At 70.4% G+C, this 113452-nt stretch carries 104 protein-coding genes and 4 pseudogenes (2 of these 108 only partly in view); 51 read left to right on the top strand and 57 right to left on the bottom strand.

Annotation, left to right across the window (positions count from 1 at the left end; genetic code table 11):
* Window positions 1-74, bottom strand: the start of a protein-coding gene (locus AB0B66_RS21370; RefSeq protein ID WP_360532351.1) for a hypothetical protein. The gene continues 1015 nt to the left of window position 1, outside the view; 74 of the gene's 1089 nt are visible here — the first part of the coding sequence; it begins with the start codon at window positions 72-74; the stop codon falls past the left edge of the window.
* A 567-nt stretch (window positions 75-641) separates the two neighbouring features.
* Between AB0B66_RS21370 and AB0B66_RS21365 the strand changes: the two genes are divergently transcribed.
* Window positions 642-920, top strand: a complete 279-nt coding sequence (locus AB0B66_RS21365; RefSeq protein WP_360532348.1) for an Hsp70 family protein — start codon at window positions 642-644, stop codon at window positions 918-920.
* 5 nt (window positions 921-925) lie between these two features.
* On the top strand, window positions 926-2599 hold the full coding sequence (locus tag AB0B66_RS21360; RefSeq protein WP_360532345.1) for an FAD-dependent oxidoreductase: 1674 nt from the start codon (window positions 926-928) through the stop codon (window positions 2597-2599).
* A gap of 493 nt (window positions 2600-3092) precedes the next feature.
* Here AB0B66_RS21360 and AB0B66_RS21355 read toward each other — a convergent pair whose 3' ends face one another.
* From AB0B66_RS21355 to AB0B66_RS21345, 3 genes are all read right to left on the bottom strand, one after another.
* Window positions 3093-3524: a MarR family transcriptional regulator gene (locus AB0B66_RS21355; RefSeq protein ID WP_360532342.1), complete on the bottom strand. Its 432-nt coding sequence runs from the start codon at window positions 3522-3524 to the stop codon at window positions 3093-3095.
* A gap of 398 nt (window positions 3525-3922) precedes the next feature.
* Complete coding sequence (locus AB0B66_RS21350) at window positions 3923-5287, bottom strand: GGDEF domain-containing protein (RefSeq protein WP_360532339.1); 1365 nt, start codon at window positions 5285-5287, stop codon at window positions 3923-3925.
* A gap of 154 nt (window positions 5288-5441) precedes the next feature.
* Window positions 5442-6446 (bottom strand): HD domain-containing phosphohydrolase, encoded by a 1005-nt coding sequence (locus tag AB0B66_RS21345; RefSeq protein WP_360532336.1) that lies wholly within the window; start codon window positions 6444-6446, stop codon window positions 5442-5444.
* 1122 nt (window positions 6447-7568) lie between these two features.
* Between AB0B66_RS21345 and AB0B66_RS21340 the strand changes: the two genes are divergently transcribed.
* Together AB0B66_RS21340 and AB0B66_RS21335 are read left to right on the top strand one after the other, a co-directional pair.
* Window positions 7569-9068 carry a GMC family oxidoreductase N-terminal domain-containing protein gene (locus tag AB0B66_RS21340; protein WP_360532333.1) on the top strand — a complete coding sequence of 500 codons (1500 nt, stop codon included), beginning with the start codon at window positions 7569-7571 and terminating at the stop codon, window positions 9066-9068.
* A gap of 249 nt (window positions 9069-9317) precedes the next feature.
* Window positions 9318-10166 (top strand): alpha/beta hydrolase, encoded by an 849-nt coding sequence (locus tag AB0B66_RS21335; protein WP_360532330.1) that lies wholly within the window; start codon window positions 9318-9320, stop codon window positions 10164-10166.
* A 348-nt stretch (window positions 10167-10514) separates the two neighbouring features.
* Here AB0B66_RS21335 and AB0B66_RS21330 read toward each other — a convergent pair whose 3' ends face one another.
* Window positions 10515-10742 carry a GyrI-like domain-containing protein gene (locus tag AB0B66_RS21330; RefSeq protein ID WP_360532327.1) on the bottom strand — a complete coding sequence of 76 codons (228 nt, stop codon included), beginning with the start codon at window positions 10740-10742 and terminating at the stop codon, window positions 10515-10517.
* On the opposite strand from AB0B66_RS21330, the gene AB0B66_RS21325 reads away from it, so the two are divergent.
* Together AB0B66_RS21325 and AB0B66_RS21320 are read left to right on the top strand one after the other, a co-directional pair.
* Window positions 10743-11108 carry a nuclear transport factor 2 family protein gene (locus AB0B66_RS21325; RefSeq protein WP_360532324.1) on the top strand — a complete coding sequence of 122 codons (366 nt, stop codon included), beginning with the start codon at window positions 10743-10745 and terminating at the stop codon, window positions 11106-11108.
* 96 nt (window positions 11109-11204) lie between these two features.
* Window positions 11205-12047 (top strand): oxidoreductase, encoded by an 843-nt coding sequence (locus AB0B66_RS21320; protein ID WP_360532321.1) that lies wholly within the window; start codon window positions 11205-11207, stop codon window positions 12045-12047.
* A 758-nt stretch (window positions 12048-12805) separates the two neighbouring features.
* Here AB0B66_RS21320 and AB0B66_RS21315 read toward each other — a convergent pair.
* Window positions 12806-13789: an NADP-dependent oxidoreductase gene (locus AB0B66_RS21315; RefSeq protein ID WP_360532319.1), complete on the bottom strand. Its 984-nt coding sequence runs from the start codon at window positions 13787-13789 to the stop codon at window positions 12806-12808.
* Window positions 13790-13981: 192 nt separating this feature from the next.
* On the opposite strand from AB0B66_RS21315, the gene AB0B66_RS21310 reads away from it, so the two are divergent.
* Entirely contained in the window at window positions 13982-14368 is a 387-nt protein-coding gene (locus AB0B66_RS21310) for a helix-turn-helix domain-containing protein (RefSeq protein WP_360532316.1), read from the top strand.
* A gap of 859 nt (window positions 14369-15227) precedes the next feature.
* On the opposite strand, the gene nhaA (AB0B66_RS21305) is transcribed toward AB0B66_RS21310, so the two are convergent.
* From nhaA (AB0B66_RS21305) to AB0B66_RS21285, 5 genes are all read right to left on the bottom strand, one after another.
* Complete coding sequence (nhaA, locus tag AB0B66_RS21305) at window positions 15228-16553, bottom strand: Na+/H+ antiporter NhaA (protein WP_360532313.1); 1326 nt, start codon at window positions 16551-16553, stop codon at window positions 15228-15230.
* 162 nt (window positions 16554-16715) lie between these two features.
* Window positions 16716-17765, bottom strand: a complete 1050-nt coding sequence (locus tag AB0B66_RS21300) for a helix-turn-helix domain-containing protein (RefSeq protein WP_360532310.1) — start codon at window positions 17763-17765, stop codon at window positions 16716-16718.
* 79 nt (window positions 17766-17844) lie between these two features.
* Entirely contained in the window at window positions 17845-18630 is a 786-nt protein-coding gene (locus AB0B66_RS21295; protein ID WP_360532307.1) for an ABC transporter permease subunit, read from the bottom strand.
* Complete coding sequence (locus AB0B66_RS21290) at window positions 18611-19534, bottom strand: ABC transporter ATP-binding protein (protein ID WP_360532304.1); 924 nt, start codon at window positions 19532-19534, stop codon at window positions 18611-18613. Before AB0B66_RS21290 ends, AB0B66_RS21295 begins: the two co-directional genes overlap by 20 nt.
* A gap of 107 nt (window positions 19535-19641) precedes the next feature.
* The gene (locus tag AB0B66_RS21285; protein ID WP_360532301.1) at window positions 19642-20616 is read right to left on the bottom strand and encodes a calcium/sodium antiporter; all 975 of its coding nucleotides are present in this window, start codon (window positions 20614-20616) and stop codon (window positions 19642-19644) included.
* Between the two features lie 414 nt (window positions 20617-21030).
* On the opposite strand from AB0B66_RS21285, the gene AB0B66_RS21280 reads away from it, so the two are divergent.
* Entirely contained in the window at window positions 21031-21891 is an 861-nt protein-coding gene (locus tag AB0B66_RS21280; protein WP_360532298.1) for an alpha/beta hydrolase, read from the top strand.
* A gap of 80 nt (window positions 21892-21971) precedes the next feature.
* On the opposite strand, the gene AB0B66_RS21275 is transcribed toward AB0B66_RS21280, so the two are convergent.
* From AB0B66_RS21275 to AB0B66_RS21260, 4 genes are all read right to left on the bottom strand, one after another.
* The gene (locus tag AB0B66_RS21275) at window positions 21972-22742 is read right to left on the bottom strand and encodes an ABC transporter permease (protein ID WP_360532295.1); all 771 of its coding nucleotides are present in this window, start codon (window positions 22740-22742) and stop codon (window positions 21972-21974) included.
* On the bottom strand, window positions 22739-23467 hold the full coding sequence (locus AB0B66_RS21270; RefSeq protein WP_360532292.1) for an ABC transporter ATP-binding protein: 729 nt from the start codon (window positions 23465-23467) through the stop codon (window positions 22739-22741). Before AB0B66_RS21270 ends, AB0B66_RS21275 begins: the two co-directional genes overlap by 4 nt.
* Window positions 23464-24027 carry a helix-turn-helix domain-containing protein gene (locus tag AB0B66_RS21265; protein WP_360532289.1) on the bottom strand — a complete coding sequence of 188 codons (564 nt, stop codon included), beginning with the start codon at window positions 24025-24027 and terminating at the stop codon, window positions 23464-23466. Before AB0B66_RS21265 ends, AB0B66_RS21270 begins: the two co-directional genes overlap by 4 nt.
* 232 nt (window positions 24028-24259) lie before the next feature.
* The gene (locus tag AB0B66_RS21260; RefSeq protein WP_360532286.1) at window positions 24260-24721 is read right to left on the bottom strand and encodes a Rieske (2Fe-2S) protein; all 462 of its coding nucleotides are present in this window, start codon (window positions 24719-24721) and stop codon (window positions 24260-24262) included.
* Between the two features lie 423 nt (window positions 24722-25144).
* Here AB0B66_RS21260 and AB0B66_RS21255 point away from each other — a divergent pair, with 423 nt between their 5' ends.
* Both AB0B66_RS21255 and AB0B66_RS21250 read left to right on the top strand, forming a co-directional pair.
* Window positions 25145-25342 (top strand): DUF1918 domain-containing protein, encoded by a 198-nt coding sequence (locus AB0B66_RS21255; RefSeq protein WP_360532283.1) that lies wholly within the window; start codon window positions 25145-25147, stop codon window positions 25340-25342.
* A 51-nt stretch (window positions 25343-25393) separates the two neighbouring features.
* Window positions 25394-25597, top strand: a pseudogene (locus tag AB0B66_RS21250) (cation-transporting P-type ATPase); the annotation flags it as partial.
* A 48-nt stretch (window positions 25598-25645) separates the two neighbouring features.
* Here the strand turns inward: AB0B66_RS21250 and fdhF are convergent.
* Together fdhF and AB0B66_RS21240 are read right to left on the bottom strand one after the other, a co-directional pair.
* Complete coding sequence (gene fdhF, locus AB0B66_RS21245) at window positions 25646-28306, bottom strand: formate dehydrogenase subunit alpha (RefSeq protein WP_360532280.1); 2661 nt, start codon at window positions 28304-28306, stop codon at window positions 25646-25648.
* Entirely contained in the window at window positions 28303-29973 is a 1671-nt protein-coding gene (locus AB0B66_RS21240; protein WP_360532277.1) for an NAD(P)H-dependent oxidoreductase subunit E, read from the bottom strand. The genes fdhF and AB0B66_RS21240 overlap by 4 nt, the downstream gene beginning before the upstream one ends.
* A 376-nt stretch (window positions 29974-30349) precedes the next feature.
* On the opposite strand from AB0B66_RS21240, the gene AB0B66_RS21235 reads away from it, so the two are divergent.
* The 5 genes from AB0B66_RS21235 to AB0B66_RS21215 all read left to right on the top strand — a co-directional run bounded on the left by AB0B66_RS21235 (window position 30350) and on the right by AB0B66_RS21215 (window position 33621).
* Window positions 30350-30682, top strand: a complete 333-nt coding sequence (locus AB0B66_RS21235; RefSeq protein ID WP_360532274.1) for a CBS domain-containing protein — start codon at window positions 30350-30352, stop codon at window positions 30680-30682.
* Window positions 30683-30973: 291 nt separating this feature from the next.
* Window positions 30974-31156, top strand: a complete 183-nt coding sequence (locus AB0B66_RS21230) for a hypothetical protein (RefSeq protein ID WP_360532271.1) — start codon at window positions 30974-30976, stop codon at window positions 31154-31156.
* A 144-nt stretch (window positions 31157-31300) separates the two neighbouring features.
* Entirely contained in the window at window positions 31301-32284 is a 984-nt protein-coding gene (locus tag AB0B66_RS21225) for a nitroreductase (protein WP_360532268.1), read from the top strand.
* A gap of 11 nt (window positions 32285-32295) precedes the next feature.
* The gene (locus tag AB0B66_RS21220) at window positions 32296-33237 is read left to right on the top strand and encodes a universal stress protein (RefSeq protein WP_360532265.1); all 942 of its coding nucleotides are present in this window, start codon (window positions 32296-32298) and stop codon (window positions 33235-33237) included.
* A 213-nt stretch (window positions 33238-33450) separates the two neighbouring features.
* Window positions 33451-33621 carry an ANTAR domain-containing protein gene (locus AB0B66_RS21215; protein ID WP_360532380.1) on the top strand — a complete coding sequence of 57 codons (171 nt, stop codon included), beginning with the start codon at window positions 33451-33453 and terminating at the stop codon, window positions 33619-33621.
* Between the two features lie 45 nt (window positions 33622-33666).
* Here AB0B66_RS21215 and AB0B66_RS21210 read toward each other — a convergent pair.
* A pseudogene (locus tag AB0B66_RS21210) lies at window positions 33667-33887 on the bottom strand (hemolysin III family protein); the annotation flags it as partial.
* Window positions 33888-34037: 150 nt separating this feature from the next.
* Here AB0B66_RS21210 and AB0B66_RS21205 point away from each other — a divergent pair.
* From AB0B66_RS21205 to AB0B66_RS21175, 7 genes are all read left to right on the top strand, one after another.
* Window positions 34038-34409, top strand: coding sequence for a TraR/DksA family transcriptional regulator (locus tag AB0B66_RS21205; protein ID WP_360532262.1), 372 nt, complete (start codon window positions 34038-34040; stop codon window positions 34407-34409).
* A gap of 801 nt (window positions 34410-35210) precedes the next feature.
* Window positions 35211-36251, top strand: a complete 1041-nt coding sequence (locus AB0B66_RS21200) for an iron-containing redox enzyme family protein (RefSeq protein WP_360532259.1) — start codon at window positions 35211-35213, stop codon at window positions 36249-36251.
* Window positions 36248-36514, top strand: coding sequence for a CDGSH iron-sulfur domain-containing protein (locus AB0B66_RS21195; protein ID WP_360532256.1), 267 nt, complete (start codon window positions 36248-36250; stop codon window positions 36512-36514). Before AB0B66_RS21200 ends, AB0B66_RS21195 begins: the two co-directional genes overlap by 4 nt.
* A 138-nt stretch (window positions 36515-36652) precedes the next feature.
* Window positions 36653-37804: a glutamate--cysteine ligase gene (locus AB0B66_RS21190; RefSeq protein WP_360532253.1), complete on the top strand. Its 1152-nt coding sequence runs from the start codon at window positions 36653-36655 to the stop codon at window positions 37802-37804.
* Between the two features lie 44 nt (window positions 37805-37848).
* A complete protein-coding gene (locus AB0B66_RS21185) occupies window positions 37849-39096 on the top strand; it encodes an arginine deiminase (protein ID WP_360532377.1) in 1248 nt (415 codons plus the stop codon).
* Between the two features lie 88 nt (window positions 39097-39184).
* A complete protein-coding gene (locus tag AB0B66_RS21180) occupies window positions 39185-40714 on the top strand; it encodes an SDR family NAD(P)-dependent oxidoreductase (RefSeq protein WP_360532250.1) in 1530 nt (509 codons plus the stop codon).
* A gap of 163 nt (window positions 40715-40877) precedes the next feature.
* The gene (locus AB0B66_RS21175) at window positions 40878-41285 is read left to right on the top strand and encodes a hypothetical protein (RefSeq protein WP_360532247.1); all 408 of its coding nucleotides are present in this window, start codon (window positions 40878-40880) and stop codon (window positions 41283-41285) included.
* Between the two features lie 33 nt (window positions 41286-41318).
* Here the strand turns inward: AB0B66_RS21175 and AB0B66_RS21170 are convergent, their stop codons facing one another.
* From AB0B66_RS21170 to AB0B66_RS21130, 9 genes are all read right to left on the bottom strand, one after another.
* Window positions 41319-41744 carry an ATP-binding protein gene (locus AB0B66_RS21170; protein WP_360532244.1) on the bottom strand — a complete coding sequence of 142 codons (426 nt, stop codon included), beginning with the start codon at window positions 41742-41744 and terminating at the stop codon, window positions 41319-41321.
* A gap of 485 nt (window positions 41745-42229) precedes the next feature.
* Window positions 42230-43264 (bottom strand): ice-binding family protein, encoded by a 1035-nt coding sequence (locus AB0B66_RS21165; protein WP_360532241.1) that lies wholly within the window; start codon window positions 43262-43264, stop codon window positions 42230-42232.
* Window positions 43265-43684: 420 nt separating this feature from the next.
* Window positions 43685-44017, bottom strand: coding sequence for a hypothetical protein (locus AB0B66_RS21160; protein WP_360532238.1), 333 nt, complete (start codon window positions 44015-44017; stop codon window positions 43685-43687).
* 1033 nt (window positions 44018-45050) lie between these two features.
* Window positions 45051-46154, bottom strand: coding sequence for a PKD domain containing protein (locus AB0B66_RS21155; RefSeq protein WP_360532235.1), 1104 nt, complete (start codon window positions 46152-46154; stop codon window positions 45051-45053).
* A gap of 520 nt (window positions 46155-46674) precedes the next feature.
* Window positions 46675-47070, bottom strand: a complete 396-nt coding sequence (locus AB0B66_RS21150) for a hypothetical protein (protein ID WP_360532232.1) — start codon at window positions 47068-47070, stop codon at window positions 46675-46677.
* Window positions 47067-47612 (bottom strand): hypothetical protein, encoded by a 546-nt coding sequence (locus AB0B66_RS21145; RefSeq protein WP_360532229.1) that lies wholly within the window; start codon window positions 47610-47612, stop codon window positions 47067-47069. The genes AB0B66_RS21150 and AB0B66_RS21145 overlap by 4 nt, the downstream gene beginning before the upstream one ends.
* 8 nt (window positions 47613-47620) lie before the next feature.
* On the bottom strand, window positions 47621-49156 hold the full coding sequence (locus AB0B66_RS21140) for a hypothetical protein (RefSeq protein WP_360532226.1): 1536 nt from the start codon (window positions 49154-49156) through the stop codon (window positions 47621-47623).
* Window positions 49153-50880 carry a hypothetical protein gene (locus tag AB0B66_RS21135; protein WP_360532223.1) on the bottom strand — a complete coding sequence of 576 codons (1728 nt, stop codon included), beginning with the start codon at window positions 50878-50880 and terminating at the stop codon, window positions 49153-49155. Before AB0B66_RS21135 ends, AB0B66_RS21140 begins: the two co-directional genes overlap by 4 nt.
* A gap of 74 nt (window positions 50881-50954) precedes the next feature.
* Window positions 50955-51509: a hypothetical protein gene (locus AB0B66_RS21130; RefSeq protein ID WP_360532220.1), complete on the bottom strand. Its 555-nt coding sequence runs from the start codon at window positions 51507-51509 to the stop codon at window positions 50955-50957.
* A 217-nt stretch (window positions 51510-51726) separates the two neighbouring features.
* On the opposite strand from AB0B66_RS21130, the gene AB0B66_RS21125 reads away from it, so the two are divergent.
* Entirely contained in the window at window positions 51727-52470 is a 744-nt protein-coding gene (locus AB0B66_RS21125) for a GAF and ANTAR domain-containing protein (protein ID WP_360532217.1), read from the top strand.
* A gap of 37 nt (window positions 52471-52507) precedes the next feature.
* The gene (locus AB0B66_RS21120) at window positions 52508-53245 is read left to right on the top strand and encodes a GAF and ANTAR domain-containing protein (protein WP_360532214.1); all 738 of its coding nucleotides are present in this window, start codon (window positions 52508-52510) and stop codon (window positions 53243-53245) included.
* A 75-nt stretch (window positions 53246-53320) separates the two neighbouring features.
* Here AB0B66_RS21120 and AB0B66_RS21115 read toward each other — a convergent pair whose 3' ends face one another.
* Together AB0B66_RS21115 and AB0B66_RS21110 are read right to left on the bottom strand one after the other, a co-directional pair.
* Complete coding sequence (locus AB0B66_RS21115) at window positions 53321-53995, bottom strand: hemolysin III family protein (protein ID WP_360532211.1); 675 nt, start codon at window positions 53993-53995, stop codon at window positions 53321-53323.
* Window positions 53992-54831: a SigB/SigF/SigG family RNA polymerase sigma factor gene (locus AB0B66_RS21110; RefSeq protein WP_360532208.1), complete on the bottom strand. Its 840-nt coding sequence runs from the start codon at window positions 54829-54831 to the stop codon at window positions 53992-53994. The genes AB0B66_RS21115 and AB0B66_RS21110 overlap by 4 nt, the downstream gene beginning before the upstream one ends.
* A 403-nt stretch (window positions 54832-55234) precedes the next feature.
* Here AB0B66_RS21110 and AB0B66_RS21105 point away from each other — a divergent pair, with 403 nt between their 5' ends.
* From AB0B66_RS21105 to AB0B66_RS21040, 14 genes and pseudogenes are all read left to right on the top strand, one after another.
* A complete protein-coding gene (locus AB0B66_RS21105; RefSeq protein ID WP_360532205.1) occupies window positions 55235-55675 on the top strand; it encodes an Asp23/Gls24 family envelope stress response protein in 441 nt (146 codons plus the stop codon).
* The gene (locus tag AB0B66_RS21100) at window positions 55675-56139 is read left to right on the top strand and encodes a hypothetical protein (protein ID WP_360532202.1); all 465 of its coding nucleotides are present in this window, start codon (window positions 55675-55677) and stop codon (window positions 56137-56139) included. The genes AB0B66_RS21105 and AB0B66_RS21100 overlap by 1 nt, the downstream gene beginning before the upstream one ends.
* 31 nt (window positions 56140-56170) lie before the next feature.
* Complete coding sequence (locus tag AB0B66_RS21095) at window positions 56171-56362, top strand: hypothetical protein (protein ID WP_212823137.1); 192 nt, start codon at window positions 56171-56173, stop codon at window positions 56360-56362.
* The gene (locus AB0B66_RS21090; protein ID WP_360532198.1) at window positions 56359-56790 is read left to right on the top strand and encodes an Asp23/Gls24 family envelope stress response protein; all 432 of its coding nucleotides are present in this window, start codon (window positions 56359-56361) and stop codon (window positions 56788-56790) included. The genes AB0B66_RS21095 and AB0B66_RS21090 overlap by 4 nt, the downstream gene beginning before the upstream one ends.
* Window positions 56791-56809: 19 nt before the next feature.
* Entirely contained in the window at window positions 56810-57343 is a 534-nt protein-coding gene (locus AB0B66_RS21085) for a DUF6286 domain-containing protein (RefSeq protein ID WP_360532195.1), read from the top strand.
* Window positions 57340-57915, top strand: coding sequence for an alkaline shock response membrane anchor protein AmaP (amaP, locus tag AB0B66_RS21080; protein WP_360532192.1), 576 nt, complete (start codon window positions 57340-57342; stop codon window positions 57913-57915). The genes AB0B66_RS21085 and amaP overlap by 4 nt, the downstream gene beginning before the upstream one ends.
* Before the next feature lie 107 nt (window positions 57916-58022).
* Complete coding sequence (locus AB0B66_RS21075; RefSeq protein WP_360532189.1) at window positions 58023-58541, top strand: inorganic diphosphatase; 519 nt, start codon at window positions 58023-58025, stop codon at window positions 58539-58541.
* A gap of 89 nt (window positions 58542-58630) precedes the next feature.
* Window positions 58631-59272, top strand: a complete 642-nt coding sequence (locus AB0B66_RS21070) for a DUF5994 family protein (protein ID WP_360532186.1) — start codon at window positions 58631-58633, stop codon at window positions 59270-59272.
* A gap of 309 nt (window positions 59273-59581) precedes the next feature.
* On the top strand, window positions 59582-60553 hold the full coding sequence (locus AB0B66_RS21065; RefSeq protein ID WP_360532183.1) for a nitroreductase: 972 nt from the start codon (window positions 59582-59584) through the stop codon (window positions 60551-60553).
* Window positions 60550-61290: pseudogene (locus tag AB0B66_RS21060) on the top strand (beta-phosphoglucomutase family hydrolase); the annotation flags it as partial. The gene AB0B66_RS21065 and the pseudogene AB0B66_RS21060, both read left to right, overlap by 4 nt.
* On the top strand, window positions 61267-63768 hold the full coding sequence (locus AB0B66_RS21055; protein WP_360532374.1) for a glycosyl hydrolase family 65 protein: 2502 nt from the start codon (window positions 61267-61269) through the stop codon (window positions 63766-63768). The pseudogene AB0B66_RS21060 and the gene AB0B66_RS21055, both read left to right, overlap by 24 nt.
* 702 nt (window positions 63769-64470) lie before the next feature.
* Window positions 64471-64812 carry a metalloregulator ArsR/SmtB family transcription factor gene (locus tag AB0B66_RS21050; RefSeq protein ID WP_360532180.1) on the top strand — a complete coding sequence of 114 codons (342 nt, stop codon included), beginning with the start codon at window positions 64471-64473 and terminating at the stop codon, window positions 64810-64812.
* A 257-nt stretch (window positions 64813-65069) separates the two neighbouring features.
* On the top strand, window positions 65070-65372 hold the full coding sequence (locus tag AB0B66_RS21045; RefSeq protein ID WP_360532177.1) for an SHOCT domain-containing protein: 303 nt from the start codon (window positions 65070-65072) through the stop codon (window positions 65370-65372).
* Window positions 65369-66850: a multicopper oxidase family protein gene (locus AB0B66_RS21040; protein WP_360532174.1), complete on the top strand. Its 1482-nt coding sequence runs from the start codon at window positions 65369-65371 to the stop codon at window positions 66848-66850. The genes AB0B66_RS21045 and AB0B66_RS21040 overlap by 4 nt, the downstream gene beginning before the upstream one ends.
* Here the strand turns inward: AB0B66_RS21040 and AB0B66_RS21035 are convergent.
* From AB0B66_RS21035 to AB0B66_RS20990, 10 genes are all read right to left on the bottom strand, one after another.
* Window positions 66847-67047: a hypothetical protein gene (locus AB0B66_RS21035; protein ID WP_360532171.1), complete on the bottom strand. Its 201-nt coding sequence runs from the start codon at window positions 67045-67047 to the stop codon at window positions 66847-66849. The genes AB0B66_RS21040 and AB0B66_RS21035 overlap by 4 nt on opposite strands.
* Window positions 67048-67415: 368 nt before the next feature.
* Window positions 67416-68060, bottom strand: coding sequence for a hypothetical protein (locus tag AB0B66_RS21030; RefSeq protein WP_360532168.1), 645 nt, complete (start codon window positions 68058-68060; stop codon window positions 67416-67418).
* Between the two features lie 343 nt (window positions 68061-68403).
* Window positions 68404-69375 (bottom strand): nitroreductase, encoded by a 972-nt coding sequence (locus AB0B66_RS21025; RefSeq protein WP_360532165.1) that lies wholly within the window; start codon window positions 69373-69375, stop codon window positions 68404-68406.
* A gap of 146 nt (window positions 69376-69521) precedes the next feature.
* A complete protein-coding gene (locus tag AB0B66_RS21020; RefSeq protein ID WP_360532162.1) occupies window positions 69522-70532 on the bottom strand; it encodes a zinc-dependent alcohol dehydrogenase in 1011 nt (336 codons plus the stop codon).
* Window positions 70533-70718: 186 nt separating this feature from the next.
* Window positions 70719-71906 (bottom strand): ABC transporter ATP-binding protein, encoded by a 1188-nt coding sequence (locus tag AB0B66_RS21015; RefSeq protein ID WP_360532159.1) that lies wholly within the window; start codon window positions 71904-71906, stop codon window positions 70719-70721.
* 203 nt (window positions 71907-72109) lie between these two features.
* Window positions 72110-72751: a response regulator transcription factor gene (locus AB0B66_RS21010; RefSeq protein ID WP_360532156.1), complete on the bottom strand. Its 642-nt coding sequence runs from the start codon at window positions 72749-72751 to the stop codon at window positions 72110-72112.
* Between the two features lie 37 nt (window positions 72752-72788).
* The gene (locus tag AB0B66_RS21005) at window positions 72789-73793 is read right to left on the bottom strand and encodes a nitroreductase (protein WP_360532153.1); all 1005 of its coding nucleotides are present in this window, start codon (window positions 73791-73793) and stop codon (window positions 72789-72791) included.
* 395 nt (window positions 73794-74188) lie between these two features.
* Window positions 74189-75175, bottom strand: a complete 987-nt coding sequence (locus AB0B66_RS21000) for a nitroreductase (protein ID WP_360532150.1) — start codon at window positions 75173-75175, stop codon at window positions 74189-74191.
* Between the two features lie 141 nt (window positions 75176-75316).
* Entirely contained in the window at window positions 75317-76189 is an 873-nt protein-coding gene (locus AB0B66_RS20995; protein WP_360532147.1) for a universal stress protein, read from the bottom strand.
* Between the two features lie 31 nt (window positions 76190-76220).
* Complete coding sequence (locus tag AB0B66_RS20990) at window positions 76221-78587, bottom strand: phosphoketolase family protein (protein WP_360532144.1); 2367 nt, start codon at window positions 78585-78587, stop codon at window positions 76221-76223.
* A gap of 222 nt (window positions 78588-78809) precedes the next feature.
* Here AB0B66_RS20990 and AB0B66_RS20985 point away from each other — a divergent pair, with 222 nt between their 5' ends.
* The 4 genes from AB0B66_RS20985 to AB0B66_RS20970 all read left to right on the top strand — a co-directional run bounded on the left by AB0B66_RS20985 (window position 78810) and on the right by AB0B66_RS20970 (window position 84513).
* Complete coding sequence (locus AB0B66_RS20985) at window positions 78810-81356, top strand: cation-translocating P-type ATPase (protein ID WP_360532141.1); 2547 nt, start codon at window positions 78810-78812, stop codon at window positions 81354-81356.
* A 22-nt stretch (window positions 81357-81378) separates the two neighbouring features.
* Window positions 81379-82278 carry a universal stress protein gene (locus tag AB0B66_RS20980; RefSeq protein WP_360532138.1) on the top strand — a complete coding sequence of 300 codons (900 nt, stop codon included), beginning with the start codon at window positions 81379-81381 and terminating at the stop codon, window positions 82276-82278.
* A gap of 33 nt (window positions 82279-82311) precedes the next feature.
* The gene (locus tag AB0B66_RS20975; RefSeq protein WP_360532135.1) at window positions 82312-82746 is read left to right on the top strand and encodes a CBS domain-containing protein; all 435 of its coding nucleotides are present in this window, start codon (window positions 82312-82314) and stop codon (window positions 82744-82746) included.
* A gap of 87 nt (window positions 82747-82833) precedes the next feature.
* On the top strand, window positions 82834-84513 hold the full coding sequence (locus AB0B66_RS20970; protein WP_360532132.1) for a GAF domain-containing protein: 1680 nt from the start codon (window positions 82834-82836) through the stop codon (window positions 84511-84513).
* On the opposite strand, the gene AB0B66_RS20965 is transcribed toward AB0B66_RS20970, so the two are convergent.
* Window positions 84510-85151: a response regulator transcription factor gene (locus AB0B66_RS20965; protein ID WP_203696388.1), complete on the bottom strand. Its 642-nt coding sequence runs from the start codon at window positions 85149-85151 to the stop codon at window positions 84510-84512. The two genes, AB0B66_RS20970 and AB0B66_RS20965, sit on opposite strands and share 4 nt — an antisense overlap.
* Window positions 85152-85284: 133 nt before the next feature.
* On the opposite strand from AB0B66_RS20965, the gene AB0B66_RS20960 reads away from it, so the two are divergent.
* Both AB0B66_RS20960 and AB0B66_RS20955 read left to right on the top strand, forming a co-directional pair.
* On the top strand, window positions 85285-86265 hold the full coding sequence (locus tag AB0B66_RS20960; RefSeq protein ID WP_360532129.1) for a nitroreductase family protein: 981 nt from the start codon (window positions 85285-85287) through the stop codon (window positions 86263-86265).
* 13 nt (window positions 86266-86278) lie between these two features.
* Window positions 86279-87217 (top strand): universal stress protein, encoded by a 939-nt coding sequence (locus AB0B66_RS20955; RefSeq protein ID WP_360532125.1) that lies wholly within the window; start codon window positions 86279-86281, stop codon window positions 87215-87217.
* 342 nt (window positions 87218-87559) lie between these two features.
* On the opposite strand, the gene AB0B66_RS20950 is transcribed toward AB0B66_RS20955, so the two are convergent.
* On the bottom strand, window positions 87560-90265 hold the full coding sequence (locus tag AB0B66_RS20950) for a GNAT family N-acetyltransferase (protein ID WP_360532122.1): 2706 nt from the start codon (window positions 90263-90265) through the stop codon (window positions 87560-87562).
* A gap of 256 nt (window positions 90266-90521) precedes the next feature.
* Here AB0B66_RS20950 and pflB point away from each other — a divergent pair, with 256 nt between their 5' ends.
* From pflB to AB0B66_RS20925, 5 genes are all read left to right on the top strand, one after another.
* Window positions 90522-92759, top strand: a complete 2238-nt coding sequence (gene pflB, locus AB0B66_RS20945) for a formate C-acetyltransferase (protein ID WP_360532119.1) — start codon at window positions 90522-90524, stop codon at window positions 92757-92759.
* Window positions 92756-93505 carry a pyruvate formate-lyase-activating protein gene (gene pflA / locus AB0B66_RS20940; RefSeq protein WP_360532116.1) on the top strand — a complete coding sequence of 250 codons (750 nt, stop codon included), beginning with the start codon at window positions 92756-92758 and terminating at the stop codon, window positions 93503-93505. Before pflB ends, pflA begins: the two co-directional genes overlap by 4 nt.
* Before the next feature lie 35 nt (window positions 93506-93540).
* Window positions 93541-94050 (top strand): flavodoxin domain-containing protein, encoded by a 510-nt coding sequence (locus AB0B66_RS20935; RefSeq protein WP_360532113.1) that lies wholly within the window; start codon window positions 93541-93543, stop codon window positions 94048-94050.
* Between the two features lie 164 nt (window positions 94051-94214).
* Window positions 94215-94658, top strand: a complete 444-nt coding sequence (locus AB0B66_RS20930) for a universal stress protein (RefSeq protein WP_360532110.1) — start codon at window positions 94215-94217, stop codon at window positions 94656-94658.
* On the top strand, window positions 94655-95092 hold the full coding sequence (locus AB0B66_RS20925) for a CBS domain-containing protein (protein WP_360532107.1): 438 nt from the start codon (window positions 94655-94657) through the stop codon (window positions 95090-95092). Before AB0B66_RS20930 ends, AB0B66_RS20925 begins: the two co-directional genes overlap by 4 nt.
* Window positions 95093-95232: 140 nt before the next feature.
* On the opposite strand, the gene AB0B66_RS20920 is transcribed toward AB0B66_RS20925, so the two are convergent.
* The 8 genes and pseudogenes from AB0B66_RS20920 to AB0B66_RS20885 all read right to left on the bottom strand — a co-directional run bounded on the left by AB0B66_RS20920 (window position 95233) and on the right by AB0B66_RS20885 (window position 103352).
* Window positions 95233-95859, bottom strand: coding sequence for a cysteine hydrolase (locus AB0B66_RS20920; protein ID WP_360532104.1), 627 nt, complete (start codon window positions 95857-95859; stop codon window positions 95233-95235).
* A gap of 119 nt (window positions 95860-95978) precedes the next feature.
* Window positions 95979-96971, bottom strand: a complete 993-nt coding sequence (locus tag AB0B66_RS20915; protein ID WP_360532102.1) for a zinc-dependent alcohol dehydrogenase family protein — start codon at window positions 96969-96971, stop codon at window positions 95979-95981.
* Window positions 96972-97024: 53 nt separating this feature from the next.
* Complete coding sequence (locus AB0B66_RS20910; RefSeq protein ID WP_360532099.1) at window positions 97025-97753, bottom strand: alpha/beta hydrolase; 729 nt, start codon at window positions 97751-97753, stop codon at window positions 97025-97027.
* A pseudogene (locus AB0B66_RS20905) lies at window positions 97750-98273 on the bottom strand (nuclear transport factor 2 family protein). The gene AB0B66_RS20910 and the pseudogene AB0B66_RS20905 overlap by 4 nt, the downstream one beginning before the upstream one ends.
* A gap of 33 nt (window positions 98274-98306) precedes the next feature.
* Window positions 98307-99287, bottom strand: a complete 981-nt coding sequence (locus AB0B66_RS20900; RefSeq protein WP_360532096.1) for an NADP-dependent oxidoreductase — start codon at window positions 99285-99287, stop codon at window positions 98307-98309.
* Entirely contained in the window at window positions 99284-99607 is a 324-nt protein-coding gene (locus AB0B66_RS20895) for a 4-oxalocrotonate tautomerase family protein (protein ID WP_360532093.1), read from the bottom strand. The genes AB0B66_RS20900 and AB0B66_RS20895 overlap by 4 nt, the downstream gene beginning before the upstream one ends.
* Window positions 99608-99767: 160 nt before the next feature.
* On the bottom strand, window positions 99768-102524 hold the full coding sequence (locus AB0B66_RS20890; RefSeq protein WP_360532090.1) for an AAA family ATPase: 2757 nt from the start codon (window positions 102522-102524) through the stop codon (window positions 99768-99770).
* A gap of 228 nt (window positions 102525-102752) precedes the next feature.
* Window positions 102753-103352, bottom strand: coding sequence for a TetR family transcriptional regulator (locus AB0B66_RS20885; protein WP_360532087.1), 600 nt, complete (start codon window positions 103350-103352; stop codon window positions 102753-102755).
* Window positions 103353-103606: 254 nt separating this feature from the next.
* Here AB0B66_RS20885 and AB0B66_RS20880 point away from each other — a divergent pair, with 254 nt between their 5' ends.
* Together AB0B66_RS20880 and AB0B66_RS20875 are read left to right on the top strand one after the other, a co-directional pair.
* The gene (locus AB0B66_RS20880) at window positions 103607-104701 is read left to right on the top strand and encodes a Gfo/Idh/MocA family oxidoreductase (RefSeq protein WP_360532084.1); all 1095 of its coding nucleotides are present in this window, start codon (window positions 103607-103609) and stop codon (window positions 104699-104701) included.
* A gap of 41 nt (window positions 104702-104742) precedes the next feature.
* The gene (locus tag AB0B66_RS20875) at window positions 104743-105705 is read left to right on the top strand and encodes an NADP-dependent oxidoreductase (RefSeq protein ID WP_360532081.1); all 963 of its coding nucleotides are present in this window, start codon (window positions 104743-104745) and stop codon (window positions 105703-105705) included.
* Window positions 105706-106163: 458 nt separating this feature from the next.
* Here the strand turns inward: AB0B66_RS20875 and nhaA (AB0B66_RS20870) are convergent, their stop codons facing one another.
* From nhaA (AB0B66_RS20870) to AB0B66_RS20835, 8 genes are all read right to left on the bottom strand, one after another.
* Window positions 106164-107486: a Na+/H+ antiporter NhaA gene (gene nhaA, locus AB0B66_RS20870; protein ID WP_360532078.1), complete on the bottom strand. Its 1323-nt coding sequence runs from the start codon at window positions 107484-107486 to the stop codon at window positions 106164-106166.
* A 156-nt stretch (window positions 107487-107642) separates the two neighbouring features.
* Window positions 107643-108713: a helix-turn-helix domain-containing protein gene (locus AB0B66_RS20865; RefSeq protein ID WP_360532075.1), complete on the bottom strand. Its 1071-nt coding sequence runs from the start codon at window positions 108711-108713 to the stop codon at window positions 107643-107645.
* A gap of 68 nt (window positions 108714-108781) precedes the next feature.
* The gene (locus AB0B66_RS20860; RefSeq protein WP_360532072.1) at window positions 108782-109567 is read right to left on the bottom strand and encodes an ABC transporter permease subunit; all 786 of its coding nucleotides are present in this window, start codon (window positions 109565-109567) and stop codon (window positions 108782-108784) included.
* Complete coding sequence (locus AB0B66_RS20855; protein WP_360532069.1) at window positions 109548-109901, bottom strand: hypothetical protein; 354 nt, start codon at window positions 109899-109901, stop codon at window positions 109548-109550. Before AB0B66_RS20855 ends, AB0B66_RS20860 begins: the two co-directional genes overlap by 20 nt.
* A gap of 161 nt (window positions 109902-110062) precedes the next feature.
* Window positions 110063-110833, bottom strand: coding sequence for an ABC transporter permease (locus AB0B66_RS20850; protein ID WP_360532066.1), 771 nt, complete (start codon window positions 110831-110833; stop codon window positions 110063-110065).
* Entirely contained in the window at window positions 110830-111546 is a 717-nt protein-coding gene (locus tag AB0B66_RS20845) for an ABC transporter ATP-binding protein (protein ID WP_360532063.1), read from the bottom strand. The genes AB0B66_RS20850 and AB0B66_RS20845 overlap by 4 nt, the downstream gene beginning before the upstream one ends.
* Window positions 111543-112112: a TetR/AcrR family transcriptional regulator gene (locus AB0B66_RS20840; protein ID WP_360532060.1), complete on the bottom strand. Its 570-nt coding sequence runs from the start codon at window positions 112110-112112 to the stop codon at window positions 111543-111545. Before AB0B66_RS20840 ends, AB0B66_RS20845 begins: the two co-directional genes overlap by 4 nt.
* 455 nt (window positions 112113-112567) lie before the next feature.
* On the bottom strand, window positions 112568-113452 hold the 3' portion of the coding sequence (locus tag AB0B66_RS20835; protein ID WP_360532057.1) for a right-handed parallel beta-helix repeat-containing protein. Its footprint extends 1146 nt past the window's final position; the window shows 885 of its 2031 coding nt (coding positions 1147-2031); its start codon lies off the right edge, out of view; it ends in the stop codon at window positions 112568-112570.

The raw sequence follows: 113452 nt of genomic DNA, 5'->3' as shown, positions 1-113452 counted from the left end.
GTGAGGTCCGCCAGAAGACTCTGTGTCAGATCGGCAGCCGGCCCCGGTGACGCGACCAGTCCGATCACGGTCATCTCAAGTCACCGGCCGAAGCGCTCGTCGTCCCAACCGAGTCGTTAACGTTGCCGTCGTCATCGTGCATCTCCCGACAGGGGCGGTGCCACCGGCACGGTGCGCGGTCACGCACCTGCCCCGATCAGGTGAGCGACCGTCACTCGGCGTTGGTCAATCATGTTACGGCAACCCCGTCCGGCGAGGGACGCGCTGGGCCAGGACGACCTGGGCATGGGCGTCGGCCAGATCACCCTGCCGGGCAGCCGTATGCCCATGTCCAGCGCCACTGGCTCCGGCGACCATGTGGCGGTTCTGGCAGGCTGGCCTGGGTGCGGTTTTCCGGCAACGTCCGGATCATGTTTTGTCCCGTCCGTGGTGGGTAGTATGAGAATTTAGTGCGTATTTGGTGTGGTCGCGTCGGCATGACGGTGAGGGCTTAACAGGCAGTTGGTGCTGCCGGCCCTTTATGCGTTGAGGCCTCCCCGACCTCGACTCCGGAACTTGAGGAGCTTGCCCCGTACTGCCGGGTGACGACAGTTGGCACCCGGCATCGTCCGGCACGCGTCCACGGCTGGCTGGTGATCAGCATGGCAAAAGCAGTCGGTATAGATCTCGGTACGACCAACTCGGTGATCGCGGTGTTCGAAGGCGGTCAGGCCAAGGCGGTCGCTTTCGACGTCGTGCCCGGCCCGGACGGCCAGTCCATCCCGCTACTGCTCCTGCTCGACCACGGGCAGGTACGGGCCCGCCAGGTCGGCGCCGCCCCACCCTGCGCACTGCTGCGCTGGGTCGAACAGGTGCTGGCCCAGCCTCCCGCCGACCAACCCAGGTATGCCACCCGACTTCATTACCGTCAGAGAAGGTGACCAGAATGTCCGAGCCCGTACAGGAGACACCGGACCGCTACGGAGCTTATCCGCGGCTGAGCGCCGAACAGATCGACGCGCTGGCCTCACGCGGGCAGTGCCACACCACCGACATCGGCGAACCCTTGTTCCACGAGGGTGACCCGAGCTACGACTTCCACGTCATCCTGTCCGGCGCCGTCGCACTGATCGAGGGATACGGCACCCCGGCCGAGCGGGAGATCAGTGTGCACGGGCCGGGCCGCTTCCTCGGCGAACTCAGCCTCCTGGCGGGCCAGCCGGCGTTGCTGAGCGCCGTGGTCCGCGCACCCGGCGAGGTGCTCAGCATCCCGGTCGACGACGTACGCGCCCTGGTCGCCCACGACCCGACGCTCGGCGACCTCATCCTGCGGGCGTACATGATCCGCCGCTCGCTGCTGATCGAGATGGGCGCCGGGATCCGGATCATCGGCTCGCGCTACTCCGCCGACGCGCGGCGGCTGCGCGACTTCGCCGCCCGCAACCGGCTGCCCTACCGCTGGATCGACGTGGAGCAGGACCCCACCGCCGAGACGCTGCTGCGCCAGCTCGGCGTCACGCCGCAGGAGACGCCGGTGGTCATCTGGCGCGGCCAGGAGGTGCTGCGCAATCCGGGCAACGACGAGCTCGCGCGGGTCGTCGGGCTCGCCGAGCCGAGCATCGCCGGCTCCGACTACGACGTGGTCGTGGTGGGCGCGGGCCCCGCCGGGCTGGCCGCAGGCGTGTACGCGGCGTCGGAGGGCCTGTCGGTCGTGGTCCTTGACGCGGTCGCCGCCGGCGGGCAGGCCTCCACCTCGTCGAGGATCGAGAACTACCTCGGCTTCCCGGGCGGGATCTCCGGCGCGGAGCTGGCCGAGAGGGCCACGCTGCAGGCCCGCAAGTTCGGCGCTCGGATAACCGTGCCCGCATCGGTCACGGCGATGGAAGAACACGACGGGCTCCACCTGATACGGCTGGCCGACGGCACCGAGATCGCCACCCGGACCGTGCTGATCACGACCGGGGCCCGCTACCGCAAACTGCGGGTGCCCCGGCTGGCCGAGTTCGAGGGCACCAGCGTCTACTACGCGGCCACCGCCGCCGAGGCCCAGCTGTGCCGCGGCGACCAGGTGGCCGTGGTCGGCGGCGGCAACTCCGCCGGACAGGCGACCGTGTTCCTGGCCGGCCACGTGGCCCACGCCCACCTGATGATCATGCACGACGACCTGAGCCGGGACATGTCGCGCTATCTCGCCGACCGCATCACCGCACTGCCCAACGTGACCGTCCACACCAACACCGAGGTATGCGAACTGGCCGGACGCGACCGGCTGGAGGAGGTGGTCGTGGTCGACATGAAGACCGAACACAGCCGACGCATCCCGGCCACCGCCCTGTTCGTGTTCATCGGGGCCGAACCGTGCACCACCTGGCTGGACAAACAGATCGCAGTCGACCACCACGGGTACGTGCTCACCGGCCCGGACGTGCCTGCCGACGCCGTCACCGACCTGCGCCAGGGCACACCTCGGCGGCCGTACCTGCTGGAGACGAGCCGGCTCGGCGTGTTCGCCGCAGGCGACGTGCGCAGCGGCTCCATCAAACGAGTCGCATCAGCCGTCGGCGAGGGGGCCATGGCGATCCGGTTCGTCCATGAACATCTACGACTGCGCCAGGGCTAGACCCGATTAAGGACCCTGGACTTCGCTGAGGGGACCATAGGTGCGAGGGTGGGAGCACTTGCAGCTGTTGATCATCGTGGAGGTCTTCGCCACGGTGCTGGCCAGCTTGCGTGGTGCCCGGTTCAGGCTGGAGCCCGGCCTTTTATGTTCTTCGAGACACGTTTTCTACACGTACGAGCGTACGGTTTTGGCGAACCGCCCCACGGAACTTGGTGCGTCTGAACTGGCCGAGACTTCTTTGATCTTGGTTGTGGCGTGGCGCCTCTTGCACGACACTGTCAAATGCCCTGGCGTGCAGAGGAAATGACCACGGAAGCCTCCATGATCACGCCCGCGGGACGTGCTGTCTTCTCGGTCGGCGGTGATCAGGATGTCGGTCGTCTGTAGACAGTGGCGACACGCTCGGGACACATGGCCACGCCGCCACGGCGGCGGTCTGCGCGACCGGGCCGGGAGGGTTTGCCCTGTGGGTGGGCGACCGGCTGCCAGGAGATCAAGATGCCGCTGCGAAGGCGAGCTCATTCGCTGTGAGGCGGCGAAGTAGCATCCGAGTTATTGCGATCTCCTCTTGGGTGAGTCCCGACGCGTCACCGATTGTCGTCGGCACGCAACTGATGCGTTCCCTAAGTGCTTCACCTTTCGGAGTGAGTGCGACTTCGACAACACGTTCGTCCTCGCCTCGACGTCGACGGGTGATAAGCCCGTTGGTCTCCATCCGCTTGATCAACGGTGTCAAGGTGCCGTACTCCAACTGAAGCGCGGAAATGAGGTCCTTCACAGCGACGCTCTTGCGCTCCCAGAGAACCAGCATCACGAGATACTGGGGATATGTCAGTCCTACTGGCTCGAGGAGAACCCGATAGGCGCTGGTCACCGCGCGCGAGGCGGCGTACAGCGCGAAACAGAACTGGTCGTCAAGCCGCATTGAGGCATAGTCGGGCTCATCCGAGCGTATTGGTGACTGTGTCACATGACCTCCTGCGTTCGTGTCTGGCTCGACCGACGGTGCTGGCAACCGGCTCACGTGGCCTCGCTTCGGTCGCGGCGATCCACCGCCCCAACCAACTTTACCACGGTTTACTCTTGCACAAGTTAATAGGCCGGCCAGGCCCGCTGCTGACCGGCGGCCGCGGCGCTGCGCACGCGGTCGGGCAAAACAGCTCGCCGACATTGCCACGTGTCACGCCCGGCTGGTCGTGCTAGACGATCTCGACCGAGCCGGGGCGACGGTGAACTTGGCGCTGGTCAGCAGCGGTCCGGCGGTCTGGCGACCATCGGCACCACGATTTCTGCGCGGGGGGTGCCAGTCCGCCCGCGGAGAAATTAGCGGACCTGCTCGCCGACACGTCGTCCGGACAGTGGCCGACCACGACCGAGGTGGTCTTTGGCACGTTTTGCCGCGTACAACTCCTCGTCGGCGCGCCGGAGAGTCGTCTCCACGTCCTCCGACCGCCGCAAAGTCACCCCGACACTGATGGTCCGGCCGCCGTCGGCTACCGCAGCCGCTATCCGTTCCGCGACCTGTACGGCCTCGTCCCGGCCGGCCACGTTCAGCACCGCGACGAACTCGTCGCCGCCGACGCGGAACACCTCGTCGCCCTCGCGCAGCGCCAGGCGGATGGCGTCGGCCACCTCGATGAGTGCACGGTCTCCGGCGTCATGGCCCCAGGTGTCGTTGATGGCCTTGAAGTTGTCGATGTCCATCGCGAGCACGGCCGTGGGCGACGGAGCGCCGGAGGCCAGTTGTCGAGCCAGCGGGCGTCGGTGGCGCAGGCCGGTGAGCGGGTCGGAGTCGGCCAGAGTCTGCAGTGTGTGCTGCGTGGACATGCGCTCGTAGGACGCGACGGCGTTGATCATCAGGAGTTCCAGTATGACCGCGGTGTCCGGCAGTGGTTGAACCGCGAGCTCGTCCATGATCAGCGTGACGGCGTCGAAGTCGGGATGCCGCGTATTCACCGGCAGAGTAGCCATGACCAGGGTGCGCACGCCGACGTCGGCGAGTGGTTCGAAACCGCTGGTGTCGGCGACGCCTACCCCGCCCCGGGAGTACGCGGCCTGCTGGCGAGCCGCGGCATCCATCAACGCGGACAGGCTCTCCGGCGGAAGGGCGCCGACGGCGTCGACGAGTCGCCGTGACCCCGACCCGCAGTGGTCCGCCAGGACGGCGAGCGGCGGAGCGCTGCCGACGAGGTCGTTGGCCCTGCGGATGAGTGTCACTGCGCATCGCAGCCCGGACAGGTCGACCGCCGCGCGGCAGAAGCGTTGTGCCAGCTCCGTGGGGTCGTTGGCGGTGGCGATGCTCAAGGTGTGGCTGAGCAGCCACTGGGGCGGGCTCGGCTCGGACGGGCCACCCAGCTGGTGGATACGTGCGCCCAGGAGCACGCCGATCCTCGTCAGCGCTGACTCCCAGTCTCTGAGGTCGGTCAGCACGAGGTCGAACTCGACCATGATGACGCCGATCACGGTATCGCGCGTGCCGCGCACTGGAGCACAGATCATCGAGCCGGCTGGTCGGCCTGCGGGCGGCCCGGTGCGGTCGACGGCAGAGGTGCGACGCGTGACGGTGTGCCCCGTGGTCAGTACCCGCCCGGCCATGCCGTAGTTGATGCGCACTGTCCTCGGCGCGTGCCAGACCCCGCTGCTCGCGCCGAGGTGCAGGTAGCTGGCGTTGGTCAGCAGAACATTCACCGAGGCACCCGTGTGGGTGCTGACAGCGTCGACCACCGCGTTGCACGTTCTGTAGACGGATTCACAGGAGCGTATGGACTGGGCGACCTCATCGACGAGTCCTGGTGCTGCGGTCACTTCGGCGGTCCTCCTTCCTCAGGAGCCGGGCACAACGTCAGAAGTGTCCGCGCCCGGCCGACTGCCGGCTGGTGTACTCGGACAGCAGTGCCGGCTCGTCGATGGCGCCCTCGTCGACAAGTTGGAGAAAGGCGTCGACCGCGCGGGGATCGAACTGCGTGCTCCGTCCCGTCTCCAGCTCTTCGCGCGCTTTGCCGACCCCGAGCGCCCGGGCATACGGGCGGTCAACGCGCATAGTGGCCCAGGCGTCGCACACCGCGATGATCCGTGCCTCGATCGGGATGTCGGCACCGGCCAGGCCGCGCGGATAACCGGTCCCGTCATACCGCTCATGGTGTGCCGCGACCAGCGGGGCCAAATCCGGCCGGTTCATCTCGACGAGCAGCCGGGCACCCTCGTCCGGGTGGCGGCGCATCTCGACCCACTCGTCGGCGGTGAGCCGGCCGGGCTTGGCCAGCAGGGACTCGTCAACGCAAATCTTGCCCACGTCATGCAGGCGTCCAGCGGCTGCCGTGCGCAGCTGCGTCCGGCGATCAAGACCCAGTCGCGCGGCGGTCTGCTCGGCCCACCGGGCGACGGCGGTGCCGTGCTCGCGTTCCCCCAGGATGGCGTCGATCTTGTCGGCCATCGACACCAGGTCCTGTGAGAGCGCGTCTTCGGGGTCGACCGGTGTCGCGGGCTCGGTCCGCGCCGATGCCGGGTTCGGGTCGAGCGTCTCGCCCGGCAACTCCTCGCACCGTTCCACGGTGTTCCGTCCCGCCTGGAGAGCTGGCACTTCGATGCACACCAGTGCCATGACGGCCGAATGGTCGCCATGGGTGTGGGGGAGCGTCGCACTGCGGCGGGATTGCTTGACCAGGACCATTGCACCGTCGATGCCGCCGAGGAGCCTTTGCACGTGCGCCGCAGTTGAAGCCGTTTCCCAGCTCCAGTTGGCGGGGGCCACCGGACAGCCCGCTTGCCGCAGGCGGTCGACCGCTTCGCTCAAAGTGGACGACTCGGCGAACACCATCACGACTGCCGGCTGCACTACCTTGCCCATGGCTTCCTCCTCGGGAGTGTGCGGGAGCTCGCCCAGCGGCCCCGCCTCAATGACAAAAACCTAGCCCACGTAATCCTCGTGTACAAGGTAATTGGTCGGATTTCGGCTATTGATGTGAACTCGGGATGGGCTGTCGCCCAGGTCGACGCCGCGTCAAGTCGCGGCTCGACCGGCGATCGTTTGGGTTTGCGGGCTCGGTCAGATTGGCCGGGTAGCCGGCCCCGCAGCTGTGGCGCCCGACCGTGCAGAAGGCGTCGACAACGCGGCCGAGATCTGTCGCTCTCCCGATGGCCGGAAGTTGGCGCTGGTCAGCTCGGTGGGCATCGTCTGGCTTCGGATGCCATAACTTGGGTATTTAATCCCACGTACGTCCCCTTTGTGCTCGTGCCCGTGGGGGGCTCTGTCGTCAAGCTGCTGGGTCGACCTCACTTGGCGTTCCGCATACGGAACGATGGTACGTGGTCGAGATATTCCTTCGATGCGGGCGACCGGCCCGCCGGGCTGTCGAATGGCGATCAAGCGCGATGGCGGGATTCGTCCGGGGTGCGGGTCCACCCACCCACCGCTCCTGGCGACCCGGTGCACGCGCTCGCGTCGGTCAGCCGCGTCTTCCCGATCGTCTGGCCGGCCGCTCATGGCAATCTGCACCCTCCCGGAGCAGGACTTGACTCTCCCTCTGGGGGAGACCCGACAGTGGGCGTATGGGCAACGCCAACTGATGGAAAGGCAGCCTGCTGCAGCATTGGGCAGGGCAGGTCCAGGACTGCGGGGCACCCGCGCCGGCACTCGATGCCCGTCTCCGACCGGATTCGGCGGGCGGTGGCGGCCGAGGCGTCTCGGTCGCGTCGAAGGCCTCATTGCAGCGCGGGCCGGCGGCTGGTGTGGCTTAATCGGGGGCCTGCCGACGAGGTCACCCATCCATGACGCAGAAACCTTGTGCACGAGCTATCGGTGCGCTAGCTTTCAATGGGCCCATCTGAAGTCGTCCGCAGCCGCGTCGGTTGTTCTGGGGCAATGACTGAGCGAGCGCCGGGCGATCGTCAAAAGTTGGGTCCGCCGCTGCTACGTGGTCGTTGCCAGGCGCGGTGGGCGCTGGCTACCGGAACGTGAATCGGAGGAAGCATGGATTTCGATTATGTGATCGTCGGTGCCGGTTCGGCAGGCTGTGTCCTGGCGGCACGGCTGTCTGAGCAGCCGGATGTGAGCGTCCTGCTGTTGGAGACCGGCCCGGAGGACACCCGCCCGGAGATCCACGTGCCGACGGCGTGGCCTGCCCTGTGGGGCACCGAAGTCGATCATGCGTACCGGACGGTGCCGCAGAGCGCGATGGGGGGTCGGGAGCACAACTGGCCTCGTGGGCGAACGCTGGGCGGAAGCAGTTCGATCAACGCCATGGTCTACCTGCGTGGCCATCGCAACGACTTCGACTCGTGGGCTCAGGGCGGCGCGCCCGGTTGGGCGTATGACGACGTCCTGCCTTACTTCCAGCGAATGGAGACGGTGCCAGACGGGGATCTGCGGTATCGCGGCTTCCGCGGGCCGATGATGCCCCAAAGGTCCGCCACGCCCAATCCACTGTCGCAGGTCTTCGTGGATGCCGCCGCGCAGGCCGGCCATCCGGTCACCGGCGACTTCAACGGTGCGGTGCAGGAAGGAGCCGGCTGGCATGACCTGACCATCTGCGCCGGAAAGCGGCAGAGTACCGCGGTTGCGTATCTGCGACCGGCGCTACGTCGCTCGAACCTCACGGTGTGGACCGAGTCGCGCGCGACAAGCCTGCTCGTGCGCGACGGCCGCTGTACAGGTGTCCTCGTGCGACACAACTGCGAACTTGTCGACGTCCGCGCCAACCGAGAGGTGATCGTGTCGTCCGGTGCGGTGGACTCACCACGCCTACTGCTGCTGTCGGGGATCGGGCCGGCAGACGAACTGCGGCAGGCGGGCGTCAAGGTGGTGCATGACCTTCCCGGTGTCGGAAGGAACCTGCAGGACCACCCGCTGACCGGTGTGGTCTTCGAATCCATGCGGCAGATTCTGCCCGGCAACTCCAACCACGCGGAGACCTCGCTGCTGTATCGCAGCAGTGAGGCCGTCGGCGGGCCTGACGCGCAGATCATGTTCCTGCATGTGCCGTTCCACTACCTGGGGGCGTTCGACACTCCGGCAAGCAGCTTCACCTTCGGCGTGTCCGTCGTGCCCCGTAGTCGAGGATCCGTGCGACTGGCGAACGCTGATCCGGACAGCAGCCCGCTGATCGATCCGAACTATCTGGCTGATCCCAGCGATCGGCGTCGTCTGGCCGAGGGCGTGGAGAAGGCGCGAACCATCGCGGCGAGTGCGGCATTCGATCCGTGGCGCGGAGCGGAACTGCTGCCAGGCAGGGGCCTCCGGGTCGAGGACTACGTCCGCACAGCAACGGGGACCTATTTCCACCCGGCCGGAAGCTGCAAGATGGGTACTGATGATCAGTGCGTGGTCACGCCGCAGCTGCGGGTGCATGGCATCGAGAACCTCCGCGTCATCGACGCGTCGGTGATGCCGACACTTGTCAGCGTGAACACCAACGCCGCCACCATCATGATCGCCGAGCGTGGCGCTGAGCTGATCCGGGCAGAGGGCTGAAACAGGGCGCTTCCGTGCTATGAACGGCCCTCGCTCATGCCAAATCGATAGATAACTTCCGTAACGGGCGTAGCATTGCGTCTGCAGCGCAGCATCCGATGGCGGGGGCGACACGTTCAATGCGGTCGCGGTCCCGCAACGTGCCTGAAGTGTCCTCTCGGACCTTTATGTCTTGCCCGGCCGACTCTCGCGCTGGCACCAGTGCGTCTTGGTCCGCCGCTGGCGTAGCGCAAGCCTCGGAGGAGAACCATGAAACCGACACCGAAATCGCGTTTGTTGGGGGTCGCGGCCAGTGTGCTGGTGGCGGCTCTCGCCCTCACCGCACCTGTTACGGCCAACTCCGTCACGTCGGCGGGCGCCGCAGAACCTCAGCCCGCTCAGCAGCAGGACAAACCGACGGTGGTGTTGGTGCATGGCGCGTTCGCCGACGCGTCAAGCTGGAACGGCGTGATCGAGCGCCTGCAGGCCGAGGGTTACCCGGTGGTGGCGCCGGCCAACCCACTGCGGGACCTGGCAACGGACTCGGCTTATCTGCGCAGTGTACTCAACAGCGTGCAGGGCCCCATCGTGCTGGCTGGGCACTCCTACGGCGGGGCCGTCATGTCGAGCGCCGCCGCGGGTGATCCGGACGTGAAGGCGCTGGTCTACATAACAGCGCTGGCACCGGAGATAGGGGAGAGCACGGGGGAGTTGGTCAACAGGTTCCCGGGCAACACGCTGGGGGCGAACCTGCAGTCGGTGCCGTTCCCGCTGCCCGGCGGAGGCGAGGGCGCCGACCTGTACGTCAAGCGCGAGGCGTTCCGGGAGCACTTCGCGGCCGACGTCCCTGCACCGACCGCGGCCTTGATGGCGGTCACGCAGCGTCCGGCTGCCACTGCCGCGCTGGAAGGCAAGGCGGTCGAGGCGGCCTGGAAGGTCATTCCGTCATGGGCGCTGCTGGCCACCGAGGACAAGGCGATCCCGCTGGCCGCCCAGAAGTTCATGGCCGAACGCGCCAAGTCCAAGACCGTGGAAGTCAAGGCATCCCATGCCGTCCCGGTCTCCCAGCCCGGCGCGGTCGCCGACCTCATCATCGAAGCCGCCGGCGCCTCCAAGTAGGCCTGACTGGTAGGGCCGGCACCGTTCGTATCCGGGAGTCCGTCCACCCGGTGCGGCTCGCAAGGCGAAGCCATGCATCTGCGGGAGTTTTGGCGTGTTCACCGGTGCTCGGACTGCGCATGCCGGATGGGGTCACGCGCTTGCTGTACGGCAGGGTCGGCTCGATCGTGTCGCGGGCGGTGCCGACAGCATTGTTGTGGTCAGGGTGGAGCCGGCAGATGCCGCCGTCGCTCCGGCGGCCGTGTCTCATTTGACGCCCGGGTCAAGCAGAGCCGGCGCCATGCAAGGGTGCGCAATCTCCATCCGCGTCCACCTTCGGGGTCTGCAGTGGCGTGTGACATCGCCGGCTTACTGCTGTGCGAGGCGGAAGATCGGCCAGCCGATCTTGGTGCGCCATCGGCTGGAGTTGTCGGTTTCGCGCGGGCCGACGAGATATGTCTCGTGGACCGGCCCGTCGACGGCCAGGACGTGCTTGGCCGCCCAGGCGCCGGGGCGGCCGTAAGTGACGTCGATGTCGTCGTGCGGCCCGCGGTCGCCAGTTGACCCTCCCCCTGCGGGAGACCCGACAGTGGTCATATGAGAACGGACTGGAGTCGGGCAACCCCGATCGCCTCGTCGGCATTGCCGGCCGAAGTCACCACCTACCTCGACGCGCATCGGGCTCGCGACGTCGATGCAGCAATCGCGTGCTACACCAAGGATGCCGTCGTGACGGACAATGGGCACGCCTATCGTGGTCTGGAGGAGATTCGGACCTGGCTGGGCCGCTCGGCGAGCGAGTACACGTTCACCACCGAACTCACCGGTGCCGGTCGGATCGACGAGACGCACTACGACGTCGTCCAGCATCTCGAAGGAGACTTTCCCGGCGGGGTGGTCGACCTGCACTACCGGTTCACGATGCGTGGCCCGCTGATCGCGGCGCTGCATATCGCACCGTAGTACATTTCACACGATTTGTGGCATTGTTGAGGCGGCGTCCGTTGTGAGTGTCGGCCGTCGGATGGTCGCCAGGAAATGATCATTATTGGGGAAGACATGAGGACGTGGTTCATCACCGGTGGCACGCCGGGTGGATTCGGTTCGGCCTACGCCGAGGCCGCGCTCGATGTCGGCGATCGCGTGGTGCTGACCGCGCGGCGGGTCGAGCGGCTGAAGGAGTGGGCACAGGCTTATGGCGACCGGGTGCTGATCCTGCCCCTGGACGTCACCGACGACCAGCAGGTGATCGACGCCGTAAAGGCTGCCGAACGGCATTTCGGCGCCGTCGACGTGCTGGTGAACAACGCCGGCCGGGGCTGGTACGGGTCCATCGAGGGCATGGCCGACGACGCCGTGCGGCAGATGTTCGAACTGAACTTCTTCTCCGTACTGTCGGTCACGCGTGCCGTACTGCCGGGCATGCGAGCCCGACGCCGGGGATGGATCATCAACATGTCCTCCGTGGCCGGGCTGCGCGGGGTGACCGGATTCGGCTACTACAGCGCCTCCAAATTCGCGGTTGAGGCTGTCACCGAGGTGCTGCGCAACGAGGTGGAGCCGCTCGGCATCCGGGTGATGGCGGTCGAGCCAGGGGCGTTCCGGACCAGGGCCTATGCGGGCTTTGCCGACGAAGCCGTCGATGAGACCATCGCCGAGTACCAGCCGATGCTGCAAGACGTCCGCAGCGCGATGGTCGACCAGGATGGCAAGCAGCCCGGCGACCCGCAGCGCGGAGCTCGCGCGGTCATCGCCGCCATGGCCCAGGCGTCGCCCCCGCACCGGCTGGTTCTGGGCAGCGGCGCCTTCGACGTCGTGGTGAAGACGATCGAAGAGAACCTGGCCGACATCCGGACCTCCGAAGCGCTGTCACGTCGGGCCGACTTCCCCGCCACCGTATAGCCGTCCAGCGGACCTGGACGTTTGAAACGCTCCGACGGAGCGGGGCCGCCATCACACCGGCGGCTCGGTCAGCATCGCCGCGGTTCTGCTCGCGCTGGGTGATGTCACCGGCCGGGTGCCCGCCGCTGAAACCGGGTGGTCACGACAGCGCCTCGCCCGCGAGGCCGTTCAGCTGTTGGTGCGCGGGCGTGGACTGACTGCGGCTCGCATGCGCCATCTGCTCGGTCGCGCCGAGCCTGGCCCGACTCGTCGACCGAAGTTGTCACTTCGTTCGTAACATCGATAGGCTCGAGTAGAAGCCCTCCGGGCGCCCCGGTGAGAAGAGCGCAGCCACGATGCGGCACGCAGACCGCGACTGTGATTGTGGGCGACGATCCGGCCGCACTTGGTGAACTCTCAGATCGCCCGCAACAGACGCTGGTAGTTGTCGATGACCGCGTTCAGGGCGGTCGTGCTGTCCCGAGCCGTCATAGCGTCGGTGGCGGGGTGCGAGGGTGCCGCCGGTCACGAGCGCGTTGATCCGGACCCCCTTCGCGGCCGTGTCGAGCGCGGCCGACGGGTGAGTCCGATGACGCTATGCTGGCGGCGCTGTAGGAGGCCATGCCGGGCGCGCACCTTGGCGCCCTCGGCGGTGACCCGCTCGGCGACTGCCCGGCCAATGCCGGAGGTCGCGCCGGTGACCGGGATCCTTGTCGGTGAAGCGTGCAGACACGGTTGTTCCTCTTTCGGACGCGTCTTTGGTATGCGTCGAACTGTTGTCAGAAGGTCAGGACGAACCGCCCTCGTACCCCGCCCGCCTCGAGCCGGCGGTGGGCGTCTGATGCCTGGCCTGCGGGCATGACCTCGGCGATCCGGGGCGTGAGCACGCCGGCACCGGCCAGGCGGCGGATCTCGTCGAGCTTGTCGGTGCGGCCGTCGTACTCGGGCACGAACGGCGACAGCACCCTGATCCCGCGGGTGCTCTCGGCGGTGTAGCCGCCGGGCTCCTCGGCCTGCCGGAACCTGATGAAGGTGCCGCCGTCACGGACGGCGTCGAGCAGCCGCGGCCCGAACAGCGCCACGTCGGCGACCGCGTCCACGCCCTCGGGATACCGTGCCCGGATGCTGTCGACCACCCCGCGTCCCCGGGGCACGACCTCGGTCGCGCCGAGTTCGCGGACGAGCTGCTCGTCGGCCGGGGCGGCGTCGGCGATCACGGTCAGCCCGGCGTGGGCGGCCAGCTGGACCAGGTATCCGCCGAGCGCTCCGGCGGCCCCGATCACGGCCAGGGTCGAGCCGGGCGGCAGGCCGAGCTGGTCGAAGGCCAGCAGCGCGGTCAGGCCGTTCATCGGCAGCGTCGCCGCGGCCTCGTGACCGAACCCGTCCGGCGCGCGGACCACCGAACTCGCCGGCAGGACCGCGTACTGCACGTAGCCGCCGCCCCGGTAGGCGACGGTGCCGTCGTCGGCGGGAAGGAACGGCATCAGCATCGCCATCACCGGATCACCGACGCGCAGCCCCGTGTCGGTGTCCGGACCGACCTCGTCGACCACGCCCGCGACGTCCATCCCAGGTACATAGGGTGCGGGCACCCCTTCCAGTTCCAGGGCCCATGTGCCGCCGCGCAGCAGCATGTCCGCCGGGTTCACCGCGGCAGCGTGCACCCGGATCCGGACCTGGCCGGGGCCGGCGTGCGGTTCCGGTACGTCGACGACCCGCAGCACCTCCGGCCCACCGAACTTGTGCAGACCTACAGCTTTCATGGTCTTCCTCCGAGGATGCAGCTCCAGCTCACATGTGGTTTCCATCACCTACCGGGTACCCGATCAGTACCGAGCTTCGAGTGTCTGCAATCCCGGCATGAACGAAAAGAAGGCACTTCAAAGTGCCCTGGTATCGCCAGAGGTACCAACCGGTGAAAGGCGGGACCCGGTATACGACATATACTGTTGCGCATGGCGCATCCGACCACCTCGATCAGCGAACCGGAACTGGTGAACTACGGTCAGGGCCGCGAGCTGGTGCGCGACGTGCTGGAGCGCATCGGCGACAAATGGTCCGTGGTGGTCATCTGCCAGCTGGGGCACACCACGAAGCGCTTCAACGAGCTTCGCCGGCTCAGCGAGCCCATCACCCAACGCATGCTCAGCGCCACCCTGCGCGGCATGGAGCGCGACGGACTGGTCACCCGCACCCTGCACGACACCAAACCCCTGCGCGTCGACTACGCGCTCACCCCGCGCGGCATCAGCCTGCTCGCCGCTGTACGACACCTCGCCTGCTGGGCGGTCGACAACGCCGCCGGCATCCAGGAGTCACGGAAATCCTTCGACGCCCTTTAGGTCGCGGGGCACGGTCGGCCACACCGGCTCACTCGATCGCGGCTCGGCGTTCGTACCCGGGACCGAAGCCATCGACCATGAGGTGGGCGACGTTCAGCGGACTCCACCGCACAGAGCGGGCACCTTCTGCCGAAGATCTCGTACACCGCTTCGACGAGATATGCGGGCGTGCGGATCGAGCTTGGTCACTTGCGGAAGGTTGAATTGGGCGGTCGCGGTGGAGTGCGCCATCGTGCGCACTGTCACTACGCGGCGGAGCCCTAGAAGAGCCCCGTCGGCGTGCCCCACGACCATGCCACCGGCCGCTCTCGACGAGGACTGAGCGGCAGGGTCTGCCGTGCCGCAGATGGGAACTTCCGGCTCCAGGATCAAGAAGCTGGCAGTGCGATGCTGTCGATCGCTGCGTCGGCGGTACGAACCGCACCGCAATGCGAAAGGTGGCAAATCCCGCACCGGCCGACAGAACCGCCGATCGATCCACGGGCGGCGGGCACTGCGACTGCGGATGACGTGCCCGCCGCAGCGCGCAGCCCTTCTGTGTTCGTCAGGACACGGGCAAGTACACATACGCGCGTACGGGTTGAGGCATTCGCGAGATCTGAGGGCGATCTTGGCGGCGTCGTTCTGTGTCATACGGCTTGCGTCGGCGGTCGAATCGCTTGAGGTGGACGGGAAGTCGACCTCTCGACCGGGCGGGTCATCGCGCCGCTCTCGATGGTCCTATCTGGTGGGTCGTAGCACGTCCAAGACACACGGGGGCTGCGGACGCCGGTACGCGTCCGCCCTTAGTTGATCAATAAGATGGTGTCTGCGCAGGGTGCCGTCCAATGACGCCCGTTTCTCGGCGTTCGCCGCGTTGTCAACGATCAGCGGTGGGTACCGGTGATGTGGCGTAGACATCCGGGATGCCGTCGGCGTCGGTGTCGATCTGCTCGGCTTCGGCGATGCGCCTGTACACACGTGCGCGCGCTCGCAGCACCGCAGCTGCCAATACTGCGGCGACCACCGAGCCGGTGAGCACGGCGATCTTGGCGTGGGAGTCGGCTTCGGTGCCCAGCCCGAACGACAGCTCGCCGATCAGCAGGGAGACGGTGAACCCGATCCCGGCGAGTATGGACAGGCCGAGGATGTCGGTCCAGGCGAGGTCCTCGTCGAGTTTCGCGGCGGTGAACCGGGCGACGAGCACGGTCGCGACCATTACGCCGATGGTCTTGCCGACGACCAGGCCGGCGGTGATGCCGATGGCGACGCCCGAGGTGAGGGCGTCGGTCAGGCCGGTCAGGCCGCCGATGGTCACCCCGGCGGACAGCAGGGCGAAGATCGGGACGGCGATACCGGCGGAGATGGGGCGGAGCCGGTGTTCGAAGTGGCCGGCCAGGCCGGGGTCGTGCTCGCCGTGGGCGTCGCCGCCGGGGCGCGATCGGACGGGGACGGTGAAGGCGAGCAGGACTCCGGCGACGGTGGCGTGGATGCCGGAGGCGTGCACGAGGGCCCAGGTCGCCGCGGCCAGGGGCAGCAGCAGCCACGGGGAGCGGTGGCGGCGCTGGACGAGTACACCGAATGCGGCCAGCGGAATCAGGGCCGCGGCCAGGGGCAGCGGGTGCAGGCTCTGGGTGTAGAAGAGGGCGATGATGGCGATCGCGATGAGGTCGTCGACGACGGCGAGGGTGAGCAGGAACGTGCGCAGTGCCGAGGGTAGGTTGCGTCCGATGACGGCGAGTACGGCCAGGGCGAAGGCGATGTCGGTGGCGGTGGGGATGGCCCAGCCGCGTGCCGCGGTCGCGTCGGCGTGGTTGACGGCGAGGTAGATCAGCGCGGGGATGATCACGCCGCCGGTGGCCGCGGCGATCGGCACGACGGCCCGGCGGGGTTCGCGTAGGTCGCCTGCGACGAATTCGCGTTTGAGTTCGAGGCCGGCGACGAAGAAGAAGATCGCCAGCAGCCCGTCGGCGGCCCACACGCCCAGTGGCAGGTTCAGGTGCAGCGCGACCGGGCCGACGGGGTACTCCCGTAGTGCGTCGTAGGCGGGTGACCATGGGCTGTTCGCCCAGATCATCGCGGCGACGGCTGCGGCGAGCAGGAGGGCGCCGCCGACGGTTTCCTGGCGCAGGATGTCGGCCAGGCGCCGGGTCTCGGCCCAAGTGCCCCGCCCGAAGATCACCTTGGTGGGTGTAGAGGGGGACATACCGGCCTCCTGCGGTCAGCGAAAACGGACTCGCCGACCAGACTTCCCGGCACACCTGCTCCCACCCTACCCCCATGATCAGCCCTGGCCCTCAGCGGTGATCAACCGGTGGGACGGTCGGTGTCCAGCCCGCGGGTGAGCTCGAGGCCCGCTGCGGCGTGTTCAGCGATCGGCGCTATCGGGCCACCCGAGCAGGCGGGCCCCGAGCACGGCGGTGTGCAGGGTGAATCGCTGGGTGGGTTCGCCGGGGTGGTATCCGGTAAGGGCGTGGATGCGGTCGAGGCGGTAGGTGACGGCGCGGACGCTGACGTGCAGCTGCCGGGCGGTGGCGGTGTGGTTGCCTTCGTTGTCGAACAGCACGGCCAGGGTGTCCAGGTACGGCTGGGCACCGCCGCGTGCTTCGGTGAGCGGGCCGAGCACGGTGGTGACCAGGTCGGTGATCGCATCGCGGTCGCGGAGCAGGACCGGGAAGACGAGTAGGTCGGCGGCGTGCAGGACGGGGGAGGTGAACCCGAGCCGGTCGGCCAGGTGCAGCGTGTTGCGGGCCTCGTCGAGGGAGGTGGCCAGGCCGCCCAGCCCGGGGTGGGTGCGCCCGACGGCGATCTGCCAGCTGCCCGCCGGCAGGTGGGTGTGCAGGTGGCGGGCGAGTTCGGCGGGCACCCCGCGTAACCCGCCGGCCACGACGCAGATCAGCTCGCCGTCGCGCAGCGTCGTGAGGGTGTTGGCGGCGCCGAAGCGCTGGGAGAGGGCGTCGTCGACCGCGTACGCCGCCGCCGGTGACAGCTCGGTGGTGCGGGCTGCTATGACGTTGTGCCGGCCGGACAGGCGGATGCCGTAGCGCTGGGCGCGGGCGGCGAGGTGTCCGGGGTCGGGGTGGGCGGCGAGCAGGTCGTCGAGGAACGCGGCGCGTTCGGTTTCGCGATGGGTGGCTTCGTCGCGGGCGCTGCGGTGGTAGCCGTCGAGCACTTCTGCGGTGACCTGCCGCAGGGTGGCGAGCAGCGCCAGCCCGTGTTCATGGGCGCCTGCGGGGTCGGTGGCGGCCCAGTGGTCGGCGGCGGCTTGCAGGAGCGCGTCGACGGTGGCGGCGCTGGTCAGGGAAGCGGTCGCGGCGCGTACGCCCAATGCGCTCGCTTCGGTCGGGTGCGGCCCGGAGCTCGTGTGGAGCAGCTCGGCGCAGGCGTCGGTAAGCCAGACGGGGTGGGTGTCGCTCAATTGATGTCCTGTCGGCGGAGGAGCGGCGCTGACGGGCTGGGGCGGGTAGCAGGCCAGCTCCCGCCCCAGCGGCCGAGGTTCAGACGCCGACGTCGCGGCGGTCGAACACGACGACCCCGGCGACCGCGCCGACGGCGCCTGCCGCCGCGAGGGCGAGCAGGTGGGCGGGGTGCCAGCCGGTGTGCAGCGGGTCGGTGCCGATGAAGTAGTGGAAGGGTGACAGCCACCGCAGCCATGCTCCGCCGTCGACGATCCCGGATACGCCGCGCAGGATGTAGGTGCCGACGGTGAGTGCGCCGGTGACGCCCAAGGCGATGCCGCGGCGGCCGGTGGCCGCTCCGATGCCGAAGGCGATGCCCAGGAAGCACCAGGCCAGGGCGACCAGCCCGGCCGAGGCCGAGATGATGTTGGCTGCCGGCACGTCGATGCCGACCCCGGGTGCGATCGTCAGCACCAGCAGACCGGGGATGGCGGCCAGCGCGGTCACGGTGACGAAGGTCGCCGTCAGCCGCTGGGCGGCGAATGCCCGCCGGGACAGCGGGTTGACCATGAGCAGTTCGATGCCGCCGTCTTCTTCCGGGCGGGGGATGGTGCGAACGGTGAGGATGACAGCGGCCATGACCACGAGCAGCGGTCCGACGAGGCTGTAGACGGTGGCCTGCAGGTAGCCGGCGCCGGAGGTCATGTCCTGGATGGACAGGAAGTCCTTCATGCCTTCGGGCAGGGCGTCGTCTTTGAGCTGCGCGGCGCCTTGGAAGCCGGCGTAGAAGGAGGTGTAGATGATGGTGAACGCGGCGATGCCGAGCGCCCAGCCGATGATGGCGCGGCGGTCGTCGCGCCAGGTCTTACGCACCAGCGGGGACATCGCCTGCTCCTTCGGAGTGGTAGTAGAAGCTCAGGAACGTCTCTTCGAGGTCGGGTTCGGTCGACAGCAGGTCGACGACCTCGTGGCGGGCGGCGGCTTTGATGAGCGGGTCGAGGCGGCCGTCGACGGTGCAGCGCAGCACCGGCCCGGACACGGTGACGTCGCTGACGCCGGGCAGTACGGCGAACTCGGCGGCCTCGACCGGCCCGTCGAAGTGGATCTCGACGGTGCGCACCGCACGTCGGCCGAGCGACTCGACTCGTTCGACCGCGGCAAGGCGTCCGTCGCGGACGATCGCGACCCGGTCGGCGGTCTGCTGCACCTCCGCCAGGACGTGAGAGGACATGAACACTGTCTGCCCGTTGGCGCGCGCCTCGCGCACCAGTGCCAGGAATTCCTGCTGCATCAGCGGGTCCAGGCCGCTGGTGGGCTCGTCGAGGATCAGCAGGGCGGGGGAGTGCATGAACGCCTGCACGAGGCCGACCTTCTGCTTGTTGCCCTTGGACAGGGTGTGGATCGGCCGCGACAGGTCCAGCTCCAGGCGCTCGGCCAGATCGGTGACGGTCTGCCAGGCGACGCCGCCGCGGGAGTCGGCGAAGAACCGCAGCAGGTCGGCGGCCTTCTCCCGGCCGGGAAACGCCAGCTCGCCGGGTAGGTAGCCGATGTTGCGGTGTAAGGCGGCTTTGTCGCGGCGGGGGTCCAGCCCGAGCACGGTGGCGTGGCCGCGGGTGGGGCGCAAAAAGTCCAGCAGCAGCCGGATCGTGGTGGTCTTACCGGCCCCGTTGGGGCCGAGGAAGCCCATCACCTCCCCGGCACGCACCTCGAGGTCGAGGCCTTCGATGCCGCGGCGGGGCCCGTAGAACTTGGTCAAGTCCTCGGTCCGTACGGCGATGTCGTCTGTCATGTGCCACAGCATCGGCTGCCTCCGGCTGTCGGTTCCAGGTTGAGACTCGGCCGAGTTCGGCAGCAGTTGGCTGCCGAACCTCAGCAACGTCGGCGCGCGGACGCAGGTCAGGAGAACAGCAACAGCGGCAGAGTGAGCCCGTACACGCCGAGCAGGACCATGCCGTCGACACGCGTCAGGCGCAGGGCACGGCGCAGCAGCGCCCACGCCAGCACCGTGGTGAACACCATCACCGACAGCAGCGTCAGCGCGGCCGTGCCCGGGTGGTCGGCACCGGCCGCGAAGCCGATGAACGCGCCACCGGCGAGGCTGTTGAACAGGTTGCTGCCGAACAGGTTGCCCACGACCAGGTCGGTCTCGCCGCGGCGCTGCGCCTGGATCGTGGTGACCAGCTCCGGCAGCGACGTGCCCAACGCGACCAGCGTGAACCCGATGATGATCTGCGGAACGCCGAGCTGGGCGGCGATCGTGGAGGCGTTGGCGACCAGCAGCTGTGCACCGGCCAGTACTCCGGCCAGGCCCAGCACTGTGCGCACCGGCTCGAACCAGGCTGCGGCGCGTTTTACCGGCGCGACGACCACGGCGCCGCCCTCGGCTTCGAACCCGGCCACCTCGGTGACGAGTTCGGAGTTGCCGCCGTCCTTGGCCCAGCGCGCCAGGACGAACAGCGCACCTGTGGCGCACATGGCCAGTAGCAGCGCCGTCAGCGGCCCCAGCCCGATATAGGCTGCCACGGCGAACACCAGCACCGACCCGACAGCAAGCGGCACCTCACGCCGGATCACCGTCGAGCCGACGGCGAACGGGGTGATCAGCGCGGCTGTGCCGAGGATGAGCGTCAGGTTCAAGATGTTGGAGCCGCCGATGTTGCCGACGGCGATGCCGGTGTCGCCACGCGCTGCGGCCAGCGCCGACACCAGGAACTCCGGGGCGCTGGTGCCCAGTCCGATGACCACGACCCCGACGACGACCGGGCTGATCCGCATCCTGGTGGCCAGCCGCGACGAGCCGAGCACCAGATGGTCGGCGGCGAAGGTCAGCAGCACCAGGCCGGCGACTGCCAGCAGGACTTCGGTGATCACGGTGTGCTCCAAGAGTCGAGGGACGGATTTTGCTCGCCGACCAGACTTCCCGGCACACCGGCCCACACCGTAGCGCACGGGTGCCCGACGGTGCGGTGCCCCGGTGCGTGGGTCCGCGGATCCGACGCCGGTCGGGCTACACCCCGGCCGCCGGCTGGGCTGACCTCGGCCGGGCGGTTCAAGCGCAGCCGGTACCGGAGCTCACATTGCGCGACGGCCAGACATGGCTGCGATCCACCGCCTGGACAGCGGGCGGTTGATCGCGACGTGTCAATGCGGACCGGCCGCGACGTCAGGCGGGTTCGGCACCGTCGTCGAAGACAGCGTTGGCGACCAGTTGCACATCCAGGCAACTCTGCTGGACGCGGCGCGAGCGACCTGGACGAACCACGCGCCTGCCCGCACACTGACGTGATGCAGTCCGTGTACCGAAACGCACGCGGTCAGGCGGCGGTACAGCAATGGTGTTCAGACGCCTTGGCCCGGGCGGACTTTCCGCTTGCCACCACGACCGTCGACACCACAGCCGGGAAGGTCCATCTCGCCTCGGCCGGCACCGGCAGGCCGCGCATCGTCGTCATCCCCGGAACCGGCCACAACGCCGCAGCGGCGCTGCCATGGCTGCGTGAATTGTCGCAACACTGGCCGACGACCGTCGTCGACCTGCCGGGCCAGCCAGGCCTCAGCGACCAGCGCCGACCACGGCGAGCCAGACTGGCCTGGTACGGCCGCCTACTGGACGAAGTCCTCGACGTCACGCAGATGCACGGCGTGGTCCTGGTGGGCAACTCGCTGGGTGCCGCGGTGGCGCTGGCAGCAGGCTCGCCCGGCGTCGCCGCGCGGCTGCTGGTGTCACCTGCGGGGTTCGTCCGGCTCACCGTCGATCCGAAGCTGGTAGGTGCTGCAGCAGCGTGGCTGCTGCGTCCCACCCCTGACCGCACCCGTGACATGCTGCAGCTGTTCGTCGCCCCCGGCCGTGACGCACCCGAGACGGAGGTGGAGTGGATGACCCTGATGGCGGCGAACTGCCGCACGACGCTGGCCCCGCCGCCGCTGCCCGCCGCGCTGCTGGCCGACCGCGCTCACCTACCGTGCCTGGTTGCCGTTGGCGAGCATGACCGGTTCCTGCCACCACAGCGGCTGGCGCCGGTAGTCCAGCGCACCACGAACACGCGCCTGAGGATCATCGCATCGATGGGGCACTTGGCCACCCCCGAACATCTCCCTGACGTAGTAGCCCTGGCTGCCGAGGTCGCGGGTCCGCCGAGCAGCTGAACATCCACGGTCGGCTCGCGCCACGGACGTCTGCGGCCTGCGGGTCGCGACATCGAAGGCATCACCGCATCGTCGGTGTTCTATCGATCGAGTTGCAGGCGGTGCCATGCGTGCAGGGTCAGCATGCTGAAGGCAATGGGGAAGGTCGCGGCGAGTAGGAGCTGTGCCGGGGCGATCGTGGCGGGTAGTAGGGCCCACAGCGCGGGTGCGGCCGGCGGGAACCAGCCGCCGTCGGCGCCGGCTACGACGATCATCTGGGTGACGGCCATCAGACCGACGATGGTCGCGATGGCGGGAAGCAGTCCCCGGCCGAGGGTGGCGGCCCAGGCCGCCGGGATGGCGAGCGTGGCGGTCATGGCGGCGAGGGCGAGCAGGCGGCCAAGGCCGGCCCAGTCCGCCGGGTGAGGCACCTGCCCTGTGACGGCGAGGCCGGTCAGCGCGACGGCGATGGTCAGCGCCGTGGCTGTCGCCGCCGCCCACAGCAGGAATACGACGAGTTTCGCCAGCGCCAGGGCAGGCCGGCTGACGGGCAGGCCGAACAGGCCGGTGATGGTGCCGTCGGTGAACTCGCGCCCGAACATCCAGCTCAAGCCGACCCCGAAAGCCAGCAGCCCGGCTGCGGCGGTGACCTGGGTGGCAACGTCGAGCACGGCCGGCCATCCGCCCGCGGCAGCCAGCGGCCCGAGTTTGGCGGCGAGCTGCTCGTTGCCACTGCTCGCCGCCGCTGTGGTGGCGGCCGCCAACGCTGCGACACCGGCGGTCAGCAGGATCGCGGTGCTGGTCAGTACGCGCGAGGCCGCAGCTTTGCGGCCTTCCACGGCGATCGCGGTTGCCAGCATCGACAGAGTCATGACGCGTTCCGATCGTGGTGCATGTCGTCGGCGTGGACGAGCGCGAAGAAGGACCTTTCGATGTCGACGCCGTGCGGGTCGAGGGTCCCGATGACCCGGCCGGCGTTGATGACGGTGATGCGGTGCGCGACCCGGGCGACCTCGTCGAGGTGGTGACTGGACACCAGGATTCCGGCGCCGTCGGCGGCGCGTCGGAGGAGCGCCTCGCGCAGCAGGATCACTCCGGACGGGTCCAGGGCATTGGTGGGCTCGTCGAGCACGATGACACGGGGGTGGTGTTGCAGTGCGCTGGCCAGGCCGAGGCGTTGCCGGTTGCCCAGCGACATCCGCCGTTCTCGTACCGCGGCGTAACTGGTGAGGTTGAGTTCGGCCAGGACAGCGTCGACCATCCGTGCGGCTTGCCCGGCGTCGGCGCCGTGCAGGCGTGCGGCCAGGATCAGGTTCGTCCGGCCGTCGAGCTCCCCGTAGGCCAGGGGAGTCTCCACGAGGTGCCCGACGTTGGCCCAGTCCGCGGTTGGTAATGGTCGCCCGTCAACGTGAACGCGGCCCGCAGTGGGATGCAGCATGCCGAGCAGGAGCCGCATGAGCGTGGTCTTGCCCGCGCCGTTGAGCCCTACCAGGGCATGGATCTCACCGGCAGCGACCTCGAGGTCGATGCCGCTCACGCCGGCGCCGCCGCCGAACTGGCGGGTCAGTGCGCAGGCCCGAAGGCGTGGCGTGGTCACCGGGCGCCGTCCAGGGTGTCCAGGGCCGCCGAGACCGCGCCGGTCAGAGTGAGCCCGTCGTGCTGTGACCAGTCCAGCAGCGCCGCCGTGATGCCTGCCAGCACCGCGGCGGCCGCGACCCGTGCTGAACGGGGGTCGGCGCCGTCGGCGACGAGCTGGTCGACGAGGATCTGCTCGGTGGCGGCGTTGTTGGCGGCGATCGCGGCGCGCAGCGAAGGCGTGCCCGCCGCGATCCGCACCCGACGCCGGACCACGTCACTTTCGGGCTCTGGCAGGTGCCCCCAGGCCGCCCGCAGTCCGGCGACCGCTCTGGCCAGCGGCGCGAGCGTGTGCGGCTGTGCGGCGACCGCGTCGGCGATGACGGGGTCGTATGGGTCTTCGACGACCAGCCGATCCTTGGCGCTGAAATGGCGGAAGAACGTCATCTCGGTGACGCCTGCGGCACCGGCGATCTGCGCCACGGTCGTCTGCTCGTAGCCCTGCTGCTCGAACAGGTCCAGTGCGCACTCCAGCAGCCGGGCACGGGTGCGGCCTCGGCGGCCGCGCGGAGTGTCCTGCATACCGGCACCATAAATGTTAGCGACTAACATTTCAAGCCGGCCGTGTGGCGCGGAACTTTCCACCTGGACGCGGCGGCGCGGGGCGTGCGGATCGCCCTGCCGTGCGCTCTGCTGGTCCTGCTGGCTGGCTGGCGGCACCTCAGAGGCGTCCGCGAGCGCCAAGGTCGCCACGGCCAGGGGCAGCAGGCAGGGGAGCGGCGGTGGCAGCGCGCTGATCGGCGGCGGGTCGGACTCAGCCGAGGGTGATCAGGCCGTCCTTGACGGTCACGGCCTTCGGGCCGAGAGGCAGTGTGGCGGGGCCCAGGACGACCACGCCGTCGGTCGCCGAAAAGCGGCTGCCGTGGCAGCGGCAGATGATCTGGTCGCTTTCCACCTCGGTGACCTGGCAGCCCCAGTGCGTGCAGATCGAGCTGAACGCCTTGAAGTCACCGGCCAGGGGTTGGGTGACGACGACCATCGCGGTGCTATAGACCTTGCCCCCGCCGACCGGGATGTCCGTGGCCGGGCCGAGCACGATGGGGTCGACCACCGGCACGACGGGGTCGGCCGCAGGCACAATGGGGTCGGCTGCGGGCTGGGCGGAGCCGGCGACGGGTGAACCGTGGGCGCCTACCAGGCCGCTGGCTGCCGCGCCTGCGCTGGTCAGCAGTGTTCGTCGCGTCGCGCCCATGACCATTCCGCGCTGTTGATCCACAACCCGCAGCCTAGCGCCGCCCGCTGGTCAATGTCCCGTTTGCCGTATATGACGGGCGTGGCGGCAGTGGCGGGCGGGCGGGCCGGGCGCTGTGGCGCCGGCGCATCCGGGAGCCGATCTGCCGGCCGGCGGAGACAGGCCGCGGGCACATCGATGGGCTGCGACATCAGTGACGTCGCCAGGCCGTGCGCGGTGGCGGTGAGCTGCACCCCTGGCTGCGTGCAGGCGAGGCCGATCATCACGTCCTGCGCGTGGGCTGCAACCCTGCAGGGCCCCCGATCTGGATCAGCTTTGCAGGCACCGTCCACAGCCTCGCTGCCGGACGACCCCGGACGTGCCCCCTGAGCGGAACGGGCCGAAAGTCCCGAATCCGCTGCGGTTGTTCCCTGCCGCGTCAGCCCGGTCCGGAGCGACAGTGGAGGCATGAAGGCACACGTCGGAGACCGCCTCGTGCTCGAGGCCATCCACGTCGGCGAGCCACGGCGGGTCGGCGTCATCACCGAGCTGCGTCACCGGGACGGGACGCCGCCCTACATCGTGCGCTGGCTGGACACCGACCGCGAGAGCATGGTGTTCCCCGGCTCGGAAGCGCGCGTGGAACCGCCTCACGCGCCACACTGACCACGAGCGCAACCCGGGCAAGGGCGTCCGAACCTGTGGGCGGGGGGCCCGATGAGCAGCGCTGAGACGCGTCGTGCTGCCCCATCCGCGTCGCACGCTTCCGATGACACCATGGCGACCGGTCTCACCACCGGTGAGGTGACCCGCAAGCATGCGATGTCAGGACCGAACACGCTGCCGGCAGCGCGACGACCGCCGATCGCACTGCTGCTGGTCCGGCAGCTGACTCACTTCTTCGCTCTGCTGCTGTGGGCAGCCGCGCTGCTCGCCGTGCTCGCCACAAGGCGGTGCGCGCCCGGCACATCACGTCCGGCACAGGCGTACCGCGGTGACCTTGTACTCCGGGCACGACGTCACCGCGTCGACCTCGGCAGAGGTCAGCAGGTTCACGGCGACCTGCGGGAAGTGGAACGCGAGGAACACCTGGCCGGGGGAGACCTCCGCGGTCAGGTGCGCCGCGGCGGTGATGCTGCCGCGTCGGCTGCTGATCTCGACGTCGTCGCCGTCGCGCAGGCCGAGCGCGGCGGCGTCGTCGGGGTGGATGTCCACGCTTTCGCGTGGCTGTAGGGCGAGGTTCGGGGTGCGCCGGGTCATCGTGCCGGCGTTGTAGCGCACCAGCCGCCGTCCGGTGATCAGGACGTACGGGAACGCCGCGTCCGGCTGCTCGCCCGGCGGCAGCCAAGGCCTGGCGGCCAGCTGCGCGCGACCATTCGGGGTGGCGAAACCCTGCTGGTACAGGCGTGCCTCACCAGGGCCGTCGGTTGAACGGCACGGCCAGTGCAAGTGGCCTTCGCGTTCCAGCCGCGTGTGGGAGATCCCGGCGAACAGCGGCGCGACACGGGCGCACTCGGCCAGCGCCGCAGCCGGTGTGGCACAGCCGAGGTCGGCGCCCAGCGCGGCCGCGACCGAGCGGAGGATGTCGAAGTCGGTGCGGGCCTGGCCCGGCGGGTCCAGCGCCGGCCGTACCCGCTGGAACCGGCGGTCGAAGTTGACGAACGTGCCGTCCTTCTCCAGAAACGACGCGCCTGGCAGTACGACATCGGCCAGCCGGGCCGTGTCGGTAAGGAAGATCTCCTGGCAGATCACGAACTCGCAGGCCGCCAGGGCGGCCCGGACGTGGCCGCTGTCCGGGTCGGTCTGCGCGATGTTCTCACCGAACACCCACAGCGCCCGCACCCGGCCGTCGATGGCGGCGTCGAACATCTGCGGGATGCGCAGGCCGGGCCGCAACGGCATGCGATGACCCCAGACCTGCTCACAGCGCTGCCGGGCCCGCGGATCATCGATCCGTTGATACCCGGGCAGCAGGTCCGGCAACGCCCCCATGTCCGAGGCGCCCTGCACGTTGTTCTGGCCGCGCAGCGGGTTCACCCCGCCGCCGTACGCGGTGCCGACCGCGCCGCGCAGGATCGCCAGATTGGCCAGCGTACGCACCCCGTCGGTGCCGTGCGCATGCTCGGTGACGCCCAGCCCGTAGATGATCGACGGCGCGGACGCTGTGCCGTAGAGCCGCGCCGCCTTCCGCAAGGCACCGGCAGGCACCGCGCTGACCTGCTCGACCCGCTCGGGAGTGAACCACCGCAGCTGCTCCCGGAGTTCTTCGAGCCCGTCCGCGCGCTCGGACAGGAAGACGTCGTCGACCCAGCCCTCCTCCAGCATGATCCGTGCCAGGCCGTTGAACACGGCCACGTTGCTGCCGGGCCTGCCGGACAGGTGCACGTCGGCGTACCCGGCAAGCGCCGTGCGACGCGGGTCGACGACGACGAGCCGAGCTCCGGACAGGACCTGCTGCAGGATGCGGGCCCCGACCACCGGATGGGCTTCGGTCGGGTTCGCTCCGGCCAGCAGGATGCAGTCCGCGAGCTCGATGTCGTCGGCCGGGTTCGTGCCGCCGGCCAGGCCGAACGCGGCCGTGAGACCGACGGCCGAGGGGGCGTGGCAGATGCGCGAGCAGTTGTCGACGTTGTTGGTGCCGATGACGGTGCGCATCAGCTTCTGCATCAGGTAGTTCTCTTCATTGGTGGCGCGGGCCGAGGAGATCGCGGCCACGGCGTCGGGGCCGTGGCGCTCGACGACGCCGTGCAACCGGTCGGCGATGACAGCGAGCGCCTGGTCCCAGGTGGCCGGTTCCAGCCGCTGACCCGAGCGGATCAGCGGGGTGGTCAGCCGGTCGGGCGAGGCGGCGAAGCCGTACGCGAACCGGCCCTTGACGCAGGCGTGGCCCCGGTTGACGGACCCGTCGCGATCCGGGGTGATCTCGGCGACCCGTCCGTCGCTGACGTGCACGGTCAGTGCGCAGCCGACGCCGCAGTAGCCGCAGGTCGTGTTCACCGCGGTCACCGGGGCCTGGGTGACGGCCAGGCCCGCCTGCGTGATGGCACCGGTGGGGCAGGCGTCCACGCAGCCGCCGCACGACACGCAGGCCGACTGCGCCCAACTTCCCGCGCCCGGGGCGACGACGGTGTCAGCCCCGCGGCCCGCCAGGGTGAGCGCGAAAGCGCCCTGCACGTCGTCGCACATGCGCACGCACCGCCCGCAGGCGATGCACAAGTCCCGGTCAAGGTGCACGTACGGATGGGAGTCGTCCGCGCCGAGCCCTCGGCCGGCGTCGGCGAACCCGTCGGGGCCGACGCCGAGCTCCGCGCAGCGGTCGACCAGTTCGGTCGGCAGGTCCAAGGCCCTGCGGGGCAGGCGTTCCACGGTCAGCTCGAGGACCTGCCGGGCCATCGCCGTCACGTCAGGGTCGCCGGTGCTCACCACCTGGCCGTCGGCTGCCGGAGTCACGCAGGCGGCGACGACTCCTCGGCCGGTGAGGCGTGCCAGGCACAGCCGGCAGCTGCCCGACGGGCTCAGCCGGTCGTCGTGGCACAGCGTCGGCACCACGGCGCCGGCCGCACGGATCGCCTGCAGAACGGTCGCGCCCGCGGGGACCTCGACCACCCGGTCGTCGACGGTGACCCTCATGGCCCGGACCCGCCGAGCACGCGCAGCAGGCTGCGCACCGCCCGCGGGATGCTTCGGCCGAATGGGCACAAGCTTGCGGCACCCATCAGATCCAGCAGTGCGTCGTCGGTGGAACTCGCGGCCGGGTCGGTGCGCCCGCGCCGCGTGCCCTCCCGGCACGGGGTGCACATTCCGCAGCTCTCCTGGGCGTAGAACCGCCACAGGTGAGCCAGCAGAGCCTCGCCGGACACGGAGTCGTCGACGGCGATGACGCCCCCATGGCCCAGTGCGGCACCCGCGTCGGCGAGCGCCGAGGCCAGCAGCGGAACGTCGAGCTGTTCGGGGCCCAGGAACCCGCCCAGCGGCCCGCCGACCTGCAGCGCCCGCAGCTCGCGGCCACCGGCCAGGCCGCCGCCGAGCCGGTCCACGATGTCGCGCAGCGGCGTGCCCAGCTCCACCTCGTACGCCCCCGGCCAGCTGAAACGCTCGTTGAGGCACACCACCAAAGTCCCGGTTTCGGCACGGCCGAGCCTGGCGTAGACGGCACCTCCGTCGCCGACGACTGCGGGCACGGCCGCGAGCGTCTCCACGTTGTTCACCGCGGTCGGGCGGCCGAACAGGCCGTACTCGCTCGGGTACGGCGGCCGCGGTCGTACGGTGCCGCGCAGGCCGCTCATCGAGCGCAGCAGCGACGTCTCCTCACCCGCCACGTACGACCCGCCCCCGGCCACCACCTCGACGTCGAAGGCGACCGGCGAGCCGTGCACCGCCCTGCCGAGGTGCCCGGCCGTTCGTGCCTGCTCGACCGCCTCGCACATGCTCCGGTATGCCTGCGGGTACTCCGATCGGACATAGACGAAACCCTGCTCCGCGCCGCACGCCAGCCCGGCCAGGGCCAGGCCCTCCAGCACCCGCTCGGGTGTGCGCTCCATGAGCAGCCGGTCGGCGTACGAACCCGGGTCGCCCTCGTCGCCGTTGGCCACGACGTAGCGTGGGCCAGCGGCCGCGGCGACCGCCTCCCATTTGCGGGCGGCCGGGAATCCGGCGCCGCCCCGGCCGCGCAGGCCGGACTCGGCCACCTCAGCCCGCACCCGCTCGACCGCGCCGGGCCGCCCGAGCAGGCGTGGCCACACCTGCCACGCAGGCTCACCTGCCAGGCCGCGCAGCACGGCCGAGTGGGTGACCGCCCAGGCCGGAATCTCGGGTGCGCGCCGCGGGGTGCACCCGGTCAGCTGGTCGGCCAGGTCGGCTCCGGCCGCGGGCTCGTCGCCGTCCAACGCCGCGGGGCCGCCATAGCAGAAACCGAGGCAGTGGACCTCCTGCAGTGACACCTCGCCGTCGTCGCTGCTCTGGCCGACACGCACGCCGAGCGCCTGCTCGACCTGCGCGATGTGCCGCCCGCCGCTGGCGATGAAGCACGCGGTGCCCGCACAGACCCGTACGTGTCGCGGGGCGGTCGGCGTACTCAGGTCGGTGTAGTACGTCGCCGAGCCGTAAACGGCTGCCAGCGGCGCGTTCGCGGCGGCGAAGGCCGCCCGCTCCGTCGTGTCCGTGAGCGGCACCTGACCGGTTCTAGCTTGCCGCAGCCTGGTCAATGCGTCGGTGTCGCCGGTGCGGGCGACCAGCTCCTCCAGCGCGCTTCGCCCTGGTCGCGGCCATACCGGTCCTGCCGGCTGCCGTCGCGTCATGGCGTCCTGCTCAGCTCGATGTGCGCCACGACCAGGACAGGACAGGCGGCGTGGCGAGGCGGCTGCCGGCTCACCGAAGCCGGCACCAGGCCGGTGAACACCACGATCGGAGAACTGGCTGCGATCGCTCTCACCACCCTTGCGATTGACACCATTGTCCGCTGTTTTACCGAGCCCGGAAGCAGGAACGTCCCAACCGGCACTGCGCCCGACCAATCCACGGAGCCGAGCTTCACCAGGTCATACGTCCCGCCGCGGGGGGCTGTGCGGCCCTGTCCATGAGCCGTGCGCCGGGTTCACGTTGGAGATGACCACCGCGCCCACGCCACCCCGGAGCAGCTGCTCCGCGTATGGGCATGTCGAGAAAGGCAGCGCCATGAACGAGCCCACGGTGCGCGATGTCATGACCGCCGAGGTCATGACCGTTCCCCTAGACACGACCTACGCCGACATCGCCCAACTCCTGGCTCGCCACAAGATCAGCGCGGTCCCTGTCCTCGACGATCTGCACCGCCTGGCCGGTGTGGTCTCCGAGGGAGACTCGCTGCGCCGCATCGAGTATCGGCCTCCAGCACCTGCGGGACGCCCAGGAGCTTTACGACATCATCGAGAACCGGCACCGCAGGACCGCCCGCTGACCATCAGGCCTGCCCGCACCACGGCGGGCAGCAGCGCGCGTACGGCTTCAGCCGCACACCTGCGATCGTAGGGCTCGCTCGTCGCCGTCAGTGCCGACGATGACAGCCGGTGTAGCGTTCGACACCGTCGAGCCCGCCCCGGCGGGACCCGCCCCGGCCGTCGCATGAGCCGTAACGCACTAACTCGCCGTCCCGGCACCAGACCATGCGCGCCCAACCGTACGAGGCCGGAACTCGCCGTCCGTGGCCGGTAATGATCGCCGGAAGCGATGGCGTCGAGTAAACGCGACAGCGTCCGCATGGCAGCCTCATCTCGGACGATCTGCCGCTGAGCCGCTGCCCGGCCTGCAGGCCGCGTCGACGTGACAGTCCGTGCCAAAGGCGGCCGCCTCACCGTCAACGTCGCCGACGACGGCTGCGCCGGAGCCTTCGCCTGCGGCGGCCTGCTCAACCTCAGCGACCGCGCAGCCCCGCACGGCGGCACCATGACCATCGGCCGCGCCGACACCGGTGGCACCCTGCTCACCTGGTACGTCCCGCTATGACCCGGGTGCCTTTCCACGCCGCAACCCGATCGTCTGCCGCCTTCGTGCCACGAGCGGCAGGTTTGGGCGGTGCGGGACCTTGTCCCCGCCGACGCAGGTCGCGGGCCCCTGCTCCTATCACGGCGGCGGGATGACGGTGAAGACATGACCACCGCAAGAGCGGCACACGAGCAGGCCCTCCGTGGCGCCGCGCACACCGCCTTGGCCGCACCGTCGATCTTCAACACCCAACCCTGGCGGTGGGAGATCGACCGCGAGCGTGCCCGGCTGTACGCCGACCGGCGCCGCCAACTGCTGGTCGCCGACCCCGAAGGACGGCTGCTCACCGTCAGCTGCGGTGTCGCCCTGCACCACGCCCGCATCGCCTTGGCCGCGGCCGGACACGCCGTCGGCGTACACCGCAATCCCGACCCCGCCGATCCTGACCTGCTCGCCGAACTGACCATCGTCGGCACCCACGACCCGAGCCTTGCCGAACTGCAAGCCGCCGCCGCGGTCGCGCGCAGGCACACCGACCGGCGCCCCTTCACCGGCCAGCCGGTCTCCGACGCCACCTGCCACGACCTGATCATCGCCGCCGAGACCGAGGGCGCACACGCGCACCTCATCGACGACAACCACATAGCCGTGCTCGCGCTCGCTGCGATCAAGGCAGGCGCCCTGCAACTGTCCGACCCGGGTTACCGCGCCGAACTCGCCGACTGGACCCACCGCCCGCCGTGGAGCGGCGAAGGCGTGCCCACCGAGACCACGGTACGGGCCGTGCCGCGGCGGGTGCCGGTGCGCGACTACGCACCCTTCGGCGGGGACACCATGCGCCCCGGCCGGGAAAGCGACCGCGGTGCACGCTACCTGCTCATCTACACCGACACCGACGACCCCGACGGATGGCTGCACGCCGGCGAAGCCCTGTCCGCCGCACTGCTCGCGGCGATCACCGCGGGACTGTCCACCGCACCGATCAGCGACATCACCGAACTGCCCACCACCCGAGACGAGCTACGCACGCTGCTGCCGGGTCTGGGCCACCCGCAGGTCGCGGTGCGCGTCGGCTACCCGCCGCCCGGTGAACCGCCACCGCCCACCACACGACGCCCCGCCGAAGACGCCATCAATCCGCGATACTGAAGGAGAGCACCATGGCCACCACCCAGCCCGTCATCGTCGGCGTCGACGGCTCACCGTCCAGCCTCGCCGCCGCCTCCTACGCGGCCGAACTCGCCGTACGCCGCCACGCCCCACTGCACCTTATCTACGGGCACCTGGCTCCGCTGTACGGCTATGGCACGATCGCCCTGTCCCAGCCCTCGCCAATGGCTGAGGAGCAGACCCGCGCCGATGTCGAGCGCAACCTCGCCGATGCCGTGGAAGCCGTCCACAAGCAGCACCCGGAACTCGTCGACATCCAGTCACGCCAGGTCCCGGGCAACCCGGCCGGTGTGCTGATCGACCTGTCCCGCACTGCCGCAGTGACCGTCGTCGGCAGCCGCGGCATCGGCGGCTTCCGAGAACTCCTGCTCGGCTCCGTTGCCGCCCAGGTCGCCGCGCACGGCCACGGTCCGATCATCGTGGTGCGCCCACCGGTGCCCGACCGCGAGATCCCGCCCGGCCCCGAACAGCCACCGACAGCCACACCACCACTGGGCCCCGTGGCCGTCGGCGTAGACGGCTCGGCCGCCGCGGCCGCCGCCGTATCCTTCGCCGCCGCCGAGGCAGCCGCCCGCCACGTGCCGCTGATCGCCATACACGTCTACTGGCCCGAGCCTTGGCCGGGATCCGAGGACACGGACCCGCTGACCGCGGCCGAGGAACACGCCAGGCAGACCGCCGACCAACTGCTCGCCGATGCCCTCGCCCCCGTCGTCGCCGAACACCCGCACCTCGAGGTCGAGTACCGGCCGAGCCGCAGTCTCAACATCGAACAAGTGATGATCGACAGTTCGCGTGACGCGGGGCTGACCGTCGTCGGCTGCAGAGGACGAGGGGGGTTCGCCGGAATGCTGCTCGGCTCCGTCAGCCACGCGCTCGTCGCCCACGCGCACGGACCCGTGGCCGTGGTCCACCCTTCCCAGCATCCGTAGCAGAACGCCTACCGGCCGGCGAACCGGCGTTCTACGTGGCGGAGGGTCGTCGGCCGGACGTGTCAGACCCGCGAGCCGCTGGATCTTTCGCCAGCGTCGGTAGTTGCACGGTCGTCCGCATGAACACGAAGTGCCGTGGGTACCGGTGTGACAAGGGACCGTCAGCCGCGGTGAGCGGCTCAGCGAGCAGTTGCCGGGCGCGCTGACAGCCGGATCGTCATCGAGCAGGGCAAGGGCGCGTTCGCGCAGGCGCGCGGTGTCAGTGTGGACGAGGCTGTCGGGCTGACCCGCGCCTACTGCCGCAGCTACAACCTGCGCCTGGGCGACGCCGCCCGTGCCATAACGACTGACTCGGCCGGCATGCCCGGCCTGGCGAGCCGCTGATCCGAGGCCGGGCCCATAGGGCCGCTCGCGGGCCGTCGGGTGCTGTCAGGCGAAGACGGCGAGATAGATGGCAATGTATTGGCACAGTGCGGCGATCAATGTGCAGGCGTGGGACACGTCGTGGTGGCCGATGCCGCCGGCCAGGGGTTCGGGCGGCGTAGGGCGAACAGGATCGCGCCAACGCTGTAGACGACCCCGCCGACAGCCAGCAGGATCAGCGCGACCATCCCGCCTACCTGGGCGACGTCGGGAAGGATTACCACGGCCGCGGCAGATCAGCCCGCCTGAAGCATCACGGCCGGCCGGTGCCTCAGCCGGCCGCCGCGGTTATCACGCGGCAACGGCCGGTGCGCGGTCGGTTTAGGGCGACCGGTGCAGGGAAGTCAGGGCGCAGGCGCACCACATAGGAGGACACGATGACCGCTGTAACCGACGGTTTGGACATGGCCGCGATCGGTCTGCTGCTCCGCCAGCGCCACGCCGAGACCACCGGGCAGGTCGGCCGCCTGCAAGCGCAGGCCGCCTCCATGCGGGGATCGCACTACGCGGGCTCCGGTGACGCCGCCGACGCCGGCACGGTGGCGCTGGAGGCCGCGGAGCAGACGATGGTGACCATGGCACTGCAGGAACAGCTGGTTCGGCTGCAAGCAGCCATCGACCGCCTCGACAGCGGCACCCTCGGGGCCTGCGGGCGCTGCGGTGAGCAGGTCCCGCTGACCCGGCTGCAGGTGATGCCGTGGGCCACGCACTGCGTACCGTGCCAGAGCATCGTCGACCGCCACCGCTGAGTCATGAGCGGCCTGGCGCAGGCTCGGAGCGAACGACGCGGACACGTCGCCCCGAGCGTGCGCTGTTCATTCGACCCGGATGCTCCCGAAATGAGGATTCAGACGGCCATCATCGATGCGATCGGGCCACTCACGGTCCTCCAGGCCGACCGCGGCATGTGAGTTCATCGACATCGCTGTGCGGGCCCGGCACGGCGGCGGAGCTAGATCCCGGACCGCGTGGCGGAGATCCCGATTGCCGCGCTCCGTCGTTTCCTGCTGCGCCATCGGCCCCGTGTTTGAGGGGTAACCGATGGGGAACTCCAGAACTCCACTGTCTGCGGGATGTCGTCGTTGTCGGCGGGGACCCGGACTCGGCGGCCACTGAAACGGGGGCATCGAGATGGCTCAGCAATACCGGGACCGCGCGGAGCGGCAGGTAACGGACGCCCGGTCTGATTCGACAGCAGGGGAGGAACGGTCGCCAACCGGAAGCGCGACGTACCGAGAGCATGATCTCGCAACGACGCCGGGGAAGTTCACCGACGGTGCCGGGCAGGGCACATCAGGTGAAGGTGCGATAACCGCTCACCCGAGAACCGACGGAGGCGATGACGACGTGCCCTCAGCCGTTGCGAGACCGTCCGACCCGCCCAGCCACGAAAAGGGCGCGCGTACCGACGGGTAGCCGCAACATGGCGACAGGCCGCGGCACCGTCCAAGCCGACCGTCGCCGCTCGGCGGATGCTTGTCTGTCCTGAGGAATGACAGGCCGACCAGCGGCGAACTGATCGTCACAGCACAGCGAGGCAGGAGCGGACCATGAGACTTCCCGAGGCGCGGGGCGGCCTTTCGGCGGCTGTGATCGAACGTCTTCGGTCAGGGAAGGCGATCAAGGACGCGCGTCTGCCGAACCGCGTCGACGTCGATCCGCTGGCTGACGAGGACGTGCAGCTCGCGCTGGCCGTCTGCTACGAGCTGCACTACACCGGCTTCGACGACGTGGACGACCGCTGGGAGTGGGATCCTGGACTGCTGGCGTTGCGCGCCGACATCGAGCGGCTTTTCGAAAGGGAACTTCGGGAACAGGTCGGTCCGCAACCGGCGACCAGCGCCGCCGAGATACCCGCCGCGCTGACCGCGCTGACCGCCGAGCGGGAGGGCCCGTCACTGGCGCGTTACATCCAGTCCCACGCCACGATCGAGCAGTTCCGGGAGTTCGTCGTGCACCGCTCCCTCTACCAGCTCAAGGAGGCCGACCCGCACACCTTCGCCATCCCTCGGCTGACCGGGCGCGCCAAGGCCGCGCTGATCGAGATCCAGATCGACGAGTACGGCTCCGGCAGGCTCGCGCGGATGCACGCCGAGCTGTTTCGCAACACGATGGGCTGCCTGGGTCTGGACACCGACTACGGCGCCTACCTCGACCGGCTGCCGGCGGTGACGCTCGCCGTCACCAACATGCTGTCGATGTTCGCCCTGCATCGGCGGCTGCGGGCGGCGCTCACCGGTCAGCTCGCCGCCTTCGAGATGTCTTCCAGCCTGCCCAACAGCCGTTACGGCAACGGTCTGCGCCGCCTCGGCGGCGACAGCAAGGCGACTCTGTTCTACGACGAGCACGTCGAGGCAGACGCGGTGCACGAGCAGATCGCCGCGTACGACATGTGCGGCTCGTTGGTCGCCGAGCACCCGGAACTGGCCGCAGACGTGCTGTTCGGCGCCGCCGGCTCCGAGGTGCTCGGGGGCAGGGTCAGCGCGCACCTGCTCGACAGCTGGGCCGCCGGCCGCAGTTCGCTGCGGGCAGGGACCGCAGCGCGCGAACTGCTGCCAGAGACCGATGTGCTGGCAGGAGCAGCGGCATGACACACGAACCTGCCCGCCCTTCGGCGACGGTGACGCCCTACGAGGACGGTCCGCTGCTGTTACGCGGCGACTTCGAGATCATCACCCCGGACGGCGAGCACATCGAGGCCGGCAGGCCGACGGTCGCGCTCTGCCGCTGCGGCCGTTCGCGGATCAAGCCGTTCTGCGACGGCACCCACAAACTGATCGATTTCCGGGCTCCGGCCGGCCGGCAGACAGGCCGCCCCGATCCGGCCGACGACGATCCTCACCTGCCGGATTGACACGGCTCGGCCGGCAGGCGGCCGCCATGAGCTGCTCCTACGAGTCGTCGACGCGGGAAGGGCACCTGGTGGTGGTGAGGCTCCGTACCGGGGAAATGCAGTCAGTAGGTCTTCAGATCACCAGAGGCGGCTGAGCACATGGATCCAGGTTTCAAAGGGGACGGCCGTCGGGTCGCCATCGCGGACCGCAGCCCGCTGACCTTGGGCGTCGAGGAGGAGTTCCTGCTGCTCGACACGTCGAGCGGCCGTAATCTGCCCGTCGCCGACGAGGTGTTGGCGCGGCTGACCGGGCAGGCACTGGAGCAGAGCCGGCACGAGTTCCGCGAGAGCATGATCGAGATGGTGACCCCGGTGTGCGGGGATCTCGCACAGCTTCGCGAGCACCTGACGTCCTCCCGTGCTCAAGCCGCCGCCGCCGGCGCGGCGCTCGGAGCCCGGCTGGTGGCGGTGGGGGCGACCCCGGTACGGGAAGCGGCCATCACCCGGCCTGCCGCCGAACGATACGAGCGGATCATCGACCGCTTCGGACCCGTGGCACTCGATCCGGCGCTGTGCGGATGCCACGTCCACGTCGGCGTGCCCGACCGCGAGCTCGCCGTCCAGGTCTGCAACCACCTGAGGCCCTGGCTGCCCGTCATCCAGGCCATCGGAGCGAACTCGCCGTTTCACGCGGGCGTCGACACCGGCTACGCGAGCTGGCGCTCGATCCAGATGGAACGCTGGCCGAGTCTAGGCCCCTCCCCGTACTTCGCGAGCGCCGCGGATTACGACCGCACCGTCCAGCAGCTGATCACGGCCGGTGTGATGCTGGATGTGGGGATGGTGCTGTGGTATGCCCGGCCCTCGGCCCGGTACCCCACGGTCGAGGTCAGGGTCGCCGACGTGCTGCCGACGGTCGACGACGCGGTCCTGGTGGCCGGGCTCGTCCGGGCGCTGGTGACCACCGTCGTCGACGACATACGCGCCGGGGTGCCGGCACCACGGCTGCGGACCGGCCTGCTGAACGCCGCGCACTGGCGGGCCGCCCGCGACGGGCTCGAAGGCCACCTGGTCGACCCGACGACCGGGGAACTGGTGCCGGCGGGGGAGCTCGTCGATGACCTGCTGCGTTTCGTCGGCCCGGTGCTGACCAGGGACGGCGACCTGCAGACGGTCAACACCGGCTGGGACCGGCTGCGCAGGGCGGGCACCGGCGCGGAACGTCAACGCCGGGTCCACCGCCGGACCGGTGACATTCACGACGTGCTGGCCTACCTCGCTTCCGAGACGATCGGCGACGGGGCGCACTGAGGCAGTGAACGGGACGGGGGAGGCGGCGCGTGAGCGAGGTCGAGATGAGTCCTGCGTCTACGCACGGCGTGCACTCCGAGGTGGGGAAGTTGAGGAAGGTGCTGGTGTGCGCGCCTGGGCTCGCGCACAGCCGCCTCACCCCCACCAACGCGGCAGACCTGTTGTTCGACGATGTGATGTGGGTGGAGAAGGCGCAGCGAGACCATGCCGACTTCGTCGACGAGCTCCGCTGCCGCGGCATCGAGGTGGTGGAACTGCACGGGCTGTTGGCCCAGACCGTCGCCATCGGCCAGGCCAGACAGTGGCTTCTCGACCGTAAGATCGTCGCCAATCAGGTGGGCACGGGCCTGGTCGACGACGTCCGCGCGTTCCTGGAGGCGCTGGACCCGGGCGAGCTCGCGAGGTTCCTGATCGGCGGTCTGACCGCCGCTGATCTGCCCGACGACCTGCTGTCCGGACATCTGGTGCTGGCGCGCGAGCGCGTCGGCGGCTGCGAGTACCTCATGCCACCGCTGCCTAATACGCTCTACACCCGGGACACCACCTGTTGGCTGTACGGCGGGCTGACACTCAACCCGTTGTACTGGCCGGCACGGCACGGCGAGACCCTGCTGATGAAGGCGATCTACCAGTTCCACCCTGACTTCACCGGCTCCCGAGTGTGGTGGGGGGACCCCGAACAGCAGTGGGGCCAGTCGTCGCTCGAAGGCGGCGACATCATGCCGCTGGGCAACGGTGTCGTGCTGACGGGCATGAGCGAGCGCACGTCGCGGCAGGCCATCACCCAGGTCGCGGCGGCGCTGTTCGCCAACGGGGCCGCCTCACATGTCATCGTGGCCGCGATGCCCAAGTCAAGGTCCGCGATGCACTTGGACACCGTGTTCACCTTCGCCGACCGGGACATCGTCACGCTGTATCCCGCCGTCATGGACGGGGTGCACACCTTCTCGCTACGCCCGATCGACAAACCGCCGGGGGTGGAGGTGGTCGACGAACGGGCACGTCCGTTCGTGGAGGTGGTCGCGGAAGGGCTCGGACTGCCCGCGCTGCGGGTCGTCGACACCTGCGGTGATGCGGACTTCTCCGAACGCCAGCAGTGGGACGGCGGCTACAACGCGTTGGCCGTCGAGCCGGGTGTCGTGATCACCTATGACCGCAACACCCAGACCAATGCCCTGTTACGCGGCGCCGGGGTGGAGGTCGTCACCATCGCGGGCGCCGAGCTCGGCCGCGGCCGGGGCGGCGGCCACTGTATGACCTGCCCGATCATCAGGGAGCCTGTCGGCTACTGACCGCGGTGAGCAGTTCTCTCGGGTCGCGCGTTCGTCCGGTCGCGGCGGCGTAGAAGCTGGCCGTGACGGGTACGCACAGTGGATGCCATTGACGAGATCACTCGATGAGTCCACCGTCGTGATAACAGGTGCGACCAGTGGGATCGGGGCGGCGACCGCGCTGACCCTGGCCGAGCGAGGCACCCGGCTCGTGCTCGCCGCGCGTAGTGAGCGCGGGCTGGCCGAGATCGGCGGCCAGTGTCGCATGCTGGGCGCGTCGGTGCTGGAGGTGCCGACCGACACCGCTGACGCGGAGGCGGTCGAGCGGCTGGCCGTGGCCGTGCAGGCGGAGTTCGGCCGCATCGACGGGTGGGTCAACAACGCGGGTGTGGCCGTCTACGGCAGGCGCTGGCTGGCCGCATACCATGACTGGCTGGCCCTGGAGGACGATCTGGTGGCGGCCATGTTCACCCCGTTCCCGCCGATACGGGCGGCCACCCGGCTACTGGTCCGCGGCGGTGTCGGCGGCAGTCTGCGGGCGTCGCGACAGCTGGGGTTGTCGATCCGGGACCTCGCCGAGGAGTCCTTCTCCGGCGAAGGCGCCCGGCTGCTGCTCTACGGCTGTGCCCTGCACGCCGACGTCGGGCCGGAAAGCGCCGGCTCCGGCGCGTACGGCTGGCTGCTGGCCATGCTCGGCCAGCACCATGGCTTCCCCGTTCCCGAAGGCGGAGCGCAGTCGCTGACCGACGCCATGACGCGGCGGTTCACCGCACACGGCGGAGAACTGCACTGCCGGGCCGACGTCGACCGGATCGTCGTCGGCGGCGGCCGCGCCCTGGGCGTGGTGTGCGCCGACGGCCGCGCTTGGCGGGCCCGGCGGGCCGTGCTCGCCGACGTCGACGCCCCGTACCTGTACCGGCACCTGGTCGGCCCCGGGCACCTGCCCGCGCAGCTGCTGGCCGACCTGCGCAGATTCCGCTACGACCGGCCCACGGTGAAAGTGGACTGGGCGCTGCGCGAGCCGCTGCCCTGGACCAACCCGCAGACCCGGTTCGCCGGCACGGTGCACCTGGGCGGCGACACCGCGCAACTGTCGCGCACCGCGGCCACGGTCGCCGCCGGAGACGATCCGACGACGCCGTTCGTGCTGATGGGACAGATGAGCCGCGCCGATCCCACCCGGTCGCCGGCCGGGACGGAGACCGCCTGGGCCTACACCCACCTGCCCTACCGGTATGCCGGTCGCGGCCGCGACGACGACGGCATCCGGGCGTGTGTCGACCGCATCGAGGCCATGATCGACAAGCTGGCGCCCGGATTCGGAGAACTCGTCCTGGGCCGCCACGTCCAAGGCCCGGCGGACCTCGTCAACGAGAACGCCAACATGAGCGGCGGTGCCCTCGGCGGCGGTACGGCCGCACCGACGCAGCAGCTGGTGCTGCGGCCGACACCGGGCCTGGGCCGCGCTGACACGGTGATCGACCGGCTTTACCTGGCCAGTGCCTCGGCCCATCCCGGACCGGGTGTGCACGGTGGCCCGGGCGCCAACGCGGCCCGTGCCGCGCTGCACCGCGACCGGGCGGTCACCGGGGCGGCCTACCGCGCAGCCGTCTCCACAGCCTACCGCCTCATCTACTGAGCCGCTCGGGCGCTGGGTAGGCGCTGACCTGTGTTGCGTCGATTCGGCAGGCGCCCGCCGCGCCGCACTTGGGTAACATTGTTCGTGTTCGTCTCTGTCACTGCCCTAGACCTCGGCAGGCCGTACCGAGCCTGAGGTGGGGAATGGCGTGGAGAGTCACCCGATGATCATCACCGTCACCTGTGCCGGCCAGGGCCGGGTGGCGTGCGTGTGCATAGCTGGCGACGTCGACCTGTTGGATCCCGTGGACGTGCGCTTGGCGCAGCGCCAACTGGCGGGTGTCACGTGCGAGACCCTGTTCGTGGACCTGGCCGGTGTCACCTTCGGCGGAGCCGCTCTGGTCCACTACCTGTACGCGCTGTCCGCGCGGGTGCCGGGGGCGGCGGTTTCGCTGTGTGGGGCGCCAGGCATAACCAAGCAGATCATCAAGCTGACAGGGTTGGACCAGATGGCGGTCGTTCGTGACGACCTGCCGCAAGACTGGGCGACAGCCGCTGCTTCGACGCCGACCTCGGAGAAGCGCTTGCCTGTGGGACACCCCGCGGGCGCCAAGCCACAACCGGCCACCTGACGAGCGATGCGCTGCCCGATGGTATGCCGCAGGTCAAGCCGCGATCGGAGGCTCGTGCTCGAGGTTGACCGCGAGCCGCCAGACTGTCGTGCCCGGCCGGCTGTAGAGATCGAACCGGTCGCAGACCTCGTCGGCGATCCGCAGGCCCCACCCGTCAGTCGGACCCGGACAGACGACGAATCCACTGTCGAAGGTCCCGCTGTCGGTGAACTCGCTGATGACCTCGTTCCCGTCGGCCCAGACGCGCACGTTGCCCCCTGACGACGTATGGCGCAACGTGTTCGTGGCCACCTCGCTCACCGCGACCTGCAACGCGGGCAGTCGTTCGGCAGGAAGGCCGGCATCCCGAGCGCATTCGCATACGAACTCCCGCACCAGTGCCAGGTCGCTCGGGCAGTGATATGACAGCGCAGGAGCGTCTGCCGGACAAGGTTCGAACGGTGTGGTCAGCTGATGCACAGTCCGACCTCCTCCGGACCTCCCGACCCGCCTGTCGACAGCCGATGGAGTCGTCCCTGGTTCTGCATGCGGAGATAGTTGAACCTCGTACCCGTTCTGCGGCCGGCGAAACGTAGCCGCCGTTGTCGATCTCGTGGTGGATCGTCTTCATCGACGGCCGGTGCTGACCTCACCGCTGTGGCGGAAGGCGGTCTACCAGCAGGTTTGTCGGCACCAGGGCAGGGAACGGTTTACCGGAAAACACGTGCTGCCGGTGCGGGGCCCGCGGCGCGGGGCGAACGTGGAGGGAAGCCGCGTTGTGGACAGGGCTTGCAGCTGACCGCTTGACCAGCTTGCGAGTCTTCTCGGTCTTTACGGTTGACATCGGCGGGCTCTAGCACAAGGTCCAGGTCCCGCGTCCCTGATCAGACTGAGCTCGCGTGATGGCGTTCGGCCCCCTGCGGCAAGTTTGCCGGAGGGGGCCGAGTGCTCAGGTTGTTCTGAGCTCAGCAGCGGTCGCGTCCACCGCAGTCGGGCGGTCCGTAATACCCGGAGCTCGTAGGTCTCGGCCGTGGCTTACCGGTCTTGGTCGGCGTAGGCCGCGGTGTCGCGGTACGGGTTGGCGTGGGCCGCGCGGTTGGTGATGCCGTGGGGCTCGCGGTAGGTGATGCCGTCGGGCTCGCGGTTGGTGATGCCGTGGGGCTCGCTGTTGGTGATGCCGTGGGGCTCGCTGTTGGTGATGCCGTCGGGCTCGCTGTTGGTGATGCCGTGGGGCTCGCGGTTGGTGATGCCGTCGGGCTCGCGGTGGGAGTTGCGGTAGGTGTTGCGGTTGGCGTGGCCGTTGGTGTCGGCGGGAGGTTGCAGAACGGCCGCGTGATCACGTTGTTGATGAGGGTGACTGAGCCGTTTCGGGCGAGCAGCCGTCCCTGGACGGTGGTGCCGTTCAGAGCCGAGATCGAGGTCAGGGCCATGATGGTGCCGACGAACGTGGTGTTGGTGTCCAGTGTTGCCGAGCTGCCGATCTGCCAGAACACGTTGCAGGCCTGCGCGCCGTTGATCAGTGCGACCGTGCTGTTCGGTGCGGTGATCAGCGTTGAGCCCGCCTGGAAGATGAACACCGAATCGGGACGGCCCTGCCCGTCCAGCACGAGCGTGCCCGTCAGACCTAGCGTCGGGTTGGTGTACACCCCCTCGGGCAGGATCTGTCCGCCGAGTTCGACTCCCGTCACGGTGGCCGGCGTACGGCCCGCCGCATCGTTGTACGCAGTCGTCAGGTCGATCTGAGCTTGGCCCGCGACGGCATCGGTTACGTGCTGGACGCCGTTGATCACAAGGCCGGGTGGAAAGCCGGTGACCGAGCTGCCCGGGCTGACCCCGAGGTCGCCCGAGATGATCGAGTTGCCGGTGTTGGTGACGGACTGGCCCCCCAACACAGCGAAGGATGTGGCCGTGCCCAGACCCACCGTGGGCAGCGCGGCCCACGCCGTCCCGGTTCCCACTAGTAACGTTCCGGCGAGCATCGTGGCTGTGGTGGCAGCCACTGCCGAGATCGTCGCCGCTGCCAAGCGCCGACGCGCGGGAGATAGACGTTTCAGCATGTACAACCCTCTCTCACCGAGGACACGGCATGACGGGACGCGAGCGCGACCAGCGCATTCATACCGAAAACCGACAGAAGTCCTCAATATGCTCATTGAGGCCCTATGCGAACAATAAACGCTCGGGTGTTTGTCAATCACCCATATCGCCCAAACTCGGCAAATAGGCCTAGGTTGGCACTCCGGGGCTTCCGGCTCGACCCGTGTACGGCCATCGACGTGGTCGTCGGGTAACACAACAGCGTTCGGCCTCAGCGCAGAGGCCAGGGCGAGGATCGGTCACCCCGCATGCGACGTGGAGCTACAGCGGCCTCGCACCCGGCGAGGTGCGAGGCCGCTGCATATGTGGTTCTGTCGGGCGAGCTACATACCTGGTGGGAAGTCCCAGATCGCCATGATGGTGCGCCTCACTCCGGCGTCGAGCATGGCCTGTGCGCGGTGCCGTCCGCTGACGTACCCGACGCCCGTGATCTCGCGGTCCGGTTCGATCGGGTCGAGGAACAGGCTGTCGAGTGCCTCAAGTTCCCAGCAGCTCAGATCGATCTCTCTGGCTAGGTTGGAGGCGTGCGGGCCGAGGTCGGACTGGTCGACGCCCCGAGCACTCGCGCGTCGGAGCAGGCCGACGGCGACCTCGCTGACCTGGTGCCAGTCGCCGCGGTGGTACCAACAGCAGTCCCGGCCGCCGCGCTCGGGCACAGCCTGGCGCCAAAGCCGGCGCCGCAGCGGAGTAGGCGCGGGCATGCAGGCCGGGCTGTCGAGGTCCGAGCGCGGTAGCAGCACCACGAGTTGTTCGGCGTAACGGCGCTGGGGCTCCGGCTCGCGCGGCGCGCGGTGTAGTTGCCCCGCGTGGGGTCGACCGGCTGACCCACGAGGTAGGCCAGCTCGGATTCGCTCAGGTGCGGGCCCCAGTGTGGCGGCCGAGCCACCCGGTGCGCGCCCGCGTCGGCGACCCGGAATCCGATGTGCCGGAAACCGAGGTCACGCTCGTTGTTGTCGCCGGCGTTGCCCATGAGCATGTGGGCGACCAGGATCGGTGGCTGCGCGTCGTCGGGTAGGTGCCGCTGCCAGATCGCCTCGACGTAGCGTTCGGCGTGGTTGATCGGCCCGGCACCCTCGTCTTGGCGCTGGGTGATCACCGCGACCGGTCGCAGATCCGGGGCGGTGAACAGCTGTAGTCGGAACGTCGCCGCGCGACGGCCTGCTGCGGCGGGAATGGTGAACTGTTGATCGTCCGCCGTGCGGGTGCGGGAACCGGCGTTCTCGTGCAGCAGCGCCTGACGGCGGTTGCGGCGCGGCTGCCCCGAATCCGCCGCCGGGGAATCAATCACCATCCGTCGATGATGCCGTATGTGGCGGCATATCGCGCCCACTGATCTCTATCCTGATCGACGGAATGCGCTGGGATGGCGCTGCCATCGTCAGGCCGCAGATGTCAGCGTATGACCATGTCCGGCGAAAGGCCGGGCAACCCCAGCCCGGCCTTTCGAAGGCGTCATCGCGAGCGACGACGCAGACACAGGACTGCGTGGCACCGTCCCGCGGAGGCAAAGCACAACACACCCTGCTACCAGGACATATTAGCCAATGGCCCCGGCGGCCACGCGGCTCACACGCCGGGGTGGCGCAGTCGCGTAACCACTCATGCCCGTATATCAACTAGGCGGCAGCTGGCCGCGAGATCGTCAGGGGCGACGCCTCTGTTGCCGCACTTTCCTCGCCTCGGTTGGAGTCATGTGGCAGGGAAGAGGCCGATCCGAGCGTGGTACTCGTGGCCCAGCTCGTCGGTGTCGGAGCCGACCAACAATCCCTGCGGGCAGCGCACGAATGCCCGCACGCCCTGTCCCCGGCTGCGGGTCGGGTTCCAGTCCAGCGCCCGTCCGGTCTCCGGGTCGAGAGCGGCGATGCCGGGGCGGTCCACCGCACCGGGTCCCTTGTGCTTGACCCCGTACGGGTTGTCCTGCCAGCGCTGGTGCCCGCCGACGTAGACGGCCGATCCGGTCGCCTCGACCGCGTAGAGCGAGTGCCCGCCGGTGTGGTTCACCCACGTCGGCGGGTGTTCACCGAAGCCGTACGTCTCGAACCTGGCCGCTGCCGTGCACGGCAGCTCGGGCGAGCCGGAGTCGTGTCCTGTGGTGACGACCACGAAGTAGCTGCCGTCTGGCGCGAAGTCGATCCCGCGCAGGTAGGAGTCGAACCGTGAGTCGCAGCGGGTGCGGTAGAAGTCGGTGTGCCACTCGGAGACGGCCGCCTGCGGTCCGGTCACGTCCAGCATGACCAGCTGGTGGCGCTCCTGCCCGCGGGCCTGGGCGAAGTTACCGATCGCGACCAGGCTGGTGCCGTCGGGAGACAGTGCCATCGACTCGACCCGCGGGCGGGTGCGCACCGGCTTGGCCAGCTCGGCGTCGAAGTCTGCGTCGACTCGGCCGTCGGTGAGGTCGAGGCGGGCCAGGCCGCCGCGGCGTACGTCGCCGATCCGGTCGTACGACCCGCCCACATACAGGTCGCGGCCGTGCACGACCAGGGAACGCACGTCGCCGTCGACCGGTGTACGCAGATCCGGGGATACCTCGCCCGTGGCGACGTCGACGCGGGCCAGTGACCGGCGCCGGTGCCCGTTCACGTTGGTGAAGTCGCCGCCGATGAACACGCTGCCGTCGGGGCCTTCGGCCAGCGCCCACACGGGACCGTCGATGTTCACCCGCAGATCGGTGATCTTGCCGTCGGACAGCCGGAACGCCATCAGGTTGCGCCTGGGGATGGCGGCGCGGCTGTGGGCGTGCGCGGTGCTGCTGAAGTCGCCACCGACGAGTAAGGTGTCGCCGATCAAGGCCATCGTCCAGACCCTGCCGTCGGTGATGTGCGGGGTCCAGTTGACCGGATTTTCGGAGACTTCGGCCCGGCCTCTGGCTTGCTCTCGGACATCAGCCGGCGCGCCGGGCCACTCGTCGGCTCGCGCCGTGATGCGGCTCAGGGAGCGGAGGGCGTTCGCCGGCAACACGGCCGGCGCTGGTCTGGAGGCTGACTCTTCGGCCGCCGCGAATGCCTCTCCAGCGGGCATCAGCAACGACACAGCAGCCGACAACGTGAGTATCGTGCGCATTGGCTCATATTTACCTAAAGCCGAAGAATGCGCATGAAAACGGCGAAGGAGGCCGGTAGTTCTCGGGCGGAGCGAGGCAGCTGCAACCGGGCAGTGGTGCCGATGCCGACTCGGCTGAGATAGCCGCGGCTGTCGGCGCCGCAGCCGCGAGTGCCTACGCGTTGCCCAAGCGTCGCCGCGAACTGTCCGGGTCAGGGACGCGGGAACCATGCATCCGCCAGACCCGGCGCGGGCGAACAGGACGCACGTTGCCTCAGCTGCGGCGCTGCGGCGGCAGCCGAGTGACGTTGCGTGCGGCCTCTAGAGCTTGGCGGAGTCCATGGTTCTCCATGGTCAGGCGCTGGATGTTCGCGATCGCCAGCTCGAGGTGCTCGGCGAGTTCACGGTTGTCGCGGCGAAGTTTGTCGACTTCCCGCGTCAGTTTCGCGTAGCTGCTTGGCTCGCCATCCAACACCGGCGTGGGCTCATGGGCGGTGAGCTCGGTACACAGGACGGGAAAGTGGCGGCGGAAGGTGGTATTGGCCAGCCCGAGCCGACGTGCCAAGGCCAGGATGCTGGGGGCGCGGCCTGTCTTGTCGGCTTCGTTTCGCAGCTGTTCGAGCGTGCTGCGCACGGTCTGCTCGGAGGGCAGCGGTTGACGGTATCTCATGGCTGGTCCGTGGCGGTGTGGCGGTCGAGAAACGCGACGATTCTGTTGCGGCGGTCGGTCAGCTGGTGCAGCAGCAGGGGCGGCAGCGTCGGCCGGCTGGCGAGTTCGGCGTCCATGCGGGCTGCTTCGCTGTGCAGTGCGTTGGTGTTCTCGGCGGTGAGGGCCGCGTTGCGGCAGTCCAGTGGCTGGCATGTGCTGGGCGAGGGGCGCACAGTGCCGCTGCTGTCGGTTCGCTGCTGGCATAGCGCCCTGTCCGGGTTGAACGCGCAGGTCACGTAGTCGCCTGGGTGGATGTAGGGGTCGTGGCGGCGCATCAGGCGTTTGATGCGGTGTGGATCGGTCACGACGGTGCCCTGGAAACGGGCGCGTTCGGCGAACCGGTCGAGGCGGCGGGCGGCCTCGTCGGCGGCCGGGCCCGCCAGCGCGCGGTGTTCGTGGTCGGAGGTCATGGCCAGCAGCCGTTCGCCGCGGATCAGGGCCTGCTCGGCTTCCACCTCGGCGCGGAAGCCGGACTCGCTTGTTCCGGCGTAGCCTTCGAACATCTGGATGCTCAGATGGCGATACTGGATCGCGCCGGCGATGGCGCCGGCGGGCTGGCGCGCGATGTACCAGGCCAGCGTGCGCCGGAACGTGCCTGGTCGACAGCTTCCAGATGCCGCCTTCGACCTGCGGGATCGTGTCGAAGCGGCCGCGCTGGACGCAGTAGCTGTTGACCCAGCTGACGAAGCTGTTGAGCAGCTCGTTGGTGCGGGCGACGTTGAGGGCGTCCTGCTTGGCTGCCGGTGCCCGGTGGGGCAGGGACTTGAACAGCGTCGACGTGGGCGGGCTGAAGTTGTTCCAGCACCCGGACGGCGCGTGCTGCCGCTGCTCCGATCACCCAGGTGGCCTGCGTTCCAGCGGGGTCGGTCTCGCCCTTGAACGGCTGGCTCGTGATCGTCCATCGGTAGGTGTCGCCGGCGCTGTTGCGGTGCGCGCGAACGCTGCCGCGGCGCAGGTGCTTGATCTCGCTGTCGCGCATCCCGGACAGGTAGGCGATGGCGATGTAGCAGGCGGTCTGCAGCCGCAGCGCCAGCGATGCCGCCCCGTACGGATCGCCGCTGTCGGGGCCGATGTGCGTGGTCCATGCCTGGCCGTCCAGCCGCCCGGTGATCGGCGTGCCGATATGGGTGTAGTCGGCGACACCGACTGCCGCGGCGACCGCGTCGATGGCTGACTGGTTGCCGAACAGCCGTACGGTGGTGGGGCTGCATCCCACCTCCTTCGCCAGCTGAGCGTAGTTGACGCAGCCGTCGCGCCCGGGCAGCGGCCTTCCGGCCGCGATGTGATCATCAAGCAGGGCGCGCAGCCGCGGGCCGGCTTGGTTGCGGGCAATGCGGGAGCGGCCCCGCCGCGGCTGGTCCTCGAGCCAGCGGGCGCCGGCGGCCAGGATGTCGGCAGCGAAGTCGTCGATGAACCGCATACTCCAGGCCAGCAGCGGTCCCATCACTTCCTCCGGGATCCGCGGTGTGGTGTTCTCCCCGAGCCGTCGCCGGCTGCTACGGCCCCACCCGTCGGCTTCGAGCGGATCAACGATGAGGTGATCGTCACTGAGCGCAGTCCGGTAGCGCCAGAACAGCCGCACTCCGACTTCGGCGACCTCGCGTGATGCCGTGCTGCGCAGCACGGTGCCCAGATAGCGGGCGTAGTCGGCCAAGTCCGCGTGGGTAAGGTCGCGCAGCCGTCGGCTTTTCGCGGCAGGACGACCGTCGAGCCACACCGCGAATCGTTTGATCTCGACGAACAACCGCCGGACCGACGAGGGGTTCTGCCGCGACTCGCCCGGCGGAAGCACTCCGGCGAGCATGGCCAAGCACAGATGCTTGACCGTCTGGCGGTACGTGACCGGTATCGATTTGAAGTCCAGGACGCGAGCCTTGAGATGCCGCTGGAACAACGCAGGCCGCAGGTCCCAGACGTCGTCGCCGAAACGCGACGTCTGCTCCAGCCGCCAATCCGGGTTCAGCGACCGGCCCGACAGCACGAACTGGTCGGCCGGAACGTCGAGCACGTCGTCGGCGCTGTGCCGCGACAGCGCGTGAAGTGTCACGGATGCTCCCATGAAGGTTCCACCAGGTCGAGCAGGGCGTCAGGTTGTGGCGACTGCCGGGCGAGCTCGACCTCGGCGGGGGTGAACCGAGGCAGGATGTCATGGCGGATCGCGGCCCAGCTCGGGCCGTAACGCGCCCACCACTCTGATTCCGACACATGTTGGCGGCGGCGCGCGAGCGCATCAAGCAGCGAGAGCAGTCTCGGCAGCCGGTCGGGGGTGATCATGGCGTTGCCGCAGTGGAAGCAGTCCAGGAAGGAGGCCCGGCAGGGCTTGTTCGTGGCCGGGTGGCAGGACACGTCCCGACAGGCCGACCACGGCCCGTCACCTCCCACGCCGCTGGCGACGTCCGCCTGCGGCCCGACGGTGGCGGCACCGTTACTTTCGACGCGGCGCCGGTGGGCGGCCAGTGCGGCCTGTTCGGCCTCCGCCAGGGCGGCGCCGGTGACCTCGGCGGCCCAGTCGCGGACCGTGGGATCGTCGCGCAGGTAGTTGCTGAACAACACAGCCACGGTGTTGGAACGCGCGGCCGATGGCAGGTGCCCGCCCATCTTGCGGGTGCGGCGGACTTCGATACTCGTGCGCAGCCGGTTGAACTCCAACCGCAGCGGCTGGCCGTCGTCGTCGACCAGGCCGCGTTCCTGCGCCCACCCCTTGACCTCGATGCCCGCGGTCAGGGCGGCACGGAACGGCTTGCCATGATCTTGTTCGGTGCTTGTTGAAGTGCGACGCCGGTCGCGCCAGAACGCCCAGTACGACGACGGGTCGCCGGCCAGCGCCCTGCTTCGCGCCATCAGCTCGTGCAGCAGCAGGTAGAGGCCCCCGGGGTGGTGCAGTTCCCGCCCCGGTGGTCCGATTTCCCACGTCACCGTCTGCGACCAATTGCCGACACCGCGCCTACGTTTGAGAACCTGCAGCTCGACTGCGGTGTCATTAAGCAGCCGGTACTCGGCGGGCAACTCCTTGACCGTCTCGATGTTGCGCCCGGCGACCGCCACCAGCAGCACCAACATCGCAGGCACGTCGCGTCGGGTCACGAACAAACGCTCGGCAGCCTCCTGCCGGCTGGCGAACCCGACCCGCCGGCAGGACCTCAGCGGTTGCACGCCGTGCTCGGCCATCGCCGCCAACCGCCGCGCCCGGTCCAGCTCCGCTGGCGACAGGCCCGAAGCATCCATCACAAGACGTGCCAGCAGGCTCTCGCCCGAGCGGACCCGCTCACGCAACCCAGCCACATCCGCACGAGCAGCATCGACGATGCGGCGAAGCTCCCCATCGGTGTAACCGGATTTGGCCGGCGTCCTGGCCGCACCGACGCGGAACCTGAATGCGGCCAGCACGTCGGCGGCGATGCGTTCGGCCACCAGCGCAAGGCGCAACACCCGCCAGACATGATCGACGACCCGCCCGCCGTACGCCGGGCCGAGCCGCGCGACCTCCTCTGCGCGGAACGCCTCGACATGGTGCTTGCCCAGATCGGCCGGTACGGCCGGTTTGTCCACGCGGGCGTCGAGGAACCGCAGGAAGGATCGAAGATGATTCCATGCCGCGATCGCCGACGATGACGTCCGCAACCCGCCGGCCGGTCCGACCCGTGCCGCCAACGCGGCAGCGAGATCTTCGTGCCAGCCAGGAAGCGGACAATCGGTGAAGTCGAACCTGCGGCTGCGGTGGTCCTCACCCTCGAACGCGACCAGCGGCGCCCCCGTACTACCGACTGTCACCGCCGAAACGAGCTCATACGTGCCGTCGGGCAGCGGCGCGCTCCTGCCCGGCCGCGTGCTGCCACGCCCTCGCCTCACCGATCCTCCAGGTTGTCGTGCTCATCGTCAGCAGGCAGGTCCTCCACCGCGGTGTCGCGGGGATCTTCCCAACCGTCGGGGACCAGGGCCATCCGGGCGTGCATCTCCAGCTCCGCCAGGGCGTGCAGGTAGATCTGTGTAGTGACCACGGAGCGGTGGCCCAAACGGCGCCGGACCCAGTCCAGCGGATCACCGAAGATCCGTGTGTAGTGCTCCCGTTGCCGCGGAATCAGCTCAGCCAGCGCCGCGACATGGCCACGCTGCAGCTGCTCCAGCGTCACCACCGCGAACGTGTGCCGAAGAAGGTGCGCGTGACAACGCGCCGCAAGACCCGCCGCCGCACAGCGCCGATTCCCGTCGGCGATCATCGCCTTCCACGCAGAGGTCGACAACGGCGCACCCGACTCTCCCAGCCACAACCATGCCGGAGACAGCCCCTGCGGCCCATCGACCAGCAGCAGCCGACGCTCGGCCGGATCCAGATGAGCAACCTTCACCAGCCGGCCAGCCCCCGCCCGCCGCGCCAGAAGACGGCCCGGATCCTCCACCACCCACGGCCGCCGCCAGCGCCACGAGCCTTCACCCCGAGATGTCGACTGGCAGCTTGGAGAACGGTATCCCACGCTGCCGGGGTGGTACGTTGTGCAGGACACCGGCCATGATCTTTAATCCGCTGCCCTGTCCCTCGGTGGCATAAGCTCAGGTGAGGGCAGATGCCACCGACAGTTGGCCGCGCCTGGGCGGGTGAATCGCCGCAGGCTGAGGGCGATGACACCAGGGACGGTGGGTGACCGCATAGGGGACCGGTACGCCCAGGTGGAAGCACTCATCCGGCAAGAGCCCGCCGTCGACGGGGAACACGGCGTCGCCGGCGGTCTGCGGCGGCTGTGCGGTGCGGTCAGGCGGGTGTTGACCGCTTCGGGCGCCGGCGTGACGGTGATGGCCGGCGGGGGGCTGCGCGGCATGACGGCAGCGTCTGACGCGGCCACCGAACGCCTGGAGGAGCTTCAGCTCACCCTCGGCGAAGGCCCTTGTAATGACGCATATGAGTCCATGCGTCCGGTCCTGATCCCCGACGTAGCCGACGGCGCGATGGCCCGCTGGCCCGTCTACGCCCCGGCCGTGCACGCCGAGGGCGTGCGGGCGGTGTTCGCGTTCCCGCTGCAGGTCGGCGCCGCCCGCCTCGGAGTGATGGATGTCTTCCGTACCGGCACCGGGATGCTGTCACCCTACGAGCTCACCCTCGCGCTGACGTTCGCCGAGGTCGCCGTGTCGACCCTGCTCGACGGACGCGACCGCGGGGAGGCGACCGACGGCTGGCTCGACGACCCGCTGGGTTCGCGAGCCGAGCTGTTCCAGGCCCAGGGCATGGTCATGGTCCAGCTGGGGGTGAGCCTGGCCGAGGCGATGGTGCGGATGCGCGCGCACGCCTACGTCAACGACCTGCGTCTGTACGACGTCGCCGCCGAGATCGTCGCCCGGCGCCTCAGTTTCGAAAGCCCACAGCCATGAACGACCACCGCCACCCTGAAAGGGGAAGGAGGCAGCCATGACCGTCACGACCGTATCCGCGCAGCGGCTCGCACGGGTGTTCGTCGAGATCGCCGACACCCTCGTGGACGAGTTCGACCTGATCGAGTTCCTGCAGTTGCTCGCCGGACGTACTGCGGACCTGCTGGACGCCTCGCCCGTCGGGCTGCTGCTGGCCGACCAGCACGGCCGGCTGGAGTTCATGGCGGCCTCCGACGAGAACGTCAAGCTCCTCGAGCTGTTCCAGGTCCAGAACCATGAGGGGCCGTGTCTGGACGCGTTCCGCACCGGCACGCCGGTGGTCAACGCCGACCTGCGGGAGGCATCCGGGCGCTGGCCGCTGTTCGCGCCGCGGGCGGTGGGGGCGGGGTTCCGTTCGGTGCATGCGTTCCCGCTGCGGCTGCGCGCCGAACGCATCGGGGCGATGAACGTGTTCAGCACCCAGGTCGGCGGCCGCTTGGCCGACACGGACGTGGAGATCGTCCAGGCCCTGGCCGATATCGCTTCCATCGGCCTGCTGCAGGAGCGGGCCATCAGCCGCGGTGAGCGGCTCAGCGAGCAGTTGCAGGGCGCGCTGAACAGCCGGATCGTCATCGAGCAGGCCAAGGGCGCGATCGCGCAGGCGCGCGGAGTCAGCGTGGACGAGGCCTTCGGGCTGATCCGCGACTACTGCCGCAGCAACAACGTGCGCCTGGGCGAGGTCGCCCGTACCATCACCACCGATCTGAACAGCCTTCCCGGCCTCGCCGGGCGGTGAATCGGCGCGGGTCGCACCACACGCACGCCACCGGGGCCCCGGACGACGCGGCCACCTGACCTGTGCGCGTGGACCTCAGGTGAACAGGGCAAGATAGATCGCCATGTGGTGGCACGCCGCGGCGACCACCGTGCAAGCGTGGAACACCTCGTGGTGGCCGAACACCCCCGGCCAAGGATCCGGTCGGCGCAGCGCGAACAGGACTGCCCCGACGCTGTAACCGATGCCTCCCGCGGCCAGCAGGGCGAGCGTGGCCGCGCCACCCACGCGAGCGACGTCGGGCAGGATCACGACCGCCGCCCAGCCGAGGGCAAGATACAGCGGCGCGGACATCCACCGGGGCGCGTGCGGCCAGATCATCGACACCGTGACGCCGGCCAGCGCCCCAGCCCAGACGACCGCCAGCAGGATCGTCGCCTTGGCCGGGCTGAGCAGCAGGACGCACAGCGGTGTGTACGTGCCTGCGATGAACACGAAGATCATGGCGTGGTCGAGCCGGCGCATCATCCGGTAACCGCGCTCGCTCCAGACCCGGCGGTGGTACAGGCCGCTGACGGCGAACAGCGCACAGCTGGTGGCACCGTAGACGGCCGTACTGACCAGCGGTGCGACACCGGGCCGGGCGGCGGCGACACCGACCATGACCGCCCCGCATACGACGGCGACGAAGAAGCCGTATGCGTGCAGGCGGCCGCGCATAAGGGGTTGGCCGAATGCGGCCAGAGCGGATCGGCGCGCGGTGAGGGTCATGCCATGCCCCGCAGCCGCGACAGCGCGTGGGACAGGAGCCGGGAGACGTGCATCTGCGAGACCCCTAATTGCGCGGCTATCTGCGACTGGGTCAGCTCGTCGTAGAAGCGCAGGACGATGATGCGCCGGTCGCGTGCCGGCAGGCGAGCCAGGAGCGGCTGGAGCAGCATCCTGTTCTCTGCGGCCGCCATGGCCGTATCCCGTACCGCCAACGACTCCGACAGTTGCTCGTCGCTGCCGGGGCGGGCCTTGTCCAGTGACAGCAGCCGGTAGGCGCCCCCCGCCCGCCGGGCAGCACCCAGCTCTGCGCCGCCCACCCGCAGCCGTGCGGCCAGCTGCGCCGAACTGGGCGACCCCTGCAGGTCACGGGTCAGCTCGTCGGTGGCCGAGGCTACCTGAAGGCAGAGCTCCTGTAGGCGACGCGGCACCCGTACGTTCCAGGTGCTGTCGCGGAAGTGCCGCTTGATCTCGCCCATGATCGTGGGGATCGCGTAGCCGGCGAAGGGCACGCCCCGGGTCACGTCGTAGCGGTCGACTGCCTTGATCAGCCCGATGGCCGCCACCTGCGCGATGTCGTCGACGGGTTCACCGCGCCGGGCGAACCGGCGTGCCAGGTACCCGGTCATGGGCAGATACCACTCGATCACGCTGGCTCGCGCCGCCACCCGCTGCGGGTCGTCGGTGGGCAGAGCGTGTAGGAGCTCAAGCAGCGGATGCGGCTCGCACGGCAGGGTGGCGGCCACGCCGTCGACGTTGCCGCTTCGCGGCCGGGGCCGCCAGTGGTCGGGCTGCTCAGGGGGAATATGTGCGGTGGTGACATGCGCGGATGTGGTCATGTCGAGCCCTCCTGCGGTCGGCGAATCCGGGTGAACGGAAGCGCCACCGAGGTCCGGGGTGACACCGACACTGTATCCCGACCGGCCGGTCAGAGGTGACATCCATGTGAATCATTCGAAACGATGTTCGCCGGCGTGGTTGGTCTGCAATCGCAAGCACAGCAACGCCCGGCACGGCGAATCGGCCCCGAGGCACCACCCGGCTGTCCCCGGGCGTCATCATCACCCCGCTGGCCGCCGTCACCGCCGCCAGGCCCCGGGCCGACCAGAGCGATACCCGCAAGTCGGATCTGGCGAACAAAATTCGCAAAACATGACTGATACGGGCGCGGTGTGGGAACGGAGCGGCTGAAGGGCGAGACCAAGGAGTAGGCCGATGACGCAGACGATGGAACGTTCTCCCGTGCCGGCCGCCGAGGCGGGTCGGGAGGCGAAGCCGCGCAACGACCGGCTGATGACCGATACCGGCAAGATCAGCGTGGCGCAGGGTGTGGTTCAGAAGATCGCGGGCATCGCTTGTCGCGAGGTCGCCGGGGTGTACTCGATGGGCACCGGCGGCGCGCGGGCGTTCGGCGCGATCCGCGAGCGGATCCCGGGCAGTTCCGGCCCGAACGTCGCGCAGGGAGTCGGCGTCGAAGTGGGCGAGACGCAGGCCGCGGTCGATCTCGACATCGTGGTCGACTACGGGGCCAGCATCGCGGAGCTGGGCCGCAGCGTGCAGCGCAACGTCAAGCAGTCGATCGAGCGGATGACCGGCCTGGAAGTGGTGGAGGTCAACGTGAACGTCGACGACGTCCACCTGCCGGACACCGGCGATGAGCGCAGTCCCGCCAGGGTCGAGTGATGCGCACGCCGGGGTCGACCGAGCGGCTGCCGGAAGTCGACGCCGAGGCGATTGCGGGCGCGGCCCGCGCCTGCCGCGGCGTGGAAGCGCTGCTGGGCGGGTTCCCGGAGGTGGCGACCTACCTGCCCGGAAGGCGGGTGTTGGGTGTGCGGGTGACACCACGCGCCGTGGAGATCCAGCTGCGCGCGGCCTGGGGGATACCGGCGTATGAGGTCGCGGCGGGGGTCCAGGCGGCGGTGGTGCCGCTGGCCCCCGGGCGTGCCGTCGATGTGACGATCGGCGGTCTCGGTGACCCGCCCGAGGCCGGTCCGCCGGCCGGCGGGCCGACGTCCGCCCTGCCGGGAGCCGCGGGCCTTCTCGACGCCCGCGTGCCACTGGCACACGTATCGGCGGAAGCCACCAAGGCGCACGGTGACCTACTCGGGGCCGAAGCGATGCCGATGAGGGCTACCGCCGCGGCCTGAATTCCGTTCCGACAACGCGAGGGAGCAGCTCATGAATCGCACCATGTTCGGCACCGCCGTGGGGCTGCTCCTCGGCGTCGTGCTGGTATACGCCGGATTCGGGCCGATGGTCGTGGTCGCCGCGTTCGGGCTCGCCGGCTGGGCGGTGGCCAAGGTACTGGCAGGGGAACTGGATCTCAGCCGACTCGGCGAGGGTACCGGTCAGCGTCGGAGTCCCCGATGACTGTCACCACGCGGCACGCGGCAGACCCCGCGACCAGCCCGCCCGAGGATGCCGGGCCGTCATCAGGCGGAACGATCCACATCAGCAAGGACGTGATCGCCAAGGTGGCGGCACAGGCCGCCGGCGAGCTGCCCGACGTCGGCGGCCCGACACACGGGCTCGGTCACTTGCACGGCACCGACAAGCTCGGTGGCAAGGCGGATCTGAGCCGTCGGCCGAAGGCCTCCGCACATGTCGACGGTGACCGCGCGTACATCGACCTGGTGGTGAGCGTGCGATGGCCGGCATCGCTGCCCGATGTCACCGCGGCGTTGCGCGACCACGTGCGCGCCCGCGTCGAACAGGTGACCGGCCTGCACGTCGGCGCCGTCGACATCGACGTCACCGACCTGATCGGCACCAGCCACACCGGCGCCCGCGTGCGCTAGCCAAGCCACAGGAGGCAGCATGAGAAGGCTCGTCAACCGTCTGCTCGCCCTGATCGCCGGCCTGGCCCTGGCCGCTGTGGCGGCCCTGGTCGTCGTCGAGGCCGTCGCCGTGCTGATCGGCAAGGGCCCGCTGCTGGTCGACTGGCCCGCCGCGGCCGGGTGGGCGCGGCGCACCGCCTGGGGCGACCGGCAGGCGCTTAGCGTCAGCCTGCTGCTCCTCGCTTCAGGTGCCGCGCTCGTGCTCGCACAGCTGTGGCCGGCCAGGGTCCGGCGGCTGCCCATCGACACCGCGGACCCGGCCACCGACGCGGCGATAAGCCGCCGCACTCTCGCCCGGGACGTGACCGCGGCCGTCCGAGAGGTCGACGGAGTCATCCCGGAACGGGTCAAGGTCGGGCGGACTCGGATCGCCGTTCGAGCCGGCGCCCACGCGGCCGACGACCGGTCCGCTCTGGCCGGCCAGGTGAGCGCCGCGGTGCGGGAAAGGCTCGACCGACTGCGCCTGCGGCGCCGGCCCCGGCTCACGGTGAGGTTGTCCCGGAGGGGATCATGAACGTCGACCGCTTCAACCGCATCGCGCTGCTCGCCGTCGGAACGCTGCTGCTGGCGGCCGGGGCCGCGGGCATGCTGGCCCACACCGACGCCCTGGGCTGGTCGCTGCGCGACCGGGTCGTGGCCGATGGTCCGGTGAGCCGGTACGCCGCCGACAACGGCCGTTGGCTGTGGCCGGTCGTGGTGGCCGGCGCTGTCGTAGTGCTGGTGCTGGCCGTCAAGTGGATGCTCGCGGTGCTGCTCGCCACCGACCGGCTGCGCACGGTGGCGTTGCGCACCGAACCGGATGCCGGCGAGCACACGACCCTGGCCGGAGCCGCCCTGGAGGAAGCCGTGCGGGACCAGATCGAGGCATACCGCGGAGTCGCCTCCGCGAAGGTGCGCCTCCTCGGTGAACCGCAAAAGCCGGTCATGGCTGTCGGGGTGCGGACCTCCGCCCCGGGCAGGCTCGCAGCGCTGTGCGACCGGATCGAGCAGGGGGCTCTGGCAGACGCCCGCCGTGTGCTGGGCCGGCCGGACCTGCCCGTGCGCGTGGACCTCGACACCGGCCGCCGACCGGGCCGGGTGGTATGAGGGTTGCCAGACGTGGGGGCAGGTAGTTGACCAGTTCACTTTTCCCGGCTTTCCCGGCGCGGCCGCAGCGGCATCCGCCGGAGGCCGCCGCGGGGCGCGGTGGGCAAGTGTTCGACGTGACCGTCGAGATTCCTCGCGGGACCCGCAACAAGTACCGCATGGAGCGCGCCACGGGTCGGATCCGGTTGGATCGGACGCTGTTCACCTCGACGCAGTATCCGGCCGACTACGGGTTCATCGAGGACACCCTCGGCGAGGACGGCGACCGGCTGGATGCGCTGGTGCTCGTCCAGGAGCCGACCTTTCCCGGCTGCGTCATCGGCTGCCGGGCGATCGGCATGTTCCGCATGCGCGATGCGGGACGCCCCGATTTCAAGGTGCTGTGCGTGCCGATCGCGGATCTTCGCCTCACTCATCTCGCCGACATCGACGACCTTGAGCCGTACCACCGGATGGAGATCCAGCACTTCTTCGAGATCTACACAGACCTGGAGCCCGGCAAGAGCGTTGACGCCGAGCACGGCGTCTGGGCTGGGCGGATGGAGGCAGAACGGGAGGTCGTTCAGGCGCGGGCACGCATGGCCGCCGTCGAGGCCCGACACGTAGCGCCGGAAGTAGTACGCTGAAAGAAGCCGCTCCGGACCCCGGTGGCCGTATCGCACAGCCGTATCGGCGCAGCGCACGCCTCGTGAGGTCATGCCGACCGACACCGCGCATGTCCGCAGTGCAGACGCCGTCCGCTGGCCGTGCGACCTTGCTCGTCACCAGCAGAGGACGGTCGATCATGCGTGCCACCCATCCCGCCCCGGGCCCGACGCCGCCTGCCGACAGCCCGACCGCCAGGCTGGCGCTGGCACCCCGCCGCATCGACCGCGCGGTCCTCGACGGCGGCTGGTGGCCCCGCTCCCGGGATTCGTCCGCGGAGGTGCCCGCTCTGGTCGCAGCGCTGACGCAGCGGTACGGCCCGATTCGCCATGTCCTGCTCAACAGCGCCACGTGGGCAGACCGTCCGCGCCGCCTCACCGCAGGCACCCGAGTGGTCCGGATGGGATGGTTCATCTCCCAGGATCCGGCGCTGGCGACAGCGATCACCACCGGAGGCGATCAACTGGACCTGCTTGTCGTCCCGCCCGACACATCACCCGAAGCCGCCGAGCGGGCGATGGCGGCGGCGGCAGACCCCGACGTGTTCACGTCGGCCGCCGGCCTCCTCACGACACCCGCGGCGACCGAAACGGCGGGCGCCGGCCCGGAGCCGGCAGGGGTCTGGGAGAACGAGGGCGGCCGAGTCTTCGGGGGACCGCGCGTGCCGGAGCCGAGCGGTCTGCCAGCCGTCGGCGCAGTCGCGCCGCGGTGACCGTGGCGACGAGCGCTTCGGCAGCGCAAGACCGGTCAAGGCCCTTGCCGAATCATCGCTTATCGCACTATTCAGGATATATATAATCAATATTGATTCGCATCTTGCGGCGCGGCATCCGCGCCGAGCGGCGGGTCCAGCACGAGGGTGTGGGCCGTTGGGAGTTCCGCAAGGGCATGTCGCACCGTTCGGTGCGCCTGGCGCGGCGCCCCGGTTCCGGCACCATTCGTTGGCGATCCGCTCGGTCCGTCAACGGCCGCCCGAACCGGGCGGGTCGTCTCCGGTACGCATGGAACATGGCGAGAGGAAATGGACGCAACGTCGCTTCAGCGGCGGGGAGCTCTGATCGAGGCCGCACGTGACGCCCTCGCCGCGCCGTCGATCTTCAACACGCAGCCGTGGACGTGGCGGAGCGCCGACGACTGGTTGCAGTTGTGGGCCGACCCCAGCCGCCGGCTGCGGTCCACCGACTTCGCCGGACGGCAGCTGACCATCAGCTGCGGTGCCGCGCTGCATCACGCGCGGGTCGCGCTGGCGGCCGCGGGCCATCAGGTCCAGGTCGACCGGATCCCCGATCCCGGCTCGCCGGGGCTGCTGGCGCGCATCGCCATCACCGGTGCTCACGTGCCTACGGAGGAGGAGGTCGCGTTGTACCGGGCGATTGGAGAACGCCACACCGACCGGCGGGCTTTCACCGCCGAGGCCGTCGCTTGCCGGGTGCTCGGCGAGCTGGTCGCAGCAGCGGAGCAGCAGGCCGCTCACCTATATGCGGTGCCCACCGGACAGGTCAATGTTCTCGGAGCGGCCGCGGCACACGCGGAGGCGGTGCACCAGGCAGATCCCGGTTACCGTGACGAGCTGATGACGTGGACCAACCGCCCGGCCGACAGCGGGGACGGCGTGCCCGCGACGACGGCGGTGACGCCCACCACGCGCGCCGTGCCGGTACGCGACTTCACGCTGTTCGGCCGCGGGCATTCGGCCGGCCCCGAACGTGATACGGGCGCCCAGTTCGCGATGATCTTCACTGATGGCGACGACGTCGTCGACTGGTTGCGGGCCGGGGAGGCGCTGTCCGCCGTGCTGCTGGCCGCAACGGTCGCGCAGTTGGGCAGCGCGCCGATCAGTGATGTCATCGAGGTGCGGGCCACGCGAGAGCAGCTGGGCCGCCTGCTGCAGGGCGGCGGGCATCCGCAGTCGGTGGTGCGGGTCGGGCATCCGCCGGCCGGGCGATCGGCTGCCAGCCCGCGTCGCGCGCCGCCAGAGGTCATCAACCCGTGAGCGCCCCGGCTGGCGGGCTGTTCATCGAGCACGTCGACGCGGTCGTGTTCGACCTGGACGGGGTGCTGACCGACACGGCCAGCCTGCACGCGGCAGCGTGGCAGGAGGCGTTCGACGGCCTGCTGCAGGACCTGGCTCGACATGGCGGGCCCGTGTTCGCACCGTTCGATGTCGGCGCGGAGTACCGGGCACACGTCGACGGCCGTCCGCGGATCGACGGGGCACGCGGGTTCATCGCGGCCAGGGGGCTGACCCTGCCGGAGGGCACGCCCGCGGACCCGCCGGGGACGGCCACCGTGTGGGCGGTCGCCAACCGCAAGAACCAGTTGCTGCGGCAACTGCTGGCCGAGCAGGGGGTACGGACGTTCCCTTCCTCGGTCGCGCTGGCGCGGCGGCTGCGCGAGGCCGGGGTCTTCACCGCAGTGGTCACCGCCAGCCGCAACGCCACCCAGGTCCTGGCCGCAGCGCAACTGGCTGATCTGTTCGACGTGCGGGTGGACGGCACGGACGCGGCAGCTCTCGGCCTGCCAGGCAAACCGGACCCCGCGACATACCTGGAGGCGGTCCGCCGGTTGCACGTGTCACCTGACCGCGCCGTGATCATTGAGGACGCGGTGCCCGGCGTCGAGGCGGGGCGTCGCGGTGGCTTCGGACTCGTGGTCGGCGTCGACCGCGACAGCAGGGGCGTGCTGGCCGCAGCCGGGGCGCACATCGTGGTCACCGACCTGGCCGACCTGCCCGTCGACCTGGTGGGTCTGCACAGGTTGCCTGGCGACACCGGCGCGCCGCAGCGGCTGCTCGGCGGCGGACGGCCGAGCACCGGCTGGACACTGCGCTACGACGGCTACGATCCCGGCAGGGAAGGCCTGCGCGAGGTCCTGTGCACCCTCGGCAACGGCTACCTGGCGACCCGCGGCGCCGCCGCCGAGTGCCAGGCCGACGGCGTGCACTATCCGGGCACCTACCTGTCCGGCCTCTACAACCGGCTCACCACGCCGATAGACGGGCGTCTGATCGAGCATGAGCATCTGGTCAACGCCCCGAACTGGCTGCCGTTGCGGTTCCGGGTCGCCGACGGTGACTGGTTCAGCCCGGACACGGGGCACCTGATCGACCACCAGCTCGAACTCGATCTGCGCGCCGGGGTTCTCACCCGGGTGCTGCGCTGGTGCGATCCGTCCGGGCGACTCACCCGGGTGCAGCAGCGCCGACTCGTGCACCTGGCCACCCCACACATCGCCGCGCTGGAGACCACCTTCACCGCCGAGAACTGGTCCGGCGGCCTGCAGGTGTGCACGGGGATCGACGGCGGCGTCGTCAACGCCAACCTGCCCGAGGACGCCCCGCTGACCAGGGCGCATCTGCACACCGAACAGACGCGCATCACCGACCACGACACGATCCTGCTGACGGCCGTGACGACACAGTCGCGGATCCGTATCGCGGTGGCTGCCCGCACCCGCGTGCGCGACGGCGCGGGCCACGACGTGCCCGTGAGCCGCGCTCCGCACAGCGGCGAAGCGTCTTTCGTCGGGCAGGACCTGGACCTGGACCTGGTCGAGGGCCGCCCGGTCGTCGTGGAGAAGGTCGCCGCGATCGCCACCTCGCGCGACCCCGCGATCAGCGAGCCTGCGTCGGCGGTGTGCACCGCGCTCGGCCGCGCCGGTGACTTCTTCGACCTGCTGGTCACCCACGAGCGGGCCTGGCAGCGGCTGTGGGACCTCTTCGATCTGACCCTCGACGCCGACGACGAGGTCACCCTCGCGCTGCGGCTGCACACGTTCCACCTGCTGCAGGCGCTGTCGCCGCACACGGCGCAGCTCGACGCGGGCGTGCCGGCACGCGGCCTGCATGGCGAGGGCTACCACGGACACGTGTTCTGGGACGAGATGTTCGTGTTCCCCGTGTTCAACCTGCGGATGCCGTCGCTGTCGCGCGCCTTGCTGCTCTACCGGTGGCGGCGCCTGGAGCAGGCGCGCCACGCGGCTCGCACGGCGGGATACCGCGGCGCGATGTTTCCCTGGCAGAGCGCCAGCGACGGCCGGGAGGAGACGCCTGACGAGCTTTTCGACCGGCGGCTCGGGCAGTGGATCCCCGACTTCTCGCACCTGCAGCGCCATGTCGGCATTGCCATCGCCTACGACGTCTGGCAGTACTACCAGGTCACCGCCGACGTCGACTTCCTCGCCGAATACGGCGCAGAGATGATCATCGAGATCGCGCGCTTCCTGACCAGCATCGTCGCCTACGACCCGGTCGAAGAGCGATACGGCATCGCCGGCATCGTCGGCCCCGACGAATACCACACCGCCTACCCCGGCGCGCGAGATGCGGGCTTGCGGGACAACGCCTACACCAACGTCATGACCGCGTGGGTGCTGCGCCGCGCCCTCGACGTGATCAACCTGCTTACCGGCCATCACTGCGGCCTGTTGTGGGAGCAGCTCGGCATCAGCGAGGTCGAGACCCGGCTGTGGGAGCAGGTCAGCAGGCGGATGCGGGTGCCGTTCCACGACGGAGTCATCAGCCAGTTCGACGGGTACGGGCAGCTGGCCGAGTTCGACTTCGACGCCTACCGGGCCCGCTACGGCGACCTCGTCGGCATCGACGCGATCCTGCGCGCGCAGGGGATGAGCCCCAACCAGTACCAGCTGTCCAAACAGGCCGACGTGCTCATGCTGCTCTACCTGCTGTCGGCCGAGGAACTTCGCGACCTGTTCGCCCGGCTCGGCTACGACCTCGACGGCCCCACGATCGAGGCTACCGTGCGCTACTACCTGGCCCGGGTAGCCCACGGCTCCAGCCTCAGCCGGATCGCGCACTGCTGGGTCCAGGCCCGGGCCGACCGCGAACAGTCCTGGGCGCTTTTCCTGCAGGCGCTACGCGCCGACCTCGACGACACCCGTGGCGGCAGTACCCGGGAGGGAGTGCACCTGGGTGCGATGGCCGGCACGGTCGACCTCGCGCTGCGCTGCTACACCGGGCTGGAGACCCGCGACGACACCCTGTACTTCCATCCGCTGCTGCCCACGCAACTGCACGCGCTGCACGCCGAGCTGTGCTACCGCGGCCACTGGATCGTCGTCGACCTCGACCACGTACGGCTGCGACTCTTACTGCGGCCCTGCCAGGCCGCCCCCATCCGTGTCGACGTCGACGGCAGCGTCCACTTCCTTACCGCAGGTGACCAGCGCGAGTTTGATCTCGCCAGATGAAATGAGCGGTGAGACACCCGCTGTCGTACGACCTTGACCGGCAGCGGTTCGCCGTAGCCGGCTCGCCACCTTGCCCGTGCCGAACTCGACGATCCATCGCGTACAGTCGCATCGCCGCCTCCGCAACAGTAGCCACCTGCAACCGGACCTCCCTCAGCCGGGCGATGGCGGCTTCGCCGGGCACCGCGAGCCTCCTGCGGAACGGCAGCGGCCATGCGGTCCGGTCCAGGCGCAGCCCAGGCGGCGGACCTGGCTCTCCAGCCGGTCGAGTGCGGCACCGGCGGCGGCCGGGGGGCGAGCTGGATCCGGGCTGGTTCGCCGCGGACCCGCAGGTGGATCTGAAAGAGCGCCGGTCCGGGCGCGCAGTCGCCGGCGGTGATGCGCAGCCGGGCGGGTCCGGCCGCGCTGGCGCTCGCGGCGACCACGGCCGTCTCGCGGGTGATGCCGACGAGCGCGGGTTCGAGCTCCCCACGGGTGTGCACGTCGACGCGCACGCCCTGCCTGGGCATGGACCGGGAGTCTGAGGAGCGGTCACCTCGGCCACCCTTGCCAGCAGCCGCGAACGGGTCGTCGGGGCAGGGGTCAGGCCGGCCGGTGCTGATCCGGTGACGCGAAGATGTCACACGACCCTTAGCCGACCGGCCCAGCAGCGTGCCATGCGCCCGGACGGGTACGGTTTGCTGCAACGAAGGGGGTGGACCGGTGAGCAGACCGCTGTATCAGGCCAAGGCGGAATTCTTCAAAGCGCTCGCGCACCCCGCCCGCATCCGCGTCCTCGAACTGCTCTCCGAGCGGGAGCATTCGGTGGGGGAGATGCTGCCGGAGGTCGGCCTGGAGTCCGCCCACCTCTCGCAGCAGTTGGCCGTCCTGCGCAAGATGAACCTGGTCGTGACCCGCAAGGAAGGCTCGACCGTCTACTACTCCCTGGTCAGCCCGCAGGTGGCCGAGCTGCTCGCCGTCGCCCGCCGGATCCTCACCGAGGTGCTGGTCAACCAGGTCGAGCTGCTCGACGATCTGCGTGCCGCGCAGGCCGGCGTCCGCTAGGCCACGCGGCGCACTGTTTCGCGCCACCCCTGGTCGGGGCGGGCGTGTCAGGCTGGCTTCCCATCTCTCGTGCCTGGCTGACACATCCGACCCACTCTCGCCTGCCCGGCTGCCTGAACACCGCAGGACTACCGGCGGCTGCACGGCGGCGCGTCGGAACCAAGACGGCCATGCCGTCGGCCGGAATCCGTTACGGGCCATCTGGCACGGTAGCCGGGACCTATGGCACGGGTGGGGAGACCGATTGAGTACGTAGCGTGGAGAGTGCCTGGCCGGCACGGTTCGGTCTCAGCGTTTGCGCCGGCCTCGCCACCGCGAGAGGGGTGTCGACGATGATGGGCGATGCGATGGGCTGGATGTGGATCTGGCCAGCCATGATCGTGTTCGGCTTGTTGGTGCTGGGCTTTCTGGCGCTGGTGGTCACGCAGTACCGGCCCGGCGGTGCGGTGACCACTCCCCATCCGGACCGCCCACCGGCCCGGACCATCCTCGATGAGCGCTACGCCCGAGGCGAGATCGACGACGAGGAGTACCGGCGCCGCAAGGGCGAGTTGCCATGACCGTGCGGCCGATCAGCCGCCGCCGGGCTCTCGGCCTGGCCGGCTTGGGCGCGGCGAGTGTCGTGGCAGGGATGACCGGCTGGTTCGTCAACGCCGCACTACCTTTGCGAGGCAGTCGCCTGTCACCGGCGGACACCGGTGAGCCGCTGCGCCAGCCCGAGGTGGTGGCCAGCCGGGACGGAGTCCTGAGTCTGCGTCTGGCCGCCGCGGAGGGGGTGCGGCTGGCGGGCCTCGACACCTCGGCGTGGGGGTACAACGGGACCTCGCCCGGACCGACTTTACGCGTACGGCCAGGTGACCTGCTGCGAGTGCGGCTCCTCAACCAGCTCGGGCAGCCGACGAACCTGCACACCCATGGCCTGAAGGTGTCGCCGCAGGCCAACGGCGACAACCCGTTCATCGCCACCGAGCCTGGGGCGGGGTTCGACTACGAGATCCGGATTCCGCCCGATCATCCTTCCGGCACGTTCTGGTACCACCCGCACCATCACGGGACCGTCGCCGACCAGATCTTCGCCGGACTCGCCGGCGCGCTCCTGGTCGAGGGCGACCTCGACCTACCTGTCACCAGCGACCGGGTGCTGCTGGTCACCGACACCACGCTGGACGCCGGCGGCCACGTCGTGCCGGCCGATGCCATGGCCAGAATGCAGGGCCGAGAAGGGGAGCTGGTGCTGGTCAACGGTCAGCACGAGCCGGTCGTGACGGCCTCTGCGGGCAGCGCCGAACGGTGGCGGGTGATCAACGCTTGCGTATCGCGGGTGCTGGCCCTGCGCTTGGACGGACACCGACTCACCCAGATCGCTCTCGACGGCAGGTTCCTTGCCGCACCCGTCGACCGCGACCAGGTGGTCCTCGCCCCCGGGAACCGCGTTGATGTGATCGTACGCCCTACGACCAGCGGCCGGTACGCACTGCTGGCCGCACCCTATGATCGCGGCAATGCCACCATGATGGGCGGCAGGGGCATCACGGGCGGCCCACGCGGTCCGGTCACCCTCGCAACCTTGATCGTCACCGGCTCCATCGGCGCCCCGCCGCCGCTGCCCACGGCATTGCCCGCGCCGACCGAGCCACAGGGCCGGGTGACCGGACAGCGCCAGCTCACCCTTGCCATGGGGATGGGCACCGGGATGCGGATGGGCATGGGTATGGGGTTCACGATCGACGGGCGAACCTTCGATCCGGGCCGCGATGACCAGATCGTCACGCCCGGCACGACCGAGGAGTGGACAGTGCTCAACACCAGTCCGATGGATCATCCGTTCCACCTGCACGGTTGGCCCTTCCACGTGGTGGATGCGAGCGCGTTGACGCCGCCGGCCACGACATTGCAGGACGTGGTCCTCGTGCCGGCACACGGCCGGGTCGGCCTGCGCATCCCGTTCACCGGTCACACGGGACGCAGCGTCTACCACTGCCACATCCTCGACCATGAAGATCTTGGCATGATGGGCACCGTCAACGTCCGCGGCTAGGTGGCCAGGCCGACGAGGATGTCGGCTCGGCACACCGCCACGACGGTGGCACTGTCGTAGACCTGTCCCCGCATGGCCGCGAGCACCGTGTCAACCAGCTCTTCTGGCGCGGCGACCGGGACTCCCGAGCTGGCGTGCCACGCGGCCGTGCCGAGCGCCTCGGTTGCCTGGAATCCGTCGTGCCCTGCAGCGTTCATGACCGCCCGCGATCGGATGTCGGCATGGTCGATGCGTCACCGACAGTGTCGCATCGGGCCGAGCGGCCTGCTCGGACTTCGATCGAGCTCGACGCCGGCATCTCGGTCCAGAGGTCAGCAGCCTGACCATGCCTGACCGGTGTCTGGCCGTAGAGGCATCACGAGTCCGTCCGGCCGCAGCATTCGTGTTCTCCCCGGCCGAAGACTGTCTGGCCGGTGTGATGCTGTCCGTCGCCGGCGGCGCATCGCGGGTTCGGTGATACGACCCGGCGGACGGTCCCTGGCCGACCTGGCGGTCGAAACTGCTGGGCGTACACGCGTTCGTGGGGCGGTACGCCTTCCGGCGGCCGCCCCACGAGGTGGAACTGTCAGGCGTTGATCTGCTCCCGGTCAGGGACCGCCTCGATCGGCGCGAACGGCTGCGTGCGGGGCGTGATCCAGGCGTGGAAGAACCCGGCGACCGACAGCAGGAACATCACCAGTGCCGCCAGGTAGGCCACCAGCGCGGCCTGGCCGGCCTTGACGCCGAACTCGCTGAACCCGTAGGTCGTCAGCAGCAGCCCGCGCAGGGTCTCGCCCTTGAACATGGTCTCGCGCTGGGCGGTGACCTCGGCCAGCTGCTGCTGCAGGGCGGCCAGGTTCGGGTCGTTGTTCTTGGTCGCCTCGGCGACCTGGGCCCGGAGCTGGCTCTGCGGCACGCCGAGGTCGGCGTAGGTCTTGCCGTCGGCGGTGTTCTTCAGGTGCAGGCCGATGAACTGCAGGGCGTAGACCTCAGCCTGCTTGCCGGTGGTGAGCTTCTGGCCGGCGTACTCGACCAGGCCGGGCTGCTGGCGCTCCTCGGGGGTGAGGGTGTCGAGGGTCTTGAAGGTGATGTTCTGCTCGGTCAGCTGCGAGCCGACGTAGTCGTTGGCGAAGGTCGCGTTGGCTTGCAGCACGATGCCGGCGATGGCGAGCAGGACGGCGATGGCCACGCCGCCGAGGCTGAACATCAGATCGAGGGTTCTGCGCTTCATGATGGTCTCCTTTCGGGGGATCGTTGTCTGCATCAAGAATCCCGTGCGCCCCTGCTGTCACAGCAGAGTTGGAGGACCTGTCGTCTCGGGACTAATGACCTGCTGCCGGACTGCCGTGAGGCCTGTAACCGTGCCTTTGCAGGGTCGGTGCTCGGGCTCAACGCAAGCGGCGACACCGTGGGCGGAGGTGGGTGCCTTCACGGCGAGATCGCCGGCAGAGGTAGAAAGGTGGCGACGGACCTGGGCTGCTGCGCGGACGCCTGTTCCGTGCGGCCGTGGTCGCCAAGTGGTGTCGTTCTGGCGCTGTGTAAGGTCAGGGCCTCGGGTTTCGGGCCACGACTGGTCACAGCACGTCGATGACCTCCGCCAGGTCGCGGCGGGGTGTGGGAAATCCTGCCCGACCGGAGCCGACCCGCAGGACCATCTGCGGAACCTCGCAGCGGCCCAGTGCGAGTCGCAGCCTGTCCCGTTCGGCGGGGTCCTCGATCGGCTGAGACAGCATCGAGGCGGCCAGGCCGGCGTCGGTGATGGTGAGCAGGACCCGCTGCAGGGCGATACCGGCCTGGAGTTGGTCGGCCGGAGTGTCACCGGCGGTGCCCAGCACGACGACGAGCGGGTCGGGGTCGAAGTCGCCGCCGGGAACGGCTGCACGGTGGCCGTAGGCGCGACGCGGCAGCAGATCGCCGGTCTGCCGGGCCGGACCGCCGGCCGGTGCGGGCACCCCGTCGCGGTCGTCGCGGTCGGGCCGGGTCCAGTTGTGCAGTTCCTCCTGGTAGGCACCGTCGGCAGCCAGTACGGCGTCGGCTGCGCGGACGATCTCTGAGATGACCTCGACGCAGGCGGGGCCGCTGAGGATGTCGGCCCAGGCGCCCTCGGCGCGAGCGGCCTCAGCGATCTGCACCTGGGCGTGGACGGGGACCGGGGCGGGATAGAACGGCTCCCGGTTGCTGAACCGTCGCTCGATCGCGGCGAACAGCGCCTCCTCGGCCGGGGTCGTCTGCCAGGCCGCCGTCGGGGTGAGCCGCGCGAGCACCTGCGGACTGCTTGGCTCGGGCAGTAGTTGCACCCGTGCGGCCAAGCCCATGGCGGTCAGCGCAAGGCGGGCGTTGAGGGTCGCGGCGCCGCAGGCGATACGTGCGGCCCAGCCGGTGGGGTCGGCGACCGGCAGGCACCGGGCGGGGTCGAGATGGATCTCGATCGCGCCGCTCTGGTTGCGGAAACGCCATGGCTGGCTGTTGTGCAGGGACGGGGCGCGCACGGCGGCGGCGACGACGTCGCGGAACGCGGTGTCGGTCAGGGTCAGCGCGGTGGTCATGACGATCTCCTGAGTTTGCCCCGGTGGCCGGTTGAAGGCCCGCCCTGATCATCCCTGGTGCCCGGCCGCCGGGTGGCGGTTCCGATGCGATCGGCGCAAAGGAGCCGGGCGGGCCGCGCTGTGGCGGCCCGCCCGGGCTGTGTATGTCAGAGGCGGAACACGATCCTGGCGGTGACGCTGGAAGCGAGGACTTCCTCGATGGCGTCGTTGATCTCGTCGAGGTCGCGGATCTCGTACTGCACGGTGGTACGTCCGGCGGCGTGCAGGGCGAACACCTCGGCGAGGTCGGCTCGGGTGCCGACGATGGATCCGATGATCGTCAGTCCGCCGAGGACGGTCTCGAACACCGGCAGCCGCATGATGTTGTCCTTGGGCAGCGACACCAGCACGAGCCGGCCGCCGCGGCGCAGGCTGGCGTGGGCCTGCTCCAGCACGGCCGGGTCGGCGGCGAGCACGACGGCGACGTCGGCGCCGCCCAGGGCCTGGATCGCGGCGACGGGGTCGGTGCGCGCGGCGTTGACCGTGTGGGCGGCGCCGAGCTTGCGGGCCAGGGCCAGCTTCTCCTCGGTGACGTCGACGGCGATGGCGTCGCCGCCGAAGATCTGCGCATACTGCTGAGCCAGGTGCCCCAGCCCGCCGATGCCGAAGACCGCGACCCGTTCGGTGGGGCGCACGCCGGCGACTTTGATCGCCTTGTAGGTGGTGACGCCGGCGCAGGTCAGCGGGGCGGCGTCGAACGGGCTGACGCCTTCGGGGACCTTCACGACGTGGCGGGCGTACGCGACGGCGAACTCGGCATGCCCGCCGTCGATGCCGTAGCCGGTGTTGCGCTGCGACTCGCACAGCGTCTCGCGTCCGCTGACGCAGTACTCGCAGGTGCCGCAGCTGTAGCCCAGCCACGGCATGGCGACGCGGTCGCCGACGGCGACCTCGGTGACGCCGCGTCCGAGGCGTTCGACGATGCCGACGCCCTCGTGGCCGGGGATGAACGGCAGCGACGGCTTGACGGGCCAGTCGCCGCGGGCGGCGTGGATGTCGGTGTGGCACAACCCGCTGGCCTCCACCCGGACCAGGACCTGGTCGGGGCCGGGCTGGGGGATGGGCACCTCGCCGACGGTCAGCGGGGCGGCGAAGTCGGTGACCACGCAGGCGCGCATGACAGCTCCTTTCCTCATCACCTCTCGGTGGCTTCACCTTTGAGCCTCGTCCGCCGTAGGGTCCTGGTCACGAGACCGTGGACCTGTTCAGCGGGACGTTCGTCCCGATCACGGTCACGGAAGACACGGCTGCGCCCGGCAGGTCCGCCTGCTGGGCGGCACTGCCGGGCGTGTTGCGGCTGACGGTCACGCGGCTGCGACGACGGCTTCGGCCGGGCGCAGGGCCATGCCGGTGGCGGCGTCGAACAGGTAGGCCTGCGCCAGGTCAAGGGTGAGGGTGAGGTCGTCGCCGGCGGTGACGGCGACATCGGGCTCCAGGCGGGCGGTCCACATGGCGGTGAGTTCGGTGTCGGCCGGGCCGGTGGCGGCACGGATCACTTCGGGCACCGGGAACGGCGGCAGGAACAGCACGTTGGTCTCGTCGCCGAGGGCCTCGACCGTGATCGCGGCCACCGTGACATCAGCCTGGCCGGGGGTATGTCCGGCGGGTCCCAGGGCGCTCGGCCGCAGACCGACGACGACGTCGTGCCCGGCTTCGGTGTTCAGCCCGGCGAGCCTGTCCAGCAGCGTGGCAGGAACCGGCCAGCGGTGCGGGCCGAGAGCCAGGACAGGTCCGTCAGCACCCGGGTCGACCCGGCCCAGAGCGAGGTTCATGGCGGGAGAGCCGATGAAACCGGCGACGAACACGTTGACCGGGTGGTGGTAGAGCTCCTGCGGGGTGCCGACCTGCTGGATGCGCCCGTCGTGGAGCACCGCGATGCGGTCGCCCAGCGTCATGGCCTCGACCTGGTCGTGGGTGACGTACAGGGTGGTGGTGGCGTCGTGCTGGTGCAGGCGCATCAGCTCGCCGCGCATGGCCACCCGCAGCTTCGCGTCGAGGTTTGACAGCGGCTCGTCCATCAGAAGGACCTTGGGGTGGCGGACCATGGCGCGGCCCATCGCCACACGCTGACGCTGCCCGCCCGACAGGGCCGCGGGTTTGCGGTCCAGCAGGGTCTCCAGCGCCAGGACGTGGGCGACCCGTTCGACTTGCACGGCTGCCTGCTCACGGGGGGTGTGGGACATGCGCAGGCTGAACCCGAGGTTCTCGGCGACGGTCATGTGCGGGTACAGGGCGTAGCTCTGGAACACCATCGCGATGTCACGGACCTTCGGTGGCAGGTGCGTCACGTCGGTTCCGTCGATGGCGATGGCGCCGCAGTCGGGGTCTTCGAGCCCGGCGATCAGGCGCAGCAGGGTGGATTTTCCACAGCCCGACGGGCCGACGAGGACCAGGAACTCGCCGTCGCCGACGGTGAGGCTGACCTCGTCCAGCACGGGGCGGGTCGCGTTGGGAAACGTCTTGCTGAGCCGGTCGATGACGACGGTGGCCATGGGGTGTCACCTCTCTGTTCGGTGCCGCATGTGGCGGCGTGGGGTGGAGGGTGCAATGCCACATTGGTCCTGCCCTGACGGTGCGGGGCAGGGCCGTAGGTCACCTGTCGGTGCGTCCTTGTGCCCATGTCGACCGTTGCCGGACGGTGGTCAGGAGGCTGCGCTCGGGTGGGGCGCGCTGTTGAGTGACCGCTTCCAGGTGTTCAGAGCCGTGGGCCGCCGAGCACCCGCACAGCCAGGACCGCGGCTTGGGTACGACGTTCCAGGCCCAGTTTGGCCAGGATGCTGGTGACATAGTTCTTGATCGTCTTTTCGGCCAGGAACATCTTGTCGGCGATCTCGTGGTTGGTCAGACCGTCGGCGATGTGGCCGAGGATGCGCCGCTCCTGCTCGGTGAGCTGTGCCAGCTCCGGCGGAGTGCGCACGCCACGGCGGATGCGTTGCAGGACCTGCGCGGTGACGGCAGGGTCGAGCAGCGACTGCCCGGCGGCGACGCGGCGCACGGCGTCGAGCAGGTCGGTGCCGCGGATCTGCTTGAGGACATATCCGGCGGCCCCAGCCATGATCCCGGCGAACAGGGCCTCGTCGTCCTCGTACGACGTCAGGATCAGCCCCTGGATGCTGGGATCTGTCGAGCGGATGTCGCGGCAGACGTCGATGCCGTTGCCGTCGGGCAGCCGGGCGTCGAGGATCGCGACGTCGGGGCGCATCGCGGGAATCAGCCGGGCGGCCTCGACGGCCGACCCGGACTCGCCGACGACTTCGATGTCGCCGGGCTGCTGCAGAAGTTCGATGAGCCCGCGGCGGACCACTTCGTGGTCGTCGAGGACGAAGACTCGGATCATGGCGGATTCCTGTTCCGGCCGCTGGTGCTCGCGCGGGTCACTGGTCGGTCTGGTCGATGGTGGCGGTGGCGTCGAACGGCAGCCGTGGCGTGTGTCCCGGCAGGGCGTGCTCAGGGTCAGCGACACCCAGACGCAGCACGAGGTAGGGATACGCGAGGTTGGACAGGATGCGGCGCATCATGGCGCGGGTGCCGTCGATCTCGATGACCTGGCTGAAGGGCAGCACGGCCAGACCTTGCATGGTGGCGTGCAGCCACACCGCCGAGAGGGCCTGCCCGGCACGCAGCCACGCGGCGCGGTCGTCCTCGCTGCCGAACAGCACGACGTAGGTCGAGGCCTTGTCGTGGCCGCCGCCGACCGGGAGGGTGCCGCGGGTGCCGAAGTCGCGCTCGCCGACATCGGTCTCGGGTCGCCGGTCCGGGATGACCTCGGGCGGTAGTCCGGTTCCGGCTGGACGTCCGGGGCCGGTCCAGCGGTGCGTCTCGGCCAGGACGGCGGGTTCGGCCGCGGCGGCGTCCTCGGCGTGCGAGACCGCGACGACGAGGTCGGTGACCTGGTCCGGGGTCAGTCGGTGCAGGTGGACGCCGACAGCGTCGGCGATCCGGCGCAGTTCCTCGACTTGCTCGGCGGTGACCGGGACGTCGACGGTGGGTCGCCGGTCGGTGTGTCGCAGCTGCAGGGCCTGCACAAGCCGCATTGCGTGAGCGGTCACGGGAATGTCGCCCGTGACGGTGACGGTCGCCAGATGCTCCGGCCGGGCCGGGTCGGGCAGTGGCCGCACGGCGACGTCGTAGCCCTCGGCGTGCAGGGCGGCCTGGGCGTGGTGCAGGGCCGCCCCGCAGCTGAGCAGTAGCATCCGCTCACCGGGATCGGTGCCGGGCAGCGCGCGGGTGGTGTCGGCGTACAGGTCGAGCCGGTCGGGGTGGATCTGCCAGTGCCAGGGCTGGGTGTTGTGGATCGAGGGCGCGCGCCGCGCCGCGTCAGCGGCCTCGGCGTAGGCCGCCGCCGCGGGACGGCGGTGCTCGCCAGTGGGCGTGGTCATCGTCTGCCTCCCAGAAGTCGTCTCGTTCAGTGCACGCTGTGCGCCTGGGTCGGGGCTAGGAGCGAAGGGTCCTTCCGGCCGGGACTTTCGACCCTGCCAACGACCTGCCGGCGGGACGGATGCGGGATCTCCGGCGAACGCCGCAGGCGCGGCCCCTGGCGCTGTGGCGCGCCTGCGGGCAACCTTGCTCAGCGCAGGAACCCGTGGTGGCGGACCAGCGCGGTGCGTGCCCACAGCCGCCCCGTGCCCGGTGTGTCTCCGGCGTTGGTCAGTGCCAGGACGGTGAGCACGGCGGCGCGGATGCCGACGCCGATGATCAGCGCGACGCCGATGCCGACCAGGCCGAGCGTGAACAGCCGGCCGGCCGCAGTGCGGGCGGAACCGTTCCCGCGGGACTAACGTCGCGTGCTTTGCGGGACCGTCGGCACAGCCAGCACGTCGGCCACCGGCCGGCGCGGTGTCGTGCCGGCCGCGACGGCATAGCCGGCGCGCAGCAGGATCTGCGGCGCCGCGCCGCGGTGCAGACCGAGGCGCAGTTGCTCGCGGATCGCAGGCACCTCGACGGGCTGCGACATCAGCGAGGTGGCCAGGCCGTTGGCGGTGGCGGTCAGCAGGACCCGCTGCAGGCCCTGACCGGCCTGCAGATCGTCGAAGGGCGTGTCACCGTACGCGCCGAGGACTGCGACGAACGGGTCGGTCTCGTAGTCACGGCCCGGCGGGCGGGACGGTCCGCCGAAGTCGCGGCGGGTGAGCAGGTCCTGCGGTTCGGGCGTGGGCCCGCCGGCATCGCGCGGCACCCCGTCCGGGCTCGGCTGGTCGCGAATCCAGGAGGCGAGTTCTGCCTGGTAGCCGGGAGTGGCCAGTAGCAGCTGGTCGGCGGCGTGGACGAGCTCGGCGACCATGTCCTGCGCGACCGGTCCCACGATCAGATCGAGCCAGCACTGCTCGACGCGCGCCGCGTCGACCAGCCTGGCCCGCACGGTCAGCGGGATGGCAGTGTCCATGAACGGGCCGCGGTTGCTGTGCCTGCGCTCGATCGCGGCGTGGAGTTCCTCATCGCCGGGTGTGGCGGTATGCGGGCCGGTCACGTGGATCCGGGCCACGTGCACCGCATCGGCGGCATCCGGTTGCAGGACCGTCTCGCTCGCCCAGCCCAGATGCGCCAGAGCGACGCGGGCGTTGAAGACGGCTGCACCGCATGACAGGCGCAGCGCCCGCCCGTCGGGATCGGCGACGGGCAGCTGCCGGTCCGGGTCGGCGTAGACGTCGATGTTGTCGATGCCGAGACGGAACCGCCACGGCTGGGTGTTGTGCACCGACGGCGCCCGCACGGCGGCGCGCACCGCCGCCGGCAGGGCTGTCCGCAGGGCTGCTCGCGTCATCATGCCCTCCACTGTCGCCTCTGAAGGAACACCTGTTCAGTGCCATTGGTCCTGATATTGCGGGACCCGACCGCCGACGACAGGGGTCGATCACGCAGACGGACGTTGTAGTACCCGGCGCGTCGACCACGTCCAGCGCAGTCAGCGGATGACGGCCACCGGGCAGTGGGCGTGGTGCAACAGCGCCTGACTGACCGAGTTCAGCAGCACGCCCGCGGCGCCGGCGTGCCCTCGGCTGCCGACCACGACGAGTCCGGCCTCGGCAGACTCGCGAACCAGCGCGGAGCCCGTCGCACCGGTGCGGATCAGCCGCCGGACCACCCGCACCTGGGGGTAGCGGTGCCACGCCGCGGCCAACGCGTCATCGAGCAGCAGCTGAGCCGCGGCCTCCGGCGCCGACCGGTCATGCTCGCCGCACGCGTCACCGCCAGGTGCATCCATCGAGGCCCAGCAGTGCACTGCCACCAGCTCGACGCCGCGCGCGTGGGCGTGCTCGAACGCCGCCTGGACAACCTCGGCGCAGGCCGGCGCGGCGTCGACGCCGACCAGGACCGGGGCGTCGCCTGGGGGCTGCTCGTGCCCGGGTGGGCGGATGACGAGCACGGGGCTGTGCGCGTGTGCGGCGACCTGGGCGCTGACCGAGCCCAGCAGCAGCTCGGCGAACCCGCCGACGCCGCGGCAGCCGACCACGGTCAGCCGCGCGGTCCGGGAGGCGTCGATGAGCACAGGTGCGGGACGGCCGACGACGACGTGGGTGTCGATGTCCAGGCCGTCGTGCGCGGCGCGGAGCCGGGCGGCCTGCCGTTCGAGCAGGTCCCGTGCTTCGGGCAAGGCCGCGGCGTAGGCGTCCAGCCACAGGCTGGGCCCGAACGCCGGCGGGCTGGCAAACGCGTGCACGAGGCTCAGCCCGGAGCCGACGCGTCGGGCCTCGCGCAGCGCGGCCTCGACGGCCGGGGCGGTGCCGGTCAGATCGTCGACCCCGACCAGCACCCGCCCCGTGACGTCCGTGGACATGATGTGCCACCTTCCTTGTGTGACGGCCGGTTCAGCGGCGCGTCGGTGCCCAGTCGCGGATCTCGGGCAGATCCTGGCCGGTCTGGCGGATGTATGCGGTGTGCTCGGTGCGCTTGTCGACCATCGCCTGGCGCAACGCCGCGGCCTTGCGGGCCAGGCCGGGCACCCGGTCGATGACGTCGATGACCAGGTGGAACCGGTCCATGTCGTTGCGGACCAGCATGTCGAACGGTGTGGTGGTGGTGCCCTCCTCCTTGTAGCCGCGCACGTGCAGGTGCTCGTGGCCGTGGCGACGGTAGGTGAGCCGGTGGATCAGCCACGGGTAGCCGTGGTAGGCGAAGATGACCGGCCGGTCGGTGGTGAAGATGGCGTCGTACTCGGCGTCGGGCAGGCCGTGGGGGTGCTCGGTCTGCGGCTGGAGCCGCATCAGGTCGACCACGTTCACCACGCGTACCCGCAGCTGGGGCAGGTGCTCGCGCAGCAGGTCCGCGGCGGCGAGGATCTCCATGGTGGGCACGTCGCCGGCGGCGGCGAGGACCACGTCGGGGTCGCCGTCGTCGTCGGCCGCCCACGGCCAGATGCCCAGGCCGCGGGTGCAGTGCGCGACGGCCTCGTCGATGTCGAGGAACGTCGGCGCGGGCTGCTTGCCGGCCACGACGACGTTGATGTAGTCGCGGCTGCGCAGGCAGTGGTCGGCCACCGACAGCAGGGTGTTGGCGTCCGGCGGCAGGTACACCCTGATGACGTCGGCCTTCTTGTTGACGACGTGGTCGATGAACCCGGGGTCCTGGTGGGAGAAGCCGTTGTGGTCCTGGCGCCACACGTGCGAGGTCAGCAGGTAGTTCAACGACGGGATCGGCTTGCGCCAGTCCAGCTCGCGGGTCACCTTCAGCCACTTGGCGTGCTGGTTGACCATCGAGTCGACGATGTGTACGAACGCCTCGTAGCAGGAGAACAGGCCGTGTCGGCCGGTCAGCAGGTAGCCCTCCAGCCAGCCCTGGCAGGTGTGCTCGGACAGGATCTCCATGACCCGCCCGTGCGGGTCCAGATGCAGGTCGGTGTCGACGGTCCGGGCGTGCCACGCCTTGCCGGTGACGTCGAGCACGGCGCCGAGCCGGTTGGACTCGGTCTCGTCCGGGCCGACGATCCGGAAGTTGCGGTAGGCGGCGTTGGCGGCCATCACGTCGCGCACCCAGGAGCCCAGCACTCTGGTCGGCTCGGCGAGCGGGCCGGGCTTGACGCCGTACGCCCGAAAGTCGGGCAGCTCCAGGTCGCGGACAAGATGCCCGCCGTTGGTGTGCGGGTTGGCGCCCATCCGCAGCTGCCCAGCAGGCAGCCAGCCGACGACCTCCGGGCGTGGCGCGCCGGAGGCGTCGAACAGCTCCTCGGGCCGGTAGGAGCGCATCCAGTCGGCGAGCAGCGCCAGGTGGTCGTTGTCGTCGCGGGCGGCCGACAGCGGCACCTGGTGGGCGCGCCAGGTTCCCTCGACCGGCACGCCGTCGACGTGCTTCGGCCCGGTCCAGCCCTTCGGGGTGCGCAGCACGATCATCGGCCACCGCGGCCGGTCGCGGAGTACGCCGGTGCGGGCGTCGGCCTGGATCTCGGCGATCTCGTCGCAGACCGTGTCGAGGGTCGCGGCCAGCAGCTGGTGCACGGCCGCCGGGTCGTCGCCCTCGACGAGGTAGGGCTTGTGCCCGTAGCCGGTCAGCAGCGCCGTCAGCTCCTCGTCGGACAGCCGGGCCAGCACCGTCGGGTTGGCGATCTTGTAGCCGTTGAGGTGCAGGATCGGCAGCACCGCCCCGTCGCCGACCGGGTCGAGGAACTTGTTGGAGTGCCACGACGCCGCCAGCGGGCCGGTCTCGGCCTCGCCGTCGCCGATGACGCACGCCACCAGCAGATCCGGGTTGTCCAGTGCCGCACCGTAGGCGTGGGAGAGGCTGTAGCCCAGCTCGCCGCCCTCGTGGATCGATCCGGGTGTCTCCGGCGCGACGTGGCTGGGGATGCCGCCGGGGAACGAGAACTGCCGGAACAGCCGGCCCATGCCGCGCTCGTCGAGGCTGACGTGCGGATACGTCTCGCTGTAGGTGCCCTCCAGCCAGGTGTTGGCGACCAGGCCGGGGCCGCCGTGGCCGGGACCGGTGATGTAGACGGTCTCCTGGCCGCGGCCGGCGATGATCCGGTTCAGATGCGTGTAGAGCAGGTTCAGGCCCGGGGTGGTGCCCCAGTGGCCGAGCAGGCGCGGCTTGACGTGTTCGGGCAGCAGCGGCTCGGTCAGCAGCGGGTTGGCCATCAGGTAGATCTGCCCGACGGACAGGTAGTTGGCGGCTCGCCAGTGCGCGTCGATGCGTGCGAGCTCCTGCGCGCCCAGCGGGGCGCCCTGTGCGATATGCATGTTCATCAGCGTGGCCGGTGTGGCGGGTGGGGTGTAGGGCCTGCATGCCCTGCCGCTTCGGGACCTTCGGCCCCCTCCGCGACATTCGGGCTGGCCGGAGGCGGGGCTCGCCGTCGGCGCGGTCACCAGGTCGGGACTTTCGACCCGGGCATCGTGCCCCAGCGGCCTGTGCGCGTCGGGGCGATCTGCTCTTTGCCGCAGGTACGCAACGGCGAGAGCCTTGGAACCATGGCCCTCACCGAGACACCCGCCACATTCGCCCGGCAGAGGCCGGCCAGCCTCACCGCCGGCGAAGCTGCAGCGCGGTTGGCGCACGACGGCCCGAACGCCGTCGCGCCCCCGCATCCGCCCCGTCTGCTGCGGCGGGTACTGGCGCAGCTGGCCGACCCGCTCGTGTCGCTGCTGCTGGTCGCCGGGGCGGTGACCGGCATTCTCGGGGACTGGGCCGACACGGCGATCATCGCGGTCGTCGTGTGCCTCAACACCGCCATCGGGGTCGCGCAACAGGTCCGCGCGGACAAGGCAGTCGCCGCGCTGGACACCCTCACGGCGCCGACCGCCCGGGTCACCCGCGACGGCACCGAACTCGTCGTGCCCGCCGCCGACCTGGTCCGCGGCGATGCGGTACGGGTCGAGGCCGGTGACATCGTGCCCGCCGACCTGCTGCTGCACGACGCACACCGGTGCCAGGCCGACGAAGCAGCCCTGACCGGCGAGTCCGTGCCCGTGACCCGTGACGCGGGCGACGAACTGTCCGCGGGGACGGTGCTGGTCACCGGCCGCGCCGCAGGCACGGTGATGCGCACCGGCGCGCGCAGCGCCCTGGGCCGCATCGCCGAGCTTGTCGCGACCACCCACGCCGGACCGACCCCGCTGCAGAAGCGCCTCACCCGGCTCAGCCGCGTCCTCGGCGCGCTCGCGGTCGCGTTGTGCCTGGTCGTGTTCGTCGCGGGGCTGGCCGCAGGCAGGCCGCTGCTGTTGATGGCCCTGACCGCGGTCAGCCTGGTCGTCGCCGCGGTCCCTGAGTCGCTGCCCGCCGTGGTGACCCTGTCGCTGGCCCTGGGCGCCCGCCGGATGGCCCGCCGCCAGGCGATCCCACGCAACCTGCACGCGGTCGAGACGATGGGGTCGGTGACCGTCGTCGCGTCCGACAAGACCGGCACCATGACCGAGGGCCGGATGACCGTGCGCCGGGCCGTCGCGCCCGGTGCCGACGTCGCGGTCACCGGCATCGGCTACGAACCCGCCGGGCAGATCACCGGCACCGCCGCACCGCTGCGGCAGCCGTTGCTCGACCTGGCCCGCGCCGGGCTGCTCTGCTCCGACGCCGCAGTCCTGCCACCGGCACCCGACCGGCCGACGTGGGCCGCGGTCGGCGACCCGCTCGAAGCCGCCCTGGTCACGTTCGCGGCTCGCTGCGGCCTGGACCCCGACACGGTGCGGGCGAACGCGCCCCGCTGGGCCGAACACCCGTTCGATCAGGCCACCCGGCAGATGACCACCGTCCACCGCGACGGCGACACTTACCTGACCATCTGCAAAGGCGCACCCGAAAGCGTCCTCGGCACGCCCGTCGTCGACCCGGCGGACCCGCACCTGGCCGCCCTCCGCCAAGCCGCCGCGGACCTGGCCGCCTCAGGTCTTCGCGTGCTCGCGATCGCAGCAGGCACCACCGCCGAGCCGACCAACCCGATCGCGCCGACCGGACTACGGCCCCTCGGCGTCATGGGCATCGAGGACCCCCTACGGCCTTCCGCTGCTACGACAGCCGCCGAGTTCACCCAGGCCGGCATCCGGCTCATGCTGATCACCGGTGACCACCCCGGCACCGCAGCGCACATCGCCGCCCAGATCGGCATCTGGCAGCCCGGCGACCCGATCGCCACCGGCGACCAGCCGGCGCAGGCCCACCAGGTGCGGGTATTCGCCCGCACCCAGCCCGAGCAGAAGCTCGACATCATCGCCGAACTCCAGCACCACGGCCACGTCGTCGCGATGACCGGCGACGGCGTCAACGACGCTCCCGCGCTCACCCGCGCCGACATCGGCGTGGCGATGGGCGGCGGCACCGAGGTCGCCCGCCAGGCCGCCGACCTCGTCCTGGTCGACGACAACCTTGCCACCGTCAGCCACGCCGTGGCCGAAGGCCGCCGGGTGTACGACAACATCCGCCGCTTCCTGCGCTACGGCCTGGCCGGCGGGGCCGCCGAACTGGCCGTCATGCTCATCGGCCCGCTGCTCGGACTGGGCCTGCCGCTGCTGCCCGGCCAGATCCTGTGGATCAACCTGCTCACCCACGGCCTGCCCGGCGTCGCCCTGGGCGCCGAACCCGCCGAACCCGACGTGCTGCGCCGACCGCCGCGCCCGCCCGACGAGCAGATCCTCGGCGACGGACTGCTGCGCGACGTCCTTGCCCTCGGCGCGCTGCTGACCGCCGTCACCATCGGCACCGGCCTGTACGCCGCAGCCGCCGGCTGGCCCTGGCAGAGCATGGTCTTCGTCGTGCTCGGCCTCGCCCAGCTCGGCATCGCCCTGGCATCACGCGCCACCCGACCACGCGGGACCCGCTGGGCCAACCCCGGCCTGCTCGCCGCCGTCGCCCTGTCGGCACTCGCCCAGCTCGCCGCAGTCGTGATCCCGGCCCTGCGCGCCCTGCTGGGCACAGCACCGCTCAACGCCACCCAGCTCGCCTTCTGCGCCGCAGCCGCCCTGCTGCCCGGGACGCTCGCCGTCATCTGGCGGACAGCCCTCCAGCGCCGCCGAGACCGTCGATAATTCATACGGACAGGAGCCACTCATGGACAGCCAGGAACGGCAGACACGGCGCGACATCGTGGTGGGCGTCGACGGATCAGCCGCCGCGCTGTCCGCTGTGCGGCTCGCCGCGCACGAGGCAGCCTGCCGCGGCCGCAACCTGCGGATCGTGCACGCCTTCATCTGGCCGCTGATGCACGTCAACGTCGGCGCATCGCAGGCCGTGCCCGAAGGCGGCCTGCAACACGACGCCGAGCGCCTGCTCGCCGAAGCCGCCGCGACCGCCACCGCGGCTCAGCCCGACGTCACCGCCACGACCGACCTCGTCACCGGCGCCCCCGCGGCGGTGCTGCTCGCCGCGGCACGTGACGCCGAACTGCTGGTCCTCGGCGACCGCGGCCTCGGCGGATTCACCGGCCTGCTGCTGGGCTCGGTCGCCGTTCAGGTCACCGCACACAGCACCACACCGGTCCTCGTCGCCCGCGGCGAGCAACACGCCGGCGGCCCGATCGTCGTGGGTGTCGACGACTCGCCCGCCGGCGCGGCGGCGATCGAGGCCGCGTTCGTCACCGCCGAGCAGCGCCACGCCGAACTGCTGGCCGTACGCACCTGGACCTACCCGGTCATGGCCACGCTGTACACGCCGCCGGTGCCGGTCGACTGCGGACCGGTCGAGGACGCCGAGAGGGCCGTCCTGGCCGACGCCGTGGCCGCGGTTTCGGCGCGCCACCCCAAGGTCGAGGTGCGTGAAAAGCTGGAATGCGGCGGGCCCGGACGGACTCTCGTACAGCTCAGCGAACTGGCGCAACTGATCGTCGTCGGCGCCAGAGGACGCGGCGGATTCGCCGGACTGCTGCTGGGCTCGGTCAGCCAGCAGGTCCTGCACCACGCTGCCTGCCCCGTCCTGGTGGTTCCGGACCCGCGACACGATCGCACGCCGTGACCGTTGTCGTCTGAACACGGGGGAGCAAGCAACATGTCCACGACGTCAGATCCGGCCCGCCCGGCGACCACGCCGCAGGGCCTGCCGCAACGAGCGGTACGCGAGGTGATGAGCACACACCCGGTGCAGGTGGCCGCCTCGGCGACGCTGGAAGACGCCCTCGCTGCGATGGCCGGCACCAAGCTGCGCCACCTTGTCGTCGTCGACGGCGCGGGGCGGTGCGCCGGGGTGATCAGCGACCGGGCGATCGTCGCGGCGTGGGCCGCCGAACCCGGGTGCCTGTCCGCACGCCACGTGTCCAGCGTGCTGGACAGCACCCCGGCCGCCGTCGACGCCGACGCCGCGGTGGTCGACGCAGCCCGGCTGATGTGCGGCAACCACGTCGACGCCGTCGCGGTCGTGGACCGCCGCGGCTGCGCCGTCGGCATCATCACCGGCAGCGACCTGGTCACCCTCCTCACCCGCTGAACCCGCCCGCAGCACGGCGAGGCGGTGGCCGGGAGCGGCCGCGTCGCGTACCGGGGATGAACGCACCCCGGCCGGAGCCATAGCATCATGGCTGTGGAAAACCAGTGGGCATCGCTCGGCCTGTCGCCCCTCTCCCGCGTCCAACTCGACGAGCTCCTGCAGGAGCTGCTCGACCGCGTGTCGGAGGTCATGGCCAGCCGCGAGCGGCTGCGCAGCCTGCTCGACGCGGTCGTCGGCATCGGCACCGACCTGGACCTGCGCTCCACCCTCGAACGCATCGTCGTGGCCGCGTGCCGGCTGGCCGACGCCAGATACGGCGCGCTGGGCGTGCTGGGCCCCGACGAACGCCTGGTCGAGTTCATCACCCACGGCATCTCCCCGGAACAGCACGCCGCCATCGGCGACCTGCCCACCGGGCACGGCGTGCTCGGCCTGCTGATCAGCCACCCTGAGCCGGTACGGGTGCCCGACATCTCCACCCACCCGCGCTCGGTCGGGTTCCCGCCCAACCACCCGCCGATGCACAGCTTCCTCGGGGTGCCGATCCGGATCCGCGACCAGGTGTTCGGCAACCTGTACCTGGCCGAGAAACGCAACGCGGCCGAGTTCACCGACGACGACCAGGAGATCACCATCGCGCTGGCCGCGGCCGCGGGCGCGGCGATCGAGAACGCCCGCCTGTACGCCGTGGCGCAGCGCCGGCAGCGGTGGCTGGCCGCCACCGCCGAGATCATCAACTCGCTCGGTGCGGACACCTCGACCGCCGAAGCCCTGGAGTTGGTCGCCCGCCGCGCCCGCGAGGTCGCCGAAGCCGACCTCGTCGCCATCCTGCTGCACGACGAGGACAACGCGACCCTGACCGTCGCCGTCGTCGACGCCGCCGAACCCGTGCCCGGCCTGGCGGGCGCCGTCCTGCCGGTGGGCCAGACCGGATTCGCGCCAGTGCTTGCCCATCAGCAGGTCGTGACCCTCGACCAGCTCAGCAAGGCAGCCCCGTGGCCGGTGGCCGTACCCGACATCCGCGGCATCGCCGCACCGTTCGCCGCTGGGCAGGGCGTGCTGCTGGTCGCCTATGCCGGCGCAGCGCGAGCCGACGACGAGCTGCTGCTGACCGCGTTCGCCGGGCAGGCCGGTCTGGCCCTGCTGCGCGCCCGCGCCCGCGAGGACCGCGAGCAGCTGCTGGTGCTGTCCGACCGCGAACGCATCGCCCGGGACCTGCACGACGTGGTCATCCAGCGGCTGTTCGCCACCGGCCTGCAGCTGCAGACCGTCGCCTCCATGTCGGCCGCCCGCCCGGAACTGGCGACCCGCATCGGGGCGGCGGTCGACGCGCTGGACAGCACCATCCGCGACATCCGCGGCGCGATCTTCGAGCTGCGCAGCCCCGCCGGACAATCACTGCGCTCCGAGCTGCGCACCCTGGTCGACGGCGCGGCCGAATCGCTGGGGTTCCGGCCCGACCTGGTCCTGGACGGGCCGGTGGACAGCGCCGTGCCCGACGAGCTGCACGCCGACCTGCTCGCCGTCGTCCGCGAGGCACTGTCCAACGTGGTACGTCACGCACACGCCGGACGGGTCGTCGTGTCGATCGCCGTAGACGGCGGCCGGCTCAGCGCCACCATCGCCGACAACGGCACCGGCGGCGCCACGCCCCGCGGCGGTCTGCTGAACCTCGCCGAGCGAGCGGCACTGCACGGCGGTCAGCTCACCGTAGAACCCGGCGACCCGGCCGGCACCGTGCTTCGCTGGAGCGTGCCCATCGCCTAACGCGGCGGCTGCCCGGTCAGCTTCACCGCGAACACCGCGGCCTGCGTGCGCCGTTCCAGGCCGAGCTTGGTCAGCAGGCTGGACACGTAGTTCTTGACCGTCTTCTCGGCCAGGAACATCTGCGCCGCGATCTGCCGGTTGGTGAGCCCGTCGGCGACATAGCCGAGGATCTTCCGTTCCTGGTCGGTCAACGACTTGAGCTGGTCGGGTTCGTGTTTCGGGTTGCGGATGCGTTCCAGGACCCGCTGCGTGACGGCCGGATCGAGCAGCGACTGACCGGCCGCGACGCGGCGTATCCCGTCGACGAGATCGGTGCCCTTGATCTGCTTGAGGACATAACCCGCGGCACCGGCCATGATCGCGGCGAACAGCGCCTCGTCGTCCTCGTACGAGGTCAGGATCAGGCCCTTGATGTCCGGGTCGACCGAACGCACATCACGGCACACGTCGATGCCGCTGCCGTCGGGCAGCCGCCCGTCGAGCACCGCGACGTCGGGCCGCAGCGCCGGGATACGCCTGGTGGCCTCGGCGGCCGAACCCGACTCGCCGACCACCTCGATATCACCGGCGGCTTCTAGCAGGTCGCGAAGGCCGCGACGGACCACCTCGTGGTCGTCGAGCAGAAAGACACGGATCACACCCGCATTGTCCACCTGCCCGGACTCGGCGCGGAAGGGACCAAAGACCCCTCCACAGACGGGACCCCCGCCCCTGCCGCGCCAGGCCCGCCGGCACTGACCGGGCCCGATGCCGCGGGCGGACAGTGAAGCCATGACAGCAGACGAGACGAGCCGCGCACAGGCGCTGTACGACGCGGCCCGCACCGCGCTCGCTGCGCCGTCCATCTTCAACACCCAGCCGTGGCGCTGGCAGGCCGACCCGGCAGTGCTGCGCCTGTACGCCGACCGCAGGCGCCAGCTGCCCACGGCCGACCCGCAGGGCCGGCTCCTGACCGTGAGCTGCGGTGCCGGCCTGCATCACGCCCGCATCGCCCTGGCCGCCGCCGGCCTCGCCGCCGACGTCCGCGAACTACCCCACCCGGCCGACCCGGACCTGCTCGCCGAGATCGGCATCGAGGGCACGCACGAGCCGACCCTGGCCGAACTGCAGGCTTTCACCGCGATCACACGCCGGCACACCGACCGGCGGCCGTTCACCACCCGACCGGTCACCGACGCCACCTGCCGGGCACTGATCACCGCCGGGGAACACGAGCACGCACACGTCCACCTCGTCCGCGACGACCAGGTCGCCGTCCTCGCTCTGGCCGCGGTCCGCGCCGGAGCCCTGCAGCTGTCCGACCCCGACTACCGTGCCGAACTCGCCGACTGGACGCACCGGCCCTCGTGGAGCGGCGAAGGCGTGTCCACCGAAACGACCGTGCAGGCAGTCCCGCGGCGGGTCCCGATCCGCGACTATGCGCCCTTCGGCGGACAGACCATGCGTCCCGGCCGCGACACCGACGCCGGAGCCCGCTACCTGGTGCTGTTCACCGACGACGACACCCCGGCCGCCTGGTTGCACGCCGGACAGGCCCTGTCGGCGGTCCTGCTCACCGCGACCGTCCACGGCCTGGCCGGCGCCCCGATCAGCGACGTCACCGAGGTCCCCGGCACCCGCGACGAACTGCGCCGCCTGCTGCCCGGACTCGGCGAGCCGCAGGTCTGCGTACGGGTCGGCTACGCCCAACCCCGCATGCCACCGCCGACCACACGGCGGCCCTACGAAGAGTCCATCACCTCCGCACCTTGAACAGGAGACCGACATGACCGCCCACCGGCCGATCCTCGTCGGCGTCGACGGCTCGCCGTCCAGCCTCGCCGCCGCGTCCTACGCCGCAGACCTCGCCGTGCGCCGCCAGGCGCCCCTGCACCTGGTGTACGGCTACCTCAGCCCCCTGTTCGGCTACGGCACCGCCGGGCTGGCCGAGCCGTACTACGACGACGCCGACACCCGCGACGCGATCGACCGCAGTCTCGCCGACGCCGTCGACACCCTGCGCAAGCAGCACCCCGAACTCGGCGAGATCCACGCCCGGCAGATCACCGGCGGCCCCGCGCCGGTCCTGATCGAGCAATCCCGCACCGCCGCAGTGACCGTCGTCGGCAGCCGCGGCATCGGCGGGTTCGCCGAACTGCTCCTCGGCTCGGTGTCGGCACAGGTCGCCGCTCACGCCCACTGCCCGGTCATCGTCGTGCGCCCGCCGGTGCCCGACGCCTCGATCGAGCCAGGCCCGGAGCGGCCGGCACCTCCCGCCGCCCACGGGCCGGTCGTCGTCGGCATCGACGGATCCCCGGCCGCGCGCGCAGCCCTCACCTTCGCTGCCGAAGAAGCCGTCAGCCGCGACGTCGCTCTGGTCGTCGCGCACGTGTACTGGCCTCAACCCTGGCTGCAGCTCGTCGCGGACGAGACCGCCGCACAGGCCGAAGCCGAACGCGCAGCCGAGGACCGGGCGCAGCGCCTGCTCGCCGACGTGACCTCAGCGCTGATCACCACCCACCCGCAACTGAAACTCGAAACGCGCGCCATCCGCAGCCTCAACAGCGAATACAGCCTCGTCGAAGCCTCCCGCGGTGCCACGCTCACCGTCGTCGGCTGCCGCGGCCGGGGCGGATTCGCCGGCCTGTTGCTCGGCTCCGTCAGCGGAGCCCTCGTCCACCACGCCCACAGCCCCGTCGCGGTCATTCACCCCACCGAACACTGATCTGCGCGCCGGGCGGCTCGAACCCGCAGGCTGGCGGGTGGTCGGAGAGACTCTCCTGCCACCCGCCAACCGGCCGTGCCGGGTACCGGCCTGGACACATAGGTTCCCACCAGCAGGCAGCGTCATGAACACCGCAGCACGGCCCCAACACCACCCGTCAGCCCAGCCGGCCGGTATCGAACCGCACCTGCGGGCCCAATGGGAGCGCACTCACCGCACCCACCGACCCGCAGCGGAGTTCACCGCGGACATGGCTGTCGACCTGCCTGCACCGACCCGCCGCTGGCTCATCCGCGCCATCGCCCCCGCCCACCATGAATGTCGCCGGGTAACGGGTCGGTGTCAGTCGGGCGAGCGCAGCTGCCGCAGCGACGGGTCGGGTTCGGCGCCGACGGTGGCCAGTCGCATCTTCGCGTCCACCGCCAGGACGCCGTCCGGCCCTGCCAGGACCGGGTTGAGGTCCAGTTCCGCGATCTCGGGCAGGTCCTGCGCGAGTCGCCCGATGCGGGCGATCAGATCCTCGACCGAGCCGGTGTCCACGGGAGGGGCGCCGCGGTAGCCGGTCAGCAGCGGGGCGCTTCGCAGGCCCTGCCACATCCGGGCGGTGTCCCGGTCGGTGAGCGGGACCAGCCGGAACGACCGGTCGGCGAGCACGTCGGTGTGGACTCCGCCATGTCCGAACATGACCAGCGACCCGAACAGGGGGTCGTGCACGATGCCCGCCGTCAGCTCGACGTCACCGGGCGCCATCGGCTGGACCAGCACCCCGCAGGAGGGATCTCCGGCGCTGGCGACCGGTGCGAAGGCCTTGCGGACCTGGGCGTCGTCGCGCAGGTGCAGGCGAACACCGCCGACGTCGGACTTGTGCACCAGGCGGGGGTCGGCGCTCTTGAGCGCGACGGGGTAGCCGGCAGCGCGGGCGGCGCTCACGGCGGCGTCGGCATCCAGGGCGACGGCTGTGGTCAGCAGCCCGATGCCGTAGCAGGCGAGCACTGCGGCGATGACGTCGTAGGCCTGCCATCCGTCGCCGGTGTGCAGGGCCGATTCGACCAGTTTCCGTGCGGCCCGGGGGTCGACGCCGGCCAGGGCCGGCTGGTGGCCCAGGGGTTCGCGGCGCCAGGCCGCGTACCTGGCGGCGTGCCCGAGCGCGGTGACCGCCTGTTCGGGCAGGTCGAACACCGGCGCGTGGCGGGCGCCGAGCGTCGTCGGGGGCGCGGACATGCCGAGCACGACCACCGCTGCGGGCAGGCCGTGGTGGCGGTCGAGGACCGCGGCCAGCGCGGCCAGGGTGCCCGGCACATCGTTGGCGCGGGTCGCGGCTACCACGAGCAGCAGCGCGTCGACCTCCCCGCTGCCCGCGACCGCTTCGACGGCGGCAGCGAAGGTGGCGGTGTCCGCGGCTGCTCCCAGGTCGAGCGGGTTGTCGTGCCCGGTCGCGCCCGGGGAGCAGGCCGCCAGCTGCGCGGTCACGTGCGGGGTGAGGGTCGGGACGGTCAACTGTCCGGATTCGGCGGCGTCGGCGGCGAGGACGTTGATGCCGCCCGCGTTGCCGATGATCGCGAGCCGGTCGCCGCCCGGCAGCGGCTGGTCGGTCAGCATCCGGGCGGCGTCGATGAGCTCACCGAGGTGGTCGACGCGGATGACTCCGGCCTGGGCGAACAGGGCGTCGACGCTGACGTCGGGTGACGCCGCCGCGGCGGTGTGCGACGCGCCGGCCCGGCGGCCCGACTGCGAGCGGCCGCTCTTGACCGCCAGGACCGGTTTGCGGCGGGCCAGGGCGCGCACGGTACGGGCGAACCGGCGCGGGTTGCCGAACGACTCCAGGTACAGCGCGACCGCCGTGGTGGCCGGGTCGTCGTACCAGTAGGCGATCAGGTCGTTGCCGCTGACGTCGGCCTTGTTGCCGAGTGACACGAATGTGGACACACCGCAGCCGTTGCGCGCGGCGTGTTCCAGTAACGCGATACCGACCGCACCTGACTGCGACGCCACCGCCAAGCCGCCGCGCGCCGGGGTCACGGCTGCGAAGCTGGCGTTGAGCGCCACCTCAGGGTCGGTGTTGACCACCCCGAGACAGTTCGGGCCGACCAGCCGGATCCCGTGCTTGCGGGCCACCCGCACCAGGTCGGACTGCATCGCCTGACCAGCCGGGCCGGTCTCACCGAACCCGGAACTGAGCACCACCACGGCACCTGCACCCGCGTCCGCGGCTTGCTCGACGACCGCGGCGACCGCGTCGGCGGGCACCGCGACGACCACCAGGTCGACCGGGCCCGGCAGGTCCGACAGGCAGCGGTAGGCCTCGACGCCGGCGACCTTCGCTGCGTGCGGGTTGACCGCATACAGGTCACCGGTGTAGCCGCCGTCCCGCAGCGCGGCCAGCGTCTCATGGCCGACGCCGCCCGGTCGACGCCCGGCGCCGACCACCGCGACAGCGCGGGGAGCCAGCAGCGGGCCCAGCGACGCCCGCTGCGTCGACCGGTCGCGTACGTCCATCGCCAGCAGCGAAGCCTCGCCCGGTGTGGTCGGCACGCTCAGCTCGACGACCTCGTCCACGGTGCCGATCTCGGCGTCGGAGTCGAGGCCGCGGGTGACGCGGCGCATCGCGACGTTGCCTGCCAGCGTCTGCCCGACCAGCCGGGTCACCCCGCAGGTCCGCGCCCACGCGCACAGGTGCTCCAGCAGCAGCGTGCCGATGCCCTCGCCTTGGCTGCGCTCGCCGACGAACACCGCGAAGTCGGCGGTGTCGGTGTCGGGGTCGCCTCGCTCCCACGACGCGACCCCGACGATCGCGCCGTCTGACAACGCGACCAGGCTGCCGTGCGTGCCGGACGGCGGCCGGCACAACCGGTCGATCTCTGCTTTCAGCGTGGCATCGCCTGGGACGACGAAGAAACGCATGCGCAGGCTGTCGACCGAACCCCCGTGGTACAGCGCCTCAAGACCGGCTGCGTCGGCAGCCGTCACCGGCCGGATCCGCACGATCTGCCCTTCCGCGGTGAGCGCGTCTGCGGCCGCGACCGTGCCCGCGTGAACTGCGGTACCCATGTGTTCCTCCTGCTAGCCGATACGACAGCAGCAGCCAACATCAACGCCCGCCCGGCGGGCAGGGCCACAGGTCCCCCAGCGAAGTTCCCAAGGTCCCGTCCGGACTTCTCGCCGATCGCGGCTCCGAGTTGCTGAGCGCAGCAGCCGCCGACCGCTGCGGGACGCCCGGCCTGGCCTGACAGGACCTGCGGCCCTACGCCGGCGGCCGGGCGCGGCCGACGCTGAAAGGGACAAGGCCAGCGAGAGAGGACAACTGATGACCCACAGCGGCCGGCCGTGGCGCGGCTTCACCGGACAGGCATGGCATGAGCGCATCGACGTCGCCGCGTTCGTGCACGACAACCACCAAGCGTACTGGGGCGGCGCCGGGTTCCTGACCGGGCCGACCGAGCGCACCAGGACCCTGTGGCACCGGCTACAGGCCCTGTTCGTCGAGGAACGGCGCAGGGGAGTCCTCGACGTCGATGCCCGGACCCCGGCCACGATCACCTCCCATGGCCCCGGCTACATCGACCGGGACCTGGAGCTGATCGTCGGCCTGCAGACCGACGCGCCGCTGCGCCGCGCGATCATGCCCAATGGTGGCCTGCGGATGGTCGAGGCCGGGCTGCGCGCCTACGGCTACGAACTGGACCCGGCGGTGCGCACGATCTTCTCGACCTACCGCAAGACCCACAACGACGCCGTGTTCGACGCCTACCCCGCCGACGTGCTGGCCGCACGCCGCTCGCACATCATCACCGGCCTGCCCGACGCATACGGCCGCGGCCGGATCATCGGCGACTACCGCCGCGTCGCTCTATACGGCGTGCAGCGGCTCATCGACGACCGCCGCGAACAACGAGACGGCCTTGACGCCGTCCGGTCCACCGACGACGTGATCCGCGACCGGGAGGAACTCGCCGAGCAGATCCGAGCCCTGCGCGAGCTGCGGCAGATGGCCGCCGCCTACGGCTATGACATCTCCCGACCGGCCGCCGACGGCCGCGAGGCGATCCAGTGGCTGTACTTCGCCTACCTGGCCGCGGCCAAGGAGCAGAACGGTGCGGCGATGTCGCTGGGCCGCACGGCGACTTTCGTCGACATCTACCTGCAGCGCGACATCGCCGAGGGGACGCTGACCGAGCAGGCCGCACAGGAACTGGTCGACGACTTCGTCATCAAGCTGCGCATCATCCGGTTCCTGCGCACCCCCGAGTACGACCAGCTGTTCTCCGGCGACCCGACCTGGGTCACCGAGGCGTTGGGCGGCATGCGGCCCGACGGTGAGACGCTGGTGTCCAAGACCAGCTTCCGGTACCTGCAGACCCTGTACAACCTCGGCCCGGCCCCCGAACCCAACCTGACGGTGCTGTGGTCGCCAGTGCTGCCCGAAGGGTTCAAGCGGTTCTGCGCCCAGGTGTCGCTGGACACCAGCGCCATCCAGTACGAGAACGACGACCTCATCCGGCCCGCCTACGACGACGACACCGCGATCGCCTGCTGCGTGTCGGCGATGCGCGTCGGCCGTGACATGCAGTTCTTCGGCGCTCGCGCCAACCTGGCGAAAGCATTGCTGTATGCGATCAACGGCGGCCGCGACGAGATCACCGGCGAGCAGATCGCCCCGCCGACGGCCCCCGTCGGCGGCGAAACCCTCGACTACGACGAGGTCATGGTGGCATTCGACCACACGCTGGACTGGCTGGCGCAGACCTACGTCGACGCCCTCAACGTGATCCACCACATGCACGACCGCTACGCCTACGAACGCCTGGAGATGGCACTGCACGACTACCCCGTGCACCGGTTCCTCGCCACCGGCATAGCCGGCCTGTCCGTGGCCGCCGACAGCCTGTCCGCGATCCGGCACGCCAACGTCAAGGTGCTGCGCGACGAGACCGGCCTCGCGATCGACTACACCGTCGACGGCGACTACCCGACCTTCGGCAACAACGACGACCGAGCCGACCACATCGCCGTCGCGCTGGTCCGCACCTTCATGGACAAGATCCGCCGGCAGGCCGCCTACCGCGGCGCCGAACCCACCCTGTCGGTGCTGACCATCACCTCCAACGTCGTGTACGGCCGCCACACCGGCAACACCCCCGACGGCCGCCGTGCCGGCGAACCGTTCGCGCCGGGTGCCAACCCGATGAACGGACGCGACCGCCACGGCATGGTCGCCGCCGCCCTGTCGGTCGCGAAACTGCCCTACGCCGACGCCCGCGACGGCATCTCCCTGACCGAGACGGTCACTCCCGACGGCCTGGGCCGCCACCGCGACGAACAGATCACCAACCTCGTCGGCGTCCTCGACGGGTATGCCGACGCCGGCGGCTTCCACATGAACGTCAACGTCCTGGACCGGGCCACGCTGCTCGACGCGATGGAACACCCTGAGCTGCACCCGCACCTGACGATCCGGGTCTCCGGGTATGCGGTCCACTTCGTGCGGCTCACCCCCGAGCAGCAGCATGACGTGCTGTCGCGGACCTTCCACGGCGCGCTGTGAACACCCCGACCACCACCGTCACCGGAGCCGTCCACTCGTTCGACCTGTCGACCGGGGTGGACGGCCCCGGCACCCGCTTCGTCGCGTTCCTGGCCGGGTGCCCGCTGCGCTGCCAGTACTGCCACAGCCCCGACACCTGGTTGCGCCGAAACGGCACACCCACCACCACCGACCAGCTGCTCAACGAGATCGGCAAGTACGAACGGTTCATCAAGGTCGCCGGCGGGGGAGTGACCCTGTCCGGCGGCGAACCCCTGCAGCAGCCGGCCTTCACCCGTCAGGTCCTGCGACGCTGCCACGAACGCGGCCTGCACACCGCCCTGGACACCAGCGGCTACCTCGGCGACCACGCCGACGACACCCTCCTCGACGCCACCGACCTGGTCCTGCTCGACATCAAGTCCTTCGACCCGGCCACATACCGCAACCTCACCCGCACCGGAAGCGTCGGGCCGACCCTGCGGTTCGCCCGCAGGCTGTCCGCCCTGGGCAAACCCATGTGGATCAGATTCGTGCTCGTCCCTGGACTCACCGACGCACCCGCCAACGTCGAAGCGCTCGCCGGCTTCGTCGCCTCCCTCAACGCAGTCCAGCGGGTCGAGGTACTGCCCTTCCACCGCCTCGGCGCCCACAAGTACACCGTCCTCGGACTGGACTTCCCCCTCGCGCACGTGTCGCCACCCGACGCCGACGCCGTCGAACGGGCCCGTGCCGTATTCCGAGCCCGTGGGATCACCACCTACTGACCAGCCCCCACCGAACCGCCGCCCCGGAGACAGCTATGAAACCCCTGCTCGTCCTGGTCGCCTATGGCAGCGACAACGGCTCCACCGCAGGCATCGCCGACATGATCGCCGCCGCCTTACGTGACGCGGGCGTCGCCGCCCACACCAGCCCGGCCGCGCAGGTGCACACCGTCGACGGCTACGACGCCGTCATCATCGGCGGTGCAATCTACAACGGCAGATGGCATGGCGACGCACGCGTCTTCGCCCGCCGCCACGCAGCCGCGCTCCACGGCCGCCCGGTGTACGTCTTCAGTAGCGGACCGCTCGACGACAGCGCCGACCACACCGACATCCCGCCAGTGCCGCACGCCGCCGACGCGGTTCGCCGGCTCGCTGCCCGCGAGCACGTGACGTTCGGCGGTCGGCTGACCGACCAGGCCAGAGGATTTGCCGCCCGCGCCATGGTCCGCAACGGCCGCGGCGGGGACTTCCGCAACGCTGCACGCATCGGCGCCTGGGCGACGCAGATCGCGTCGCAGCTGCGGCAGGCAACCAGCCGCTGACCTCCGGCAGAGTTCTGCGGCGCCGACGGGCCCGTCGGCGCCAGGGCGAGGATCCGCACAGCCGCCAGCCGGCGAGAAGCAGCGGAGGGTCTTTCGGCCCTGCCGAGAAGAACGGGACCGGGCGCACCCTGAAGGTGAACGAATGGCCGAGGGATGTGATCGACATGGCTGTGCGGCAGATCGTCGTCGGAGTCGACGGCTCGCAGGGCGGCCGGCGCGCACTCGCGTGGGCGCTGGAGCAGGCGGTGCTGTCCTGGTGGTGGGGCGATCCCAGCACGCCTCTGGCAGACGCGCGGGCCTGCCAGGAGTCGGCGCAGCTGACCCTTGACCGGGAGGTGCGGGCCCAGCCCGTCCGTCACGGGGTGAGCGTGGCTGCGGAGGTCGTCGAGGGTCGGCCCGCCGACGTCCTCGTCGCTGCGGCGCGGACCGCGGACCTGCTCGTGCTGGGTAGCCACGGTCATGGCCGTGTCCACCACACCATCCTCGGTTCGGTCAGCGAGGCGTGCATCGCCAGCGCACCGTGTCCGGTGGTGGTCATCCCGGTGCCCGGGCCGCCGCGGCCGGCCGCCGACGCGGTCCCGGCGGCGACCGAGGGGGCGTCGCGATGAAGGCGATCTTCGCGGCGCCGGTACGTGGCGACGATCCGACGCCGCAGTGGGCCCGCCGGCCGATCTCACAGGTGATGAGCCGCCCAGTGGTCTCCGCCGGTGCCGATGTCAGCCTCGACCGGGCCATGGCCACGATGCTGCACGCCGGTGTGCGTCACCTCGCGGTCGTCGACACAGTCGGCCGGTGCCTCGGCGTACTGGCTGCGAGGTCGGTCGCGGCTGCCTGGTCAGCGGATCCCGCCGGCCTCGCCACGGTCACTGTCGGGGCCGTGCTCGACCACGACAGTGCGACCGTCAGTGCCGACGCGCGAGTCCGTGACGCCGCTCGTGTGATGCACGCCTGTCACAGCGACGCGGTTGCGGTCGTCGACGGTGACGGCACGCCGGTGGGTGTGTTCACCAGCAGTGATCTGATCAGACTGTTGGCTGGCTAGCCGTACGGCGCAGTCGCTGCCGCGTCGGCCCGCTTCGCATCGGGTATCGGGCCCGGCGGATCTCTGGGACCCGCCGGGCGTGCTTCGGCCATAAGGCTTGGCGGTCGGATCTGCGAACTCGTTCACGCCTAGCGTTGTGGTCAGCGTGCGTGTGATGTCGCGTCGAGGAAGTCGTCGACGGTCAGCGTCGCGTGTGAGATCAGCGGGTAGCGCAGGATCATCGCGTCGTAGGCCGGCCGCCCCCCGGCTGCGGCTGTCGCGTCGGTGAACGTGGTGACGTGGTAGCCGCGTTCCATCGCGGTGCGGGCCGTGGACTCCACGCACATGGTCCCGACCATGCCCGCGACCGCCACGTACTGCACGCCGTGTTGTCTGAGTTGCGTGTCGAGGTCGGTGGTGGCGATGACGTCGATGTTCTTGTGCGGAGAGACGACGATTTCGCCGGGCTCCGGCGACAGGTCGGGGTGGAAGTCGGCGTTCCAGGTGCCGGCCTCGAACAGGCGGTTGTCGTACATCTCCTGCTGGATGCCGCAGATGTAGCGCCAGGTGGTGTAGTCCTCCTCGGTGAAGGACATGGGTGCGAAGAACACCGGCATGCGCTGCGCGCGTGCTCCGGCGAGCAACCGCTTGAGGTTCTCGAAGGTGCCGATCCGCTCGAACTCGTCCTTGAATTCTGCGTAGCTCTTGCCCTTCTCCGCGAAAACCTCGTTGACCGTGTCGATGAGAAGCAGGCCGATCCGGCCGCTCTCATAATCGGTGCTGGACATCAGGTGACTCCCATCGTGTTCGTCAGGCGAAGTTCCCGGCCTGAGCACCTCCGTGGTGCGTGCGCCGGGGCGGTGGGCGGAAGGCAGTGTCGGACATCCCCGCCGGACCGCTCACGGCATCAGGCGTGGTCGGTGACGTCCAGGACGATCTTGCCGGCGGTGGTGCCGGCCGCGACCGCCGCGTGCGCCTCGGTCACGTCGTCCAAGGTGAAGCGGCGAGGATCGAGTAGTGGCACCAGCGCCCCCGCGTCAGCGAGCGCAGCGACTTCGCGCAGGATATGGCCGTGGTGTTCGCGGCCGCGGCCGGTGAGCATCGGCAGGAGCGTGAAGATCCCGGAGTAGGTCGCTGCGCGAAACGACAGGGGAGCCAGCGAGTGGGTGCCCCACCCGAGCGCGCTGACGACGTGGCCGGTGTAGGTGCGGGCGGCCGCGAACGACGCGTCGAGGGTGGCCCCGCCGACGGTGTCGACGATGATGTCGAAGCCTTCGCCGCCGGTGTGCTGCTGCACGTACTGCTCGACGGGGACGCTGGTGTAGTCGATCGGCGTCGCGCCAAGGGCCTCGATGGCCTTGAGGCTGCGCGGGGAGCCGGTCGCGTAGACTTGGGCGCCGCGAGCGCGGGCTATCTGCACGGCTGCGGAGCCGACGCCGCCCGCGCCACCGTGTACGAGGACCTGCTGACCGGCCTTCACAGCGGCCCGGTCGACGAGCCCTTCCCAGGCGGTGATGACGGCCAGCGGCAGCGCGGCCGCCTGGCGCATGGTCAGCGACTTCGGCTTGAGCGCCAGCAGCCGGGCGTCCACGGCTGCGTACTCCGCAAGGGAGCCCGGCAGGTCGCCCACCCCGCCGGTGAGCCCGTAGACCTCGTCACCGGGTTGGAATCCGGCCACACCCGTGCCGACCGCCTGGACTGTCCCGGCCAGGTCCAGGCCGAGGACCGCCGGCAGGCGCGTCTTCGCGTGGGCCGCCTTGCCCGCCTGGATCTTGGTGTCCAGCGGGTTGACGCCGCTGGCCGCCACCCGCACCAGCACCTGGCCCGGGCCGGCGACCGGCTTGTCGATCTCGCTGACCTTCAGCTGGTCGCCGAACTCCCGCAGTACCACAGCACGCATGTGCCATACCCCTCATCTATGTCGATGTCGTCGTGTCCGGTGCCGCCGACGGCTTAGCGGCCCGCGGCCGCTGCTTCGCGGATGAGCTCCACGACAGCGGCGGCTTCGGGAATACCGACGGTGTGCGAGCCGCCGGCCAGTTCCACGGTCCGCCGGGACCCGGCCCGTTCGGCCATGAACCGCTGCACGGCCGCGGGAATGTTCTTGTCCTCGCTGCCGAACAGGAACCACGACGGGATCGCCCGCCAGGCGGGCTCGGCGGACGGCTCGTTGAGCGCGGATTCCACGATGGGCCGCTGGGTGACCGCCATGACCGCCGCGTCGGCGGCAGGCGAGTCGGCGGCGAACTGCGCGTGGTAGCGGTCCTGGCGGATGTAGAGGTCGGTCTCGCCGGTGGGCAGCTTGACGGCGGTGAGTGTTTCGCCGAGGCTGCCGCCTTCGTAGCGTCCGGCGAGCTCGGCGGCGCTCTCGCCGGTGTCGGGGGCGAATCCGCCGACGTAGACCAGGGCTTTGACCTGGCCGTTGCCGGTGGCGCCGTTGGTGATGACGGTGCCGCCGTAGGAGTGCCCGACCAGCACGATCGGGCCCTGGATTTGCGCGAGAACGCTGCGCAGGTAGTCGGCGTCGTACTTGACGCCGCGCAGCGGGTTCGCGACCGCGATCGCGGGGAAGCCGTCGCCGAGCAGGGCGGCGATGACGCCGTTCCAGCTGGCGGACTCGGCGAACGCGCCGTGGACGAGGACCACCGTCGGCTTGCCGCTGGTGGTGTCGGTGATGCTCACGAGCTGCTCCTTTCGTGGTGCCCTGTGCCGACGCTCCGATTGCCGGACGCGGCCTGTTCGAGACGGGCGCCGGCCAGGCGCCGTGGGTCGGTTTCGTCCAGGGGGTCCAGGCGCAGGCGGGTGAGCTTGAGCCGGGCGATCCGCCATTGCCCGTCCACCCGCTGGTACGTCTCGTGGTAGTGGCCGTAGCCGTGGTGGCCGTATGGCGTGTGCGGGCCGCTGGGCACGGTGACCAGGTCTTCCATGGCCCACACGCCGGTGGCGATGTCCGGGCCGGTCAGTTCGATCTCGGGCATGTGTCCGTGGTGCACGGTCGGTGTCTGGCCGATCAGGCGCCCGGTCGAGGTCGCGAACTCGGTGGCGTCGGTGAAGACGACGTCGCCGAAGTCGATGTGGGCGAGGCGGTGAACAGCGCGGCCAGTTCCGTCCACTGCTTGGTGTCGACGTAGCGGAAGTAGCGCGCCTTGAGCTGCTTGATGGCCTCCACGTCGAGCAGCTGCCGCACCAGATGATCGGTCATGTAAAGCTTCTCCTGTCGCTGCGTGACGGGTTTTCAGAAGGCCAGTACCAGGCGTCCGCGTACGCCGCCGGCTTCCAGTAGCCGGTGGGCCAGCGGTGCCTGCTCCGGTGGCAGGACCTGCGCGACACGCGGGGTCAGCACCCCGGCCTCGGCCAGCCGGCGCAGCTCGTCGAGCTTGTCTGCCCGGCCGCCGTAGTCGGGAACGAACACCGGGTGGACCGTGATCGGGCGCTGCGGGGTGTGCAGCCCGCCGCCGGGCTCGCCCGATCCGCGGAACTGCGCGAATGCGCCGCCGTCGCGTACCGCCTCGAACAGTGCGTCGCCGATGACGGCGGCGTCGGCGACCGCGTCGACGGGCCCGCCGGCGGCCTGGGCCAGGCGCGCGGCGACGCCGTCGCCGCGGGCCACGACCTCGTCGGCGCCCAGCTTGCTGACCAGCGGTACGTCGGCCGGTAGTGCGTCGGCGAGGACCCGCAGTCCGCGGTGTTTGGCCAGCTGCACGAGGTAGCCGCCCAGTGCGCCCGCCGCGCCGGTGACCGCCAGGCTCGCCCCGGCCGGCAGGCCGAGTTCGTCCAGCGCCAGTAACGCGGTCAGCCCGTTGAGCGGCAGTGTCGCCGCCTCGGCGTGGCTGGTGCCGGCCGGTGCCGGGGTGACCCAGTCGGCGTCGAGCACGACGTGTTCGGCGTACCCGCCGCCGTCGGCCCGGATCGGGATGACCATCGCCATGACCCGGTCGCCGATCCGGAGTCGGGCGTCGGCGCCTGGGCCGATCTGGTCGACGGTTCCGGCGATGTCCTGGCCCGGTATGTAGGGCGGGCTGAGCTCGCGCATCAGGTTCGCGAGGTACCCGGCCCGCAGCAGGGTGTCGGCGGGGTTCACCGCCGCCGCACGGACCCGCACCCGGACCTGCCCGGGGCCGGCCTGGGGGCGGGGTATGTCCACCACCCGCAGCACCTCGGGGCCGCCGTACTCGGTCAGGCCGACCGCTCGCATCGCCGCCTGCCCGCTGCTCATGCGCGACCGTTTCGCGTGCTCGGGCCGGCCGGCGGGGCGACCGCCGCGAACTCCTGGCGGGTGGTGGGATTGCCCTCGATCGACTCGTATGTCGCCTTGGCGTGGGCCAGTGCCTGCATCAGCGACTTCGGGCCGCGGAACGGCTCGCCGCCGATGTGCCAGCCGTCGGGGTGCAGTTCTTCGATGAGCACCCACACGACGTCGCGGAACGCCTCGGAACCCTCGTGCTTGACCATCACGTCGGTCAGGTCTGCGGCCAGGGCGTGCTTCTGCTCCTCGGTGAACACACCCTCGACTAGTTTGACGTTGACGAACGGCATGGACTTCCTCCTGTCGATCCCGCCGTGGTGGCCGGCGACGTTCGGTACGCCACCGGCGTCGCGGCCGGTCCCATGGATCAAGTGTCGCGCCCGACGGCCGCTGCTGAACCCGTCAAAGTCCCTGGTCAGCCCTGCACGAACCCCTGGCATGGCGGTGCGGCTACACCGGCAGGGCGGCCTTGGCCCGCAGCGGTGTGTTGCGCAGTTCGCGGCGGGAGTTGATGGCGAGCTTCGCGAAGACCTTGCGCAGGTGCCACTCGACCGTGCGCGGGCTGAGGAACAGCTGAGCGCCGATCTCCGGGTTGGTGTACCCGGCGCTGGCTAGCCGGGCGATCAGAGCCTCCTGGGCAGTGAGGTCGGCAGCCGTCGCCGCGCTCGGTCTGCGGACGGTCTCGCCTGTTGCCAGTAGCTCGCTGCGGGCGCGTTCACCGAACGCCTCGGCACCCATGCGGGTGAGCATGTCGTGGGCGCGGTGCAGGTGTTCGCGGGCGTCCGCGCGGCGCCGCTGCCGGCGCAGCCACTCGCCGTACACCAGATGCGCGCGTGCCAGGTGCGCTGCCATCCGGCAGTCCTCCAGCCGCTCGATCGCCTCCCGGTACAGCGTCTCGGCAGCCGCCCCCTCGCTCAGCAGGGCACGACACCGGGCCTCTACGCCCAGCGCCCACTGCGTTCCGCTGGCCCGGGTCCGCTGCGCCAGCCGCCGCATCGCCTGCTCGCCGACGCCGGGCTGCTCGGCCCTTGCCGCGGCCTCCACCAGCTCCGCCAGCGCCCACGGTCCGGTCGCCAGCTCGTCTCCCGCACCGGCATCACGCGCGGCGTCCAGCGCCGACCCGTACAGGCCGAGACCGTTGTGCAGCACCGCCGTCGCGTACTCCATCATCGCCAGCGCGTTGCCTTCGCCCCGCGCCGACGCGTCCCGGATGCTGTCCCGCTGTAGTTCGTCGACACCGTCTCGGTCGCCCCTCCAGGCGGCCAGGATCAGCGACGTGAACGGCGGCGGCGCCACCTGCACCGCCGCGTTGAGGGCCGCCGCCTCCTCCAGCAGGGTCGCCGCCCCGGCCAGTTCACCGGCCTGGACATGCCAGCCGGCCAGGTAGTCCAGCGCCAGCGGAAGCAGGTTCAACGTGCCGGCCTCACGCGCCAGCTGCACCTGGCGGGTGGCCAGTTCCAGCCAGGCCTGATCGTCCCACAGGTCCATCGCGGCACCCGAGGTCGCCAGGCATACCCAGGTCAGCCGGTGGTACTCGGAGCGGTACGCGGACAGGGAACGCTGGATGATGGGCACGGCCCGCACATATCCGTGCGCGAACCGGGTCGCCAGGCCGTCCAACAGCAGATCGACGGCGCGCGGGGGTTCGGCGGCGGCGGGTGCGGACAGGGCCGCCTTCGCGACCGCGAGCACGCCTTCACCGTCGCCGAGGCGCCCCGCGTAGATCGCGGCCAGCAGCGCTTCCAGGTACGTCTCCCGCGCCATCGCGGCGTCGAGGGCCGACAGCCGCTCGGCGGCACCGAGCAGCAGCGGTGGCGCGTCCCTGCCCCGGCTGCCGGCGAACGCCAGCTGGGCTCGAAGGCGTTCGACCCTCGCCCGCTGCAGGCCGTCCAGGGCGCTCATCTCCGCCGTGGCGAGCAGCTCGCGGGTGGTGTCGATGTCCCCGGCGTCGAACTTGGCCTGCGCCGCGGCCAGCGCACGAGCACCACGTCGGGCCGGATCGGGGGTCAGTTCCGTCGCCCGCTCCAGAAACGCGGCCGCGGCCGCGACACCGCCGCGCGCCTGCGCCCGCTCCGCCGAGCGTTCCAGTTCCTCGGCCACCGCCGCGTCAGGTGCGGGTGCGGCGGCGGCGAGATGCCACGCGCGGCGGTCCGGATCGGCCACCGCGTCGGTCGCATCAGCCAACACCTGGTGCACTCGCCGGCGTTCGGTCAGCGTGGCGGCTCGGTAGACAGCCGACCGCACCAGCGGGTGCCGGAACCGCACCCGCGTTCCGATCTCGATCAGACCCGCGGCCTCGGCGGGCGTCGCCGCGTCGTCGGCCAGCCCCAGCTCGGCGGTGGCCCGCCGCAGCAGGGTCGGGTCGCCGATCGGCTCCGCGGCCGCGACCAGTAAGAGCTGCCTGGCCTGCGCGGGCAGCGGCCGCAGCCGCCGTACGAAGCCCTGCTCGATGCGGCTCGCCAGCGGCTGCGCATCGGGCAGCCCGAAGCCGCCCGCCAGCTCCGCCGGGGTCAGCCCTCGCGGCAGCTCCAGCAGCGCCAGCGGGTTACCCCGGGTCTCCGCGACGATCCTGTCGCATACGCGCTCGTCGAGCCTGCCGTGCACCGCCGACGCCAGCAGCAGGCGCGCATCGGCGTGGCTGAGGCCGGCCACGTTCAGCTCGGGCAACCCGACCAGCTCGCGCTCACCGCTGGGCCGGCGCACCGCGAACACCAGCGCTACCGGGTCGGCCTGCAACCGTCGCGCCGCGAACGCCAGCGCCTGCACCGACGCCCGATCGAGCCACTGGGCGTCATCGACCACGCAGTACAGGGGCTGCTGGGATGCCACATCCGACAGGAGCGTCAGGACCGCCAGACCGACCAGGAAACGATCCGGGGCCGCCCCCTCGGCGAGGCCGAACGTGACCCGCAGCGCGTCACGCTGCGGCACAGGCAGAGCGTCCAGCTGGTCGAACATCGACGCGCACAGCTGCTGCAACCCGGCGTAGGCGAGCTCCATCTCGGCCTCGACGCCGGCGACCCGAACGACCCGGCCATGTTGAGCCGCCGCGTCTGCCAGGTAGTCCAGCAGAGCCGTCTTGCCCTCGCCGGAATGGCCGCGAAGTACCAGAACGGCATGGTGGCCTGCCTGGACGTCCTTGATGAGTCGGTCGAGGGTCTCGCACTCGGCTCGGCGGCCGTACAGCCCGTGCACCGTCGCAGACATGCGTGCCTGACCCCCGTCCGATGCGAAGTTTCGGCCGCCTCATCCGGATTCAGCGAGTGACGACGCTTGGCGAGCAGGTTCTATCTGCCCTCTTCGCACACTAGACGCCGGGCAGGGCCCTGGGTGCTGATCGCGCGTGACGGCGATGCGCCCGGTGGGGCCCGCCGTGCTGCTGTTGCGCCTGCGCCAGAGCGGTGAACACGTGCCGCGTACCTGACGATGCGGAGGTCACGTCGTGGCGTTGGGAGCGAACACGGTTTGAAGGGCTACCTCTGCCGAGCGCATGAGTGCGGCCCGGTCCGGGTTGATGGCACCCATCACCCGCAGTCCCTGCAGGTTTGTCACCAGGAATGCGGCAAGGTCGGCGGCGCTGCGGTCCACGGGGACCTGACCGCGAAGCTGCCCCTGGGCGAGCACGTCGTAGATCGCGAGCTGGAGGGCCTGGGTGGACGACTGGAGCCGTTCGGCGACCCGCAGATCGTTGTGGGCGCGTTCCATGGCGGCCCCGATGATCAGGCACGCCTGCCGGTGCCCGTCACGTGCGATCTCGTCGACGACGCTGACAAACATCTCCCGGATCACGTCGCGAGCGTTCTCGCCGGAGCGCATCAGGTCGGCGATCGGGTTGGCGTACCGCTGGCGGTACAGGTCGAGGGCGGCAAGGTAGAGGCCGTCCTTGCTGCCGAAGGCGGCGTACAGCGAGCCGCTGCCCAGGCCGGTGGCCTCGGCGAGGTCTCGCATCGACGTTCCCTCGTACCCCTTGCTCCGGAACACGTCCATCGCTGCGGCCACAGCCGTGTCGAGGTCGAACTCACGCTGACGTGCCATGACGTCAGGGTAACCGATTCTGGAACAGTTTGACAAGTTAGCCGACGTGGAGAGCCGGTCAGAATCGGGCAAGTATCGCCACTATCTGTCTATAGCGGGCTTATCGAAGCAGAAATTAGGTACCCTGCGGAGAGAGACTTTGTGTGATCTGCGCCCTTTTCTTTGTCGGGCGTTCCATATTCGCGTAACGTCGGCCGGGTTCCGGCAGGCTTCCTCCCTGCCGCCCCGGATGCAACTAAAGCTGGAGAAACAACATGAACCCGACAGGTGTAGGCATCATCGGACCAGGATCGTGGGCATCCATCTCCCACATCCCGGTCATCGCCGCGTCACCGGCTTTCGAGCTGCGCGCCGTGAGCACGTCAAGGCGCAGCTCGGCTGAGGCCGCGTCGGCCAGGTACGGGGTACCCGGCTTCGACAACGCCCGCGACCTCATCGCCCGCCCTGACGTCGATCTGGTGGTGGTCGCATCGCAGGTCACCCAGCACCTTGAGGTCATCTCCGCGGCGCTGCGCGCGGGCAAAGCGGTCTACAGCGAATGGCCACTGGGAAACGGCCTGGTCGAGGCCGAGCAACTGGCCGAACTGGCCCGCACGTCCGGCGTCCGCACCGTGGTCGGCCTGCAGGGCCGCTACGCCCCACAGGTGCGCCTCGCCCGGGACCTGATCCACCAGGGCTACCTGGGCCGGGTGCTGGGCACGACCATGGTCGGCTCCGGGATGGTGTGGGGAGGCGAGGTGGCCAGCCACAGCCAGGCCTACTGGTTCGACGACAGCAAGGGCGCCAACACGCTCACCTCCGCCACCATGCACGCCCTCGACCCGTTCCACCACGTGCTCGGCGAACTCGACACGGCCTCGGCCAACCTCGTCGTCGGACGCCATGAGGCCACGGTGACCGAGGACGGCAGCCGCATCGCCGTCACAGCCCCCGACCAGGTCGCCATCATCGGCACCCTGGCCTCGGGCGCCGCGGCATCGGTGTTCTACCGCGGCGGCACCTCACGCGGTGACAACTTCCGGTGGGAGATCAACGGCACCGACGGCGACCTCGTCCTGACCGCGGCGTGGGGCAACATGCAGGTCGCTCAGCTCGCCCTGGCCGGCGGCCGCGGCACGGACACCACCGTGGCACCCATCGAGATCCCCGCCGCCTATACCGACGACGTACCGGCAGCCCTCGCACCGACCCCGGCCGCCAACGTCGCCCGCCTCTACGACCACCTCGCCCGCGACATCGCCGAGGGCACCCGGACCGTGCCCGACTTCGAGCTCGCCCTGCGCCGGCACCGGTTCATCGAGGCCATGCGGCGGTCCTCGGCCGACGGCACCGCCCAGGCCCTCGCGTGACGACGCGTCGCGATCAGCCGGCGCAGCAGGAAGGAGTTCGCATGAAGGCCATCGGGCTCATGCAGCACGGAGGACCTGACGTGCTGCGGATCGTCGAGCTACCCACCCCGCACGCAGGCCCGGGCGAGGTCCGGATCCGCGTACGTGCCGCAGCGGTCAACCCTGCCGACACGCTCATCCGGGCCGGGTACACGCCCATCCGCCAGCACGGCACCCGGCCGGTCATTCCCGGCCTCGACGTCGCCGGATCAATCGACGAGATCGGCCCCGACACGGTGACGAGCCTCGCCATCGGTGACCGCGTCATGGCGATGATCAACCCGACCCGGGCAGCCGGCGGGGGGTACGCGGAGTGGGTCGTGCTTCCCGAAGCCTGGGTGGTCCCGGCACCCGCCGGGACGAGCCACGCGGAAGCGGCCACGCTGCCGATGAACGGGCTGACCGCGCTGCGCGCCCTCGACCAGCTCGATCTCGCTGTGGGTGGCACGCTCGCCGTCACCGGGGCCGCGGGCGCGGTCGGCGGCTACGCGGTGCAGTTGGCCAAAGCGGCAGGCCACCGCGTGCTGGCCGACGCCGCTCCCCGCGACGCGGCACTCGTCTACGCGCTCGGCGCCGACAGCGTCGTCGACCGGGGACCGGCCGTCGCCGAACGCTTCCGCGCCCTCACCGACTCCGGAGTCGACGCCGTGGTCGATGCCGCGCTCATCGGAACTCCCCTACTCGCCGCGATTCGCGGCGGCGGCAGCCTGGCCCACGTCCGCGACATTCCCGACCGGCCCGCCTTCGACCTGGCGGCCGCGGGCTACGGGGTCAAGTCTGTCGACGTCCACGTGCATGATTACGACGGAGTCCGCGACAAACTGGACCGACTGCGACAACTGGCCGATCAGAAACGGCTCAGCCTGCGCGTCGCCGAATCCTTCGAACCGGAGCACGCGTCGCAAGCCCATCGGCTGCTGGAAGCCGGAGGGGTCCGCGGTCGACTCGTCATCGAGTTCAAGTAGCCGACAATCCGAATCCGGCGCGCGCCGGTGCCCCATGCGGCCACCACCACCGCGTTCTCCCACAGGCGCGGTCCGTCCCACCGGATGCAGCACGCCGGATCGCCTTTTCGGCTGGGCGCCTTGAGCGGCGCGTAATTAACACGACACCCCGCCGGTGACTACGCTGAGTCATTATTCATGCGCATTTGGTTTCGGGAGGCACCGGGTGGGCACGGTAACGACAACCGACGGCACGGAGATCTTCTACGTCAGCATCAGGTGGGCTATTGCCCGGGAGCCGTGAGGTCATTGATAGCCGCAGGCCGCCAGGGCGGGTACGGCGGTCAGGCAGGGTCGGGCGACGGTGGTGATGGGGGCAGTCAGGGTGCCGGAGATGGTGCCGTGGCAGTCGACGACGATCGCAGTACGGGAGAATGATGCCGACGCCGAACGCGAACACCGCGGCGTTCGCACCGTTGTCAGCGATTGGTGGCCGTGGGTGTCACGACGTAGACGTCCGGGATGCCGTCGTTATCGGTGTCGAGCCGTTCGGCTTCGGCGATGCGCTGGTAGACGCGGGCGCGTGCCCGCAGGACGATGGTGGCCAAGGCTGCGGCTACCACTGACCCGGTGAGCACGGCGATCTTGGCCTGTGAGTCGGCCTCGGTGCCGAGCCCGAAGGAGAGTTCGCCGATCAGGAGGGAGACGGTGAAGCCGATTCCGGCGAGTACCGCCAGGCCGAGGACGTCGGACCAGGTGAGGCCTTCGTCGAGGGTGGCGGCGGTGAACCGGGCGACCAGCACGGTGGCCACCAGCACGCCGACGGTCTTGCCGATGACCAGCCCGGCGGTGATGCCGACGGCGACACGGGAGGTGAGGGCGTCGGTCAGGCCACTCAGGCCGCCGATGGTCACACCTGCCGACATGAGCGCAAAGACGGGCACGGCGACGCCGGCGGAGATCGGGCGCAGCCGGTGCTCGAAATGACCGGCCAGGCCGGGGTCGTGTGCGCCCTGCGCGTCGCCGTCGGGGCGGGAGCGGACCGGGACGGTGAAGGCCAACAGCACCCCGGCGACGGTGGCGTGGACGCCGGAGGCGTGCACGAGGGCCCAGGTCGCGGCGGCCAGGGGCAGCAGCAGCCATGGGGAGCGGTGGCGGCGCTGGACGAGTACCGCGAAGGCGGCCAGCGGGAGCAGCGCTGCGGCCAGGGGCAGCAGGTGCAGGCTCTGGGTGTAGAAGACGGCGATGATGACGATGGCGATGAGGTCGTCGACGACGGCGAGGGTGAGCAGGAACGTGCGCAGTGCCGAGGGCAGGTTACGGCCGATGACGGCGAGCACGGCAAGGGCGAAGGCGATGTCGGTGGCGGTGGGGATGGCCCAGCCGCCTGCGGTGGTCTCATCGGCGTGGTTGACGGCCAGGTAGATCAGCGCGGGGACGATCACACCGCCCACGGCTGCGGCGACCGGCACGACGGCGCGGCGGGGTTCGCGTAGGTCACCGGCGACGAATTCGCGTTTGAGTTCGAGTCCGGCGACGAAGAAGAAGACGGCCAGTAGCCCGTCGGCGGCCCAGACGCCCAGCGGCAGGTCCAGGTGCAGGGCTGCCGGGCCGACGGTGAACTCCCGCAGTGCGTCGTAGGCGGGCGCCCAGGGGCTGTTCGCCCAGATCATCGCGGTTACGGCTGCGGCGAGCAGCAGTGCTCCGCCGACGGTTTCCTGGCGCAGGATGTCGGCCAGGCGCCGGGTTTCGGGCCACGATCCCCGTCCGAAGATCACCTTGATGGGTGCAGAGGGGGACATACGGGCCTCCAGTTGGTCAGCATCATTAATTCGCCGACCAGGCTTCCCGGCACACCTGCGCCCCACCCTACCCGCATGATCACCGGCCGTGCGACTCGGTGATCATCGGCTGGGACGGCCGGTCGTTTGCCTGGTGGTCGCCGACAGGCGGCGTGGTCAGTGGCCGACGTCGTTCGGCCAGCCGAGTAGGCGGGCGCCGAGTACGGCGGTGTGCAGGGTGAACCGCTGGGTGGCTTCGCCAGGGTGGTATCCGGTGAGGGCGTGCACACGGTCGAGTCGGTAGGTGACGGCGCGGACGCTGATGTGCAGCTGCCGGGCGGTGGCGGTGTGGTTGCCTTCGTTGTCGAACAGCACGGCAAGGGTGTCCAGGTATGACTGCGCGCCGCCACGCGCCTGCGTGAGCGGGCCCAGGACGGTGGTGACCAGGTCGGTGATCGCGTCGCGGTCGCGCAGCAGCACCGGGAAGACCAGCAGGTCCGCCGCGTGCAGCACCGGGCTGGTGAACCCGAGCCGGTCGGCCAGGTGCAGGGCGTTGCGGGCCTCGTCCAGTGACGTGGTCAGCCCGGCCAGCCCGGGGTGGGTGCGTCCGACGGCGATCTGCCAGGCGCCGGCCGGCCGCAGGGCGTGCAGGTGCCGGGCCAGTTCCGCGGGCACGCCGCGCAAGCCGCCGGCGCATACGCAGATCAGCTGCTCGCCGCGGGCGCTGGTGAGGATGTTGGCGGCCCCGAACCGCGCGGCGAGGCCGTCGTCGACCGTGTGCGCGGCGGCCGCGGACATCCCCGGGACGTGGGCGACGACGACGGTGTGCTGCCCGGAAAGGCGGATCCCGTACCGCTGGGCGCGGGCGGCCAGACTGCCGGGGTCGGGGTGTGCGGCGAGCAGGTCGTCGATGAATGTGGCACGTTCGGTGTCACGGGAGGTTGTCTCGTCGCGGGCACTGCGGTGGTAGCCGTCGAGGACGGCCGCGGTGGCCGTGCGCAGCTGTGACAGCAGCGCGGCGGGGTCGGCGGGTGCGGCCGGGCCGACACCGGCGGCGTAGTGCTGCTCGGCGGCTGCCAGCAGCGTGTCGAGGGTGTCGGCGATCGTGATGGACGCTGCCGCGGCTCGGGCGCCGAGCGCGGCCGCGGTGTCGCCGCGGCGCCGGTCGGCCGAGGCCCGCGGTTGTGCCGGGTCGTCGAGCAGTCGCGCGCAGGCATCGGCGAGCCACGTGCGGGAGTCGTCGGTCATATCCCTGGTCCTTTGAGCGGGCGGACAGCGGGCGGCCGGCGGGCCGTCCGCTGTCTGCGGCGCTGGGTTCAGACGCCGACGTCGCGGCTGTCGAACATGATGATCCCGGCGACCGCCCCGGCGGTGCCGACTGCGGCCAGGGCGAGCAGGTGGGCGGGGTGCCAGCCGGTGTGCAGCGGGTCGGTGCCGATGAAGTAGTGGAACGGCGACAGCCACTTCAGCCACTGTCCGCCGTCGATCAGCCCGGACATGCCGCGCAGGGCGTACGTGGCGACCGCCAGCGCGCCGGTGACGCCGAGGGCCAGGCCGCGTCGGCCGGTGGCCGCGCCGACGGCGAAGGCGATACCCAGGAAGCACCAGGCCAGGCCGATCGGGCCGGCGGAGGCGGCGGCGATGTTCCCGGCCGGCACGTCGATGCCGACGCCCGGTGCCAGCATCAGTACGAGCACGCCGGGGATCGCCGCCAGCGCGGTCACGCTGAGCAAGGTCGCCAGCAGCCGCCGCGTCGCGAACGCGCGCCGCGACAGTGGGTTGACCATCAGCAGCTCGATGCCGCCGTCCTCCTCCGGGCGGGGGATGGTACGCACCGCCAGGATCAGCGCGGCCATGACCACCAGCAGCGGCCCGACCAGGCTGTACACGGTGGCCTGCAGGTAGCCCGCGCCGGAGGTCATGTCCTGGATGGACAGGAAGTCCTTCATGCCCGCCGGCAGCGCGTCGTCCTTGAGCTGCGCGGCGCCGGCGAAGTTGGCGTAGAACGAGGTGTAGATCGTGGTGAACGCGGCGATGCCGACGGCCCACCCGATGATGGCGCGGCGGTCGTCGCGCCAGGTCTTACGCACCAGCGGGGACATCGCCTGCTCCTTCGGAGTGGTAGTAGAAGCTGAGGAACGTCTCTTCGAGGTCCGGTTCGGTCGACAGCAGGTCGACGACCTCATGCCGGGCGGCGGCTTTGATCAGCGGGTCGAGGCGGCCGTCGACGGTGCAGCGCAGCACCGGCCCGGACACTGTCACGTCACTGACGCCGGGCAGGGCCGCGAACTCGGCCGCGTCGACCGGTCCGTCGAAGTGGATCTCGACGGTGCGTACGGCCCGCCGGCCCAGGGACTCGACCCGTTCGACGGCCGCGAGGCGCCCGTCGCGCACGATCGCGACCCGGTCGCCGATCGCCGCTGAACAGTCCAGCACGACACGACACGACACGACCGAGCAGCCGCTACCGGCGGGGGCCGTGGCTGTGGTGGCACGCGTGGCCGGTCGGAGCGGCGCGCCGAGGTCAGGGCCGGGTGGGGTGCCGGCCGGGGCATGTCCCACGCCCGGATCACATCACCCGCCGGGTGCGCCGGCATTCAGCGGTCGAGCTGCAGCCGGTGCCAGCAACGCAGAGTCAGCAGCCCGAACACGGTGGGAAAGATCGCCGCGAGCAGGAGCTGTCCGGCGGTGACGGTGTCCGGCAGCAGGGCCCACAGCGCCGGGGCTGCCGGAGGGAACCAGCCCCCGCCGGCACCGGCGACGACCACGATCTGGGTGACGGCCATCAGCCCGACCACCACCGCGATGGCGGGCAGCAGTCCGCGGCCGACGGTGGCCGCCCACGCCGCCGGGATCGCGAGCGTCGCGGTCATCAACGCCAGGGCGAACAGCCGGGCCAGCCCTGCCCAGTCGTCGGCACCAGGAACCTGCCCGAGGGTGGCGGTGCCTGCGGCGGCGACGGCGACGGTCACTGCGGCGGCGACCGCGGCAGCCCACAGCAGGAACACGACGAGTTTGGCCAGGGCGAGGGTGGTTCGGGGGATCGGTATGGCGAACAGGCCGGTGATCGTGCCGTCGGTGAACTCGCGGCCGAACATCCAGCTCAGGGCAACTCCGAACGCGAGCAGTGCGGCTGCTGCGGTGACCTGGGTCGCGGTGTCGAGTACGCCCGGCCAGCCGCCCGCGGCCACGATCGGCCCCAACTTGGCCGCCAGTTGCGGATTGCCGCTGCGGGCGGCTGCCGTGGTGGCTGCGGCGAGTGCGCCGACGCCGAGCGTGAGCAGGATCGCGGTGCTGGTCAGCACGCGTGACGCGGCGGCTTTGCGGGCTTCGACGGCGACCGCTGTGGCCAGCGTGCGCGGGTTCATGTCAGGCTCCGGTGGGTGTCGTCGTCGTGGACGAGGGCGAAGAACGACCGTTCGATGTCGACGCCGTGCGGGTCCAGGGCGCCGATGACCCGGCCCGCGTTGATGACGGTGATCCGATGGGCGATGCGGGCGACCTCGTCGAGGTGGTGGCTGGACACCAGGATCGCCGCGCCCGCTGCGGCGCGGCGCAGCAGCGCCTCGCGCAGCAGGATGACCCCGGCGGGGTCGAGGGCGTTGGTCGGCTCGTCGAGGACGATGACCTGCGGGTCGTGCTGCAGGGCGGCAGCGACGCCGAGGCGCTGGCGGTTGCCCAGAGACATCCGCCGCGCCCGCACGCCCGCGTAGCCGGTCAGGTTGAGCTCGGCCATGACCGCCTCGGCCATCCGCAGGGCCTGGATGCGGGAGGCTCCGTGCAGGCGGGCCGCCAGGACCAGGTTGGCGCGGCCGTCGAGTTCACCGTAGGCGAGCGGGGTCTCGACCAGGTGCCCCACGCGCGACCAGTCGGCCGACGCCAGCGGGCGGCCGTTGACGGTGACGGTGCCTTGGTCGGGGCGCAACATGCCCAGTAGCACGCGCATGAGGGTGGTCTTGCCGGCTCCGTTGAGCCCGACCAGGGCGTGGATCTGCCCGGAGGCGACGTGCAGGTCGATGCCGGTGATGCCGGCTCCGCCGGGAAAACGCCGGGTGACGGCGTCGGCCTGGATGCGGTTCATCGGCGGGCCGCAAGGGTGTCCAGGGCCGCCGATACCGCGTCGGTCAGCGCCGTGTCGTCGTGCCGGGACCACTGCAGCAGCGCGGCGGTGATACCGGCCAGCACGGCAGCCGCCGCGACCCGGGCAGCGGCCGGATCGGTTCCGTCGGCGACGAGCTGGTCGACCAGGATCTGCTCGGTCGCGGCGTTGTTGGCCGCGATCGCGGCCCGCAGCGACGGCGTGGCCGCGGCGATCCGGATCCGGCGGCGTACGTCCTGACCGGCGGGTTCGGGTAGCCGCGCCCACGCGGCGCGCAGGCCCTCGACGGCGCGGATGAGCGGCGGGAGGCGGCGTGGCTGCGCGGCGACGGCGTCGGCGATCAGCGGGTCGTACGGGTCCTCGACCACGAGCCGGTCCTTGGTGGCGAAATGGCGGAAGAAGGTCATCTCGGTGACCCCGGCGACCTGCGCGATCTGCGCCACCGTCGTCTGGTCGTAGCCATGCGTCTCGAACAGGTCCAGCGCGCATTCCTGCAGCCGGGAACGGGTCCGGGCGCGCCTGCCGGGGGCCGGTTCGTCATCGGTCATCATGAAATGTTAGTCACTAACATTTGGAGATCACAAGTGCGGCGGCTCCCGCTTGTGTTCCGACAGCGCGATGAGCGCGTGCGCTCCCCACCGAACGCCTGGCCGTACGACGCCCGCATGACTGTCTACGGCATCGCCGCGCGGATGCCCTCCACAGACGTGCTGCGGCGGCGGTGCAAGGCGTTGGCAGTCCTTGACGCGATCATCGGAGGCGACTACTACACCAACAACCGCGCGAGGGGCAATGACGAGGCGGCGTCGATGCGCAACGGCAGCGGCGACGAGTACGACCTCGTCTTCACGGCCGACGGTGCCTTCATCCGTGGCGTCTACCACGAGTCGTCGATGTTCACCAACACACGTGGACAGCTGTGGCCAGGCCTGCTCGACGGCCTACCCGAGGAGTTCCAGTCCCAGGTGTCCGAGCCCGCCTTCAGTCATCCGGATGGCACGCTTCAGGACGGTCCTAGCGCCGGTTCTGGCGCGGCGAGTATCCGGGTGACGGGCGCCGATGCGGCGAAAGGCCCGGGCACAACCTCACCTCGGAGGATCCCACAGAGGTCGGCGCTCATGTCCAGGTCAGACCCGTCGGGGTTGGTGTAGCCCATCTCGGCTTGGTAGCTGGTCCCGAGGCGGTCGGTGGTCACCGGGGCGACCACGTGGCTGCCCGGATGGGTCACCTCGACGCGAAGGGTGCCGGCTGCGGTGTCGAGCACCTCGACTCGCACGGGTGATGCGCCCGTGATGATGGCCGTGGGCTCCGCGCGGAACGGCTCGGCGCCCTCCGCGTAGAGGTTGCCCTCGATCCAGACTGGGAGGCGTGGCCCGGCCATCGCGCTGCCGTGCTCGTTCGGGTACTCCTGCGCCGTCGGGTAGGCGTCGTACTGCGAGGTGCCCACCGGGGTGGGCACGAAGGTGGCCTGCCCGGGCACGCCGTCCATGTCGATCGCGCCGGACCAGAAGCTCGCGAGCGTCGATTCCGACTGCGGTTCGGTGTGCTCGGCGCGCGCGCCGTCGCCGACGAAGACGTTGTTGTAGAACCGGTTGTCTCCACCGAGGATGTTCGAGACTCCGTAGACGGCCGTGGAGTGCGGGAGGTGGTACGGGGTGTACCGCTGGTGCTCGGTGCAGTTCGCGATGCGACCGGCGATGTAGTTGTGCACGTAGGCGCCGCCGCTGGACATGTCCTTGACCGCCCACGGTGACAGGAACAGGTTCGAGTCCACGAGGTAAGGGCCGTGGCAGACCTCGACCATGAAGTCTTCGGCGGTGGAGGCGTAGAAGACGTTGCGCCGCACCAGGGTGCCCTGGGCCTGCCAGTCGAGCCACAGGGCACGGTG

This window comes from Catellatospora sp. NPDC049111 (assembly GCF_040648615.1).
GTDB lineage: Bacteria > Actinomycetota > Actinomycetes > Mycobacteriales > Micromonosporaceae > Catellatospora > Catellatospora aurea.
This window is presented reverse-complemented; position numbering and strand designations above follow the sequence as displayed.

Excerpts from the sequence above, each read along its gene's own strand:
- AB0B66_RS21365 (WP_360532348.1), top strand. The coding sequence starts at position 642 with ATGGCAAAAGCAGTCGGTATAGATCTCGGTACGACCAACTCGGTGATC.
- AB0B66_RS21360 (WP_360532345.1), top strand. The coding sequence starts at position 926 with ATGTCCGAGCCCGTACAGGAGACACCGGACCGCTACGGAGCTTATCCG.
- AB0B66_RS21355 (WP_360532342.1), bottom strand. The coding sequence starts at position 3,524 with ATGCGGCTTGACGACCAGTTCTGTTTCGCGCTGTACGCCGCCTCGCGC.
- AB0B66_RS21345 (WP_360532336.1), bottom strand. The coding sequence starts at position 6,446 with ATGGGCAAGGTAGTGCAGCCGGCAGTCGTGATGGTGTTCGCCGAGTCG.
- AB0B66_RS21340 (WP_360532333.1), top strand. The coding sequence starts at position 7,569 with ATGGATTTCGATTATGTGATCGTCGGTGCCGGTTCGGCAGGCTGTGTC.
- AB0B66_RS21335 (WP_360532330.1), top strand. The coding sequence starts at position 9,318 with ATGAAACCGACACCGAAATCGCGTTTGTTGGGGGTCGCGGCCAGTGTG.
- AB0B66_RS21330 (WP_360532327.1), bottom strand. The coding sequence starts at position 10,742 with ATGACCACTGTCGGGTCTCCCGCAGGGGGAGGGTCAACTGGCGACCGC.
- AB0B66_RS21325 (WP_360532324.1), top strand. The coding sequence starts at position 10,743 with ATGAGAACGGACTGGAGTCGGGCAACCCCGATCGCCTCGTCGGCATTG.
- AB0B66_RS21320 (WP_360532321.1), top strand. The coding sequence starts at position 11,205 with ATGAGGACGTGGTTCATCACCGGTGGCACGCCGGGTGGATTCGGTTCG.
- AB0B66_RS21315 (WP_360532319.1), bottom strand. The coding sequence starts at position 13,789 with ATGAAAGCTGTAGGTCTGCACAAGTTCGGTGGGCCGGAGGTGCTGCGG.
- AB0B66_RS21310 (WP_360532316.1), top strand. The coding sequence starts at position 13,982 with ATGGCGCATCCGACCACCTCGATCAGCGAACCGGAACTGGTGAACTAC.
- nhaA (WP_360532313.1), bottom strand. The coding sequence starts at position 16,553 with ATGTCCCCCTCTACACCCACCAAGGTGATCTTCGGGCGGGGCACTTGG.
- AB0B66_RS21295 (WP_360532307.1), bottom strand. The coding sequence starts at position 18,630 with ATGTCCCCGCTGGTGCGTAAGACCTGGCGCGACGACCGCCGCGCCATC.
- AB0B66_RS21290 (WP_360532304.1), bottom strand. The coding sequence starts at position 19,534 with ATGACAGACGACATCGCCGTACGGACCGAGGACTTGACCAAGTTCTAC.
- AB0B66_RS21280 (WP_360532298.1), top strand. The coding sequence starts at position 21,031 with ATGCAGTCCGTGTACCGAAACGCACGCGGTCAGGCGGCGGTACAGCAA.
- AB0B66_RS21275 (WP_360532295.1), bottom strand. The coding sequence starts at position 22,742 with ATGACTCTGTCGATGCTGGCAACCGCGATCGCCGTGGAAGGCCGCAAA.
- AB0B66_RS21265 (WP_360532289.1), bottom strand. The coding sequence starts at position 24,027 with ATGCAGGACACTCCGCGCGGCCGCCGAGGCCGCACCCGTGCCCGGCTG.
- AB0B66_RS21255 (WP_360532283.1), top strand. The coding sequence starts at position 25,145 with ATGAAGGCACACGTCGGAGACCGCCTCGTGCTCGAGGCCATCCACGTC.
- fdhF (WP_360532280.1), bottom strand. The coding sequence starts at position 28,306 with ATGAGGGTCACCGTCGACGACCGGGTGGTCGAGGTCCCCGCGGGCGCG.
- AB0B66_RS21240 (WP_360532277.1), bottom strand. The coding sequence starts at position 29,973 with ATGACGCGACGGCAGCCGGCAGGACCGGTATGGCCGCGACCAGGGCGA.
- AB0B66_RS21235 (WP_360532274.1), top strand. The coding sequence starts at position 30,350 with ATGAACGAGCCCACGGTGCGCGATGTCATGACCGCCGAGGTCATGACC.
- AB0B66_RS21225 (WP_360532268.1), top strand. The coding sequence starts at position 31,301 with ATGACCACCGCAAGAGCGGCACACGAGCAGGCCCTCCGTGGCGCCGCG.
- AB0B66_RS21220 (WP_360532265.1), top strand. The coding sequence starts at position 32,296 with ATGGCCACCACCCAGCCCGTCATCGTCGGCGTCGACGGCTCACCGTCC.
- AB0B66_RS21205 (WP_360532262.1), top strand. The coding sequence starts at position 34,038 with ATGACCGCTGTAACCGACGGTTTGGACATGGCCGCGATCGGTCTGCTG.
- AB0B66_RS21200 (WP_360532259.1), top strand. The coding sequence starts at position 35,211 with ATGAGACTTCCCGAGGCGCGGGGCGGCCTTTCGGCGGCTGTGATCGAA.
- AB0B66_RS21195 (WP_360532256.1), top strand. The coding sequence starts at position 36,248 with ATGACACACGAACCTGCCCGCCCTTCGGCGACGGTGACGCCCTACGAG.
- AB0B66_RS21190 (WP_360532253.1), top strand. The coding sequence starts at position 36,653 with ATGGATCCAGGTTTCAAAGGGGACGGCCGTCGGGTCGCCATCGCGGAC.
- AB0B66_RS21185 (WP_360532377.1), top strand. The coding sequence starts at position 37,849 with ATGAGTCCTGCGTCTACGCACGGCGTGCACTCCGAGGTGGGGAAGTTG.
- AB0B66_RS21175 (WP_360532247.1), top strand. The coding sequence starts at position 40,878 with ATGATCATCACCGTCACCTGTGCCGGCCAGGGCCGGGTGGCGTGCGTG.
- AB0B66_RS21155 (WP_360532235.1), bottom strand. The coding sequence starts at position 46,154 with ATGGCCTTGATCGGCGACACCTTACTCGTCGGTGGCGACTTCAGCAGC.
- AB0B66_RS21150 (WP_360532232.1), bottom strand. The coding sequence starts at position 47,070 with ATGAGATACCGTCAACCGCTGCCCTCCGAGCAGACCGTGCGCAGCACG.
- AB0B66_RS21145 (WP_360532229.1), bottom strand. The coding sequence starts at position 47,612 with ATGTTCGAAGGCTACGCCGGAACAAGCGAGTCCGGCTTCCGCGCCGAG.
- AB0B66_RS21125 (WP_360532217.1), top strand. The coding sequence starts at position 51,727 with ATGACACCAGGGACGGTGGGTGACCGCATAGGGGACCGGTACGCCCAG.
- AB0B66_RS21120 (WP_360532214.1), top strand. The coding sequence starts at position 52,508 with ATGACCGTCACGACCGTATCCGCGCAGCGGCTCGCACGGGTGTTCGTC.
- AB0B66_RS21115 (WP_360532211.1), bottom strand. The coding sequence starts at position 53,995 with ATGACCCTCACCGCGCGCCGATCCGCTCTGGCCGCATTCGGCCAACCC.
- AB0B66_RS21110 (WP_360532208.1), bottom strand. The coding sequence starts at position 54,831 with ATGACCACATCCGCGCATGTCACCACCGCACATATTCCCCCTGAGCAG.
- AB0B66_RS21100 (WP_360532202.1), top strand. The coding sequence starts at position 55,675 with ATGCGCACGCCGGGGTCGACCGAGCGGCTGCCGGAAGTCGACGCCGAG.
- AB0B66_RS21095 (WP_212823137.1), top strand. The coding sequence starts at position 56,171 with ATGAATCGCACCATGTTCGGCACCGCCGTGGGGCTGCTCCTCGGCGTC.
- AB0B66_RS21090 (WP_360532198.1), top strand. The coding sequence starts at position 56,359 with ATGACTGTCACCACGCGGCACGCGGCAGACCCCGCGACCAGCCCGCCC.
- AB0B66_RS21085 (WP_360532195.1), top strand. The coding sequence starts at position 56,810 with ATGAGAAGGCTCGTCAACCGTCTGCTCGCCCTGATCGCCGGCCTGGCC.
- amaP (WP_360532192.1), top strand. The coding sequence starts at position 57,340 with ATGAACGTCGACCGCTTCAACCGCATCGCGCTGCTCGCCGTCGGAACG.
- AB0B66_RS21070 (WP_360532186.1), top strand. The coding sequence starts at position 58,631 with ATGTCCGCAGTGCAGACGCCGTCCGCTGGCCGTGCGACCTTGCTCGTC.
- AB0B66_RS21065 (WP_360532183.1), top strand. The coding sequence starts at position 59,582 with ATGGACGCAACGTCGCTTCAGCGGCGGGGAGCTCTGATCGAGGCCGCA.
- AB0B66_RS21040 (WP_360532174.1), top strand. The coding sequence starts at position 65,369 with ATGACCGTGCGGCCGATCAGCCGCCGCCGGGCTCTCGGCCTGGCCGGC.
- AB0B66_RS21035 (WP_360532171.1), bottom strand. The coding sequence starts at position 67,047 with ATGAACGCTGCAGGGCACGACGGATTCCAGGCAACCGAGGCGCTCGGC.
- AB0B66_RS21030 (WP_360532168.1), bottom strand. The coding sequence starts at position 68,060 with ATGAAGCGCAGAACCCTCGATCTGATGTTCAGCCTCGGCGGCGTGGCC.
- AB0B66_RS21025 (WP_360532165.1), bottom strand. The coding sequence starts at position 69,375 with ATGACCACCGCGCTGACCCTGACCGACACCGCGTTCCGCGACGTCGTC.
- AB0B66_RS21020 (WP_360532162.1), bottom strand. The coding sequence starts at position 70,532 with ATGCGCGCCTGCGTGGTCACCGACTTCGCCGCCCCGCTGACCGTCGGC.
- AB0B66_RS21015 (WP_360532159.1), bottom strand. The coding sequence starts at position 71,906 with ATGGCCACCGTCGTCATCGACCGGCTCAGCAAGACGTTTCCCAACGCG.
- AB0B66_RS21010 (WP_360532156.1), bottom strand. The coding sequence starts at position 72,751 with ATGATCCGAGTCTTCGTCCTCGACGACCACGAAGTGGTCCGCCGCGGG.
- AB0B66_RS21005 (WP_360532153.1), bottom strand. The coding sequence starts at position 73,793 with ATGACCACGCCCACTGGCGAGCACCGCCGTCCCGCGGCGGCGGCCTAC.
- AB0B66_RS21000 (WP_360532150.1), bottom strand. The coding sequence starts at position 75,175 with ATGACGCGAGCAGCCCTGCGGACAGCCCTGCCGGCGGCGGTGCGCGCC.
- AB0B66_RS20995 (WP_360532147.1), bottom strand. The coding sequence starts at position 76,189 with ATGTCCACGGACGTCACGGGGCGGGTGCTGGTCGGGGTCGACGATCTG.
- AB0B66_RS20990 (WP_360532144.1), bottom strand. The coding sequence starts at position 78,587 with ATGAACATGCATATCGCACAGGGCGCCCCGCTGGGCGCGCAGGAGCTC.
- AB0B66_RS20985 (WP_360532141.1), top strand. The coding sequence starts at position 78,810 with ATGGCCCTCACCGAGACACCCGCCACATTCGCCCGGCAGAGGCCGGCC.
- AB0B66_RS20980 (WP_360532138.1), top strand. The coding sequence starts at position 81,379 with ATGGACAGCCAGGAACGGCAGACACGGCGCGACATCGTGGTGGGCGTC.
- AB0B66_RS20975 (WP_360532135.1), top strand. The coding sequence starts at position 82,312 with ATGTCCACGACGTCAGATCCGGCCCGCCCGGCGACCACGCCGCAGGGC.
- AB0B66_RS20970 (WP_360532132.1), top strand. The coding sequence starts at position 82,834 with ATGGCTGTGGAAAACCAGTGGGCATCGCTCGGCCTGTCGCCCCTCTCC.
- AB0B66_RS20960 (WP_360532129.1), top strand. The coding sequence starts at position 85,285 with ATGACAGCAGACGAGACGAGCCGCGCACAGGCGCTGTACGACGCGGCC.
- AB0B66_RS20955 (WP_360532125.1), top strand. The coding sequence starts at position 86,279 with ATGACCGCCCACCGGCCGATCCTCGTCGGCGTCGACGGCTCGCCGTCC.
- AB0B66_RS20950 (WP_360532122.1), bottom strand. The coding sequence starts at position 90,265 with ATGGGTACCGCAGTTCACGCGGGCACGGTCGCGGCCGCAGACGCGCTC.
- pflB (WP_360532119.1), top strand. The coding sequence starts at position 90,522 with ATGACCCACAGCGGCCGGCCGTGGCGCGGCTTCACCGGACAGGCATGG.
- AB0B66_RS20935 (WP_360532113.1), top strand. The coding sequence starts at position 93,541 with ATGAAACCCCTGCTCGTCCTGGTCGCCTATGGCAGCGACAACGGCTCC.
- AB0B66_RS20930 (WP_360532110.1), top strand. The coding sequence starts at position 94,215 with ATGGCTGTGCGGCAGATCGTCGTCGGAGTCGACGGCTCGCAGGGCGGC.
- AB0B66_RS20925 (WP_360532107.1), top strand. The coding sequence starts at position 94,655 with ATGAAGGCGATCTTCGCGGCGCCGGTACGTGGCGACGATCCGACGCCG.
- AB0B66_RS20920 (WP_360532104.1), bottom strand. The coding sequence starts at position 95,859 with ATGTCCAGCACCGATTATGAGAGCGGCCGGATCGGCCTGCTTCTCATC.
- AB0B66_RS20915 (WP_360532102.1), bottom strand. The coding sequence starts at position 96,971 with ATGCGTGCTGTGGTACTGCGGGAGTTCGGCGACCAGCTGAAGGTCAGC.
- AB0B66_RS20900 (WP_360532096.1), bottom strand. The coding sequence starts at position 99,287 with ATGAGCAGCGGGCAGGCGGCGATGCGAGCGGTCGGCCTGACCGAGTAC.
- AB0B66_RS20895 (WP_360532093.1), bottom strand. The coding sequence starts at position 99,607 with ATGCCGTTCGTCAACGTCAAACTAGTCGAGGGTGTGTTCACCGAGGAG.
- AB0B66_RS20890 (WP_360532090.1), bottom strand. The coding sequence starts at position 102,524 with ATGTCTGCGACGGTGCACGGGCTGTACGGCCGCCGAGCCGAGTGCGAG.
- AB0B66_RS20885 (WP_360532087.1), bottom strand. The coding sequence starts at position 103,352 with ATGGCACGTCAGCGTGAGTTCGACCTCGACACGGCTGTGGCCGCAGCG.
- AB0B66_RS20880 (WP_360532084.1), top strand. The coding sequence starts at position 103,607 with ATGAACCCGACAGGTGTAGGCATCATCGGACCAGGATCGTGGGCATCC.
- AB0B66_RS20875 (WP_360532081.1), top strand. The coding sequence starts at position 104,743 with ATGAAGGCCATCGGGCTCATGCAGCACGGAGGACCTGACGTGCTGCGG.
- nhaA (WP_360532078.1), bottom strand. The coding sequence starts at position 107,486 with ATGTCCCCCTCTGCACCCATCAAGGTGATCTTCGGACGGGGATCGTGG.
- AB0B66_RS20865 (WP_360532075.1), bottom strand. The coding sequence starts at position 108,713 with ATGACCGACGACTCCCGCACGTGGCTCGCCGATGCCTGCGCGCGACTG.
- AB0B66_RS20860 (WP_360532072.1), bottom strand. The coding sequence starts at position 109,567 with ATGTCCCCGCTGGTGCGTAAGACCTGGCGCGACGACCGCCGCGCCATC.
- AB0B66_RS20850 (WP_360532066.1), bottom strand. The coding sequence starts at position 110,833 with ATGAACCCGCGCACGCTGGCCACAGCGGTCGCCGTCGAAGCCCGCAAA.
- AB0B66_RS20845 (WP_360532063.1), bottom strand. The coding sequence starts at position 111,546 with ATGAACCGCATCCAGGCCGACGCCGTCACCCGGCGTTTTCCCGGCGGA.
- AB0B66_RS20840 (WP_360532060.1), bottom strand. The coding sequence starts at position 112,112 with ATGACCGATGACGAACCGGCCCCCGGCAGGCGCGCCCGGACCCGTTCC.